Origin of the sequence: Phragmitibacter flavus, assembly GCF_005780165.1 — a bacterium.
Classification (GTDB): Bacteria; Verrucomicrobiota; Verrucomicrobiia; order Verrucomicrobiales; family Verrucomicrobiaceae; genus Phragmitibacter; species Phragmitibacter flavus.
The window spans coordinates 115,344-229,166 of sequence record NZ_VAUV01000009.1 but is presented as its reverse complement, the minus strand read 5'-3'; the positions used below and the strand labels follow the sequence as shown (position 1 = coordinate 229,166).

Annotated in this window: 104 protein-coding genes and 1 pseudogene (2 of these 105 running past the window's edge); 63 read left to right on the top strand and 42 right to left on the bottom strand. The window is 56.8% G+C overall.

The genetic code is table 11. The annotated features are described in order from the left end of the window. Positions 1-442 carry the 3' portion of a DeoR/GlpR family DNA-binding transcription regulator gene (locus FEM03_RS13845; protein WP_166442851.1) on the top strand. The gene continues 353 nt to the left of window position 1, outside the view, so only the last 442 of its 795 coding nucleotides appear in the window; the start codon falls outside the window, past its left edge; the stop codon is at positions 440-442. Here the strand turns inward: FEM03_RS13845 and FEM03_RS13840 are convergent. The 9 genes from FEM03_RS13840 to FEM03_RS13800 form a co-directional block, all read right to left on the bottom strand. Then, the gene (locus tag FEM03_RS13840) at positions 439-864 is read right to left on the bottom strand and encodes a hypothetical protein (protein ID WP_206171003.1); all 426 of its coding nucleotides are present in this window, start codon (positions 862-864) and stop codon (positions 439-441) included. The two genes, FEM03_RS13845 and FEM03_RS13840, sit on opposite strands and share 4 nt — an antisense overlap. An 86-nt stretch (positions 865-950) precedes the next feature. Beyond that, positions 951-2,108: a Gfo/Idh/MocA family protein gene (locus FEM03_RS13835; protein WP_138086863.1), complete on the bottom strand. Its 1,158-nt coding sequence runs from the start codon at positions 2,106-2,108 to the stop codon at positions 951-953. A 116-nt stretch (positions 2,109-2,224) separates the two neighbouring features. Then, complete coding sequence (locus FEM03_RS13830; RefSeq protein ID WP_138086862.1) at positions 2,225-2,947, bottom strand: uracil-DNA glycosylase family protein; 723 nt, start codon at positions 2,945-2,947, stop codon at positions 2,225-2,227. Between the two features lie 196 nt (positions 2,948-3,143). Next, positions 3,144-5,156 carry a serine/threonine protein kinase gene (locus FEM03_RS13825; RefSeq protein WP_138086861.1) on the bottom strand — a complete coding sequence of 671 codons (2,013 nt, stop codon included), beginning with the start codon at positions 5,154-5,156 and terminating at the stop codon, positions 3,144-3,146. Between the two features lie 193 nt (positions 5,157-5,349). Beyond that, positions 5,350-5,928 (bottom strand): shikimate kinase, encoded by a 579-nt coding sequence (locus FEM03_RS13820; protein ID WP_138086860.1) that lies wholly within the window; start codon positions 5,926-5,928, stop codon positions 5,350-5,352. Beyond that, complete coding sequence (locus FEM03_RS13815) at positions 5,918-6,826, bottom strand: NAD-dependent epimerase/dehydratase family protein (protein ID WP_138086859.1); 909 nt, start codon at positions 6,824-6,826, stop codon at positions 5,918-5,920. The genes FEM03_RS13820 and FEM03_RS13815 overlap by 11 nt, the downstream gene beginning before the upstream one ends. 32 nt (positions 6,827-6,858) lie before the next feature. Next, positions 6,859-8,160 carry an N-acetylmuramoyl-L-alanine amidase gene (locus tag FEM03_RS13810; protein ID WP_138086858.1) on the bottom strand — a complete coding sequence of 434 codons (1,302 nt, stop codon included), beginning with the start codon at positions 8,158-8,160 and terminating at the stop codon, positions 6,859-6,861. Positions 8,161-8,209: 49 nt separating this feature from the next. Then, positions 8,210-9,064 carry a 4Fe-4S dicluster domain-containing protein gene (locus tag FEM03_RS13805; RefSeq protein WP_138086857.1) on the bottom strand — a complete coding sequence of 285 codons (855 nt, stop codon included), beginning with the start codon at positions 9,062-9,064 and terminating at the stop codon, positions 8,210-8,212. Positions 9,065-9,106: 42 nt separating this feature from the next. After that, on the bottom strand, positions 9,107-9,487 hold the full coding sequence (locus FEM03_RS13800; RefSeq protein WP_138086856.1) for a hypothetical protein: 381 nt from the start codon (positions 9,485-9,487) through the stop codon (positions 9,107-9,109). A 121-nt stretch (positions 9,488-9,608) separates the two neighbouring features. Here FEM03_RS13800 and FEM03_RS13795 point away from each other — a divergent pair, with 121 nt between their 5' ends. Next, positions 9,609-10,433 (top strand): hypothetical protein, encoded by an 825-nt coding sequence (locus tag FEM03_RS13795; protein ID WP_138086855.1) that lies wholly within the window; start codon positions 9,609-9,611, stop codon positions 10,431-10,433. A 511-nt stretch (positions 10,434-10,944) separates the two neighbouring features. Here FEM03_RS13795 and rlmB read toward each other — a convergent pair. From rlmB to FEM03_RS25920, 4 genes and pseudogenes are all read right to left on the bottom strand, one after another. Next, positions 10,945-11,571, bottom strand: a complete 627-nt coding sequence (gene rlmB / locus FEM03_RS13790; RefSeq protein ID WP_138086854.1) for a 23S rRNA (guanosine(2251)-2'-O)-methyltransferase RlmB — start codon at positions 11,569-11,571, stop codon at positions 10,945-10,947. A 58-nt stretch (positions 11,572-11,629) separates the two neighbouring features. Beyond that, entirely contained in the window at positions 11,630-12,865 is a 1,236-nt protein-coding gene (lpxK, locus tag FEM03_RS13785; RefSeq protein ID WP_138086853.1) for a tetraacyldisaccharide 4'-kinase, read from the bottom strand. Between the two features lie 37 nt (positions 12,866-12,902). After that, positions 12,903-13,766, bottom strand: a complete 864-nt coding sequence (gene thrB / locus FEM03_RS13780; RefSeq protein ID WP_166442850.1) for a homoserine kinase — start codon at positions 13,764-13,766, stop codon at positions 12,903-12,905. 34 nt (positions 13,767-13,800) lie between these two features. Then, a pseudogene (locus FEM03_RS25920) lies at positions 13,801-13,881 on the bottom strand (hypothetical protein); the annotation flags it as partial. A 123-nt stretch (positions 13,882-14,004) separates the two neighbouring features. Here FEM03_RS25920 and rph point away from each other — a divergent pair. Together rph and FEM03_RS13770 are read left to right on the top strand one after the other, a co-directional pair. Continuing rightward, positions 14,005-14,814 carry a ribonuclease PH gene (rph, locus tag FEM03_RS13775; RefSeq protein ID WP_138086851.1) on the top strand — a complete coding sequence of 270 codons (810 nt, stop codon included), beginning with the start codon at positions 14,005-14,007 and terminating at the stop codon, positions 14,812-14,814. Between the two features lie 36 nt (positions 14,815-14,850). Then, positions 14,851-15,255: a hypothetical protein gene (locus tag FEM03_RS13770; protein WP_138086850.1), complete on the top strand. Its 405-nt coding sequence runs from the start codon at positions 14,851-14,853 to the stop codon at positions 15,253-15,255. Positions 15,256-15,306: 51 nt separating this feature from the next. Here FEM03_RS13770 and FEM03_RS13765 read toward each other — a convergent pair whose 3' ends face one another. Both FEM03_RS13765 and FEM03_RS13760 read right to left on the bottom strand, forming a co-directional pair. Beyond that, the gene (locus tag FEM03_RS13765; RefSeq protein WP_138086849.1) at positions 15,307-15,987 is read right to left on the bottom strand and encodes a response regulator; all 681 of its coding nucleotides are present in this window, start codon (positions 15,985-15,987) and stop codon (positions 15,307-15,309) included. Further along, positions 15,984-18,632: a sensor histidine kinase gene (locus FEM03_RS13760; protein WP_138086848.1), complete on the bottom strand. Its 2,649-nt coding sequence runs from the start codon at positions 18,630-18,632 to the stop codon at positions 15,984-15,986. The genes FEM03_RS13765 and FEM03_RS13760 overlap by 4 nt, the downstream gene beginning before the upstream one ends. Positions 18,633-18,876: 244 nt before the next feature. Between FEM03_RS13760 and FEM03_RS13755 the strand changes: the two genes are divergently transcribed. Continuing rightward, on the top strand, positions 18,877-19,461 hold the full coding sequence (locus FEM03_RS13755) for an REP-associated tyrosine transposase (RefSeq protein ID WP_138086847.1): 585 nt from the start codon (positions 18,877-18,879) through the stop codon (positions 19,459-19,461). Positions 19,462-19,533: 72 nt separating this feature from the next. Here the strand turns inward: FEM03_RS13755 and kdpC are convergent, their stop codons facing one another. The 4 genes from kdpC to FEM03_RS13735 all read right to left on the bottom strand — a co-directional run bounded on the left by kdpC (position 19,534) and on the right by FEM03_RS13735 (position 24,609). Beyond that, positions 19,534-20,124: a potassium-transporting ATPase subunit KdpC gene (gene kdpC / locus FEM03_RS13750; protein WP_138086846.1), complete on the bottom strand. Its 591-nt coding sequence runs from the start codon at positions 20,122-20,124 to the stop codon at positions 19,534-19,536. A gap of 80 nt (positions 20,125-20,204) precedes the next feature. Continuing rightward, positions 20,205-22,235 carry a potassium-transporting ATPase subunit KdpB gene (gene kdpB / locus FEM03_RS13745; protein WP_138086845.1) on the bottom strand — a complete coding sequence of 677 codons (2,031 nt, stop codon included), beginning with the start codon at positions 22,233-22,235 and terminating at the stop codon, positions 20,205-20,207. A 52-nt stretch (positions 22,236-22,287) separates the two neighbouring features. Continuing rightward, a complete protein-coding gene (gene kdpA, locus FEM03_RS13740) occupies positions 22,288-24,024 on the bottom strand; it encodes a potassium-transporting ATPase subunit KdpA (protein WP_138086844.1) in 1,737 nt (578 codons plus the stop codon). Between the two features lie 159 nt (positions 24,025-24,183). Beyond that, complete coding sequence (locus tag FEM03_RS13735) at positions 24,184-24,609, bottom strand: c-type cytochrome domain-containing protein (protein ID WP_138086843.1); 426 nt, start codon at positions 24,607-24,609, stop codon at positions 24,184-24,186. A 259-nt stretch (positions 24,610-24,868) separates the two neighbouring features. On the opposite strand from FEM03_RS13735, the gene FEM03_RS13730 reads away from it, so the two are divergent. The 8 genes from FEM03_RS13730 to FEM03_RS13695 all read left to right on the top strand — a co-directional run bounded on the left by FEM03_RS13730 (position 24,869) and on the right by FEM03_RS13695 (position 35,239). Further along, complete coding sequence (locus FEM03_RS13730) at positions 24,869-26,305, top strand: GTPase domain-containing protein (protein ID WP_138086842.1); 1,437 nt, start codon at positions 24,869-24,871, stop codon at positions 26,303-26,305. Between the two features lie 524 nt (positions 26,306-26,829). Beyond that, a complete protein-coding gene (locus tag FEM03_RS13725) occupies positions 26,830-29,112 on the top strand; it encodes an outer membrane protein assembly factor BamB family protein (RefSeq protein ID WP_166442849.1) in 2,283 nt (760 codons plus the stop codon). A 78-nt stretch (positions 29,113-29,190) separates the two neighbouring features. Then, positions 29,191-30,825, top strand: a complete 1,635-nt coding sequence (locus FEM03_RS13720; RefSeq protein WP_138086840.1) for an outer membrane protein assembly factor BamB family protein — start codon at positions 29,191-29,193, stop codon at positions 30,823-30,825. A 48-nt stretch (positions 30,826-30,873) separates the two neighbouring features. Next, positions 30,874-31,110: a DUF433 domain-containing protein gene (locus FEM03_RS13715; RefSeq protein WP_138086941.1), complete on the top strand. Its 237-nt coding sequence runs from the start codon at positions 30,874-30,876 to the stop codon at positions 31,108-31,110. Then, complete coding sequence (locus tag FEM03_RS13710) at positions 31,107-31,481, top strand: DUF5615 family PIN-like protein (RefSeq protein ID WP_138086839.1); 375 nt, start codon at positions 31,107-31,109, stop codon at positions 31,479-31,481. The genes FEM03_RS13715 and FEM03_RS13710 overlap by 4 nt, the downstream gene beginning before the upstream one ends. Positions 31,482-31,496: 15 nt before the next feature. Next, a complete protein-coding gene (locus FEM03_RS13705) occupies positions 31,497-32,546 on the top strand; it encodes a phenylacetate--CoA ligase family protein (protein ID WP_138086838.1) in 1,050 nt (349 codons plus the stop codon). Positions 32,547-32,659: 113 nt separating this feature from the next. Then, on the top strand, positions 32,660-34,093 hold the full coding sequence (locus FEM03_RS13700) for an aldehyde dehydrogenase family protein (protein ID WP_138086837.1): 1,434 nt from the start codon (positions 32,660-32,662) through the stop codon (positions 34,091-34,093). Between the two features lie 21 nt (positions 34,094-34,114). Further along, positions 34,115-35,239 (top strand): iron-containing alcohol dehydrogenase, encoded by a 1,125-nt coding sequence (locus tag FEM03_RS13695; RefSeq protein WP_138086836.1) that lies wholly within the window; start codon positions 34,115-34,117, stop codon positions 35,237-35,239. 19 nt (positions 35,240-35,258) lie between these two features. On the opposite strand, the gene FEM03_RS13690 is transcribed toward FEM03_RS13695, so the two are convergent. From FEM03_RS13690 to FEM03_RS13680, 3 genes are all read right to left on the bottom strand, one after another. Then, entirely contained in the window at positions 35,259-36,431 is a 1,173-nt protein-coding gene (locus tag FEM03_RS13690; RefSeq protein WP_138086835.1) for a thermonuclease family protein, read from the bottom strand. A 14-nt stretch (positions 36,432-36,445) separates the two neighbouring features. Beyond that, on the bottom strand, positions 36,446-37,027 hold the full coding sequence (locus tag FEM03_RS13685; protein ID WP_138086834.1) for an HNH endonuclease: 582 nt from the start codon (positions 37,025-37,027) through the stop codon (positions 36,446-36,448). 82 nt (positions 37,028-37,109) lie between these two features. Further along, positions 37,110-37,433: a hypothetical protein gene (locus FEM03_RS13680; protein WP_138086833.1), complete on the bottom strand. Its 324-nt coding sequence runs from the start codon at positions 37,431-37,433 to the stop codon at positions 37,110-37,112. Between the two features lie 92 nt (positions 37,434-37,525). Here FEM03_RS13680 and FEM03_RS13675 point away from each other — a divergent pair, with 92 nt between their 5' ends. From FEM03_RS13675 to FEM03_RS13570, 21 genes are all read left to right on the top strand, one after another. After that, a complete protein-coding gene (locus tag FEM03_RS13675; RefSeq protein ID WP_138086832.1) occupies positions 37,526-38,335 on the top strand; it encodes an ammonia-forming cytochrome c nitrite reductase subunit c552 in 810 nt (269 codons plus the stop codon). A gap of 48 nt (positions 38,336-38,383) precedes the next feature. Continuing rightward, a complete protein-coding gene (locus FEM03_RS13670) occupies positions 38,384-41,680 on the top strand; it encodes a TAT-variant-translocated molybdopterin oxidoreductase (protein ID WP_138086831.1) in 3,297 nt (1,098 codons plus the stop codon). A 10-nt stretch (positions 41,681-41,690) separates the two neighbouring features. After that, entirely contained in the window at positions 41,691-43,145 is a 1,455-nt protein-coding gene (gene nrfD / locus FEM03_RS13665; RefSeq protein WP_206171001.1) for an NrfD/PsrC family molybdoenzyme membrane anchor subunit, read from the top strand. A 41-nt stretch (positions 43,146-43,186) separates the two neighbouring features. Beyond that, complete coding sequence (locus FEM03_RS13660; protein WP_138086829.1) at positions 43,187-43,744, top strand: DUF3341 domain-containing protein; 558 nt, start codon at positions 43,187-43,189, stop codon at positions 43,742-43,744. Positions 43,745-43,756: 12 nt separating this feature from the next. Further along, positions 43,757-44,407, top strand: a complete 651-nt coding sequence (locus FEM03_RS13655) for a c-type cytochrome (RefSeq protein ID WP_138086828.1) — start codon at positions 43,757-43,759, stop codon at positions 44,405-44,407. A 57-nt stretch (positions 44,408-44,464) separates the two neighbouring features. Then, positions 44,465-45,790 carry a hypothetical protein gene (locus FEM03_RS13650; RefSeq protein WP_138086827.1) on the top strand — a complete coding sequence of 442 codons (1,326 nt, stop codon included), beginning with the start codon at positions 44,465-44,467 and terminating at the stop codon, positions 45,788-45,790. Between the two features lie 97 nt (positions 45,791-45,887). Continuing rightward, a complete protein-coding gene (locus tag FEM03_RS24765) occupies positions 45,888-46,544 on the top strand; it encodes a hypothetical protein (RefSeq protein ID WP_206171000.1) in 657 nt (218 codons plus the stop codon). Positions 46,545-46,579: 35 nt separating this feature from the next. After that, positions 46,580-48,097 carry a cbb3-type cytochrome c oxidase subunit I gene (locus tag FEM03_RS13640; protein WP_138086826.1) on the top strand — a complete coding sequence of 506 codons (1,518 nt, stop codon included), beginning with the start codon at positions 46,580-46,582 and terminating at the stop codon, positions 48,095-48,097. Then, positions 48,094-48,756 (top strand): cytochrome c family protein, encoded by a 663-nt coding sequence (locus FEM03_RS13635; protein WP_138086825.1) that lies wholly within the window; start codon positions 48,094-48,096, stop codon positions 48,754-48,756. Before FEM03_RS13640 ends, FEM03_RS13635 begins: the two co-directional genes overlap by 4 nt. 28 nt (positions 48,757-48,784) lie before the next feature. Beyond that, complete coding sequence (locus FEM03_RS13630; protein ID WP_138086824.1) at positions 48,785-49,513, top strand: c-type cytochrome; 729 nt, start codon at positions 48,785-48,787, stop codon at positions 49,511-49,513. 24 nt (positions 49,514-49,537) lie between these two features. Beyond that, positions 49,538-51,373 (top strand): cytochrome c oxidase subunit I, encoded by a 1,836-nt coding sequence (locus FEM03_RS13625; protein WP_138086823.1) that lies wholly within the window; start codon positions 49,538-49,540, stop codon positions 51,371-51,373. Between the two features lie 103 nt (positions 51,374-51,476). Next, positions 51,477-52,925, top strand: coding sequence for a cytochrome c oxidase subunit 3 (locus tag FEM03_RS25185; protein ID WP_240772783.1), 1,449 nt, complete (start codon positions 51,477-51,479; stop codon positions 52,923-52,925). Between the two features lie 50 nt (positions 52,926-52,975). After that, positions 52,976-53,320 carry a cytochrome C oxidase subunit IV family protein gene (locus tag FEM03_RS13610; protein ID WP_138086822.1) on the top strand — a complete coding sequence of 115 codons (345 nt, stop codon included), beginning with the start codon at positions 52,976-52,978 and terminating at the stop codon, positions 53,318-53,320. A 235-nt stretch (positions 53,321-53,555) separates the two neighbouring features. Continuing rightward, complete coding sequence (locus FEM03_RS13605; RefSeq protein ID WP_138086821.1) at positions 53,556-53,750, top strand: hypothetical protein; 195 nt, start codon at positions 53,556-53,558, stop codon at positions 53,748-53,750. After that, positions 53,747-54,631: a cytochrome c oxidase subunit II gene (locus FEM03_RS13600; protein WP_138086820.1), complete on the top strand. Its 885-nt coding sequence runs from the start codon at positions 53,747-53,749 to the stop codon at positions 54,629-54,631. The genes FEM03_RS13605 and FEM03_RS13600 overlap by 4 nt, the downstream gene beginning before the upstream one ends. A gap of 111 nt (positions 54,632-54,742) precedes the next feature. Beyond that, positions 54,743-55,756, top strand: coding sequence for a COX15/CtaA family protein (locus FEM03_RS13595; RefSeq protein ID WP_166442848.1), 1,014 nt, complete (start codon positions 54,743-54,745; stop codon positions 55,754-55,756). 18 nt (positions 55,757-55,774) lie between these two features. After that, on the top strand, positions 55,775-56,713 hold the full coding sequence (gene cyoE / locus FEM03_RS13590) for a heme o synthase (protein ID WP_138086818.1): 939 nt from the start codon (positions 55,775-55,777) through the stop codon (positions 56,711-56,713). Positions 56,714-56,819: 106 nt separating this feature from the next. Then, positions 56,820-57,437, top strand: coding sequence for an SCO family protein (locus tag FEM03_RS13585; RefSeq protein ID WP_166442847.1), 618 nt, complete (start codon positions 56,820-56,822; stop codon positions 57,435-57,437). A 39-nt stretch (positions 57,438-57,476) separates the two neighbouring features. After that, a complete protein-coding gene (locus tag FEM03_RS13580; RefSeq protein ID WP_138086816.1) occupies positions 57,477-57,896 on the top strand; it encodes a DUF420 domain-containing protein in 420 nt (139 codons plus the stop codon). A gap of 29 nt (positions 57,897-57,925) precedes the next feature. After that, a complete protein-coding gene (locus tag FEM03_RS13575) occupies positions 57,926-59,065 on the top strand; it encodes a metallophosphoesterase family protein (protein ID WP_138086815.1) in 1,140 nt (379 codons plus the stop codon). A gap of 54 nt (positions 59,066-59,119) precedes the next feature. Then, a complete protein-coding gene (locus FEM03_RS13570) occupies positions 59,120-59,506 on the top strand; it encodes a PH domain-containing protein (RefSeq protein ID WP_138086814.1) in 387 nt (128 codons plus the stop codon). Positions 59,507-59,536: 30 nt separating this feature from the next. Here FEM03_RS13570 and FEM03_RS13565 read toward each other — a convergent pair whose 3' ends face one another. Further along, positions 59,537-60,145: a hypothetical protein gene (locus tag FEM03_RS13565; protein WP_138086813.1), complete on the bottom strand. Its 609-nt coding sequence runs from the start codon at positions 60,143-60,145 to the stop codon at positions 59,537-59,539. 21 nt (positions 60,146-60,166) lie between these two features. After that, positions 60,167-60,334: a hypothetical protein gene (locus tag FEM03_RS24440; protein ID WP_166442846.1), complete on the bottom strand. Its 168-nt coding sequence runs from the start codon at positions 60,332-60,334 to the stop codon at positions 60,167-60,169. Between the two features lie 166 nt (positions 60,335-60,500). On the opposite strand from FEM03_RS24440, the gene FEM03_RS13560 reads away from it, so the two are divergent. After that, the gene (locus FEM03_RS13560) at positions 60,501-61,421 is read left to right on the top strand and encodes a PfkB family carbohydrate kinase (RefSeq protein ID WP_138086812.1); all 921 of its coding nucleotides are present in this window, start codon (positions 60,501-60,503) and stop codon (positions 61,419-61,421) included. Positions 61,422-61,432: 11 nt separating this feature from the next. Here the strand turns inward: FEM03_RS13560 and FEM03_RS13555 are convergent, their stop codons facing one another. Genes FEM03_RS13555 through FEM03_RS13540 form a run of 4 tightly spaced genes read right to left on the bottom strand, consistent with a single transcriptional unit; the run spans position 61,433 to position 68,202 of the window. Continuing rightward, positions 61,433-62,650: a Wadjet anti-phage system protein JetD domain-containing protein gene (locus FEM03_RS13555; RefSeq protein WP_138086811.1), complete on the bottom strand. Its 1,218-nt coding sequence runs from the start codon at positions 62,648-62,650 to the stop codon at positions 61,433-61,435. Further along, entirely contained in the window at positions 62,640-66,032 is a 3,393-nt protein-coding gene (locus tag FEM03_RS13550) for an SbcC/MukB-like Walker B domain-containing protein (RefSeq protein WP_138086810.1), read from the bottom strand. The genes FEM03_RS13555 and FEM03_RS13550 overlap by 11 nt, the downstream gene beginning before the upstream one ends. Then, the gene (locus FEM03_RS13545; protein ID WP_138086809.1) at positions 66,029-66,742 is read right to left on the bottom strand and encodes a DUF4194 domain-containing protein; all 714 of its coding nucleotides are present in this window, start codon (positions 66,740-66,742) and stop codon (positions 66,029-66,031) included. Before FEM03_RS13545 ends, FEM03_RS13550 begins: the two co-directional genes overlap by 4 nt. After that, positions 66,739-68,202 carry a Wadjet anti-phage system protein JetA family protein gene (locus FEM03_RS13540; protein WP_138086808.1) on the bottom strand — a complete coding sequence of 488 codons (1,464 nt, stop codon included), beginning with the start codon at positions 68,200-68,202 and terminating at the stop codon, positions 66,739-66,741. Before FEM03_RS13540 ends, FEM03_RS13545 begins: the two co-directional genes overlap by 4 nt. Positions 68,203-68,380: 178 nt before the next feature. On the opposite strand from FEM03_RS13540, the gene FEM03_RS13535 reads away from it, so the two are divergent. Both FEM03_RS13535 and purN read left to right on the top strand, forming a co-directional pair. Continuing rightward, on the top strand, positions 68,381-70,096 hold the full coding sequence (locus tag FEM03_RS13535) for an ABC transporter ATP-binding protein (RefSeq protein WP_138086807.1): 1,716 nt from the start codon (positions 68,381-68,383) through the stop codon (positions 70,094-70,096). A gap of 50 nt (positions 70,097-70,146) precedes the next feature. Then, on the top strand, positions 70,147-71,238 hold the full coding sequence (gene purN / locus FEM03_RS25180; RefSeq protein WP_240772782.1) for a phosphoribosylglycinamide formyltransferase: 1,092 nt from the start codon (positions 70,147-70,149) through the stop codon (positions 71,236-71,238). A gap of 9 nt (positions 71,239-71,247) precedes the next feature. Here the strand turns inward: purN and FEM03_RS13520 are convergent, their stop codons facing one another. Together FEM03_RS13520 and FEM03_RS13515 are read right to left on the bottom strand one after the other, a co-directional pair. Next, complete coding sequence (locus FEM03_RS13520) at positions 71,248-72,201, bottom strand: class I SAM-dependent methyltransferase (protein WP_138086806.1); 954 nt, start codon at positions 72,199-72,201, stop codon at positions 71,248-71,250. Between the two features lie 13 nt (positions 72,202-72,214). Then, positions 72,215-76,081 (bottom strand): glycosyltransferase, encoded by a 3,867-nt coding sequence (locus FEM03_RS13515; protein WP_138086805.1) that lies wholly within the window; start codon positions 76,079-76,081, stop codon positions 72,215-72,217. Between the two features lie 306 nt (positions 76,082-76,387). On the opposite strand from FEM03_RS13515, the gene FEM03_RS13510 reads away from it, so the two are divergent. From FEM03_RS13510 to FEM03_RS13495, 4 genes are all read left to right on the top strand, one after another. Beyond that, positions 76,388-76,585: a hypothetical protein gene (locus tag FEM03_RS13510; protein ID WP_138086804.1), complete on the top strand. Its 198-nt coding sequence runs from the start codon at positions 76,388-76,390 to the stop codon at positions 76,583-76,585. A gap of 16 nt (positions 76,586-76,601) precedes the next feature. Continuing rightward, entirely contained in the window at positions 76,602-77,003 is a 402-nt protein-coding gene (locus tag FEM03_RS13505) for a hypothetical protein (RefSeq protein WP_138086803.1), read from the top strand. A gap of 546 nt (positions 77,004-77,549) precedes the next feature. Further along, positions 77,550-77,969 (top strand): ribonuclease E inhibitor RraB, encoded by a 420-nt coding sequence (locus tag FEM03_RS13500; protein ID WP_206170999.1) that lies wholly within the window; start codon positions 77,550-77,552, stop codon positions 77,967-77,969. A 164-nt stretch (positions 77,970-78,133) separates the two neighbouring features. Next, the gene (locus FEM03_RS13495; RefSeq protein ID WP_138086801.1) at positions 78,134-78,607 is read left to right on the top strand and encodes a hypothetical protein; all 474 of its coding nucleotides are present in this window, start codon (positions 78,134-78,136) and stop codon (positions 78,605-78,607) included. Positions 78,608-78,788: 181 nt separating this feature from the next. Here the strand turns inward: FEM03_RS13495 and FEM03_RS13490 are convergent, their stop codons facing one another. Beyond that, positions 78,789-79,487: a hypothetical protein gene (locus tag FEM03_RS13490; RefSeq protein ID WP_138086800.1), complete on the bottom strand. Its 699-nt coding sequence runs from the start codon at positions 79,485-79,487 to the stop codon at positions 78,789-78,791. A gap of 222 nt (positions 79,488-79,709) precedes the next feature. Then, a complete protein-coding gene (locus FEM03_RS13485; RefSeq protein ID WP_138086799.1) occupies positions 79,710-79,991 on the bottom strand; it encodes a hypothetical protein in 282 nt (93 codons plus the stop codon). Between the two features lie 237 nt (positions 79,992-80,228). Between FEM03_RS13485 and FEM03_RS13480 the strand changes: the two genes are divergently transcribed. The 6 genes from FEM03_RS13480 to FEM03_RS13455 all read left to right on the top strand — a co-directional run bounded on the left by FEM03_RS13480 (position 80,229) and on the right by FEM03_RS13455 (position 87,733). Further along, positions 80,229-80,762 (top strand): hypothetical protein, encoded by a 534-nt coding sequence (locus FEM03_RS13480; protein WP_138086798.1) that lies wholly within the window; start codon positions 80,229-80,231, stop codon positions 80,760-80,762. Positions 80,763-80,923: 161 nt separating this feature from the next. Next, the gene (locus FEM03_RS13475; RefSeq protein WP_138086797.1) at positions 80,924-81,367 is read left to right on the top strand and encodes a hypothetical protein; all 444 of its coding nucleotides are present in this window, start codon (positions 80,924-80,926) and stop codon (positions 81,365-81,367) included. 43 nt (positions 81,368-81,410) lie between these two features. Continuing rightward, positions 81,411-82,250 carry a hypothetical protein gene (locus tag FEM03_RS13470; RefSeq protein ID WP_138086796.1) on the top strand — a complete coding sequence of 280 codons (840 nt, stop codon included), beginning with the start codon at positions 81,411-81,413 and terminating at the stop codon, positions 82,248-82,250. 165 nt (positions 82,251-82,415) lie between these two features. Continuing rightward, on the top strand, positions 82,416-83,045 hold the full coding sequence (locus FEM03_RS13465) for a DUF6304 family protein (RefSeq protein WP_166442844.1): 630 nt from the start codon (positions 82,416-82,418) through the stop codon (positions 83,043-83,045). Positions 83,046-83,332: 287 nt separating this feature from the next. Continuing rightward, on the top strand, positions 83,333-86,272 hold the full coding sequence (locus FEM03_RS13460; protein WP_138086794.1) for a PSD1 and planctomycete cytochrome C domain-containing protein: 2,940 nt from the start codon (positions 83,333-83,335) through the stop codon (positions 86,270-86,272). Continuing rightward, a complete protein-coding gene (locus tag FEM03_RS13455) occupies positions 86,273-87,733 on the top strand; it encodes a DUF1501 domain-containing protein (protein ID WP_240772781.1) in 1,461 nt (486 codons plus the stop codon). 378 nt (positions 87,734-88,111) lie between these two features. Here the strand turns inward: FEM03_RS13455 and rnhA are convergent, their stop codons facing one another. Continuing rightward, positions 88,112-88,636, bottom strand: a complete 525-nt coding sequence (rnhA, locus tag FEM03_RS13450) for a ribonuclease HI (RefSeq protein WP_138086793.1) — start codon at positions 88,634-88,636, stop codon at positions 88,112-88,114. Positions 88,637-88,793: 157 nt separating this feature from the next. Between rnhA and FEM03_RS13445 the strand changes: the two genes are divergently transcribed. Together FEM03_RS13445 and FEM03_RS13440 are read left to right on the top strand one after the other, a co-directional pair. Next, positions 88,794-91,544, top strand: coding sequence for a phosphoenolpyruvate carboxylase (locus tag FEM03_RS13445; protein WP_138086792.1), 2,751 nt, complete (start codon positions 88,794-88,796; stop codon positions 91,542-91,544). A 194-nt stretch (positions 91,545-91,738) separates the two neighbouring features. Next, the gene (locus tag FEM03_RS13440) at positions 91,739-92,197 is read left to right on the top strand and encodes a thermonuclease family protein (protein WP_240772784.1); all 459 of its coding nucleotides are present in this window, start codon (positions 91,739-91,741) and stop codon (positions 92,195-92,197) included. A 27-nt stretch (positions 92,198-92,224) separates the two neighbouring features. Here the strand turns inward: FEM03_RS13440 and FEM03_RS13435 are convergent, their stop codons facing one another. Further along, positions 92,225-92,611 carry a hypothetical protein gene (locus FEM03_RS13435; protein ID WP_138086791.1) on the bottom strand — a complete coding sequence of 129 codons (387 nt, stop codon included), beginning with the start codon at positions 92,609-92,611 and terminating at the stop codon, positions 92,225-92,227. Here FEM03_RS13435 and FEM03_RS13430 point away from each other — a divergent pair. Further along, positions 92,597-92,848 carry a hypothetical protein gene (locus FEM03_RS13430; RefSeq protein WP_138086790.1) on the top strand — a complete coding sequence of 84 codons (252 nt, stop codon included), beginning with the start codon at positions 92,597-92,599 and terminating at the stop codon, positions 92,846-92,848. The genes FEM03_RS13435 and FEM03_RS13430 overlap by 15 nt on opposite strands. A 14-nt stretch (positions 92,849-92,862) precedes the next feature. Here the strand turns inward: FEM03_RS13430 and FEM03_RS24435 are convergent, their stop codons facing one another. Further along, on the bottom strand, positions 92,863-93,090 hold the full coding sequence (locus FEM03_RS24435; protein WP_206170997.1) for a hypothetical protein: 228 nt from the start codon (positions 93,088-93,090) through the stop codon (positions 92,863-92,865). On the opposite strand from FEM03_RS24435, the gene FEM03_RS13425 reads away from it, so the two are divergent. After that, positions 93,089-94,411, top strand: coding sequence for a PQQ-binding-like beta-propeller repeat protein (locus FEM03_RS13425; protein ID WP_206170996.1), 1,323 nt, complete (start codon positions 93,089-93,091; stop codon positions 94,409-94,411). The genes FEM03_RS24435 and FEM03_RS13425 overlap by 2 nt on opposite strands. Positions 94,412-94,546: 135 nt before the next feature. Here the strand turns inward: FEM03_RS13425 and FEM03_RS25595 are convergent, their stop codons facing one another. Further along, the gene (locus tag FEM03_RS25595) at positions 94,547-95,041 is read right to left on the bottom strand and encodes an RNA recognition motif domain-containing protein (protein ID WP_138086788.1); all 495 of its coding nucleotides are present in this window, start codon (positions 95,039-95,041) and stop codon (positions 94,547-94,549) included. Between the two features lie 188 nt (positions 95,042-95,229). Beyond that, positions 95,230-95,685 carry a hypothetical protein gene (locus tag FEM03_RS13415; protein ID WP_138086787.1) on the bottom strand — a complete coding sequence of 152 codons (456 nt, stop codon included), beginning with the start codon at positions 95,683-95,685 and terminating at the stop codon, positions 95,230-95,232. 119 nt (positions 95,686-95,804) lie between these two features. Between FEM03_RS13415 and FEM03_RS13410 the strand changes: the two genes are divergently transcribed. Continuing rightward, on the top strand, positions 95,805-96,419 hold the full coding sequence (locus FEM03_RS13410) for a hypothetical protein (RefSeq protein WP_138086786.1): 615 nt from the start codon (positions 95,805-95,807) through the stop codon (positions 96,417-96,419). Here FEM03_RS13410 and FEM03_RS13405 read toward each other — a convergent pair. Further along, a complete protein-coding gene (locus tag FEM03_RS13405; RefSeq protein ID WP_138086785.1) occupies positions 96,400-97,308 on the bottom strand; it encodes a LysR family transcriptional regulator in 909 nt (302 codons plus the stop codon). The two genes, FEM03_RS13410 and FEM03_RS13405, sit on opposite strands and share 20 nt — an antisense overlap. A gap of 128 nt (positions 97,309-97,436) precedes the next feature. Here FEM03_RS13405 and FEM03_RS13400 point away from each other — a divergent pair, with 128 nt between their 5' ends. Genes FEM03_RS13400 through ntrB form a run of 3 tightly spaced genes read left to right on the top strand, consistent with a single transcriptional unit; the run spans position 97,437 to position 100,710 of the window. Further along, a complete protein-coding gene (locus tag FEM03_RS13400; RefSeq protein ID WP_166442843.1) occupies positions 97,437-98,513 on the top strand; it encodes a CmpA/NrtA family ABC transporter substrate-binding protein in 1,077 nt (358 codons plus the stop codon). Positions 98,514-98,515: 2 nt separating this feature from the next. Continuing rightward, complete coding sequence (locus FEM03_RS13395) at positions 98,516-99,799, top strand: CmpA/NrtA family ABC transporter substrate-binding protein (protein WP_138086783.1); 1,284 nt, start codon at positions 98,516-98,518, stop codon at positions 99,797-99,799. Positions 99,800-99,825: 26 nt separating this feature from the next. After that, positions 99,826-100,710, top strand: coding sequence for a nitrate ABC transporter permease (gene ntrB, locus FEM03_RS13390; protein WP_138086782.1), 885 nt, complete (start codon positions 99,826-99,828; stop codon positions 100,708-100,710). A gap of 20 nt (positions 100,711-100,730) precedes the next feature. On the opposite strand, the gene FEM03_RS13385 is transcribed toward ntrB, so the two are convergent. After that, positions 100,731-101,126 (bottom strand): four helix bundle protein, encoded by a 396-nt coding sequence (locus FEM03_RS13385; protein WP_138086781.1) that lies wholly within the window; start codon positions 101,124-101,126, stop codon positions 100,731-100,733. Between the two features lie 47 nt (positions 101,127-101,173). Between FEM03_RS13385 and FEM03_RS13380 the strand changes: the two genes are divergently transcribed. The 4 genes from FEM03_RS13380 (at position 101,174) to FEM03_RS13365 (ending at position 106,046) form a co-directional block, all read left to right on the top strand. After that, positions 101,174-102,076, top strand: a complete 903-nt coding sequence (locus FEM03_RS13380; protein ID WP_138086780.1) for an ABC transporter ATP-binding protein — start codon at positions 101,174-101,176, stop codon at positions 102,074-102,076. Between the two features lie 2 nt (positions 102,077-102,078). Beyond that, positions 102,079-102,954, top strand: coding sequence for an ABC transporter ATP-binding protein (locus FEM03_RS13375; protein WP_240772780.1), 876 nt, complete (start codon positions 102,079-102,081; stop codon positions 102,952-102,954). 112 nt (positions 102,955-103,066) lie between these two features. Then, positions 103,067-104,368, top strand: a complete 1,302-nt coding sequence (locus FEM03_RS13370; protein ID WP_166442842.1) for an alginate export family protein — start codon at positions 103,067-103,069, stop codon at positions 104,366-104,368. 49 nt (positions 104,369-104,417) lie between these two features. Then, positions 104,418-106,046, top strand: a complete 1,629-nt coding sequence (locus FEM03_RS13365) for a diflavin oxidoreductase (protein WP_138086778.1) — start codon at positions 104,418-104,420, stop codon at positions 106,044-106,046. Between the two features lie 25 nt (positions 106,047-106,071). Here the strand turns inward: FEM03_RS13365 and FEM03_RS13360 are convergent, their stop codons facing one another. Together FEM03_RS13360 and FEM03_RS13355 are read right to left on the bottom strand one after the other, a co-directional pair. Continuing rightward, positions 106,072-106,392, bottom strand: a complete 321-nt coding sequence (locus tag FEM03_RS13360; RefSeq protein ID WP_138086777.1) for a hypothetical protein — start codon at positions 106,390-106,392, stop codon at positions 106,072-106,074. Next, on the bottom strand, positions 106,389-106,637 hold the full coding sequence (locus FEM03_RS13355; protein ID WP_138086776.1) for a DUF433 domain-containing protein: 249 nt from the start codon (positions 106,635-106,637) through the stop codon (positions 106,389-106,391). The genes FEM03_RS13360 and FEM03_RS13355 overlap by 4 nt, the downstream gene beginning before the upstream one ends. 3 nt (positions 106,638-106,640) lie before the next feature. Here FEM03_RS13355 and FEM03_RS13350 point away from each other — a divergent pair, with 3 nt between their 5' ends. The 4 genes from FEM03_RS13350 (at position 106,641) to FEM03_RS13335 (ending at position 113,088) form a co-directional block, all read left to right on the top strand. Next, complete coding sequence (locus FEM03_RS13350) at positions 106,641-108,407, top strand: NirA family protein (protein WP_138086775.1); 1,767 nt, start codon at positions 106,641-106,643, stop codon at positions 108,405-108,407. Between the two features lie 121 nt (positions 108,408-108,528). Then, a complete protein-coding gene (locus tag FEM03_RS13345) occupies positions 108,529-110,094 on the top strand; it encodes a DmsC/YnfH family molybdoenzyme membrane anchor subunit (protein WP_138086774.1) in 1,566 nt (521 codons plus the stop codon). An 11-nt stretch (positions 110,095-110,105) separates the two neighbouring features. After that, positions 110,106-112,307 (top strand): molybdopterin oxidoreductase family protein, encoded by a 2,202-nt coding sequence (locus tag FEM03_RS13340; RefSeq protein WP_240772779.1) that lies wholly within the window; start codon positions 110,106-110,108, stop codon positions 112,305-112,307. A 235-nt stretch (positions 112,308-112,542) separates the two neighbouring features. Beyond that, positions 112,543-113,088 (top strand): transposase, encoded by a 546-nt coding sequence (locus FEM03_RS13335; RefSeq protein ID WP_206170994.1) that lies wholly within the window; start codon positions 112,543-112,545, stop codon positions 113,086-113,088. A gap of 55 nt (positions 113,089-113,143) precedes the next feature. Here the strand turns inward: FEM03_RS13335 and FEM03_RS13330 are convergent, their stop codons facing one another. Further along, positions 113,144-113,823: the final stretch of a PQQ-binding-like beta-propeller repeat protein gene (locus FEM03_RS13330; protein ID WP_166442840.1), read on the bottom strand. 922 nt of this gene lie beyond the right edge of the window; only the last 680 of its 1,602 coding nucleotides appear in the window; its start codon lies off the right edge, out of view — the gene reads right to left on this strand; the stop codon is at positions 113,144-113,146.

The following is a 113,823-nucleotide window of genomic DNA, read 5'->3' as shown; positions in this document are numbered from 1 at the left end:
GGTGACAAATGCGCATCATGTGGTGATGCGGCTGGCGGAGCGGCCGGAGGTGACGCTGGTGTGCACGGGGGGGCACTACGAAAATTCGTCGCGCAGCTATACGGGGTCGATGGCGGAGGATGCGTCGCGGCGATTTGTGATCCGCACGGCGTTTTTAGGAGTGGACGCGCTGGACCCGGAGCGTGGGGCGATGGACGCGAACCATGGTCACGGGGTGTTGAAGGAGCGGCTGATTGAGCGGGTGGACCGGGTGATTTTGCTGGCGGATCACAGCAAGCTTGGTGCGAGGAGCACTTATTGTTTTGCGCCGGTGTCGAGGGTGGATGTCTTGATCACCGATGACAAGGCTCCGCCAGAGATGGTGGCGCGGTTTGAGGCGCTGGGGGTGAAGGTGGTGCTGGCAGGAGCGCCGTCGAGGAGGGGGAGGAAGCGTGGGGGCTAGACGGCGTATATTTCCGGCTCGATTGGAATCCCGCGAGACGAAAGCGAACTTCGAAATTCTTCGCCAGAGCGTTGTAAAAGCAGGTCGTGGTGCGTTCCATCTTGCATGAACATGCGGAAACATGATTGAGGATTTCCGTGGAGCAACCGCCATCCAAATTTGAGGCGCAGGGGAGCAACGTGCGCGACGTCAATCATCGGAATCGTGACGCGCAGACTCGGCTCAAACATCGCGTAATGTGTGTCTCGCCATGAATAGGAGTGGTGAATGAGCTCCTTATCTGTCAGCAGAAGTGTGCCAGGACGGGTGCGCCAGCCCGCTCCGTAGTAGCAGGTTTCCAATGCAAAAGACGCTTCTTGCATGGGCAACGCTTTCTTTGCGCACCACACTGGCCACTTGGATTGATTGATCACCGGTAACATAACATGGTTCTCCACCTAAAAACAGAATGACTGTTTTCGGCGGCAGTAAAAGATTGCGCCAATTCCGAGGACCTATGTCAAGTTGGTCACTTGAAGCTCTTTGCAAAGTCGTCGGAGGTGGCTTTGGCGACGACTTTGGTTTTCTGGAAGGTGCTGGCTTCGCCTTTTTCGATGAGGAGTTTTTCGTAATCGGCGGAGTCGAAGGGGAGTTCAATGGTTTTGTCCTGCCAGGTGGAGAGGAGGATGGCATTGGCCAGTTCCACGCTGTAGATGCCTTGCTCGGCGGGGGAGAGGAGGTGCTCGTCCTTGAGGATGGCGTTGGTGAAGTTTTGCAGGATCTCGTTGTGCTGACCACCGCTTTGATCGACGGGGATGTTCATGCTCCAGGTTTCGGGAGCGGCGAAGGCGGCTTCGGCTTCCATGCAGAATTTGCCCATGGGCTGGCGGTTGCGCTGGGAGTGGATTTGGGTGCCGTCGGTGATGGTGAGCCGGCCTTGTTCAGCGATGATTTCAAGGCGGTTGGCGCCGGGGGCTTCACCTGTGGAGGTGATGAAGGTGGCGGTGGTGCCGTTTTTGTAGGCCATGTAGGCGGTGACGTTGTCTTCGACTTCGATTTCGTGGAATCGACCGAACTGGCAGAAGCCGCGGATGGTGTCGGGCATGCCGAAGAGCCATTGGAAGAGGTCGAGGTTGTGTGGGCACTGATTCATGAGGACTCCGCCGCCCTCGCCTTTCCAGGTGCCGCGCCAGCCGCCGGTGGCATAGTAGTAGTTGGTGCGGAACCAATTGGTCACTTCCCAATGAATGCGGCGGACTTCGCCGATTTCGCCGGAGTCGATGAGGTCTTTGACTTTTTTGAAGGTGGCGTTGGTGCGCTGGTTGAACATGGCGGCGAACACCTGCTTTTTGTTGGTGTGCGCGGCGATGAGGCGTTCGCAGTCGGCTTTGTGAACGGAAATGGGTTTCTCGACGAGGACGTGCAGGCCGGCGTTGAGGGCGGAGATGCCGATGGTGGTGTGGGAGAAGTGGGGGGTGCAGATGAGGATGGCGTCGATTTTGCCGCTGTGGATCATGGCTTCGACGTCGGTGAAGGGAGTTTCGCCTTCAACGAGGGGAGGGAGGGTGCCGACGCTTTCGCAGAGGGCGGTGACGCGAAGTCCGGTGACTTTTCCTGCACGGATGTTGGCAAGGTGTGTCTTGCCCATGTTTCCGAGTCCTACGATGCCGAGTCTGACGTTGTCCATGGTGATGAGGTTAGAGAGGGAGTGGGGGGGTGAAAAGTGAAAATTGGAGCAGGGATTAGAAAGGATGAAGGCTAAAGGCTAAAGTAGGCGAAGTAAAACTTCGCGGTCCTTTTTGACTACCAGAGGGCGAGTTCATGCATTTTGCGGGTGACGTTGCCGGACCAGTCTTTGTTGGCGGCGGGGCTGGCGGGGCTGGGGTGGAGGATGCGGGCGATTTTTAATTTGGGGAACTGGTCTTGAAGGAGGAGGGCGCGGCCTTCGGCGAATCCGCCAACGCCGATGAGCCACTCAGGCTGGAGGATTTCGACGAGGGTTTTGAGGTGGTCGAGACAGGCGCTGTGGACGGGGGCCATTTCGGTGGCGCTGAGTTTGTCGGGGGTGAGGTTGGCCCCGGTGGCGGACATGAACACGAGGGGGCAGTAGTTGGCGACGAAGTGGTCGGCGAAGAAGTTTTCAGGCGTGCCGTATTTTTCGGCGAACAGGCCCCAGAGACGGCGACCGCTGACTTCACTTTGCGGGCAGTCGAAGCCGAGGATGGGGCGTTTGGGATGTTCGATGGCGGGGTTGCCGATGGGTTCGTGGATCCTCATCCAGTCGCGGACGGAGGGGATTTCGCCGAAGGGGACGCCGGTCTGGGTCATGCCAAAAGGACCGGGATTCATACCGAGGAAGATGATGCGCTTTTTGGTGTTGGCGAAACGGCGCAGGTAGGTGGCGTGGGCAGCGGCGGCGTAGTCGAGCGGATTGTAGATATGACTGACGGGGGCGCTAAAGGAGAGGGGGGCGAGGGTGCGGCTGAGGGTTTCGGCGGCGGCGATGAGGGTGGCGGCGGTATTCAAACTGGAGATTGTGGTGTCAGAGATATTATCGGTGAAAATCTGTGGGTATCTGTGAGAATCTGTGAAGAAGGAATTTTCTGGAGGTTAAGGAGAGTTCTTTTTTGGCACAGATGGTCACAGATTTCCGCAGATGATCACAGATCAATACTGACTAAGGGGGCGTGGAGAGAACGGGATGAAAGGGGCGGGCTTAGACTTAATAGCGGGTGCCGGGATTGGTGAAGTAGTGCTGGGAGAGGCGCCAGTCCTGGACGTTGCGTTGTTCGGATTCCATGGCGTAGGGCCAGACGATGAGTTCGGCGATGTCGCCGTTGTAGTTGGCTTCGGCGGCGGCGGCGGGGAGACGGATGTCGTTGAAAATGGGGGGCTTGGGTGGGGCGTCGCCGCTGCCGAGGGTTTTGCCGCCGTCCTGACTGCGAATGTTGAAGCTGAGTTTGTTGGTGGTGGCGTCCCAGACGACGCTGAGGATGGAGTAGATTTTGACTTTGCGTCCGGTGATTTTGGCTTCTTTGCGGTCTTTGCCGACCTGGGCGATGGCGCGGAATTCGCCGCTGGGGTAGGCTTTGACGGTGAGGCTGGCTAGGTTGTCCTGATCGCCGATTTGCAGAAGGTTGATTTCCTGGGCGGTGGGGTCGGGTCGCGCGACGATGATGGCGGTGAGGCCCTGGCGTTTGGTGCCGGGGGCCATGGGATAAGTTTTGTAGGCGGATTTGTCCCTGGCCATGCGATGGAGCAATAGGTTGCCGGGCTGGAGTCGAAGGAAGCCGATGCGGTGGTTGAGGCCTTCTGGTTTGTCGAAGAGATAGCGGGGAGGGCTGCCTTGGGCGGTGAAGGAGAGGTCTTTTTTGGTGGTGTCGTTCCAGGTTTGAACGGTGTCGTTGTTTTGGATGGGGGTCTTGTTGCCGGGGGCGATCATGTTTTCGCCGGCGCGGAGGTGGACAATGTTGTCAGGGAAGATGAGGTCGGGAGGACGCGTGGCGAGGGTGGCGGCGGGAGGGATGGGAGCGGATGATGCCACCGGGGCGGTGGCAACGGCGGGCGCGGTGGTGGGTTTGTCATCGCCTTTGGGCCAGAGGGACCAGATGATGATGGCGAGGACGGCGGCTCCGGCAGGCCAGATCCAGAAGGGAAGTTGGGTGGTTTCTTCGGCGTCTTTTTTGGGTTTGGTTTTTTGGATAGGACCTGAGGCGGGTCGGGCACCGGGAACGGAGGCAGTGGGGGGGCGTCGGTTGAGGGCTCCGGTGGGTTGACCGGACAAACGCTGGGAGGAACCGGGTCCGCGGACGAGGCGCTGACTGCCGGTGGGCCGGTTGGGATTTGAGGAGACGGCCACGGCGACGGGGATGGCCATCGGGACGGATTCGGAGACTTTGAACCAGCCGGCTTTGTGAATTTCGCGAAGGGTGTCGAGGGCTTGCTGGGCGCTGGCGGGTCGGTGGGCGGGGTCGAGATTGAAGAGCCACATGACCCAATCGCAGATGGGCTGGGGGACGTGCGGCGCGACGGTGCGAAGGGGATGGACGAGATGCTGGAGATGGAGCTGGATGACGCTTTGGATGTCCTGATGCTCGAAAGGTCGGTAGCCGCTGAGGGATTGGTAGAACATGCAGCCGAGCGCGTAGAGGTCGGTGCGTCCATCGACGGGCAGGCGCTGCAACTGTTCGGGGGCCATGTAGTAGATGGAACCGAAGATGTTGCCGCTTTGATCTTCGGTCATTTTGCGGGCGCCGTAGGAGAGTCGGGCGAGGCCGAAGTCGAGAACTTTGACCTGGAGGCGACCGCCGGGGAGTCGGAGAACTTTGAGGTTCTCGGGTTTCAGGTCGCGATGGAGAATGCTTTGATGATGCGCGGTGAGGACGGCTTCGAGGGTCTGGGTGGCGAGTTCGTAGAAGTCGGGAAGGGTGAGGACGCCGGAGGTGTGGATCCAGTCGGCGAGAGTTTCGCCTTCGAGGAGTTCCATGACGATGAAGAAACCTTCTTCGTCGGTGGCAAGATCGTAGACGGAAACGATGTTGGGATGCTGAAGGGCGGCGAGGGAGCCGGCTTCTTTGACGAGGGTGTCGGTGCGGTCTTCGTGGGCTTCGATTTCTTCGCGGCTGAGGAGGCGCTTGACGGCGACGTAGCGGTTGAGCTGGGTGTCGTAGGCTTTAAAGACGGCACCGACGCCGCCAGCTCCGAGCTGTTCGAGGATTCTGTATCGACCTGCCATTCGCGAATTTTTTGCCTATGCCGTTGAAAAAATCAGCCGGGTTGATCGGCTGGGTTGTCGTGGATGGAAACGACTCTACCCACGCACGCAGGTGATTGCCAAGCACAAACGAAGGGTTTGGTTTTTTTAATGCTCCGGTGGTCATTTCATGTGACAACGGAGTGATTACATGGTCGCGAAAGAGGCAACGGGGCTAGGCGGACTGTTTGGCGAATTCGACGCGGACGGATTCGGAGACGCCGTAGGCGACATCGTGGGCGGAGAGGTCGTCGGTGGTGATTTTTAGATCGCTGGCGAGTTTGTAAAGGTCGGCGCGGGCTTCAAGAAGGTTACGCAAGGTGCCTGCGGGATCGGCATTGCGAAGCAGGGGGCGGTCGTCGCTGTGGGCGGTGCGATGGTGAAGGGTGTTGGGGGTGGCGTAGAGCCAGACAACATAGCCGAGTTGTTTGAGAAGCGGGAGATTTTCGGGCCGGGTGACGATGCCACCGCCGGTGGCGATGACGGCGTGTTGCTGGAGTTGGTTGAGGAGCTGTTGGAGGGCGGCGGTTTCGTGCTGGCGGAAGCCGGTTTCGCCTTCGGCAGCGAAGATGTCGGGAATGGGTTTGCCGGCGTTTTTGACAATGATTTCGTCGGTGTCGATGAAGCTGAATCCGAGGCTGTGGGCGACGAGTTTGCCGACGGTGGTTTTGCCGGAGCCCATGAGGCCGATGAGCACGATGTTGCTCGGGCGGCGCGAGGTGGAGGGTTGGGGCTGGGCGGGGTCAGTGGTCATGGGCACCTAGTGGATGCGCTGGACTGGGCACTAATGCAAGGATGGATGGTATCAGTTCGGGATCGTTTTTGAGGGCGTCGAGATAGCTGGGGTAACGCCAGGTGAATCCGCTGGACTGCAATTTGGCGCTGGAGACGCGCTTGTGGGTCCAAGGGCGTTTGCGTTCGTGGTTCGGTTCGGTGGTCGGCGGGAGCGGGAGGTTGAAGAGGGTTTGGAGTTGCAGGTAGCAGTCGCGCTGGTTGAGGGGGTGTTGGTCGACGACGTTAAAAATGCCGGATGGCGAGAGGTTGAAGAGATGGACGAGGGCGCGGGCGGCGTCTTCGCGATGGATCTGGTTGAGGCAGCGTCCCTCGCCGTGATTGCCTTCGATGGCGGCGGTGCCTTCGATGAATTGTTTGAGGACAAAAGAGCGGTGCGGACCGTAGAGACCCGCGAGTCGGGCGACGGTGCCGTGATGGGCGAGCACGATTTGTTCGGCGTCGCGGAGGAGCTGGCTGGTGCGGGCGGTGGGTTCAGCGAAGGTGGTTTCGGTGACTTCGCTGCCGTCGAGTTGGGGGTAGACGCTGGTGCTGCTGGTGAAGAGCAGGTGGGCGTCGGGGAATGTTTTGATGAGGTTTTGGCAGCCGTGGACGAAGACGCGCTGGTATTGACTGGGGCCGCCGCGATTGGAGGAGGCGCAGTGGAGGATTTTGGTGGGAGCGTCGGGGAGTTGGGTGGCGAGGTGTTGCAGGTTGACGTGGTTGCTAACGTCGGAGGTGAGGATGGGGTAGGGTTTGGTGCTGCGAAGTTTGGCGGCGGATTCTTGGGAGTGGGTGACGGCAGCGAGGGAGTGGCCGGATTGATGGAGGAGGTCGGCGACGCGTTCGCCAATGTAGCCGCAGCCGATGAGAAGGAACATATGGAAAGGCTAAAGGATAAAGGCTAAATGAGTTAGCTGGGCTGGCGGGTTTTGGTGTAGTATTTTCTCAGGCCGCGAATGACGCCTCGGGTGTAGTCTTCAAGGGGGCTGGTGACGAGCTGGTCGTCGAGCAGGGTTCTACCGATGTAATGTCCGAGGGTGAGGCGTTTATAAGTCTGCTCGTGGTTCATCACGTAGGGCTCGAAGTAGAGCACGGGGCATTGATAGAGGCGGCTGGCGAGCAGATTGCGGGCGAAAACGTAGGGGTTCTCGGTGACGCGGCGGGCGTTCTTTGAAGTGTAGGTGTAAGGAGGGAGTTGGGTGGTGTTGGCGAGTTCGCTGGCGACGATGTCGGCGAGGGGAAGTTCTTCATCGTGGGTCTGCTGGAAGAGACGGGTGAGCATCTCGAAGCGGGTGTCCTGGTATTGGAGTTCGTCGGCTCCGTAACAGCCGTTGACGAGGAGATGGAGATGATTTTTGTCAACGAAAGCGGGGGTTTGTGGATCGCCCCAGGCCTCGGCATTGAGGTGAAGGCAAAGAACAAGATCGGGTCGCAGGTCGTGGTTGACGCGATGGGCGCGGGCGCGGATTTCGCTGACGCGATAGAAGAGTTTTTCGGCCTGCCACTGGATGCTGATGATGCGGCGCTCGTCGAGTCGGTCGGTGTAGGTGGCTGGTGGGTCGGGGATGCCGGCGTCGTTGAGGATTTTTTTGGCGAGTTCGTGGAAGTCTTCGAGTTTGGCGGTGGTGACGGGGGCGTCCTGGCTGCGGACGAGGGTGACTTGAGCACCGAGGGCTTCGAGGCGGGGTTTGAGGAGGTTGGCGACCTGGAGGACGAGGCTGCCTTCCATGACGACGGTGGCGCCGTTGTCCATGGTGAGCCAGCGTTCTTCCATTTGGGCGTAGCCGCCGCCGATGTGGCCTGGATCGAGGGCGATGTGGAGGCCTTTGAGCGGTGGGTCGATGGCGGTGAGTGCCGGGAGTTCGGTGGGGGCGCGCCAGTAGCGGGTGGGCTTTTTGGGTTTTTGTCCGGCGGAGAGAAAGGGGATTGGCCGGGTGGTGGTGGGGGAGGTGGTTTGGACCACGAGGTTGTCGCCTTCGATGGTCCAGGGAAGGGGAAAGGCGGAGGTGTCGTTGTAGATTTTGGTGATGGCGCGTTCGAAGGCCTCGCGAGGCAGGGTATTGGCGAAGGTTTCGAGGGCGTTCCAGTCGGGGGCTTCAGCGAGGGGATTGAGACGGGAGACGGTGGGGGGCAACGATTGAGCGCGAAGGGCCTGCTGGAGGGCCAGGGTGGAGGCGGAGGCGAGGAGGAATTTACGGCGGGTCCACGTCATGAGGGAATTGATGATTGATGATTTGAGATTTTTGATTGGAGATCTGAGATCAGGCCCCAAGCGCGGTCTGGGCTTTGGCTTTGGCTTCTTCGGCTTTGCGCATGATTTCTTCGGGGGAAGGAAGGGCGGCGAGGACTTCGGCGGGGATGAATCCGTCGGAGACCATCTTGGTGAGACACTTTTTGCGTTCTTCGAGGGCTTTGTCTGGACTGCGCTCTTTGCTGAAGCGGGATTTGGCGGCAGCGCTGCGGTCGCGGAGTCGGGCGTAGATGTCGCCACCGAGGAGGCTGCTGATGTCGACCTTCATTTTTTCGCGCCGCATGTCCTCGTCGTTGACCTGGTCGCCGTTGATGGGGCCGGTCTGGTATTTGGGGAACATGATTGCGACTTCGGGGCAGACGCGGGAGCAGGCGGGGCAGTTGGTTTTGCAGTTGTCGTTGTTCTGGACCTGAATTTTGCCGTCGCTGCTGGTGCCGTAAACGTCGAAGAGGCAGAAGCTGAGGCACTGCATGCAGTTGGTGCAGCGGGAGTAGTCGATGACGGGGAACCAGGGTTTCCAGATGCCGGGCTGGTTCATGGGGGTTTCGCCGCGGGTTTTTTCAACCAGGGAAACGATGGCGTCGGGTTCGAGTCCGGTGATGTCGCGGGCTTCGATGGTGATTTTGCCGCTGGCGTCTTCGAGGTCAGGCGCTTGTTTATCGGGGAAGGAGCCGAGGACGAGCAGGCTGCGGTCGTCATGGGGGAAGGCGTTGCCGCTGCGGTTGTTGGAGGTGCTGCGGGTGACGGCGTAACCTTTGTCGAGCAACGCGGCCATGACCTGGAGTCGTGCAGCGGGGCTGAGGGTAATGGAACCTTCGCCTTCGTAGAGGACGATGCGGAGCGGGCGGGCGGTGTGAGTGATCATGGCCTATTGAAAATTAGCAGGATTGGAGCCGGGTGGGAAGGGCTAAACGGGGGGGGAGTCGAGCATGGCGGCGGCGATTTCTTCGGGGGATTGGGTGCGCATGTTAAGGATTTGGATTTGGTCGTCGTCCTGGGGAAGGGTGGCGTTGCATTGCTGGAACAGGCCGCGCACGACGCGGGGATAGCAGGCGGCGATGCGCAACGGGGTTTGGGTGGCGAAGGCCTGGAGACGCGGGTCGCGATGGGCGGCCATTTCACAGAGGTCGGCGACGGATTCGAAGCTGGCGCCGGATTCGCAGAGTTTTTCCAGGACGCTATCCTTCACCTGCTGGGGAACGACCTGGGCGTAAGCACAGCGGCAGTAGAGAAGGCGGGGTGGCTGGGCGGTAGAATCGGGTGCGGTTTCGAAATCGGAATCGGGCATGGGCATGTTCGCTGGCATTATGGCGGAATGATGACGTGAGACAACCCACGATGGCGATGGGACGGAATGAATTACGCGGTGGATGGGGGAGTTGTTGCCTTGAGGGTGGTCACAAGCAGCGATGGATCAACAATTGGAGCGCATGGTGGAGTTCATTCAGAGGGTGCCGTTGGGGGTGTTTTTATTTTTGTGTTTGATGCCGGGGGTGTTTCTGCTGACGGGCGTGGTGCAGGCTCGCAGGGAGTGGAAGCGGTCAAAAGCCATTTTTGATGTGAAGGTGAGTTCGATTGGAGACGTGGCGCGGGGACTGGTGGCGATCGAGGGTCGGGTGGAGGAGTTGTTGACGGGTCCGGTGTCGGGGGCGTTGACGGGAAAACCGTGTTGCTGGTATTCGGCCAAAGTGGAGAAACGGGAACGTCGAAGGAAAACCAAAGGAGAGACAGGACCGGTGAAGGGGTGGACCTGGAGGCTGAAGGAGGAGTTTTACTGTGACATGCCGTTGCTGGTGACGGATCGGACGGCGACTTGTGCGGTATGGGCGGCGGGGGTGGAGGCGATGACGGCCCATCGCAGCATCTGGTATGGAGAGACGCCTAAGCCGATGGAGGGACCGCCGGAGGATGAGGTTCAGGAGGAACCTTCGGATGCGAAGTTTCGGTATGTGGAGGAGCGACTGCTGGCTGGCGATGAGGTGTATGCGTTTGGGGAGATTACGCGAGAGGTTGACTACGCGGATACGAAGGAATTGCGAGCTGCGCTGCCACCGGGCGTGAAGCATTTGGTCTGGCCGTTTTCGCAGCCTGGGAGGCTGGTGTTGTCGCAAGGTTCGCGTAGCGATGCGATGGGAGCGGCGACAATGGTGATGAAACAGTCGCTGAGTGTCGCGGGGATCGGGGCTGCGGGGGTGGTGGGGCTGCTGTTGGTGAGGTTTGGGGTGATTGGGTGATGTTAAGAATAGATTATCGAATCGTCGTTATTCTGTCGCTACCTACCAACTAGGCCAAGTTCTGGAGAATTGTTTCACGGTTTACCATGTAGCCATCTCGCTGATCAGAAAAATATTCGTCGTAGATGAAGTGATCAACGAATTGCACGATGTATTTTGTTTGATCAGTTGTTAGCAATTCACAGAAGTCACAAAATTCATCACCAGACACAAAAAAATCAAAAAATCATCGCACCTCGAAAAATTATCCTGAAGGTCGATGCGCATGAAGCCCGCAATGTAGTGGATCAGTGTTTCATGATCCATTAGACAGTAAACATCATTATGACAACGGTAGCTTCGACGATCCACCTCTGTCCAAGTGCGGTCACCGAAGTCCTTCATGTATTCGCCGACTTCAGGTCCGACGCCTTTGATGTCTCTAATAGCGATTCGACGCGGAGGGAATATCTCCTCTAAGCGGGCTATATCCGGTTTAGATGGTCGAGAAGATTACATGCTCGAACTGGAGTTACTGCCGCTGGCGCACGGCTTCGAAGAGGCAGACGCCGGTGGCGACGGAGACGTTGAGGCAGGGGACGGTGGAGGAATCGCCCATGGGAATGCGGCCCAGGAAGTCGCATTTTTCGCCGGTGAGACGGCGCATGCCTTCGCCTTCGGCTCCGACAACGATGGCGATATTGCCTTTGAGGTCGAGTTGGTAGAGGGATTTGGGGGATTCATCGGCGGTGCCAACGATCCAGAAGCCGAGGTCTTTCAGTTTGTCCATGGCGCGGGCGAGATTGGTGACGCGGGCGAGGGGCATGCTTTCGGCTCCACCACAGGCGACGCGGCGGACGGTTTCGGAGATGGGGGCGGTTTTGTCCTTGGGCATGATCACCAACGCGCAACCGGCGGCATCGGCGCTGCGCAGGCAGGCACCGAGATTGTGAGGGTCCTGGATGCAGTCGAGGATGAGGACGAGGGAGTCGGTCTTGCCTTCGAGAAGGGCGGGGAAGTCGGAGTCCTCGTAAAATTTGAGGGCGGTGTCGGTGACGGCGTGTTTGTTTAAACGTGCTTCGCGAGGCTGGGAATCGGAATAGAGCGTCTTCGCCTTGGAGGAAGGGCGGTTTTTGTTGTTGCGGGATGGAGCGGGCATGGCGGTGGAGAATTCATTGGTTACATCCGCATTCCGCACTTCGCATTCCGAATTTAAATCATTCTTGCAGACCGACGCCGATAAGTTCGGCACCGTAGACGGGTTTGGGGACTTCTCTTGGGTCGCAGAGGATGCGGATCATGCGATCAAAGATGGCTTTGCCGGTGACGAGTTCGATCTCGACGCGGAGGAAGACGATGGGGACGTCGGGTTTGGGGATGTTGGGGAATCGGACGAAATCTTTTTCGGTGGTGACAATCATGCTGACGTCGCGTTTTTCGCAGCGGGCGATGAATTCGCGCATGTCTTTGGCGGAGAAGCGGTGGTGGTCGGCGAAGCGTTTAATGACGTCGACCTTGGCACCGAGTTTGCGCAGGCCGTTTTCGAATCCTTCGGGAACGGCGATGCCGCTGACGGCTCCGACGTGGGCGCCGTAGATGGATTCAAGCGGGAGTTTTTCGCGGGTGTAGATGTCTTCGAGATGGGTGGGGCGGTGGCGGCATTCGATGATTTCGGCGACGCGGTTGTGTTTGCGGATTTCGGCGATGATGTCGGTGTTGTTGCCGCCATCGCATTTGGTGAGGAAGATGTAGCTGGCGCGTTTGAGGTGGCGGGGGGGTTCACGGAGGGTGCCGCGGGGGAGGAGGTGGCCGTTGCCCCAGGGGGCGGTGCGGTCGATGAGGACCATGTCGAGGCGGTGTTTGAGGCGGAGATATTGCAGGCCGTCGTCGAGGATGAGGATGTCGGCGCCGAGTTCTTTCAAGGCGTGGATGCCGGCTTTGACGCGGTCTTTGTCGACCACCACGGCGACGCCGGGGAGGTTGGAGGCGAGCATGAAGGGCTCGTCACCGGCGATGTGGCTGTCGAGCAGGACGCGTTCGCCGTCGCTGACGACGCGGGGTGGATTTTGGGGGAGCGGTTCGCCACGGACTTTGGCGAGAAGTTTGGTCCAGATGCGAACGCGTTTTTGACGTTTGCTTTTGTAACCGCGGGAGAGAATGGCGACGCGGCGACCGTGTTTTTGCAGGGCGCGGGCGAGGAGCTCGCAGACGGGGGTTTTGCCGGTGCCGCCGACGGTGAGATTGCCGATGCTGATGACGGGGACACCGAGGTGGTGGTCGTGAATGAAACGTTCACGGTAAAGTTTGATGCGGAGCCGGACGAGGCCTTTGTAGATCCAAGAAAGGCCGTGCATGAGGCAGCGGGCGAAGCTTTCTTTGACGCCTGGTTTGTTGTGCAGGATGACCGCGATGGCCCACTGCTCAAGTTCTTCCAGCTGATCTTTGAAGTCCATATCGAAAGGCTAAAGGATAAGGGATAAAGGATAATTTTCAGAGCTGGACTTGGGCGCCTTGGTTGTCGGGGGTGAGGATGTGGGTGTGGGAGGAAATTTGTTTGGCGGCAAGGGCGGCCTGCATGGCCTGGGCGATGGATTGGGGATCTTCGCTGAGGGTGAGGCAGGCGATGGTGGAGCCGGAGCCGCTGAGGTAACCGCCGAGGGCACCGGCGTCGATGCCGGCGTTGATGGTGTCGAAGAGGCCAGGGATGAGGTGCTGTCGGTAGGGTTGGTGGAGGTAGTCGTGGAAAGCGCCGACGAGTTTTTCGTATTGGCCGGTGGCGAAGGCGGCGACGATCACGGCGGCGTTGGCGGTGTTTTTGGCGGCTTCGGCGTGCGGGATGCTGGTCGGCAGGGCGGCGCGGGCCTGGGAGGTTTCGACTTCGAGGGCGGGAATGGCTATGACGGCTTTGAGGCGGGGATCGACTTCAAAACGGAAGTGCTGGGTGGAGCTGGCGAGGGCGAAACCGCCGAAGACGGCGGGGGCGACGTTGTCGGGATGGCCTTCGGCGATGGTGCAGATGTTGAAGAGGATTTCGCGGTTGAGCGGGTTGCCGGCGAGGGCGTTGAGGCCCATGAGGACGCCGAGGCGGACGGTGACGCTGCTGCCGAGGCCGCGGGAGCGGGGGACTTCGCCTTCAATGTGCCAGGTGAAGCCGAAGGGGGAGGTGTTGGTCTGGTGGTGGTTGAAAAAGAGGGAAGCGATTTGTGCCACCATGGGATGGGCGGGGGATTCGCCGGGGCTGGTGGTTCGCGTGATGGTGACGCGATTGTGGAGGTTGAGGGCGAGTCCGAGGCAGTCGTAACCGGGGCCGAGGTTGGCGGAGGTGGCGGGGACGTAGATGGTGACGGATGACACGGGGGAAGGAAACACGGGAAGACAAAAGAGTTCAAGACAGAAGACAAAAGAGTTCGATGCAGGACAGAAGACAGAAGACGGAAGACGGAAGACGGAAGACGGAAGACGGCAGTCGGCATGGTCATTGGTCATTGGTCATTGGTCATTGGTCATTGGTCATTGGAAATGGTGGGGGTTGAGCGGACGAAGTCTTGTGTCTTCTGTCTTGCCATCTTCTGTCTTTTCCCGTAGTTGCCTGATGCCTCGCTCTGATTCCCGTGCCGCCGACCAACTTCGTGAAATTTCGTTTGAACCGGATATTGCCCCGCATGCGACGGGGTCGGTGTTGGTGTCGTTTGGCAAAACACGGGTGATTTGTGCGGCGACGATTCAGGATGAGGTGCCGCGCTGGATGAAGGTGCAGGGGGTGCAGGGGGGATGGTTGACGGCGGAGTATTCGATGCTGCCGTATTCGACGCTGGACCGCAAAGATCGGGACATTTCACGGGGGAAACTGGATGGTCGGAGTCAGGAGATTCAGCGTTTGATCGGTCGCAGTTTGCGGGCGGTGGTGGATTTGAAGAAGTTGGGTTCGCGCACGTTGTGGATCGATTGTGATGTGTTGCAGGCGGATGGCGGAACGCGCACGGCGTCGATCACCGGAGCCTGTGTGGCGGCGACGATGGCGTTCAACCGGTTGTTGGCAAAGGGGACTTTGCGGGAGCAGCCGATGACCCGGAAGGTGGCGGCGATCAGCGTGGGGATTTACAAAAATGAGGCGTTGCTGGATCTTTGTTATGAAGAGGATCGGGACGCGGAGGTGGATTGCAACCTGGTGATGACGGAGGACGGTCGGTTTGTGGAGATTCAGGGGAGTGGTGAGGAGTCGACGTTTACGGATGAGCAACTGGCGGCGATGCTGGTGTTGGGCAAGAAGGGGATCAAGGAGTTGTGTGCGTTGCAGTCGGCGGCGATTGAGGCGGCGGCTCCGGCGAAGGGGATTGCGAAGGCGGCTCCGAAGTCGAATGTGGATGTGGCGAGTTTGGAAGCGGCGTTTAAGAAGCTTTGAGATTGGGTTGGTTCGAGGAATTCAACATTCATTGCCATGGCCGCATCGTTTGTGAATGTTGATCTCGAAGTGACTTCGCGCGAGCCGCTTGATTATCTGGCTCTGGCGTTATCGGAGTATGAAATCCGACATCTTTATTGTGGAGAGGCCACTGGCGGCTATTTGGCGACATTCGAGTGCAACCGACATGGGCCGTATTGTCCTGACTCTCTGGTTTTAACTTTTACTGGTGCGGTCAATCATTTGGATGAACGCGCCAAGGGCATTTGGGATCGTGCTCATCGAAGAACGTTTGATATTGGATATGAAGCGGATGCTAGACCGGGCAACTTTCGATCAGAGCTTAACATGGAGACGATCAAGGCGGTCTATGAAGTGGGAGCTACTGTGGTGGTGACGATTTATCCGAGGAAGGATGATGAAGTGGAGGTCGATTCCTGAAGGGACAGGCAGGATGCCTGACCCACCCACAGGCTGCAAGCCTGTGTCACGTTAGGATTCGATGAGGCGGTAGCCGATGCCGGGTTCGTTGGCGATTTTCACTTGGGACTCGGGCTCGGGGATTTTTTTGCGGAGGTGGGTGATGTAAACGCGGAGATATTGAGCCTGATCGGCGGCGTTGGGTCCCCAGACGGCGGTGAGGATTTGCTTTTGCGTGACGATTTTTCCGGCGTTGCGGGCGAGGAGGGCGAGCAGCTGGTATTCGATGGGGGTAAGCTTGAGGGGCTGTCCGCGAAGGTGGGCTTCGTGCTGGGCGAAGTCGATGGTGAGGTGGCCGAGGGTGATGAGGGGTTCGCTTTCGGTTTTGCGCCGGCGCTGGATAGCGCTCATGCGGGCGGCGAGCTCAACGGTGGAAAACGGTTTGGTGACGTAGTCGTCGGCTCCGTTTTCGAGGGCGGTGACTTTGATGGTTTCCTGATCGCGGACGCTAAGGATGAGAATGGGGGTGTCGGTCCATTCGCGGAGGCGTTTGAGAACTTCGAGGCCGTCGATGTCGGGAAGGCCGAGGTCGAGGAGGATGATGTCGGGTTTGCGGAAGGCGGCTTCGCTGAGGCCGAGGGAGCCGGTTTCGGCTTCGAAGACTTCGTAGCCTTTGCCTTGAAGGGCGAGTCGGAGCAGGCGACGAAGCTGGATTTCATCGTCGATGATGAGGGCGCGTGGGGCGGGGATCATGGGTCGGCGTTGAGGATGGAAACGGGGAGCTTGATGGTGAAGAGGGCTCCTCCTTGGGGGTGGTTGGCGGCGGTGAGGGTGCCGTTGAGGGAACGGATGAGGGCGCGGGCGATGGAGAGTCCGAGCCCGGTGCCGCCGGTGGGGCTGCCGGGGAGGCGGTAGAATTTGGTGAAGATTTTCTCGGTGGAATCGGGGGGAAGGCCGGGGCCGTGGTCGCGGACGGTGAGGGTGAGAGTCTTTTGGTTTTCGATGCTGGCGTGGATGTCGATGGGGGTTTGGGGGGGCGTGTAGGTGGTGGCGTTGTGGATGAGATTGGCGATGGCTTGGGTGAAGATTTTTGGGTCGAGGGAAATGGTGGGCGCGGGATCGGGGAGGTGTTGATGAATGGGGTGCTGGGTGAGGTCGTCCTGGACGGTGTCGAGGGCTTCGTGGATGAGGTCGGAGAGGGTGCACCATTCGCTTTGTGGCTGAATGGTGGTGGATTCGATGCGGGTGATTTGGAGGAGGTTGTTGACGACGCGTTGGAGGCGTTGGGAGGCGGTGTGGATTTCGTCGAGGTAAGGATTTTGCTCAGTGTCGAGGGCGTCGAGGGAGGTTTGGATGATGGCGAGGGGGGTTTTGAGTTCGTGGGAGACGCTGTCGAGGAGGGTGCGCTGGAGGTGTTCGGATTGGGCGAGCAGTTCGGCGTGTTTGATGGCGGCGATGAAGTGTTCTTTTTCGAGGACGAGGGCGATCTGGAGGGCGAAGGCTTCGATGGACTGGCGGGTGAGGAAGTCGAGGGTGGTGGCAGAGTTACGTTTGAGGCCGATGACGCCGAGGATGCTGGTGGCGGTTTGCAGGGGGAACCAGGTGGCGTCGGAAACGGGGAGGGTGTCGGTGAAGCGTCCGGCGGGTTTTTTGTTGTCGTAGGACCAGTGGATGACGCCCCATTCTTTGTCGGTGGGGATGAAGGTGCTGGCGGGGTGGGGTTGGGAGTGGAGGGTGTGGTCGCCGTGGCGGGTGACGATGGCGGTTTGGGCGTTGAGGAGTTCGTTGATGGTGCGCAGAGCTTCGGCGAGGCCTTGATCGGGTTGGGCGGAAAGGGCGGCGCTTTGGGTGACGCTGAGGAGGGCGGCGGTCTGGCGCTGGCGCTGGCGTTCGGCCCGTTCGCGTTGACGGAGGCGGGTGGTGAGGTGGCCCATGCTGAGGGCGATGATGAAGAACATGCCGAACATGAGGCTGTCGTGCAGGTTCTGAATTTGAAAAGTGTAGTAGGGCTGGATGAAGAGGAAGTTCCAGCAGAGGGCGTTGAGGGTGGCCATCAAGAGCACGGGGCCGCGGGTGAGCCGGAGGGAGCTGAGGATGATGGTGAGCAGGAAGAGCAGGCCGACGAAAAAGTAGCCGGTGAGAGGCAGAAGGGGGAAGCCGATGAGGGTGGTGACGGCGGTGATGCCGATGGCCCAGGCGTATTCGCGGAGGGTGGCGGGGGATGGTAACGGACGGGTGTTTTTGGAGGGGGTGGAAGTTTGGTTGGTGGCAAGGGTGGGGCGGACGACGCAGACGTCGATGTCCCCGCTTTGGGCGATGATTTGATCGGCGAGGGTGGGTCGGAAGAGGCGGCGTTTGCCGGGTTTGCCGACGACGATCTGGGTGACGTTGCGTTCGCGGGCGACCTGGAGGATGGCGGTGGCGATGTCTTCGCCGGTGACGTTGACGATTTCGGCACCGAGCTGGCGGGCGAGGGCGAGGGAGGCGGTGAGGCGTTTTTGGGCTTCGGGAGTTGGGGTGGTGGTGCTTTCGACCCAGACGATGAGCCAGGGGCAGTTGAGCCGGGTGGCGGCACGGCGGGTCCAGCGGATGAGGCTTTCGGCATAGGGGCTTGGGCCGACGCCGAGGAGGAGCCGGGCGTTGGTTTTCCAAGGGCTGGTGACGCGGTGGGAGCGGCGGATGTTTTCGAGGTCGCGGTCGACGTGCTCCGCGGTGAAACGCAGGGCCATTTCGCGTAGGGCGGTGAGGTTGCCTTCCTTGAAAAAGTTGGACATGGCGTGTTCGGCGCGGTCGCCGAGGTAGACTTTGCCAGCGGCCATGCGGTCGAGGAGTTTGTCGACGCTGATGTCGATGAGTTCGATCTCGTGGGCGTGGTCGAGGATGGAGTCGGGGACGGTTTCCTGGATGGTGACGCCGGTGATCTGGCGGACGGTGTCGACCTGGCTTTCGATGTGCTGGACGTTGACGGTGGTGTAGACGTCGATGCCGGCGCTGAGGAGTTCGAGGACGTCCTGGTAGCGTTTGGTGTGGCGGGAGCCGGGGGCGTTGGTGTGGGCGAGTTCGTCGACGAGGACGAGGTCGGGTCGGCGTTCGAGGACGGCGTCGAGATCGAATTCGGTGAGGGGGTGATCGCGATGGGGGAGGGTTTTGCGCGGGAGGACTTCGAGGTGGTTGAGGAGGTCGGCGGTTTCGCGGCGGCCGTGGGTTTCGACGATGCCGACGAGGAGGTTGGTGCCTTCGCGCTGGCGTTGGGCAGCGGCCTGCAGCATGGCGAACGTTTTGCCGACGCCGGGGCACATGCCGAGGAAGATGTGGAGTTTGCCCATCTTGGATTGGGCTTCCTGACGCATGACTTCCGCGAGGAGGGAATCGGGATCAGGACGGATGAGTTCGGTCATGGGTCATGGCAGGAGTGCCGTGGGTGGATGGGTGATGGTAGGGTGAGTGGGGCGCGGGGGCAAATGGGTTGTGGAGTGCGGAAGCTTGCTGCCGCTGGGGCGATGCAGCTTGCTGCGAGGGGGGGGATGGATGGATGGCCGCAGCAGGCTGCGGGGGTTACGGCGGCAGCGGGCTGCCGCAGTCCACGGAGCTTTGTGTGAAAATGAGTTGTGAGTGGAGGAGGAGTTGGATAGGTTTTTTGTGATGGAAACCCCTGTTCCAGATGAGGTTGCTTGCAAGGGCACGCGGGACTGGCCGCATGGGCCGCCGCATCGGTTGCTCGAAGCTGGGGTGTATTTTGTGACGGCGAGGACGGCGGGTCAGGTGCCGATTCTGGATTCGCCGCAAATGAAGGACTGGTTTCAGGAGACGTTGCTGAGTTTGGCGGAGAAGTATGGTTGGAGGTTGGAGGCATGGGCGGTGTTATCGAATCATTATCATTTGGTGGGGCATAGTCCGGCGGCTGATTCGGGCGGGGCGGGGTCGTTGGGGAATTTTTTACGGCATTTGCATAGTGTGACGACGCGGGAGTTTAACCGACGGATGGGAAGGGAGGGGGGAACGCGGCTGTGGCAGAACTTTCGGGAGACGCATTTGACGTTGCAGCGGGGCTATTTGGCGCGCTTGAATTATGTGCATCAGAATGCGGTGCATCATGGGTTGGTGGAGCGGGCGTCGGATTATCGTTGGTGCAGTGCGCTGGCGTTTAAGGAGTCGGTGACGCCTGCGTGGTGCCGGACGGTGGCGAGTTTTAGGTTTGATGAGATTGCGAGAGGGGATGGGGAATGAGGTTGAGTTTTTGCCGCAGCAGGCTGCGGGGGTTACGGCGGCAGCGGGCTGCCGCAGTCCACGGGATTGGGGTTAGGGAGTTTGGTGGTCGAGGGCGAGGTTGAGGGTGAGGACGTTGACGCGGGGGGGGGCGAGGAGGCCCAGGGATGGGGGTTCGGTGTGTTGATGAACGAGTTGGCGGATTTGATTTTCGGGGAGGTTGCGGGCGCGGGCGATGCGGGGGATTTGGAGCTCGGCGTTGGCGGGGCTGATGTGGGGGTCGAGACCGCTGGCGGAAGCGGTGACGGCGTCGGCGGGAATGGGGGTGTTGGGGGGAATGGTGTTACTGCTGAGGTAGTCGGTGATGCGTTGCTGGATTTGGTCGGCGAGTTTTATGGAGGTGGGGCCGAGGTTGCTGCCGCTGGAGCTGGAGGCGTCGTAGCCATGGGGGCCGGCGGCGCTGGGGCGGGAATGGAAGTAGGTTGGGCTCGTGAAGTTCTGGCCGATGAGGGTGGAGCCGAGGAGTTCGCCTTGGGGGTTGGTGATGAGGCTGCCGTTGGCTTGATGGGGGAAGGCGATCTGGCCGATGGACCAGATGGTGAGGGGGTAGAGGCCGCAGAGGATGAGGGTGAAAAGGAGGGTGATGACGATAGAGGCGCGGAGGTGATGGAGGATGGTTTTCATGGGATGTTGAATGGGTGGGTGATGGTGGGGACGGTGGTCACTGAGGCCGGCCGGAGTCCGGCGCTCCCAATAAGTTTGTGTCACACGAGGTGGAGGGTGGTGATGATGAGGTCGATGGCTTTGATGCCGATGAAAGGGAGGATGAGGCCGCCGAGGCCGTAGATGAGGAGGTTGCGCTGGAGGGCGGCGGTGGCTCCGACGGCGCGATAGGGGACGCCGCGCAGGGCAAGGGGGATGAGGGCGATGATGATGAGGGCGTTGAAGATGATGGCGCTGAGGATGGCGCTTTCGGGGGAGGCGAGGCGCATGATGTTGAGGGGGGCGATGGCGGGGAAGGTGGCCATGAGCATGGCGGGAATGATGGCGAAGTATTTTGCCACATCGTTGGAGATGCTGAAGGTGGTGAGGGCACCGCGGGTCATGAGGAGTTGTTTGCCGATTTCGACGATTTCGATGAGTTTGGTGGGGTTGCTGTCGAGGTCGACCATGTTGCCGGCTTCGCGGGCGGCCTGGGTGCCGGTGTTCATGGCGACACCGACGTCGGCCTGCGCGAGGGCGGGGGCGTCGTTGGTGCCGTCGCCGGTCATGGCGACGAGTCGCCCCTGGGCTTGCTCGTGGCGGATGCGGTTGAGTTTGTCTTCAGGGGTGGCCTGGGCCATGAAGTCGTCGACGCCGGCTTCGGCGGCAATGGCGGCGGCGGTCATGGGGTTGTCGCCGGTGATCATGACGGTGCGGATGCCCATCTGGCGGAGTTGGGCGAAGCGTTGTTTGATGCCGCCTTTGACGACATCTTTGAGTTCGACGACGCCGAGCACCTGGTTGCCTTCGGCGACGACGAGGGGGGTGCGGCCGGCGCGTGAGGCGGTTTCGACGAGTTGGGTGACTTCGGAGGGATAGCTTCCGCCCAGTTGTTGGATGTATTGGCGGATGGAGTCGGCGGCACCTTTGCGGATGCGGCGTTGGTCGATGTCGACGCCGCTCATGCGGGTCTGGGCGGTGAAGGGGATGAAGGTGGCCTGGGTGTTGTTGTTGTCGGTGGTGAGGTCGCGGGCGCGCAGGTTGAATTTTTCTTTGGCGAGGATGACGATGCTGCGGCCCTCGGGGGTTTCGTCGGCGAGGGAGGCGAGCTGGGCGGCGTCGGCGAGTTGGGCTTCGGTGATGCCGGGGGCGGGGCGGAAGTCGGAGGCCATGCGGTTGCCGATGGTGATGGTGCCGGTTTTGTCGAGCAGGAGGACGTCGATGTCACCGGCGGCTTCGACAGCGCGGCCGCTGGTGGCGATGACGTTGCGGCGGATGAGGCGGTCGATACCGCTGATGCCGATGGCGCTGAGGAGGGCACCGATGGTGGTGGGGATGAGGCAGACGAGGAGGGCGGTGAGGACGGGGAGGCTGAGGGTGAGTCCGGCGTAGCGGGCGAAGGGATGGAGGGTGACCACGACGCCGAGGAAGATGAGAGTGAGGGCGGTGAGGAGGATGGTGAGGGCGATTTCGTTGGGGGTTTTCTGGCGTTGCGCGCCTTCGACCATGGAGATCATGCGGTCGATGAAGGTGTTGCCTTTTTCGGAGGTGATGCGGATGAGGATGCGGTCGCTGATGACGCGGGTGCCGCCGGTGACGGCGCTGCGATCGCCGCCGCTTTCGCGGATGACGGGGGCGGATTCGCCGGTGATGGCGGCTTCGTCGACGCTGGCGATGCCTTCGATGACTTCGCCGTCGGCGGGGATGAGGTCGCCGGTTTCGCAGATGACGGTGTCGCCTTTTTGGAGGGATTGGGCGGGGATGGTTTCTTCGCTACCGTTCGACTTGAGCCGGCGTGCGGTGGTGTCTTTGCGGGCTTTGCGGAGGGTGTCGGCCTGTGCTTTGCCGCGGCCTTCGGCGATGGCTTCGGCGAAGTTGGCGAAGAGCACGGTGAACCAGAGCCAGAGGGAAAGTTGCAGGGTGAAACCTCGCGCGTCGGGGGTGGTGGTGAAGATGCTGAAGGTGGTGGTGATGGCTCCGAGAAGGGTGAGGGCCATCACCGGGTTTTGAATCATGAGCCGGGGGTGGAGCTTTTTGAAGGCGGCGGGGATGGCGGGGCGGGCGATTTGCCAGTCGAAGAGGGAAGTGGACATGAGAAGAAAGGATAAAGGATAAGGGATGAAGGCGGAAGGATGAAGGGGATGGTTAGAACAACTGGTTGGTGTGCATGAGGAAGTGTTCGACGATGGGGCCGAGGGCGAGGGCGGGGAGGAAGTTGAGGGCACCGATGAGGACGACGCTGACGACGAGCAGGAGGATGAAGGTGGGGCCGTGGGCGGGGAAGGTTCCGGCACCGGGCGGGGTGATGGATTTTTGGGCGAGGGAGCCGGCTAGGGCCATGATGGGGATGATCATGAGAAAACGTCCGATGAGCATGGCGGTGGCGAGGGTGAGGTTGTAGTGGGGATCGCCGTTGGTGGGGGTGGCGGTGAGGCCGGCGAAGGCGCTGCCGTTGTTGGCGGTGGCAGAACTGTAGGCGTAGAGGATTTCGCTGAAGCCGTGGGGTCCTTGGTTGTTGAGTCCGGCGAGGCCCCAGTCGCTAACGACGGCCCAGGCGGTGAAACCGAGGATGGTGAAGGTGAGGGTGAGAAGGGCGGTCATGGCCATTTTAATTTCGAAGGCTTGGATTTTTTTGCCGAGGTATTCGGGGGTGCGTCCGACCATGAGTCCGGCGATGAAGACGGCGAGGATGATGAAGACGATCATGCCGTAAAGACCGGCACCGACTCCGCCGATGACGACTTCGCCGAGTTCCATCATGAGGAGGGGGACGAGTCCCCCGATGGGGGTGAAGGAGTCGTGCATGGCGTTGACGGCTCCGCATGAGGCGGCGGTGGTGAGGGTGGCGAAGAGGGAGGAGTTGAAGATGCCGAAGCGGACTTCCTTGCCTTCCATGTTGCCGTCGGAGATGGCGATGCCGAGTTGTTGATGGATGGGGTTGCCGGCGGATTCCGCCCACCAACAGGTGAGAACGCCGCCGGTGAAGAGGATCATCATGGCGATCCAGACAGCCCAACCGTGCGCCTGGTTTTTGGTGACACGTCCGAGGTGGTAGGTGAGGCCGCTGCCGATGGCGAAGATGGTGAGCATCTGGACGAAGTTCGCCAGCGGGGTGGGATTTTCGAAAGGTTGTGAGGCGTTGGCGTTGGTGAATCCGCCGCCGTTGGTGCCGAGCATCTTGATGGCGGCTTGTGAGGCCATGGGGCCTTGGGCGATGGTTTGGGTGGTGACTTCGCTGGTGGGGTCGATGAGGTTGGCGGTGTCGTAGGGTTTGAAGTTTTGGATGGTGCCCTGGGAAATGAGGAAGACGGCGAGCAGGAGGCTGAGGGGGAGGAGGAGGTAGTAGGTGGTGCGGACGAGGTCGACCCAGAAGTTGCCGAGGGTGTTGGTGGTGGAGCGGGCGATGCCGCGGACGACGGCGGCGGCGATGGCGATGCCGGTGGCGGCGGAGGTGAAGTTGTGCAGGGTGAGCCCGACCATCTGGGAGAAATAGGACAGGGTGGTTTCGCCACCGTAGCTTTGCCAGTTGGTGTTGGTGGTGAAGCTGATGGCGGTGTTGAAGGCGAGGGCGGGACTTAGGGCGGGGAGGTTTTGCGGATTGAGCGGAAGCTGATGTTGAAGGAGGAGGATGGCGAAGGTGAAGGCGCAGGCGGCGGCACTGAAGATGAGCATGGCGAGCGTGTATTGCTTCCAGTTCTGCTCCTGATGGGGGCGGATGCCGATGAGGGCATAGGTCAGTTTTTCGACGGGGCGCAGGACGGGGTCGAGCCAGGTGCGGCCGTTGGGGTCGAGGACCTGGGTGAGATACAGGCCAAGGGGTTTGGTGATGAGGGTGAGGGTGAGAAGAAAGAGGGCCAGTTGCAGCCAGTCGATGATTTGCATGACGAAGGCTGCGGCATGGCTGGGATTGCTCGAATTAAAAGGGGGAGTGAAGGCGTTAAAAAAACATTAAAATGGCGGGGTTTGGGCACAAAAAAGCGCGCCCCCGGTGAGGTGGGCGCGCTGTTGCTTGAAGGGGTTGGGGTTAGCGTCGGTTAAAGATTATTCGTTGCCTTTCCAGGCTCCGAAGTTGGCGCCTTGTTCGATCCATTGTTTGATCAGGGCTTGTTCTTCGGGGGTGACGTGGTCGCCTTTGGGGGGCATGAACATGTCGTCGTCTTCAGGGAGGAGGAGGCTTTTGAGGAGCCAGCTTTCGTCGGCTTTGCCAGCGACGACGGTTTTTTCGGGTTCGACTTTGCCGCCTTTCATGATGGCGGTGGCGCTGTCGAGGGCGAGTCCGCTTTTGGGTTTTTTGATGCGGCCGTTGTCTTCGTGTTCCTTGGCGTGGCAGCTCATGCATTTGGCATCAAGGATGGGGAGGATTTGTTTTTCAAAATCGACCGGAGCATCTTGAGCGGACGCGTTGGTGATGGAGAGACTGCCAATGGCAAAGGCCATGGCCGAAAGGGTGAGCAAGGTTGGTTTCATGGGTGGGTGATGGCAGAAAACTACGCCAGTGGAGATGTTGAAGTCAACTGTGACAGCACTCGTAGGCGCGATTGGTCAGAAAATTATTCATTTTGTATTTCGCCAAGGTGCTTTTGCGATGAAGTCTCAAAATTACACAGCGAGTCTGGAGGTGTTTTCGGTGGTTTGGGTGGGTGTTTGGAGAGGGGGAAGAGTGGTTGTTGATGACTGATGGTTTGACGAACGACGAGGGTGGATTAGGAATGGGGGTTCTTTACTCGTGCCTTCCACTGTTACCCTCAGCCTGATTTCGCACACCAATGCTGGCAAGACGACGCTTGCGAGGACATTGTTGCGCAGTGATGTGGGGGAGGTGCGGGATGCGGCGCATGTGACGTTGTTTAACACGGCGTATCCGTTGATTGAGTCGGGCGAGGCGGAATTGATTTTGTGGGACACGCCTGGGTTTGGGGATTCGGCGCGGTTGCTGGTGAGGTTGCGGCGCATGGAGCGCGGGATGGTGTGGTTTTTTAGCCAGATGTGGGATCGGATGACGGACAAGCCGTTGTGGTGTGCGCAGCAAGCATTAAAAAATGTTCGCGAGGAGGCGGACGTGGTGCTGTATCTGGCGAATGCCAGCGAGAGTCTGAATGGCGGGACATTTGTGCAGCACGAGATGGAGATTCTTGACTGGATCGGCAAGCCGGTGCTGGTGTTGTTAAATCAGACAGGGGCACCGCGGCCAGCAGCGGAGGAGGCGGCGGAGGAGCAGGCGTGGAGGGAGCATTTGCAGAAGTTTCCTATCGTGAAGCAGGTGCTGAGCTTGGATGCGTTCACGCGTTGCTGGGTCCAGGAGCGGGTGTTGATGGAGCACATTGACCGGGTGTTGGCGGAGGAGAAGAAGGAGACGATGACGAAGCTGCGCAAGGCGTGGCAGCGTCGCAACGAGGACATTTTTCAGGGATCGATGCGGGTGTTGTCGCATCAACTGACGGCGAATGCGCTGGACGGGGTGCCGGTGAAGCCGGAGTCGTTTTTGCAGAAGATTGGGTTCAAGCGCGGGGAGCTGGAAGTGGAGTGGTCGGAGGCGCGGCAGAAGTTGAGCGAGTCATTGGCAGGTCGCGCGGAGCAGGCGATGAATCGGTTGATTGAGATCCACGGACTCGAGGGGCGTGACGAGAAAGGCGAAATGCTGCGTTCGGCGAAGCGGGATTTTGCGGAGCCCCAGCATGTGGAAGCGGCGGTGTGGGGGGCGTTGAGTGGGATTGCCAGTGGCGCGCTCGCGGGGGTGGTGGTGGACTTGAAGGCGGGTGGATTGACCTTCGGCGGCGGGGCGTTGCTGGGCGGGATCGGAGGCGGCCTGGGTGCTTATGCGCTGATCAAGTCCTACAATCTGGTGCGCGGGGACGACAACAAGCTGCATTGGTCAAAAGAGCATTTTCGAGAGCAGGTGAAGCTGGCTTTACTGTCGTATCTGGCGGTGGCGCATTTTGGTCGGGGTCGCGGGTCCTGGACGCGTGATGCACGGCCGGCGCACTGGCAGCGTGAGGTGGACGAATTGGTGGAGAGTTATCGTGAGATGGTGGACCATGTGTGGGAGCACGCGTCCGATTCGAAGGTGGGCATTGCGAGCATGAACGAGGAGATGGAACTGATGATGCGCGAGCTGGGCAAGGACATCTTGCGGCAATTGTATCCGCTCGCGGAGCGGCGTTGAGCCAAAAAAAACTCCCCGGTCTTGCGACCGAGGAGCCAATGATCCAGCAACCAATACGAGGATCAAACGAAAGGAACCAGCAAACGGGCTGCTCCCGATCGGTCTGTAAACTGACGCCAACAGACAGGTTTTATCTTAAAATCTTTTGAGGATGCGTCAATGAGGAGGGGGCACTTTTTCAAAAACAGGAGGTTATTCTCATTTTTGAGAGGGTTTTAAGTGCCCGAAAGATGAAAATTTTAGCATTTTATGGGTTGACAGCCTTTCGGGAGTTGTGGGTTGGGAGCTATTTTGAGGCATTTGAACGTTTGCGGCGCTTTTGGTTGTCCAATCTGGCCGGGCAATGGAGTTGGAGCTGTTTGATCGGGGCGGTAGAACTTTGGCGGGCAGTGGATGCGAGATGTTCTTTGTGGCGGACGTATCCTCACACGCGGTTTTTCCGTCGTCGTTCGCCGGTTGAACCTTGCCATCGTCAGTCGTCTTGTTCAGTATTGCCTTCCCTGTCATATCTTTCTCCGCTTCCCATGTCGTTTTTGCTTCACCCTATTCGTATCGTTGCGGCGGTCAGCCTGATGGCTGGAGCTGCTTCTGTCGCCCCCGCTCAAGAATCTTCTGCAAACTGGCCGAACTGGCGTGGGCCGCTTCAGAATGGGGTGTCGCTGGAGCATTACAAAAACAGCAAGGTGGACACGGAGCCAGCATGGACGTATGCGACCCGTGGTCGGGGCGCGCCGGTGTTGTTTGATGGCCGTTTGTTTTCCTGGGGGTATCGAGGAGCGGGGGAGAATTTGGTGGAGGTGCTCACGGCCCTGGACGCCAAGACGGGGAAGATGATCTGGGAACATGAGTTCAACGACTTCCTTAGCGACACGATTTATGATCGCTATTCCATTGGGGCACCGACGGTCGATCCAGAGACGAAGCAGGTGTATCTGATGACTCACTACGGGCTGCTGTTGTGTTTTGATTTTGACGGCAAGGAACTGTGGCGCATTTCGATGTCGGAAGACTTTGGCAAACTGAGTTTTCCGAATGCGCGGGTGGGCAGCGCGGTGATTGAGGGGGATTTGGTGATTGCACGGGGGATCACTTCCAACTGGGGTGCGGATGGTCCTGCGGCGGATCGTTTTTATGCGTATGACAAACGCACGGGTGAGTTGGTTTGGTGGAGCATGCCGGGCATCACGCCTCCGGTGGACAGTTCGTTTTCAACTCCGGTGTTCGAGACGCGCTTTGGCAAGCGGGTGTTTTATGCAGGGACCGGCTGTGGCAACATCATTTGCGTCAATGCCCGCAACGGCAAGCCGATCTTCCGCTTTCAAGCGGGCAAAAATGGCATGAATGCCTCGGTGGTTTTGCATGGTGACAAGGTGATCGGGATTCACAACGATGAGAATGTCGACAGCTCTGACAAAGGGCGTCTGGCAGCGGTGAACATTCCTAAAGAGGCCGGGGCACCGGCGGAAGGGCAGACGACGGTGGTTTTGGAGCCGTCGGCAGAAGCATGGCGGGCACCGTTGGCGGCAACGAGCAGTTCGCCCATTGTGGTGGGCGACCGGCTTTATCAGCAGACCGACGGTGGTGAGTTGCATTGTTTGAACATCGAAACCGGCGAGATCATCTGGACCAAAAAACTCAGCAACAGCAACCTGCACGCGTCGCCTTTGTATGTGGATGGCTTGCTGTATTGCCCGTTCACTTCCGGCAAATTGTTCGTGGTGAAACCGGGTGAGAAGGACGCGGAGATTGTGCAGGAGATCAGCGTCGAGGGTCAATGTCTTGGGGCAGTGGTGGTTTGCGATGGCAAACTTTACCTGCACACGACCGAGAAATTTTACTGCTTCAACATCAGTCATGAAGGTTTGACGCGCGATGCGGAACCGGTGGTGGAGATTCCTGTTGCGGGCAAACCGGCGGCGATTCAGGCGATCCCTGCGGAAGTGGTGCTGACACCTGGACACAAGGCCAAGTTCCGTCTGCGTTCGGTGGATGCGAATGGCTTTGTAGTAGGTGATATAAAGGAGGCCAAGTGGGCTTCGTTTGTGCCGCCAACGGCCAGGGTGAAGGCGACCATGGATGCGGCTTTCAATGAGGCAGGCGAATTGGTGGCGGCGGAGAATGCCAAGCTGAGTGCCGGTGCTTTCAAGGCGACCACGGCGGATGGTCTCACGGGCACGATTCGTGGGCGCGTCCTGCAGAATCTTCCCATTGTGGAGGACTTCAACCAGTATGAGTTGAACGAGGACCAGCCGAGAGAGAACATCAAATTCGCCTACCCTCCGTTGCCTTGGATCGGGGCGCGGTTCAAGTTTGATGTGCGCGAACTGGAAGGCGAAAAAGTGTTCGCCAAGACCTTTGACCGCATCCTGTTCCAGCGTGCGACGGTGTTTGTTGGGCGATCGGATCTCGCCAATTACACCGCGCAGGTGGACGTGCTCACGGACGGCACCGCTCGGGTGAAGTCGGACATCGGACTGATCAATCAGCGTTATCTCATCTGTCTCCGCAGCAATGCCGGGAAGCTTGAGGTGAGTTCGAATCTGGAGCGGCTCGCGAAGACCGCGCCGTTCAAGGTCAAACCCAACGCGTGGTATACGTTGAAAACGCGGGTGGACTCCAAAGAAGATGGCAGTGGCGTGGTGCTCGCCAAGGTTTGGGAGCGTGGTCAGGCCGAGCCTGATGCGTGGACCATTGAGGTGCCGGTGGCGCGCGTTCACAAAAACGGTTCTCCCGGGATTTTCAGTTTCACGCCGCTCAATCAACGCCGTGCTTATCTCGATAATTTGAGCATCACCCCCAATCAATAATTGTCCGTCCGTCGTTCCCTTAAATCAACTAAACTGAATCCAAGCCCCCGCCCCCTCCATTCATTGCCCGTCTCCATCATGAAGCTCACGACCCTTACCCCATTACTCGCCCTTGCCCTTTGTCCTGCCTTGTTGCATGCCGCCGACTGGCCGCAGTGGGGCGGGTCCAACCAGCGCAACATGGTGTCCATGGAAAAGAACATGCCGTTGGATTTCAGTCCTGGTTCCAAGCTCGGACCCAAGGCGGCGCCGGCCATTGCTGGTCGGCTTCGTCCGGGTGCTGAAGAGGTGAACAAGCTCAGTGCCGAAGACATCGACATGAGCACCACCAAAAATTGTTTGTGGGTGGCCAAGCTGGGATCGCAAACTTACGGAACGCCAGTGATCGCGGATGGACGCATCTATGTGGGCACCAACAATGAGAGTCCGCGTAACCCGAAAAATCTGGGTGACCGCGGGGTGATGATGGTGTTTGAAGAGAAGACCGGCAATTTTCTCTGGCAGATGATCGTGCCGAAGATGGGCACGGGGAAGGTCAATGACTGGGAGTATCTGGGCATTTGTGCGTCGCCAACGATTGTGGGCAACCGGGCTTATGTGCCGACCAATCGCTGCCAGATCGTCTGTCTTGATGTGGAAGGGTTTGCGAACGGCAATGACGGTCCGTTTACCGATGAAGAGAACTTTTATGCGCCGACGGGGGCGGACGGCAACCTCGCGCCCATTCCATTGGACAATGCCACCGATGCGGACATCATCTGGGCCTATGACATGTATAAGGAACTGGGCGTGTTTCAGCACAATGCGACCTCGGGTTATCCTTTGATTGTTGGTGATAAACTTTTCACGGTGACCTGCAATGGCGTGGACTGGACGCACCAAAACATTCCGGCTCCCACCGCACCGAGCTTCATCATGCTCGACAAAAACACCGGTGAGTTGCTCGGCGAACAGAGTTCCATTGCGAGCGAGCGCACGCTGCATTGTTCATGGTCGTCGCCAATTCATGTGAAGGTGGGTGACAAGGACCAGATCATTTTCGCTGCGGGCGATGGCTGGATGTATGGCCTGTCGATGGAGACCGAGAAGAACGAGGACGGTCTGGACATCATGAAGGAATACTGGCGTTATGACTGCAATCCACCCGAGTATCGCAAGGACGAAAACGGCGAACCTCGCAAGTATGCGGAGTTTGACGGCCCCAGCGAAAACATCGCCACGCCGGTGTATTATGATGGTTTGGTTTATATCCCGATCGGTCAAGATCCTGAACACGGCGAAGGATTGGGCATGATCAGCGCGATCGATCCTACCAAGGAAGGCGACATCAGTGGCAAGGCCGTTTGGACCTTCAAAGGCATTGAGCGTTCCATTTCCACCCCTGCGATCAAGGATGGTCTGATTTACGTGGGCGATTACACGGGTCGTGTGTTCTGCCTGGATGCGAAAACCGGCCAGGAATACTGGAAGTTCGACACCAAAGGCAACATCTGGAGCAGCCCTTTGCTGGTGGACGGCAAGGTTTACATTGGCAATGCGGAAGGTGAATTGTTCATCCTCGCGGAAGGCAAAGAATTGAAAGAGCTTGGCACCATCGAGTTCCCCGGCCCGATCATGAACAATGTGGTCGCCGCCAATGGCGTTCTTTATGTGACCACCCACACCCATCTGTATGCGTTCAAGGAAGGCGGCAGTCCTGTGGCGAAGAACTAACTGTCCCGTGTCGTTCGACTTGTTGGAAAATTCCTTTATTCTATGGCGATGACTTTCCCTGAGATTGACCGCGTCACCATTGATCCTGAGATTATGGGGGGTAAGCCTTGCATTCGTGGAATGCGGGTAACCGTCGGAATGATTACGGGATTGGTGGCTTCGGGAACGTCATTCGCGGAGATTCTGGAATTGTATCCTTATTTGGAAGATGCAGATGTTCGGGCGGCGTTGACCTATGCCACATGGCTCACCGAAGAGCGGCATCTTTCCCTCGTTGGCGTGTGAAAATCCTGCTCGATATGAATTTATCGCCAAGCTGGGTCAGCACGCTTCGAGATGGGGGGCATCAGGCCACTCACTGGAGTTCGGTTGGGGATGCGTCTGCTCCCGATACGGAGATCATGCAGTGGGCTCGCGACCATGAGCATGTGGTGTTTACCCACGATCTTGATTACGGAGCGCTGTTGTATGCAACAAATGCTTCGGCTCCAAGCGTCATTCAAATTCGTGGAGAAGAGTTGCGACCACAATTCATTGGGGACCTGGTGATGTCGGCGATTCGTAAAGCATCAGTGGATCTGCTGGCCGGTGCCTTAGTTACCATCGATCCGCACAAAATGCGTATTTCAACTCTGCCCCTTGGCAGGAAAGGTTAAATTTCATTTCATTCTATGAGCGCTTCAGAACAACTCGACCAACACCTTCGCGAAATCATTCAATGGCATTTCTCACCTGAGACGGGCTGTCCGTTCTGGCTGGAGTGGGCTGAGAAAAACTTTGATCCTCGCAAGGAGATCCATGGCATTGGTGACATGCTGAAGTTTCCGCATTTCCAGGATGAGTCGCTGCGCGATTTGCAGCCTGAAGTGTGGGTGCCGAAAGAATATCAGGGGCGTCCATTCAACATCTTTGAAACGGGCGGCACGACGGGCATGCCGAAGCAGCGCATTGGCTGGGATGATTTTCGTATCGATTACAGCGAGTTTTCGGAGAAAATCAGTGACGAACATTTTCCGCGCGGCGAAGCATGGATGATGATGGGTCCGACAGGTCCGCGTCGTTTGCGACTGGCGATTGAACATCTGGCGAACGTGCGGGGTTCGGCGTGTTATTTCATCGATCTTGATCCGCGTTTTGTGAAGAAGCTGATCAGCAACAAGCAGTTCGATATTGCACGCCAATACATGGATCACGTGGTGGATCAGGCCTCGACGATTTTGAAACATCGCAAGATCAGTGGGTTGTTCACCACACCGAAATTGCTGGAGGCTTTGGCGGAGAAGATCGACATCTTTGAAGCGGGCATTCGCGGGGTGTTCTGCGGAGGCACCACCATGTTGCCGCAATACGTGCGCTTTATTGTTGAGGAGGTGCTGGAGAATCGCATTGGTTTCTATCCGACTTACGGGAACACGTTGATGGGCCTGGCGGCGAGTGTGCCGTTGCTGCCGGAAGACAAGTTTTCGATCACCTATTATGCTCCGCAACCTCGCGCGGTGCTGAGGGTGGTGAATCCGCAAAACACGGATGAAACGGTGGAGTATGACACTTGGGGACGGGTGGAACTGACCACGTTGACGCGTGAGTTTTTCATGCCGCGTTTCCTTGAACGGGATGAAGCCTTGCGCCGTCGTCCGCGTGCTCCGTATGCCTGGGATGGGGTGGCGGAAGTGCGTCCGTTTGGGGCGATGGAAAACAAGATCGTCGAAGGGGTGTATTGATTTCCATGGTGTGCCCAGGAGAAGCCGGGTGTCTCGTGGCACCGGGCGACGTGACTTGAATGCGGACACCCGAACTTTGAATTCGTAGCTATTTTTTATTTATCCATTTATTTATGTCTCTTCCGCATCTACCCGCGCTCCGCAAAGGCAAACCTTATGAAAGTCTCGAACAGGTCGAGGTGAAAGATCATCGGACGGGCGAGGTTCTCGCCACGGTGAGCCAGGTGAATGCTGGCATCATTCGTCGTGATCTGAACCGTCTCGGCGAGGCGAGGGCGGCGTTGAAGAAGTTTACCTGTGAAGAGTTGATGGAGATGTGCGCCAAGGCGGGGGAGATCTTCCTGAATGACACGCTGCCTTTTGGGGACAAGGGGCACACGCAGACTCCGCAGCAGTATGTGGAGACCTTGAGCCGCACGAGCGGTCTGCCGCATGTGATGGTGAAGCGCAACATGGCGAAGATCAATGACGCGCTGATCAACATGCGCACGGTTCTTAACGGGTTGACGCGCGGACTGGATCTCGGGGTTTTGGATGTGGGATATGGCGAACAGGCAGGTTGTCCGGTGAGTTATCATCCGACCACGGCCTGTCTTGGATTGGTGATGCCCAGCAATTCGCCAGCGGTGAATTCTTTGTGGCTGCCGGCGATTGCGCTGAAGACACCGGTGATCATCAAACCAGGACGCGAGGAACCTTGGACGCCGTATCGGTTGATTCAGGCGTTCATTGCGGCGGGCGTGCCTGCAGAGGCGTTTGGCTTTTATCCAACGGATCACGAAGGTTCGGGCGAGGTGCTGAAGTTGAGCGGTCGGGCTTTGGTGTTTGGCGATGCGAACACGGTCGGCCAATACAAGAACAATCCGAAGTTTGAGGTTCATGGTCCGGGCTTCAGCAAGGTGTTGATCGGCAACGATGAGGTGGAGAACTGGCCGCAGTATATTGACATGATCGCGGCGTCGATTGCCGAGAACGGCGGACGTTCCTGCATCAATGCTTCGGCGGTGATTGTGCCGAAATACGGAAAGGAAATTGCCGATGCGTTGGCGAAGAAGCTGGGTCCGGTGGATCCGCTGGCACCGACCGATGAAGGTGCGAAACTTTCTGGATTTGCCAATCCGAAGATGGCCGAATTCATTGACGGGGCCATTGAGCAGGGGCTTGCCGATCCAGGGGCGGAAGATGTGACGGCCAAATACCGCAATGGACCGCGCAAGGCGGAGCTTGATGGCGGGGTTTACCTGCGTCCGACCATCGTGCATTGCGACAAATTTGAGCACACGCTGGGCAATCGCGAGTTTCTCTGTCCGTATGCCAGCGTGGTGGAAGTGCCGCAGAATGAGATGCTCGGGAAGATCGGACCTTCGTTGGTGGTGACGGCGATCACCAAAGACAAGGCGTTCATGGATGAGTTGTTGGAAAGTGATCTCATCGAACGCCTCAACATTGGACCGATTCCGACCATGCGCATCTCGTGGAATCAGCCGCATGAGGGCAACATGTTTGAGTTCCTCTACAAACGTCGCTCCATTGAAATCGCCGGGTAGGCAACGCTGTCAATCTTGATCATGTCGTTTCCCATCCTAACCCCCTTCGACCATCAACCGCGCACCCGCTTTGTCTTTGGCAATGGGACCATTGCCCGCGTGGGTGAGCTGACTCGTGAGTATGGCGGCACACGGGTTCTTGTGGTGTCCGACGCAGGCATCGTGAAGGCGGGGCACACCGGACTGGCGGTGGAGGCTCTGCATGCGGCCGGGGTGGAGAGTCTGGTGTTTGATCAGGTGCATGAGAATCCAACCACAGCCGATGTTGATGTTTGTGTGGCGGTGGCGCGCGAGTTTGGCGCGGATTTTTTGATTGGTCTGGGTGGCGGCAGCAGCATGGACACGGCGAAGGGCTGCAATTTTATCCTCACCAATGGCGGACGGATGCAAGACTACTGGGGCCATGACAAGGCGACCAAGCCGATGCTGCCCTTGATCGCGATTCCCACGACTTCGGGAACGGGGAGTGAGGCGCAGAGTTATGCGTTGATTTCCGATGAGGTGACGCATGCGAAGATGGCTTGTGGCGATGCGAAGGCGGCGGCGAGGGTGGCGATCCTTGATCCGCAGTTGACGGTATCCCAACCATTCAAAGTGACGGCGGTGACCGGCATTGATGCGATTGCCCATGCGCTGGAAACGGCGGTGTGCCGGACGAGGAATCCGCTTTCGTGCATGTATTCGAAGGAGTCGTTCCGGCTGCTGAGCGCGGGGTTTGCCAAGGTGTTGTCGGATCCGATGAACTTGGAAGCACGCGGACAGATGCAACTTGGGGCTGCCCTGGCGGGTCTGGCGATTGAAAATTCGATGCTTGGGGCAGCACATTCGACGGCGAACCCGCTGACGGCGAATCATGGCATCATTCACGGGCAGGCGGTGGGGGTGATGCTGCCACACGTGATCCGGTTCAATCGCGAACTGCCGGAAATTGCGGCGATTTACCGGGAGTATTTTGAGGGAGATCTGGCGGCTTGGGTAACGGAGCAACTGGCCGAGGCCGGACTGGCGACAGATTTGGCGTCACTTGAAGTTCCCCGTGAGAACATCGGCAAACTGGCGGCTCAGGCCGCAACGCAATGGACGGCGAAGTTCAATCCGCGCTCGTTGGAGGAGCAGGATTTTGTGGCTCTCTATCAGGCCGCATAGGAATGCAGGGCGAAGTCGGCTATCGTTGACTCGAAGATTGCCAGATGCCACGCCGGGCGGCTTTCGCTTCGCTTTCGGCTTTGTCGAGAAGTTGGCGGAACCGCAACGCATCGCGACTTTTGCCAGGCAGGGGCATCGAGCCGGATAGCGCAAGTCCTTCTCGAACCAGGGCAAGGCCAAGGTCCTGACCATTCACACGAACCAGCGCGTAATAGCGTTTTTTGGAGCTGGCTCCACGAGCGTCTTCGCGAACGGTGTAAACGGTGGCGGGACCTTGGGCGAGGAATCTCTGGGCGAAGGTGGCGGATCGTTTTCCGTAGTTCATGACGGTGGCGGTAGAGACTCCGAAATGCCTGGCTTGGGATTGGACGCGCTCAGGGATTTGATTGTCGCTTTCGGGGCAATCGATGGCGTAGAGTCGCCACACCTGGGTGCTGGAACGCTGGGACTGCGGCGACTTGGAGGTGAGGGCAAAGCTGTCGCCGTCACCGGAGTAGTAGTCTTCAGCGAGTTTGCCGTCTTCGTAGACGATCCATGGTTTGCCGTCCAACTCGGGAAGGGGATCAAGGACGGCGGCGGAAGCACCGGGTTGGGGTTTGACCGGCAGTGCGGGGATCGCGGCACGGGCATGCGCCCAGATGCCACGGCGGCTGCGGATGGCGACCTCATGACTGCGCGGAAGAGCGGTCACTGATGAGGTGAGGGGCGATGCATCGGGATCATACGCGGCGAGTCCGGCTTCAATCAGCAGTCCGGCGAGATCGCGACCCTTGGAGTCGAGGACGATGGCGTAGACGTAGCGACGGTCCTGAATTTCACCGGCGGGGACGCGCTTGGTGTAGATCGTGCCACCGTCTTGCAGGGTGCGGCGAACGGCTTGTTTGGCGTGATCACCCCAAAGGAGGATTTGTTCTGTAGAGAGTCGGAAGCGGGCGGAGTCGGCGGTCAGTTCTGCTTCGCGCTGATCGTCGGGCTCGGGACTGTTGACGCCGTGCAGTCGGAAATGCTGGCTGCGTGTGCCGTTTTTGATGTTTACCTTCAGCGAGAAGGTATCGGCGCTGTGCCAGTAATTCTGATTGAGTTCGGTAAAGGTCCGCTTCTCAAAACCTTCCGGCGTTTGCACCTGAGCGGAGCAAATGCCACTGGCAAAAACAAGCGCTACAACAAATGACGGGATCCGGAGGATGATCATGGATGATTCCTCGACTACCCGAGGAACATGTCCCAGTCCGCCACGCCGTAGACGTTGCGAATATAATAGGTGGAAGGCATGTCGCGGGGCACGGCGGGTTTGCGCTGCAGTTTGAGGCCGGCTTCGTCGGGAAGTTTGTCGGCTTTGCGGCTGTTGACGCGTTTGTCGGCGAGCACGCAGTTGTCCCAGGTGGTTTTGCCGCCACGGGAGCGGGGCACCACGTGATCAATGTTGCCTTCGTCACGGGCGAGTTTGCGTCCGGTATATTGGCAGACGCCGCCATCGCGTTCCCAGATGCCGCGTCCGCTGAGTTTGGGACGGCGGCGGGGCACCTTGTCATACTTGGCGAGGACGATGACCGTCGGCACGCGCACGGGACCGTGCACGGTGCGCACGAAGTTGTCGCTGTCGCGAACCGGAAGGGCAAACCATTTGTCCCATTTTTCGGGGAACATCTCACCTTCCTCGCCGATGGAGAGAGCGGTGGCGGTTCCAGCGGCCATCATGCAGAAGGCGTCTGCTGGGGACTTGACGTCGATGGCCTGCCAGTTGCGGTTCAGCACCAGCACAGTCGTCTTATGAAGCACGTCGCTCATAGCTGGGAAAACGTTCTCGAATAGGAATGGCTTTGGGTCAACCGATTTCGCTGTGACGAAAAGGTGAGCCGACCCGTTGGGATCACCTTTTGGAAAGAAGCGCAGCGCTTGAATGACTGGCGTGGTGAGATGCACAAATCATGCCAGAGGCGCGGGTTGCCGCATCCAATGCGATACGCTTGAGAAGAGGTCGCCAGCTCTGTCGCACATCGCAGTTCCACCCAACGCGGAGAAAGGCATTCCATGAGAATTCCAATAATTGCTGGCCAAAAATGGCGTCAGGAATCGTCTGAAATGGCATTCCCCTTGGCCTGAATTCTGCCTCGAACACGACTTTAGCGGGGCTTTCTCCACCGGGTGGTGTGACGAAACGTCCACAGACAAAGAAATCAGATGAAAAGTTCAAAAAAATCTGCAATACACGGTTGCAAACCACGGGGGTAAATCTACAATGAGGCCCCTTGTGAAATTTTTCACAAGCGTAGTTCAACTGACTTTATGGGCAATTATTTCCCTCGATGGATCAACTGGCTTCCGCTGAAAATAGCGGTTTGTCTGGGATTTGTGGCAGTGGGCGCGGGAGCCGCAGCCAGTTACTATTTTACGCCGAAATACACGAGGGTGGGCTATGAGCCGACTCAACCGGTGGCGTTTTCACACAGGCAACACGTGGGAGAGCTTGGTCTCGACTGTCGTTATTGCCATTCCTATGTGGAATCGTCCAGTCACGCCAATGTGCCGACCAATGAGACCTGCTACAACTGCCATGGTCCTGACAAAGGACAGGTGAAAAAAGACAGCGTGAAGCTTGCTGCCGTGCGTGAGGCCAAGGAAACTGGCAAGCCTTTGGAGTGGATCAAAATTCATAAGGCACCTGACTACGTCTATTTTAATCACAGCGTTCACATCAACCGTGGGGTTTCCTGTGTGAGTTGTCATGGTCAGGTCAATGACATGGAGGTGGTCAAACATGCGGAGCCGCACAGCATGGGCTGGTGTCTTGACTGTCACCGCAAGCCTGAGGATTCGTTGCGTCCGCTGGATCAGATCACCAATCTTAACTACAAGCCTGAGCAGCTTTCCCGCGAAGATTTTTACGGCAAAATGGTGGCCAAGGGGGCGACGCTAGAGCAGTTGGCGGAGACGATTGGTGCCAAGGAAGAGGCCAAGCCAACGGATTTGCAGTCGCTGATCAGCATTGCCGAAAAAGCTTATGGCCCAAAGATGACCCAGACCGAAGTGGGTTGCCAAATCAAAGCCCGCTGGCACATCACTCCTCCTGAAGACTGCACTGCCTGCCATCGCTAAACCACCTTTTTTCTTTTTCTTTTGAAGAGCGCCTCCCTGAGCTGAAGCATGAAACGCATCTGGCAACATCCCGAAGTCAAGTCCGAGCGCCGCTACTGGCGGAGCCTCGGTGAATATCATGACACGCCGGAATTCAAGGAGAGGCTTGGTCGCGAGTTCGATCCTTCCATCAATTTCATTTCGGAAGATGAGCGTGAAAGCTCACGTCGCCAGTTCATGAAGATCATGGGTGGCGCAGCCGCCTTGGCGGGATTGACGCTCACCAGTTGCCGTCGTCCGTTGCAGAAAATCCTGCCATTCACCGACCACGTTGAATGGATCATTCCTGGCAAGCCTTTGCTTTATGCGACCGCCATGCCTCGTTCCGGTGGAGCGACGCCGATGGTGGTGGTGACGCATGAAGGACGTCCGACCCACTTGCAGGGCAACCCTCTTCACCCCAGTGGCGGCGGGCTCGATGTCTTTGCGCAGGCTTCGGTGCTTGAGCTTTACAATCCGGACCGCGTTAAAGAAGTGCAGGCCAAGGGCAAGGTGTCTTCGTGGAAGGCGTTCGATAAAAAACTTCGTGCTTGGGATCACATGATCTGGGAGAAGGATGGCGGTGAAGGCGTGGCGATCTTGATGTCGCCCAACACGTCTCCGACCCGTTCAGCTTTGTTGAAAGAGGTCGCAGCACGTTTGCCCAAGGCGAAGGTGTATGCTTATGAGCCGCTGCACCGTGGTCAGCAGGCTGCCGCCCTGAAGGCGTTGGTGGGGCCTGGAGTCACCGTGGTTCCTCGCCTTGCAAAGGCCGAACGCGTGTTCGCTCTTGATAGTGATTTCCTTGGTCTTGACGCCGACTCCGAGCTTTTGGTGAAGGATTTCATGTCCATGCGGGCTCCAGTTGATCCTGCGAAGGACAAGATGAACCGTCTTTACGTGGTGGAGAACCGCTACACCCTGACCGGTGGAATGTCGGACCATCGCAAGCCGCTAGCGGCCAGTTTGATTCCCGTCGCGGCGGCCATTTTGGCCGAGGAAGTTGGCAAACTTGCTGGTGACGCCGCGCTTCAGCAGGCGGCGGCAGGTCTTGCGGGCAGTGTTGACATTGGTCTGCGTGAGTGGCTCGCCACGGCGGCCAAAGATCTGGTGGCCAATCGCGGCAAGTCCCTGGTTTTTGCCGGTCCTCGTCAAAGCGAAGCCGTTCAAGGTTTGGTGCTGGCGCTCAATCAAACGCTCGGTGCCCTCGGCACCACGCTTGAACTGTTGCAAACCGGCGCGGATGAGTATGCCGGTGCCGACGAACTCCTGGCGGAAATCAAAGCCAAGAAAATTGGCTATCTTTTTGTCACCGCTGAGAGCGATCCGGCTTATGACCTTCCTGGGTTTGAAGCCGCTGTGAGAGAAGCGAAACCACGCATCGTTCAGCTGGCGCTTCGCCCGAACCGCACCGGACATTTTGCGCAGTGGACCCTTCCCGCCACGACTTATCTTGAGTCTTGGGGTGATGTGCGTCAGATCGATGGCACTTACAGCATCGTTCAACCGATGATCAGCCCGCTCTTTGGCGGAATTTCAGAAAACGATCTGCTCCTTGCCCTGGCGGGTCGCAAACGTCTCAGTCCTGAGCCTCCGGCGGAAGAGTCTGCTGAAGGAGCGCCTGCTCCATTGGCTCCTCCTCAAGCTGATCCTGCTTATGAAGCGGTCAAGGCGAGCTTTGCTGCGCTGGCTGGCGGATGGAATGAAGAGTCATGGAACCATGTATTGCGTGACGGATTTTTGAAGAACTCGGCTTATGCGATCGCTGGTGCCATGTTTAATGTCGGCGCGCTTGCCGGACTCGTGGCTAAAGCACCGATGCCATCTGCGGCCAAACCCGGCGGGGTGGAGGTGGTGCTGGCTCCTTCGGCGAACATGTGGGACGGTCGATATATCGACAACCCATGGCTTCATGAAGCTCCCGATCCGATCACCAAGTTGACTTGGGACAACGCCGCGTGGATCAGTCCCCGCACTTTCGCCTCCCTTGGACTGAAGAAAGACGGCGACACCGTGACGGTGACCGTTGGTGACAAAACTTTGACGCTTCCTGCGTTCCAGTGCCCTGGGCACGCGCATGATTCGGTCACCATCCCGCTTGGCTACGGTCAGAAAAACGTCGGCAGTGTCATTGGTGAACAGCGTGGATTCAATGGCTATCTGTTGCGCAGTGGCGTGAATGAGTTTGTGCTGACGGGAGCCCAATTGACCAATGCTGGTGGACACTACGAGCTGGCCAACGCCCAGGAAAATTACACGATGGAAGGCCGCGCGCTGGTTCGCGAAGGCACCTTGGACAAATTTGAAGGCGATCCTGATTTTGCCCAGACTCAGGGCATGGATTCCCACATTCCACCAAACATCTCGCTTTACAAAGGCCGGATGGGACGGAAGTCGGAAGAGAATCCTGAAGGTTTTGACTACGAAAACGAACACCAATGGGGCATGGTCATTGACCTCAGCAAATGCCTGGGTTGTTCAGCCTGTGCGGTGGCCTGTCAGAGTGAAAACAACATCCCAGTGGTGGGCAAAGACCAGGTCCGCAAAGGTCGCATCATGCACTGGATCCGTATGGACCGGTATTTTGCCACTTCGGATGGTGTGAGGTCGGAGCCCGACATGAGCGAACTCGACAACCCTTCGATGGTGAGTCAGCCGGTGGCCTGCCAGCAATGTGAATCGGCTCCCTGTGAGACGGTTTGCCCGGTCAATGCCACGGTGCATACCGAAGACGGCCTCAACGCGATGGCTTACAATCGCTGCATCGGCACCCGTTATTGCGCCAACAACTGTCCTTACACCGCACGTCGATTTAACTTCTTCGATTGGAACAAGCGCAATCCTTTCACCGAAACCAAGGTGGTGGGCATCACGACGGGCAACCTCTATGCCGGTCCTCTGGGCGAGAAAAAGCCCCAAGAAGTCATCCAGCTCCAGAAAAACCCAAACGTCACGGTGCGCATGCGCGGAGTGATCGAGAAGTGCACGTATTGTGTGCAGCGGCTTGAAGAAGCAAAAATCCGTCAGCGTGCCAAAGCCCGCGATAATCCTGATGAACTTCGTGTGAAGGACGGAATGATCAAGGTGGCCTGTCAGGCTTCCTGCTCTGCTGACGCCGTGATTTTTGGTGACTTGGCCAATCCAGACGCCAAGATCGTCGAAGCCAAAAACAGCCCGCGCAATTACGACCTGCTTAAATACATCGGCACCAGGCCGCGCACCAGTTATCTTGCCCGCATCCGCAACGTGAACCAGGAAATGTTGCCTTTTGAGAAAGATCGCATCGTTCCCACTGGTGGTTCAACCAGCATGAAGAACTCCTTTTGATTGATTGACCATGTCCGATACCGCGACCGCCACTTCTCCACCAGATCAGCCGCGCATTCTTGATCGCGAGCCGTTGGTTTCGAACAATCGCAGCTACAACTGGATCACCGAACGGGTGTGCGGGATTGTGGAGAACCGTCAGCCCGCCCTTTGGTGGTGGCTGTTTGTCCCGTCGGTGTTGCTCGCCGGTGTGACGGTGTTTTGTTTCGTCTATCTCATCTCGACCGGTGTCGGAGTTTGGGGCCAGAAACAGCCGGTGGCATGGGCTTGGGACATCACCAACTTCGTTTTCTGGATCGGTATCGGTCACGCGGGAACCTTGATTTCCGCGATTCTTTTCCTCACGCGTCAGAAATGGCGCACGGCGGTCAACCGCGCGGCTGAGGCGATGACCATCTTCGCGGTGGTTTGCGCCGGTTTGTTCCCGGCGTTTCACGTGGGCCGGGTTTGGATGGTGTGGTTCCTCGCTCCGGTGCCGAATGCCAACGCCATCTGGCAGAACTTCAAGTCGCCGCTGCTCTGGGACGTTTTCGCGGTGTCGACTTACTTCACCGTGTCGTTGATGTTCTGGTATATCGGTCTGATTCCTGACTTGGCCACCCTTCGTGACCGCTGCAAAAACGGTCTGCGCAAAACCCTTTACGGTCTGTTCTCCCTCGGCTGGCGCGGTGGCAACCGTCAATGGAACCATTACGAGATGGCCTACCTTTTGTTGGCGGCTCTTTCCACTCCGCTGGTGCTCTCGGTTCACTCGGTAGTGTCCTTTGACTTTGCGACGTCGGTGGTTCCCGGATGGCATACCACGATCTTTCCGCCTTACTTTGTGGCGGGAGCCATTTTCGGCGGATTTGCGATGGTGTTGACGTTGATGATTCCGGTTCGCGCCATCTATGGCTTGCATGATCTGATCACCGCCAAGCACATTGACAACATGGCGAAAATCATCCTGCTGACCGGCACCATTGTTGGCTATGGGTATTGCATGGAGTTCTTCATGGCCTTCTACAGCGGCAATGCTTATGAAGGGCAGGTTTTCCTGATGCGCACCATGCATGGTCCTTCGGTCTGGTATTTCTACTGCATGTTCATCTTCAACGTGATTTTCCCGCAGCTGTTCTGGTTCAAGTGGTGCCGCAAAAACCTGATCGTGGTGATGGTGGTCTGCATGTTCGTCAATGCCGGGATGTGGTATGAACGTTATGTCATCATTGTGACTACCCTTGAGCGTCACTTTATGCCTGGATCGTGGAGAACTTATGATGCGACCTGGGTGGATAACTGGACCTTCATCGGCACCTTTGGATTGTTTATGACGCTGTTTTTGTTGTTCCTCCGCTTCCTGCCGGTCATTGCGATTGGCGAAGTGAAGGCGATCCTCCCACAAGCCGATCCCCATGCGAATGATCACCACGAAAAAGGGGTGCATGAGCTGGAGATTGAAGCTGGAAAAGTTAAAGTGGCCTAGCCCAATCTGACATCTTACTGACTGACGCATTTCACCCACCTATGGCACGCACCACCCTCAAACGAGTTCACGGTTATCTGGCCGAGTTTGATAGCGTTCAAGACGTCTATCACGCCTCGGAGCACATCCGTGACGCCAAATACCGTCGTTGGGACGTGCATTCGCCGTTCCCGATCCACGGTCTCAACGATGCGATGGGCGTGGAGCGTTCCAAGCTGCCGTTCTTTGTGTTTTTCGGAGGTTTGACGGGGATCACGATCGCTTTTCTTCTGCAATACATCACCCAGGTAATGATCTACCCGACGGTGGTTCAGGCCAAGCCGACCAACATCTTCACCACCCCGGCGTTCTTTCCGGTGATGTTCGAATTGACCATTCTTTTCTCCGCCTTCACCACCGTCTTTGGTTGTTTTGCGATGATGGGATTGCCCCGTTGGAACCATCCACTTTTTACTTCCAAGCAATTCAAGAAGTTTTCAGACGACGGATTTTACATCTGTATTGAAGCCCGCGATCCAAAATTTCACCAGGTCGAAACCAAGGCCATGTTGGAGAAGATTGGCGGTAAAAACATTGAACTGGTTGAGGACGAACTGTAAGCGCGACGACCCATGAAGTATTTCTTTCTTAGTTATCTGCTTGTTGCCATCACCGTCGTTGCTTTCGCCGGTTTCCGTGGACACAAGTTCGAAAACACCCCTTTTGAGCTCCTGCCTGACATGGATGATCAGGCCAAGGTGAAGTATCAGGTTTCGAGCAACCTGTTCGCCGATGGCCATGCCATGCGCAAGCCGGTTGCCGGCACCATGCCGATGGGATTTAATGTTCCTTCCCAACCAGCCAGCGAGGGTTATACGCCGCAGGACATCGAGTTCACCCACGGCACTGGTTATTATTACACCGGGAAAATGGGCGACTTTTATGGGGACGGATTGCCACCTGAAGTCGAATTGACGCCTGCTTTGCTAGAGCGCGGTCGTGAGCGTTACAACATTAACTGCGCGATCTGCCACGGTGAATCCGGCAACGGCCAGGGGATTTTTGTCAAATATTCCACCGTGGTGCCCGCCAATCTTACCGACATGGGGCTGGCCGATCCAGCAGCTCCCACCTTCCGGCCGGACGGCAAACTTTATGACGTGATCACCCATGGTTGGAACCAGATGGGTGCTTATGGAGCAAACATCACGGTGCGGGATCGCTGGGCCATCGTGGCCTACCTTCGCACCTTGGAATACGCCGCCAAGAACCCCGCCAAATAAGTAGTAGTAGCCAGACCTCTTTTGCCTCTGTCTTTGTCTTTGATTTGAATCTCCTGCATGAGCGCCCACTCCATCACTCTCGATGACCTGCCCCGCGACGGTGAACGTCTCGATCTGGCCAAATTCAGCAAGCTCAACGGCCTGATGTTCATTCTCGGTGCCCTCGGCACGGTGATCTCTGCTCTTTATCTGTTTGGGGTTTTTGGACCGGACCGCCAGGCGCAGTTCGCCTATTCATGGTTGTTCGCGTTCTTCTTCTACTTCACCATCACCTGCGGCGGCATCTTCTGGGTGATGTTGCAACATGCCATCAATGCCGGTTGGAGTGTCGCCATTCGCCGTCTGTTTGAGAACCTGGGGGCAAACATCAAGTGGCTCGCCTTTTTCGCCATTCCATTGGTGTTCTCCCCGCCGATTCGTGAGGCCCTTTGGGAATGGATTGCCGCCCATCGCGAAGCTGCCGCGCATGCTGGTGCCGGGGAAAGCCTCTACGACAGCCTTCACCACATGGCTTATGCTGATCCGCATCTGCATTTGCTGGTCGCCAAATTCGGTTATCTGAACATGCCCTTCTGGACGGCGCGTGCCATTTTCTACTTCGTGGTGCTGGGTGCCCTCGCCGTCTTCCTGCGCCGCTGGAGCATTCAACAAGACACGGACGGCAAGTTCAGCCACACCTTCCGTTCCCGTTCGTTCTGCTGCCTTCTGCTTCTGCCCTACGCGCTGACCGTAACTTTCGCAGCGGTGGACTGGATCATGGCGATGGATTACTCGTGGTTTTCCACCATGTGGGGCGTCTACATCTTCGCCGGATGTGCCTGGAGTTCCATGGCGGTGACGATCATCACCCTCACCTATCTTCGTTCCAATGGTTACCTGGGTAAAGTGGTGACCGAAGAGCATTACCACTTGATGGGCAAGTTGCTGTTCGCCTTCACGGTGTTCTGGGCCTACATCGCCTTCAGCCAGTTTTTCCTGATCTGGTATGCCAACATCACCGAGGAGACCCGCTTCTACCTGACTCGCAACACGGGCGGATGGTGGTTTGTCAGCAATCTTCTGGTGTGGGGACATTTCGCCGCCACCTTCGTGGTTCTTCTCTCCGCTGGCCGCAAGAAAAAGCCGGTGCTGATGAGCTGGATCTGCGTGTGGATTCTGTTCATGCATGTGGTCGACATTTACTGGTTGATCATGCCAGAGCGTGCTCCGTCTTTGACCCACGGGGAGTCGATCTGGATCGACGGTGCCGTATGGGGAGACCTGTTTGCCTTCATCGGGATCGGTGGTCTGTTGGGCTGGGCAACCCTCCGTCGTCTTGCAAAAGCCAGCCTCTACCCCTGCCGCGACCCTCGTCTTCTTGAGTCGGTCACCGTGAAGTCCTAATTTTCTGCCAACCTACATGTCGACTCCAACTCCTCCAACACCCTCAAAAGCGCTTTCCGTATTTCTCGGCGTTCTGGCTGCGTTCGCGAGCTTTGCCGTGGCAGCTGCCCTGTTCCAATGGATGTTTGGCGGACCTGCGGCTTCGCCTCTTCATGAAGAGCGCGTCGCCATGAAGGAAGAGTTGACCAAGGCCCAACATGACATCATGGCCCAGTATGGTCTGGCGGGTGATCCGATGCCGGTTTATGAGAAGGTCGTTGGCGTGCTGAAAGGTCGGCCGGTAAAAGCGACCACCGTGCTTGATCCCAAATCTCCCACCGCTCAGAAGGCTGCCGCAGAAGCATCCGCCGCTGCCGAGGCCAAGGAAGCCGCCGATGCGCCACCAGAAAAAGCGAAAAAATCCGATCCAGCCGCTGCTCCAACTCCAGCTCCTGCCCCTGCTGCTCCAGAGCCAACACCTGCTCCAGCATCGACTCCTGCGCCCGCACCCGCTCCCGTTCCTGCCCCGGCAAGTCCTTCTCCCTCACCCGCTCCTGCGGCACCGATGCCTGCACCCGCCACTACTCCTGAGCCTGCAGCGCCAACCCCGGCCCCCTCTGCACCGGCTCCGACTCCCGCCCCGGCCCCTGCAGCACCCACCCCTCCACCGGCTCCAAGTCCAGCGCCTGATTCCGCTCCCATTCCTCCTGCAACTCCCGAAACCGCGCCTGAGCCAGCGCCTGCTCCGGCAGCACCTCCTCAACCCGAAGCTTAATCCGCCTCTCAGCTACGCCTTCATCCCAACATCTCATGGAGACATCAGAAACACCAGTTTCAAACAGTGACAGCCTGCGCCGCGCGGAGATTGACCGCTCGGTGAAAGCGCCGGTGCTGTTTTTCTTCACCAATGCGGCCATGTGGCTGCTGGCTTCAACCGTGCTCGGCTTGATTGCTTCCGTGAAGATTTTCTATCCGCAGTTCCTCGACTATGACTGGTTGTGGTTCCTCAACTACGGTCGGTTGCAGCCGGTTCACATGGCGACCCTCGTTTATGGCTGGGCCATGCAAGCGGGGCTCGGCACCGCGTTATGGCTGATTGCCCGCCGATCACTGGTTCCTCTCGCAGGTGGTCAGGGTTCGATGATCGTGGCCGGCATCTTCTGGAACATCGGCGTGACCATCGGCGTGTTTGGCGTGATTCTCGGTGGCAGCACTTCACTCCAATGGCTTGAATTCCCCGTGTTTGTCTGGCCGCTGTTGCTGGTTTCGTATCTGATCATCGCCTGGAAAATGGTCGCCCACTACATTCTTGCTCAGAAGAAGGACGGCTACCAACTCGTGTCGCGTTACGTGATGGTGGGATTGTTTGCTTTTCCCTGGCTGTTCCTTACCGCCAACCTCTTCTTGAATCATTATGCCAATTCCACTCCGCTCGGAGCTTTCGGAGCTGGCATCAATGCCTGGTATGTCAGTTCGCTGATCCTTCTGTTCTTCACGCCGATCGGGGTTGCCGCCAGTTACTACTTTATCCCCAAGATCACCGGCAAACCCGTTTACAGCTTCCAGCTTGCGCAGTTCGGATTCTGGGGATTGATCGTCCTCGGTGGGTGGACCGGATTCAACAAATACATGGCCGGACCATTGCCAGCATGGATGCCAGGCGTCAGTGGCATGGCCTGGGTGTTGCTCCTGGTGCCTGCGGGCGTTCTCGCCCTCAACAACCACATGACCACCCTCGGCAAACACGGTTTGATTGAGTCGAGCCCGACCCTTCGCTTTGTTTTCGTGGGATCGTTTTCTTACCTGATCATGGCCGCCATTGGTGCATTGCTCGGCACCTTCTGGGGTGGAAGCACGATGCAGTTCACCCATGCCGAATATGGATTCCATTTGCTCGCCATCTACGGTTTCTTCAGCATGACGATGTTTGGCGCCATCTATTACATTGTTCCCCGCCTGACGGGTTGTGAATGGCTCAGCGTCCGCCTCATCCGCAATCACTTCTGGTTCTCGGTTTACGGCATCACCGCACTTGTGGTTTGTATGATCGTCGGCGGTCTCGCCCAAGGTGCGTCCACCAACAGTCCTGACAACTGGAACCAGCCTTTCATCGGCAGCATCACCAATGCCCGCGGTTATCTGATTGGTCGCGCCCTAGCGTGGGCCTTCATCCTTTGGTCGAACACCTGGTTCTTCATCCATCTGGTGCTGATGGTGATGGGACTTGGTCGCCGCACCTCCACTCCCACCCTGCTCGTGCACGACAGTCATCACGACTACGTGCCAGGCACCATCATGTCCGCTACCACTACTGAAATCGAAGCATGACGAATTTCCCGAAATTCATCTACGGTCTGGCTTTTGCCTTTGGCCTTCCCTGGTTACTTCTTGTGATCATACCCGCGCTGTGGGGTCAGAAGCTTGCGCCTCTGCCTTACGATCAGGATCGTGATGGAATGACCGGTGCCTATCCTGGCGGCGGCATCTACCGTCAAGGACAGCTGGTTTATCTCCGCGAGGGTTGCAATCAGTGCCACACCCAGGTGATCCGTCCCTCCTTCGAAGGATTGACCGACGGCTGGAAAATGGGCTGGGGATCCGATCAGACTCCACAGCCGAAGCTGGTGGTGCGTCCGAGCACAGCGCGTGACTACATGCATGAGCCCGTCGCTCCATTGGGCATCGCCCGTAATGGCCCCGATCTCGCGAACGTGGGTTATCGCATCAAGGACGACAAGAAACTGCTACAAAAGCTTTACGCGCCGCAGTCTTTGTTTCCCTGGAGTGTGATGCCGGCCCACCGCCATCTCTTCAAGGTGCAGAAAATTCAAGGTTCTGGCGCGGCCCATGCGCTGGATCTGCCAAAGGAGTTTGCTCCTGAAAAAGGTTATGAAGTGGTGCCCAAGCCGGAGACTTTGGAACTGGTGAAATACATCAAATCTCTCAAGAAAGACGAACCCATTCCCGGTCAGGTGCCGCAAGAGTAGGAATTTTTTAGCAACGATCTGATCTGACATGAAACAAGACGAGCCGACGAACTACGACGCGACCGACCTGGACCGTCTCCATGCCGCTGCCCGGCGTGAGAAGCCCACGGTGCAGCCGGGGCGCGAACCCGCACCCATGTGGGTTTTTGTGGCCAGCATGGCCGCCATGTTGATCGGCGGTGGTTATGCAGGAGCGTTTGTGGGTGGATTCGACTTCAACCGCAGTTCACCCTTCGTTGGTGAGCCGGAAGACGTTCGCCCGATTGAGATTAATCCAGAAGGCGATTTGGACCCGTTCCAGTTCGCGATGAAAAAGGGGGCTTCGGTTTACAACAACTGCACCGGCTGTCACCAGGGAACTGGCATGGGACAACCGGGTGCCATTCCTCCACTGGCCGGATCGGATTGGGTAACCGGCGGAACCGAGCGTGTTGCGCGCGTTGTTCTGCATGGTTTGGCAGGTCCAGTGACCGTGAAGGGAAATACCTACAACAGCGTGATGACCCCATTTGGGCAGCTTTCCGACAAAGAAATTTCCTATGTGTTGACCTACATTCGTAATAGTTGGGGCAACGAAGCTCACATGGTGACTCCTGAGATGGTCAAGCAGGTGCGCGAGACCACCGCCGGGCACACGGGTGCCTGGACAGAGGCGACATTGGCAGAATTTGCAGACAAAGACATTCCCGGCGAGATTCCTGCCGGACCAGGAGCCACCGCTGCACCCGCTGCGGCCCCAGCTCCAGCCCAACCCTGATTCCCTTATCTTTACTAAACACTCATGAGCGCCACCACAGCCAGTCACGATGTCCCTCACGCGGATCACGCGCACGAGGACCATCACAAGCCGAGCTGGATCTACCGTTATGTCTTCTCCACTGACCACAAGGTCATCGGGGTTCAATACGGTCTGACTTCCATGTGCTTTTTGTTGTTCGGATTCTTCCTGATGATGGTGATGCGTTGGAGCATCGCCTACCCAGGCAAGGTGATGCCGATCTTTGGTGCCCTTCTTGGTGATCGATGGGCTCCTGGCGGCATCGTCAGCCCCGAGCTTTACAACATGTTCGGTGCCATGCACGGCACCATCATGGTGTTCCTCGGCGTGGTGCCCCTCGGTTTCGCCGCTTTCGGCAATTACATCATGCCATTGCAGATTGGTGCGGTGGACATGGCGTTCCCAAAACTGAACGCCTGGAGCTACTGGCTTTATTTCATCGGCGGCATGTTGATGATGTTCAGCTTTTTCCTGCCCACGGGTGCTGCCCAGGTCGGATGGACCAACTATTCACCGCTGGCCACCACGGCGCAGATGGATGTGAAAAACATCTTCATGACCGGGGGTTCGATGTGGCTGATGGCCATGGTATTCCTCATATCGTCGTCGCTGCTTGGGTCGGTCAATTTCATCACCACCATTCTCAACCTGCGTTGCAAGGGGATGACCTGGATGCGGATGCCCTTCTTCTGCTGGGCGATGCTGGTCACGGCATTCCTGCTTCTTCTTGCATTCCCTCCTCTTGAAGTGGCCGCCTTGATGCAGCTTAGCGACCGCGTCTTGGGTTCCAGCTTTTTCCTTCCTACTGGTCTGGTTGAAGGTGGCAAACACCTCGACATCGCCGGTGGTGGCAGCCCGTTGCTCTACCAACACTTGTTCTGGTTCCTTGGTCACCCGGAAGTGTATGTGCTTCTGCTTCCTTCGATCGCGATCGTTTCGGACGTCATTCCTTGCAACATCCGCCGTCCATTGTGGGGTTACAAGTCGATGGTTTACGGCGTGTTGGTCCTCGGTTTCCTCAGCTTCATTGTCTGGGCTCACCACATGTATCTGACCGGCATGGGTTCGGTGGTCAGCACCTTCTTCCAGATCACCACGGTGTTGATTTCGGTTCCTTCAGTGATTCTGCTCACCTGTTTGATGATCACCCTTTGGGGCGGTTCCATCCGTTTCAACACGGCGATGTTGTTCGCCGCCGCCTTCCTGCCGATGTTCGGTATTGGCGGTCTGACCGGCCTGCCGCTTGCGTTCAGCATGATCGATCTTTTCCTGCATGATACGTATTACGTGATCGGTCACTTCCACTACGTGGTGGCTCCTGGCAGTATCTTCGGATTATTTGCCGGCATCTATCACTGGTATCCGAAAATAACGGGTCGACACATGAGCGAGTTTCTGGGGCGTCTGCACTTCTGGCCATCCCTCGTGTTGATGAACCTGCTGTTCGCCCCGATGCTATATCAAGGCATTGCCGGCTTCCATCGTCGCTGGCATGATGGCGGTGCAGCCTTTGAAGAAACGACCAGAGGTTTGCTTTGGCTGAACGAGGTCACCTCCTTTGCAGCATGGGCACTCGCCATCGCTCAAATTCCCTTCATCTTGAACTTGTTCCTGAGCATCAAGGGCGGTAAAAAAGCGGTTAGCGACAACCCATGGCACGCCACGACGTTGGAGTGGGCAACCCCGACACCCCCAGGGCATGGCAACTTCCTCACCGAGCCTGTCGTGGTCCGCGGACCTTATGAATACAGCGTTCCTGGTGCTGAAACGGATTACTCACCTCAATGGGTGGCCGACGGCGTCAAGGTGGAGGAAAAGTTAACCCACGCAGATCACTAACCACAGTCCATGAATTGAATGAAGAGTTTCAGCCCGCGTCTGTGACACCGAGATTCCCCGTTCAATTCATCCTTCACCACTCAAAATTCTTTAAGCCAACCAGATGGAAATTCCTTATACCGTGAAACCCCGGCCGGATACCGGCCTCTACAATGCCAAGATTGGCATCTGGCTGTTCCTAGCCTCTGAGGTCATGCTCTTCGGCGGTTTGTTCTCCGCCTACATCTTCCTGCGTCTGGCGCCGGAAGGTCCCTGGCCGGTTCATGTATTGACATGGGAATTGGGTTTCCTTAACACCCTCGTGCTGATTTTCTCATCGATCACCGTGCTTCAAGCATGGCTGGCGGTGAAACGTCGCAAGTTTAATCAGTATCGTATTTGGATGGTGCTTACCTTGGCTTGCGCTGCCGGGTTTATGGTGATCAAAAGCTTTGAATACAATGACAAGTTTCACCACTACGGTGTTCTGATGCAGGATGGCTCGAACATCGAAGGCCACTTTGTTGAGGACAAGGCGGTGGACAACAAAGCCGGATATTTCGTAAAATTCGACGACGTCAAAACCGTCACCCTTTCCACCAAACCCAAGGAAAGCGGTCTCTTCGGCATCACCGTCGGCACGACGGCCTCGGATGCCAAGTTCCTCAAATACCTCACCGCTGGTGAACCGAAATTCAAGACGGAGAGTGGTGAGGAGATCATTCTCGATGGTGCCCAGGTGAAACGCCTGATCAAGGAAGCCCGCGAGAACATCAATCCAACCACCGGTAAGGAGGACCCGCTGTCGGGCGTGACCCTTCAGGCTGTGGCTCCGTTGACTTTTGCCATTCCCGAATCCAAGCTGTTTGATTACGACGGGACCAAGGGGACCTTCCGAGACGGCACGGTGATTGATGGCAAGATGGCGGACGACACCATGCATCTCTATGCTGACAAGCTGGATCTGCGCCGCTTGATTCCTGCTGAAGAGGTCGATCCGGAGAATGCCATCGAACTGCTTCAAAAGGCGGACATCTGGAAGGTGCTTGGCGAGGAGTGGAAAAAGAAATTTACCGATCACGCCAAGGCTGAACTGGCCAAGTTTCATGAGGAACACGCGGATCAGAAGCCCATGTCCAACGGCGACTTCGTCCGTCATGCGTTCACCATGAAACTCAAACTTGCCGGTGGCGAACAACATGCCCTGGTCATGCCGAATTCATCCGAGGCAATGAAGGCAGAGGCCGCTGTCCCGGCGGGCAATGCTGAAAGCCATGATGGTGGTCATCACGACTACCCACAGGTGGCGATCAAGAAGGAGGACATCAAGTTCTACTCCAACTTCACCCCAAAATACGGCAATTACTTCGCCATCTATTTCACGCTGACCGGTCTGCATGGTCTGCACGTGTTGGCTGGCATGGTGGTGATGACGCACTTCCTTCTCTTCGGCAAAAGAATCTATGACAAAGATCCCGAGCACCTTGCCAACCGCGTTGAAGTGGGTGGTTTGTTCTGGCACTTCGTCGACCTAGTTTGGATCTTCCTTTTCCCTTTGCTTTACCTCATGTAAGAGGCTGAGACCTTTCTTTGACCCTGTAATTTCATCGTATTTTTCAATTCATGGCACACGATCACGATCACGACGACCACAACAGTCCCGAATACTTCGCCAAGCAATCCAAGCTCATTTGGATCGTCGGAGCCATCCTCTTCCTTGCCACCGGATTCACTGTGGTGATTTCGAGGGTGGATCTCGGCAGTCACGAATTGAACATCACCGTGGGTATTTTGGTGGCCGTTCTCAAGGCGAGCCTTGTGGCATTGATTTTCATGCACCTTAAGAGCGAGCGTGGACTCGTATACAAGGTGTTACTGTTCACCTTCGTGTTTGTGCTCGGATTATTCTTCCTGACCTGGATGGGTTTCGCCTATCCGTTGGTATCGAAGGAAATCGTTAATTTCTAAATAATCATTTCCATGTCGCTTCGCGGTTTTCACATTCTGTTCCTTTTCTTAGCGTTAGCGTGCTTGGGTGGATTTTCGGTGTGGACAATCATGGAGCCCGAGTTGGCTTTAGAAAACAACGCTGTCGTTATTGGCAACCTCAGTGGATCGCTGGCCCTTGGGCTTCTCGTTTACACGCTGTGGTTCGTCCTAGTGAAAAGCAAAACCATTCGAGTCTAATCTCAACGATCACGTCATGAATTTTTTGCCCAATCTGCTTTCCTGCGCGGTGTGTCTGCCTGATCAGACCACGGAAATTGCCCGCGCCGCCAACATGATGCTCATGTTCATGGTGGTGGTAGTTTTCTTCGTGCTGGGCCTGCTCATCAAAATCATGTTTAACTTTGCCCGCCGTGAGCGCGAGCACCTAGAGTCACTTAACAACCAATGAACGCACCCGAACTCGCCTTTTTCTCCATCAACCAATTGCTAGGCCTGCCTCCGCTTGCCTCTGAGCACGGCGGCATGGTGGACCACATGATGGAAGTGGTGAACTGGTTCATGTTCATCCTGTTCCTTGGCTGGTCCATCTTCCTGGTGATTGTGTTCACCAAGTTCCGTAAGGGGCGTCATCCGAAAGCGGATTATCACGGGGTCCGCGGGCATGCCTCCACCCACATCGAAATTGGGGTGGTGATTGTCGAGGCGATTCTGCTTCTTGGTTTTGCATTTCCTCTCTGGTCCCAGCAGTCTGTGAACTATCCAAGCGGTGGCGATGTGGTCAAGATGCGTGCGATGGGTGAAAAGTTCCTCTGGAATTTCCAGTATGCAGGTTCGGACAAGTCGCTGGGCAAGGTGCATTTGAAACATATCGATGTCGCCGCCGGGAACATTATTGGTCGCGACTATAAAGATCCGAACGGCAATGACGATTTCATCAAAGGTGGCACGATGACCATTCCGGTGGATCGTCCGGTGATCATTGACGTCAACAGCAAGGACGTGATTCATAACCTCGCTCTGGTGACCATGCGGGTGGCGCAGGATGCGACTCCTGGGGTGCATGCCCACATGTGGTTCAAGCCTACAAAAAAGGGTTCTTGGGACATCATTTGCGGCCAGCTCTGCGGACCAGGTCACAGCGGCATGCGGGCGACCTTGGAGGTGATCGATCAGGCGGAGTTCGATGAATTTATCGCCGAAAACAGCGCGGCAGCGGCCAAGCAGTTTGCGGAAGCTCAAGCGAAGGCCAGCGGTATGCCTGCTCCTGCTCCTACAGCTTCACCTGCTGCGGAAGCTCCGGCACCAGCACCTGCTGCGGCTGTTCCTTGAGCGATCATCAACGCTGTCTAACAGGTTTTGGTCAGTGAGACGAAGTGGATGACGCTTCGTCAGCGGTTGCTGGATGTTGGGTGGAGGGCGGACACTAACGATTCAAGAGGCATGAAGTGGACTTTATTTCAGAAGATTGCCCTGGTGACTTTCATCACGGTGGAGTTGCTGATTTTTGTGGGGGCCAGTGTGAGGGCATCCGGATCTGGATTAGGCTGTCCTGACTGGCCGCTTTGTTACGGGCGGTTGATTCCACCGACCAAGGTGGAGGACATCGATTTCGACCATCTGGATCTGGAAAAATTCCGTGAGAAAGCCGCGCGGCATGGTCGTGATCCGGCAAGCATCACTGAGGAGAGTTTGCGGGCGGAGTTTGATGCGGTTTCCACCTGGATCGAATATTTTAATCGTCTGACAAGCATGCCGGTGGGCTTGTCGGTGCTGGTGCTTTTCGTTGCGTCGTTTGGTCAATTCAAACTGAGGCGTCCCGGAGTATTTGCCGCGGCGGTGGCTTCATTGTTTTTAGTGCTGCTCAATGCCTGGCTGGGCGCTCAAGTGGTGTTGAGCGGACTCAAACCGGGAATTATCACGCTGCACATGGCGTTGGCCATTTTGCTGCAATGCATGCTGGTTTACACGGCTTGGGGCGGAACCTCTGCGCCTTGGCGCTTGAAGGTGGAGGCCAGTGCCGCCCCCGGACTTTTTTGGGTGGCATCGACGTTGCTGGGACTGGTGGTGCTTGAGGGGATACTGGGTTCGCAGGTGAGGGAAATGACCGATGAGTTGTCACGGATTCATCAGGGAGAATCCCGCAGTGACTGGGTGGGTGAGCTGGAGCAAAGCATGTCCTATATTTATCACCGCAGTTTTTCGTGGGTGATTGTGGGTTGGACGTTGTATTTTGCCTGGCGGGTGCGGCGCAGCATGGGGGGCTTCGGCTGGCTGGAATTGTCCATCGTGGGACTGGTGTTTGCGCAGATGGTCCTTGGCATCGTGCTGGCACATGTAGGTATCGTGCGGACGGCGCAAGTTTTGCACATTGGATTGTCATCGCTGCTGGTCAGCGGCCTGTTTCTGTGGATATTGGGCGTTTGGCGGGCGCGTTCTGCGAGTGCCAGGGGTTAAAACGCACCAATTTAAGTCATGTCCGATTCGGTCAGTTCCGCCACCACCTCCAGTCCACCGTCCAGGTTGACCCGCGCGGACTTGCTGACGCTGACGAAATTTCGCCTCAGTGCGTTGGTGATCGTGACGACCTTTTTTGGATTCTGGCTGAACCGTGGCGAGCCGTTCAATGGTTGGCTGCTGGCGCATACCTTGATCGGCAGCATTCTCGCCGCGTTTGGTGCTGCGGTGTTTAATCAATTGATGGAAATTGAGCCGGACAGCCGCATGCAACGCACGGCTGACCGCCCGCTTCCTGCGCGGCGCATGGAGCCGAGTTTTGCTTTCGGGATCGGTTGGTTGCTGAGTGCTTTCGCGCTGATCCATCTGGCCAACATGGTCAACATTGAGGCGTCCATTCTCACCGCGATGACCTTGGGGGTGTATTTGTTCATCTACACGCCGATGAAGCAGGGTTCGGCGTGGAACACGATTGTGGGCGCGGTTTCAGGCGCACTCCCGCCGTTGATTGGCTGGGCGGGGGCGATGGGGCCGCCGACTTCCGAGGCTGAATCCATCCGCTGGGGATTGCTGATTGAGCCCGGGGCGATCTATCTGTTTCTGCTGTTGTTCCTTTGGCAGTTGCCGCATTTTCTGGCGATCAACTGGATGTATCGGGAGGAGTATCGCAAGGGAGGATTTGTCATGTGGGCCAATGACGATGACAGTGGTGGCAAGACGTCGCGGCTGGCGTTGATCTTTTCCATTTTGGCAGCTGCGTTGATGTTGCTGCCGCCATTGACGGGACTGACAAATTACTGGTTTCTTCTGCCCGCACTGACCGTGAATTTCGTATTAATTCTGCTGGCGTGGAAGTTTTGCAGTGAGCGTGAGCGTCCGGTCGCACGCAAGCTCTTCTTCTACACCCTGATTTATCTGCCGCTCATGCTGGTCATCAGCATGGTGTTTTGGCAATAAACTTCAGTGTTCCAACGCTTCTCTATACAAAACCATGTCCGATCCTGAAAAACCTCAGAAACAGCCGCTTCACCCTTTAAGCATTTGGATTCCGATCATTTTGATCATGTTGGGATTGGTGGTGTTTTGGAACTACATGATGAAATTGCAGGCCGACAAGTTGACGCCGCGTTTACCCATGCTTTCGCGTCTGGAGAAGAACTTCACCTTTACTGAGAGTAATGGTCAACAGGTGGAACTGAAAGAGTTGCAGGGGAAGGTCATTCTTGCGTGCTGGGTGTTTACGCGCTGCCCGCGTGGTTGTCCTGGCGTGGTTGCCGAGATGAAGAAGCTGCAGGATGAATTTGGAGACAGTGCAGACATTCATTTTCTCACTGCCAGTGTCGATCCTGACGACAAGCCGGAGGACCTGCGCAAGTTCACCGAGAACTTCAAGCTTAGCACGAAGAACTGGTGGTTTGTTACCGGGCCCAAGGATGATCTTCGCGTCTACATGACCAAGTATTTCGGATTTCAGGACGTGCAGGATGTGCCGGAAGCGGATCGATTGACGCCAGACGACAAGTTTCTCCATGACATGAAAGTGGCGCTGGTTGATCACAACGGGCACGTGCGGGGATTGTATGACATCTCCAGCCCTGACCCGGAGTTCGCGGGATTTTTCAGGGAAAAAATCCGCATCGATATCAAGACGCTGCTCGAGGATCAAAAAAGCGCGAAGTAGCAGCCCCGATTTACCCCTCAATTCTCCTTCATTGAACTCATGGAAGTTACTGACCTGCCCTCATTAAACGCAACATTGAACGGTGTTTCTACCATCCTGCTGGTGGCCGGATGGCTCTCCATCAAGGCTGGAAAAAAAGGGGCTCATATTGGATTCATGGTGTCGGCATTGCTGGTGTCAGCCGCCTTTCTGACGAGTTATCTGATCTATCATTACCACGTGGGCAGTTTTCCGTTTCGTGGCAAGGGAGAGATTCGGTATGTCTATTTCACCATTCTTATCTCGCATATCATTTTGGCGATCGTAAATCTGCCGATGATCATCATGGCCGTGGTGCCGGCGATTGGTCGGAAGTTTGACAAACATAAACGCATCGCGCGCTGGACGCTGCCGGTCTGGCTTTATGTTTCGGTGACGGGAGTGATTATTTACTTCATGTGCTACATCTGGTTTGTGTAGAATGGCGCGCCACACGGCGTAGTGTTTGAATGATCCGCTATTTTTTGGTTTGTTCAGTGCTGGTGTTAGGGACCGCGCTTCCACCGGCGGAGGCACAGGTGGAACGAATCTGGCTCACGCATCAGTATCATGACCCCTCGCGGATCGTGATCAATTGGGAGACGACGAAGCCGACGGCATCCGTGGTGCGTTATGGCACGACGGAGGAAATGGAATATCGTGTGGCATTGGAAGGGGAGCGGTCGCGTCACCATGTGGATGTGTCGATTCCAGGCAGGGATTTGGTCTGGTTTTATCAGGTGGGCGATGGTGCCGCGAGCAGTGAGGTGCATTCGTTCAAGAGCTATCCCAGTGAGCAATTGCGGGTGGCCGTGGTGGGGGACTGGGGGTATGCGCCGCAGCATGATTTGTCGGCTTTGGTGAAGGATGACGTGCATTTGATCATCACTGCGGGGGACAATGTGGCGAGCCTTCACGAGAAGGGCAGGGAGGGGACAAAAGCGTTCAGTGCATTCATTGATCGCTATCCGGAGATCTTTCGTTCTACGCCGCTGATGCCGATCTTGGGGAATCACGATCGCGAGATTACCCCACGCGGTCCGAAACCGCCGGATCATTCGGTGTATGATGTGAGAGCCACTGCTTATCGGGATTTCTTTGCGCTGCCGGTCCATGAATGGGTTTGGCACTTTGACATTCCCGATTTTGGCGTGCGATTCGTTGCGCTGGATCTGAATCACATCACGGATGTAGGAACGACGTGGCAGGCATTTGATGAGAAGTCGGAACAGTTTGAGTGGTATAAAAATGTCATGCGCGCCTCGGGCAAATTTGGCCAGGTGGTGACATTGATGAATGAACGGCAGAGCACCGTTGCGGGCCAGACAAAGGGGATTTGGCACGAACAGTTCAATCGAGGCACGGCGTTGATCAGCGGGTTTGGCTATTTTGCTGAGCGGGCGGAATTGAGGGGTGGACTGCCGTATTTTAACACCTGTCTGAAGGGCGACGGAAACCCCTACAAGGATGCCAATTCGAAGTTTTTCGCTCAGGAGCATCATTATCTGTTGCTGAAGGTGGATCGAGCGGCTGGTGATATCGAAGTGCTGTTCAAAAATCTTGAAGGGAACGTGTTGGACACCTCCGTGGTCCCCAAGCGCAAGCGCTGATGTTTTTTATTGGTGGCAGATGACAAATGATGGCGAACCCGCTAAACCAAACCAATGGGATTTATTCGCGGATTGCTTGGGCATGCCAATGGGGTCGATGTGACCTCTGTATTGCCTGATGTTCAGGATTCTCTGATCGAGGGCGAGGAGGTGCATTATGCCTACAAGCTGGTGCGTGACTTGATCATTTTCACCAATCTGCGGCTGATCACCGTCGACAAACAGGGACTGACAGGGAAGAAGCGGACGATTTTGAGTGTCCCGTATCAACGCATCTCGCATTACTCGAAAGAGAGTGCGGGGCATTTTGATTTTGATTCAGAAATTGAGATCTGGCTGGCGGGTCAGAGTGCGCCGATGAAGTTTGAGTTTCGCAAAAATGGACATGTCGACGAGGTGTATCGCATCATCAGCCATTACACGTTGATCGGGCCTCAGTGATCTCTTTTAAGACATCAGGGACGGACCGAATTATTCGGCTACGAGCCAAGCTTGAATCAAGCGGCAAAAGTCGACGAAGGATATTTCACCCTCGTCCAGTTCTAGTGAGGAGAGCATGGCTGGCAGGGTTGAGTGAAAATTTTCATACCGTTCGATGAGCTTCCGACCTCCTGGAAGCGCAATGTTGGGTTGTGATGAAGACAACCAGTCGCGAATTTTCTTGATCACGTGGTGTGGATTGCAGTCGTGATCTTTGATATCTTGGCCGGCAATATCAGAGATGAATTTTTGATAGCGGTAACGTTTGGAATCAAATATCAAAGTGACCTTTCGTTTTTGCTTGGCATCACCGAAGCCCGCAGCACCGAGAAATAAACCCAATTCGAAAGGCATATTGAATCGGGGAAGACTGTTGACCTGATCAAGCTCAGTGCGAGAGATGTCGTGTATGCCATATCGGCAGGTGCGAATAAGCCTTATGATTTTGTTTAGACGCACTTCGCCTGAGTCCTGCGCTTCAAGTGCGCATCTTGGGGTATAGCCACACAAGACAACTGAGAACACTGTGGCATGAAAAAGCGGACGGTATTCATCGTCGAAAGGGCAGTTGATAAAAACCTGCGTTTCGACCGTGCTCATAGAACAAAGGCCAGCGCGAGACTATTTGGAAGCAGCAGCCTTTACCGCTTTTTTGATCTGATAGGTGGTCAGTTTTCCTTTACCTGGATGGCGATGAAGACTGACTTCTATTCCGTCAATTTTAACTCGTTGGGTATCGAGAGCTTTGGTGCCCTTGGATTTTTCGAGGGTTTTAGTGTTAACGCTCACACCCAACCATAAAACGAAATGAGCCTTTTTGCAAGGGCAGTGGCTGTCAGATTGAACATTAATTTAAGACCAAAATTATGAGAGAGCATTTTGCCGTTGCAAGGTTTGCCGGGTGAGTCGAAAGAAGGGGAGATTCACCCATCAACCCATCTCTATATTTAGATCTATGTCTATTCTCATCTCAGGTTCCATCGGTATCGACAATATCAAAACGCCTTCGGATTTCCAGGAAGGGCTGCTGGGTGGCTCAGTGGCTTACGCATCGCTAGCGGCCAGTGTGTTTGCCAATCCGGTGCATCTTTGCGGGATCATCGGACATGATTTTCCGAAAGCCCATCTGGATCTGTTGGAGAGCAAGGGGATCACGCTGGATGCGTTGGAGCGCCATAGTGGCGAGTCGTTTACGTGGACGGGTGAATATCATGCGGACATGAACACGCGGGACACTCTGAAAGTGGGCATCAACGTGCTGGAGCATTGGAAGCCAAGTCTGCCGGGTGCTGCTGCAGAGGCTCCGATCGTGGTGCTGGCGAATGCGAGTCCGGACAATCAGGGGCAAACGCTGGATGAGGCGAAAGGCGCGAAGTTTGTGGCAATGGACACGATGGATTTGTGGATCAGTATTGCGAACGACCGTTTGCATGAGGTGTTGAAGCGCGTGGATCTTTTGGTGATCAATGACGGCGAGGCGCGCGAGTTTGCCGGGACTTCGAATTTGGTGGAGGCGGGTCGTCTTTTGCGTGAAAAAGGTCCGCGTTTTGTGGTGGTGAAGCGTGGCGAGCATGGCAGCTTCTTGTTTGGTCCTGGCGAAGATGAGTTCTTCTCGTGCTCGGCCTATCCGTTGAAGAGTGTGTTCGATCCGACGGGGGCTGGCGACAGTTTCCTGGGCGGCATGGCGGGCTGGCTTGCTTCTCAGGGCAAGTTTGATCCGACGTTTGAAGATCTGAAAACGGCGGTGGCTTATGGGAGTGTGACGGCAAGTTTCACCTGCGAGGCATTCAGCACCCGGAAGATTGAAACGGTATCGCTGGTGGATGTGGAGACTCGCATGAGCGAGCTGCGCAAGTATACTTCTTATGCGGGTTGATCGGCTTTAATTTAATAGAACGGCCACTGAGGTTGAGGCCAGCCGAGGCTTTCTTGTTCAAAGGAGCCTTTGCGGTTGGCTTGCAACTGGGCTTGGATTTCGTGGTGGAGGTCGGCCATCAGCGGGTCGGCAGCGAGGCGGGTGAGCTGACTGCACTCGTCTGGGGTGAGTGGGTTTGACGCGGGGTGGTCGCGAAACTGCATGTGAAGGGGTTGGATTTCGCGCTGGGTGCGCTGGCGGAGATCGCGCAGGATGTCGAAGCCGGAGGGATCGGTGTCACCGAAGTGCCAGCAGGGGAGGTTGGGGGGCAGGAGTTTGAAAAGGGTGATGACGGCGCTGCCTGGGTAGCTGGTTTGGATGAGGAGGGTGTTGCTTTGGAGTTTGGCGAGTTCGTGAAAGGTGGTTTCGTTTTCGACGGTGAGGCAACGAAGGGCGGGGGTTTGTAGGGTGGTGGCGTTTTGCAGGTCGGTGGCGGAGAGTCGGATGGGGCCTTGCAGCAGGGTGGCATCGAGAATGCCGTTGGGCAGGTGGAGTTGCAGGGGGCCGTGGATCAACACGCTGCGGGGATTTTCGCGGATGCCGAGTTGTTCGAGAGTGAAGGGAGCGCCGTGGAGTTGGGTGAGGGCGGTGTTGAGTTTGGAGGAAAGTTCTTCGAGGCGTTTGGAGTTGCCGCAGATGACACAACTGGCGAAGCGGCGGAGGGATTCGCCGGGCCAGGCGAGGAGGGCTTGAAGGGTAAGCAGAATTTCCTGGTTGAGGGGGAGGTCATCTTTGTTTTTGGAGAGGGGGGCGATGGACTGGCCGGTGAGGGCGGCGTTGGCGAGTTGCTGACACCAGTTGATCCAGCGGGTTTGCCAATGGGTTGGAACGGCGTTTTGAGCAGCGGTGAGGAACTGGCTGGCGAGGTTTTGCCGGTGGGTGGTGGGGCTGGTTTGTTGGAGGCGGTTGAAGAGCCAGGGTTCGCCGAGTTGGGCGTGGAGTCGGACACGGTGGATGAGTTGGGCGTCACGAGGATGGCGGTCGAGCTTGAGGGCGCCTTGGGAAATTTGTTCGGCGTCGAGGAGGTCGGTTTTGGCTTGGACAAGTGCGTCGCCATCGGTGGCTTGGGCGGCTTTGAGGAGGGCGAGATAGTCGCAGAGATAGTCGGTGGTTGACTGGCCCGTGCGTCCGGCCTGGGAGGCGGCGTAGAGGCGGGCGAGGGTTTGAAGGATGGAGGTGTTAAGCGCCATGTTTTTGCATCCATTGCTGGCCTTCCGGGGTGTCGCGAAGAAGGATGCTGGGGACGTTGCGGATGCGGGTTTTGCCAGCGAGCCGGTCTTCGCGTTTGGTGATGACGATCAATTCGTCGCAGAGCTGGAAGGCGTAAGGGATGTTGCCGCTGGACATGGAGAAGAGACCCTGGAGGTCGAGTTCGCCGACGGCGGTGATGCAGTCCTGGATGCGTTCGCCGCTGAGTTTGGAGAAGGCTTCGTCGATGGGGACGAGAGCGAGGGACGGTTCTTTCCAGCGTTTTTCGTGGCGGTTGTAGGCGTGAAGGTAGCTGGCGAGGATGGCGACGAAGTAGGGGCTTTGGTTTTCGCCACCGCTCATTTTGCCGCTTTGTTTGTCGACGTCGATGGGCTTGGCTTCGGGGTTGTTGATGTCGGAGGAGAGGAGTTTGTAGTCGTAGTATTGGCGGTAGTCGAGGAGGCGGGAGGCTTCGGGGGTGTTGGCTTTGTTGACGAGGGTGTCGAGGAAGAGGTCGAGGGCGTCGCGCAGTTCGCCGGTGACGCTGGCGAAGAAGAGGTCGTCTTGGTCGCGGAGGGAGTTGAGGTCGATGAGGTCGCGATAGAATTTGTATTCAGGGTTGGGGTGGCGCTCGATTTTGTAGCGGTCGCGGCCGATGGGGCGTTTGAGTTGCTGGTTGAGGAGGGCGATGATGTTTTCGACGTTTTTGAGGGCGGCGTGCATGCGGCTGAGGACCTGCGTGCGGAAGAGGTGCTCCCAGTTTTTGCGTTCAGCCTGAGCTTTTTGTTCGTAGGAGGGGATGTCGGCGTCGCCGATGCGGTCGAGGAGGTTGGTGTAGGGGGCGGTGTGGCGGCCGTCGTCGGGGAAGTCGTCGAAGCGAGGGCTGAACTCGGCTTTGAAGGCGGTCATGCCTTGTTTGAGGTCGCCTTCAAAACGAATGGCGTTTTCGGCGTTTTGCTGGCGGGCTTTTTCGAAATCGCGGGCCTGGATTTCGAGGGCGGGAAACTGCTGGCGCATGGTGTCGCGCCATTCGCGGAGGCGCTCGAGGTGGAGGGAGATGTCGAGCTGGATTTTGATGTGGGTGAAGGTTTCTTCGGCGTCGTCGACGTCTTTTTGGCGGGTGGTGAGGATTTCCTGCTGGGCGCGGATTTCGCGGCTTTTGCTTTGGGTGGCGAGGTCGAGGCGTTGGCTGTCGAGGGTATTGAGCTGGGTGCGCCATTCTTCGGCTTGTTGGGCGAAGGAGTCGAATTCGGCGGTGTTGATGTCGCTAAGGTCGCGTTGTTTGGCGGTGAGTTGTTGTTCGAGTTCGGGGAGTTCTTCGAGGCGGGTGAGATCCTGGGCCATGCTGGCGGGGTCGGGGATTTGCTGGTTGAGGCTGCTGGCAATTTTGTTGATGGCGTCTTCGATGGGTTCGAGTCGGCGGATGCCGGCTTCGACTTCGCGGCGCTGGACGGTTTTGATTTCGAGCTGGCGCTGGAGGCCGCGTTTGCCGATGAAGGGGGTGCCGTCGTAGTGGCTGGCGCGTTGGGTGAGGGCGGCGCGGGTGGCGAGGCCGTTGGGGAGGATGGCGTCGCCGGGTTGTTGGAGGAAGTCGGCGAGGTCGGTGCAGCAGATCATGCGACCGAAGAGGTGGTCGATGAGGGCGCGGGCGATGGGGTTGGTGGTTTCGATTTTTTCGGCGAGCGAGCCGGGAAGGGTTTCTTTGGGGAGGGTGAGGAGGTGGGTGGGGTGGATGAGGGATTCGAGGGCGGCATCTTTGGTTTGGACGGAGGGTTTGAGCTGGTGATAGAGGCGCAGGGCTTCGGGGTGATGTTCGGCATCGACGATGATGGCGAATTTTTCGGTGAAGACGACTTCGAGGGCTTCGCGCCAGGTTTCATCGGTGACTTCACAGAGTTCGCGGAGGGTGTGGGCGGGGTTGCGACCGGGGAGGCGGGGGAGGGAATCGTTGAGGGTATTGAAGAGGGGTTGGCGGATGGGCGGGAGGCCGTGTTTGAGGGATTTGATTTGTTCGTCGAGGGTGTCGGCTTTTTTGCGGTGGTTGGCGAGTTCGGTGGCTTCGGCGTTGAAGGATTGGCGGAGGGAGGCGTTGAGCTGGGTGGCGATGTCGCGGAGGTGGGCGAGGGCGGTGTAGGTGGCGTTGGTTTCGCAGCTTTCGAGGCGCTTGATGGCGTTTTCGAGGTCGTGGGTGTTGAGGGGGGTGCGGTTGCTGGCGTTGCGGACTTGTTGGAGCCAGCTGTTGGCCATGTCGATGCGCTGGGCGAGGCGATCCTCGACGCGTTGGGCAAGGCTGCGCAGGGTGGTGACTTTGCTTTCGAGGTTTTGGACTTCGCCTTTGATGTAGAGGTAGGTGCGACCGTCTTCGGATTCGTTGAGGAGGCTGAGGAGGCGTTCGCGTTCGGATTTGCCGTGTTCGATTTTGGCGACGAGCTCGGCCATGCGGGTGCTGGTCTCGGCGTCTTCGGCCTGGAGCTGGGTGATGCGTTTTTGGGTGGTGGCGGTGAGATTGCGGGCGTGTTCGAGGGTGACTTCGGCGTGGAGGTAGCGGGCGACGTCGCGGTCGCGCTCGGCTTGCTGAAGCTGGGTGGAGAGGGAGTGGATGTGGTGGAGGTGTTCGAGCTGGCGGCGGAGGTCGGCGAGTTCGCGGTTGTAGGAGAGGAAGTCGCGGTAGCTGGAGGTGACGTCGTCGACGGGGACGGCTTCGCCGGGGAGGACGAAGCGGCGGCAGAAGTCGTCGAAGCTTTTGAGGTTGGTGAAGGACATGGCGCTGGGGAGCAGCCGGTCGAGCACGTCACGATTGAAGTTAAGGTGGGCGGCGTTGGCCATGTCGCGGGTGTATTCGCGGGTGGAGGCGAAGGTGCGGCCGCTGCGGGATTCGATGAGGGCGGTGAAGGTGGGGAGGTCGAGGGGGCGTTTTTTGGTTTCGCCGAGAAAAGGTTCGAGGAAGTCGTCGCGGTCGAGGGAGCCGTTGCAGAAGAAGGGTTTGATGGAGCCGTCGTTTTCGGCGGTGCTGCGGAATTCGAGTCGAAGGCCCCAGGTTTCGATGCGGTCGCTGTCGGGCCAGGTGAATTCGAGGGCGATGTAGGTAATGCCGCCTTTGTCGCGATAATATTGGGGCTGGCCGTTTTCTTCGCGTTTGGTGTCGAGGAGGCAGTAGCTTTTGAGGGTGCGGTCGCTTTGGGAGCCGGTGGCGCTGCGGTTGAAGTGGTGGCGGGCGCGTTCGGGGCCGACGAGGACGAGCATGACGAGGTCCATGAGAATGGATTTGCCGGAACCGGTGACGCCGGCGAGGACGAGGTTGCCTTCGACGGGGAGGCTGTCCTGATAGCCATACCAGTTGAGCGCGTGGATTTTGGAGAGGCGGATGGCGCGGCTGCTGGTCATGATTGGGTGTCTTCGGAGGAGTTGTCGGAGTCGGAGTCGGAGTCAGTTTCGTTTTCGTTTTCGGTTTCGAGCGCGGAGTCGGGGTCGCGGTGGAAGCGGGCGGCGGTTTCGGTCCAGTCGGCGAGGTCCTGGAAGGGGATGACGCGGCGGATGGTTTGAAGGACTTCGATGCCGGATTCTTCGAAAGGTTCGGTGGGATGGAAGTGGATGAGGTGATAGCGGGCGGCCTGGCGGAGGATTTCGCGGAGGCGACCTTGCGGGGGGAGGCCGTTGAGGTCGGGGAGGAGGGTGTCTTTGAGAACGCCGTTGAGTTCGCCGACGGTGAGTCGGGCGCTGGGCTGGCCTTCGTCGCGCCAGCATTGGTCGGCGACATACCAGAGGGCGAGCCAGATGATGGTGGCGTCTTTGGTGAGGTTGAGCTGGAGACTGGGGACGCGTGGGAGGGCCTGGACGAGGCGGTCTTCGTGAAGGATGGCGGTTTCGAGTCCGATGAGCGCGGCGGTTTGGCGGAGGAGGTCGAAGTTTTGGCGGCTCCAGTGATAGAGGGCGGACTGGCTTTTTTCGGAGCCGAGGATGGAGCCGTGGGCGAGGAGTTCCTGGAGGGCTTCGCTGAGCTGGGTTTGATCGGCCTCAGTGAGGTGAGGAAAGAGGGTGGGACCGGGCGCTGCCGGGGCGGGCGAGGGCGCTGGGAAAGGGGCGGGATCGATCATGATTTTTTGATGAGAGTGAAGCGCTCGACTTTGCCGCCGGGAAAGGGGTCGTATTCGAATTCGGTTTCGGCGTGGGATTCGTCGAGACGGGAGGCTTCGAGGCGGTAGCGGGCTTCGGGGGATTCGGCGTGGAGGAGGATGGCGAGGAGGTCGGTGGCGGCGCTGTCGCGGGTGGGGAAGGAGAGGTCGGCGCTGGAGTGGGTGCTGCCTTTGCCGCCGGGGAGGTTTTGGATGAATTCGTTGGCGCGGCGCACGGAGAGGGAGTCGCGGAGGGAACGTTCCATGTCGGCGAGGCCGGCCCGGCGTTCGTTTTCGGTGGGTTCATCGTCGAGGGCTTCGTGTTCGGCGGGGGCGCGGCGCTGGTGGGGGAGTTGGAGGGAGTCGCGTTGGTTGGGGATGCGGGTTTCGGGGAGGCGAAAGGGGGGGATGTCGGGCAGGGAGGAGAGTTGGGAGAAACGTTTGCCGTTGATGAGGCGGTTGATTTGCTGGAAGAGGGCGCGGACTTCGCCGCGACGTTCGCTGCTGATTTCCTGGAGGTAGCGGAAGCGGGCGAGGGAGCGGCGGGTGAAGTCGGCGGTGCGTCGGTCGATTTCATCGGCCATGGGCATGACCATTTCAAGGAGGTGGGCGAGCTCGTTGAGGGCGTTGTGGACTTTGGCGCGGGCGAGGTCGGCGGTGATGGTCTCGTGGCGGCGGAGAACTTCTTTTTCCATCGCGGCAAGGGTGCCGGGATCGTCGAGGAGGCGGTCGTGGATGCGGCGCACGGCATCGGGCAGGCGGGTGGAGAGGCGTGCCTGGACGAGTTCGGCGTAGCAGGAGTGGGCGATCTGTTCGGTGTAGTTGTCGAAGACGACGCTGAGGTTGCCTTTGAGGGTGGTTTCTTCGAGCTGGCGTTGGGTGAGCCGTTGAACGGATTTCTGCATGGCACGCAGTTCGTTGAGGCCCTGACGGGTGCCGTCGAGGCAGTTTTCGACGGTTTGCCAGGGGGTGTCGATGAGTTGGGTTTCGTGATGAAGGGCGGTGCACACGGCGAGCAGTTTGTCGGTGAAGACGGCGGCGTCGGGGTGGGCGATCTTGCGCAGCGCAGCGATGAGGGTGGCACCGTGGGGGTCGAAATAGAGGCGGCGGCGCCAGTCGCGACGGGGTGGTTCTTCGAGCCAGCGACATTGGGTGAGGTGCTCGATGATCTCGCGTGATTTTTCGCGACTGGAGAGGTTTTGGAAGTCGGTGAGGGTGTGGGAGGCGAGGTCTTCGTCGGGGCTGAAATCGGGATGATGGGCGAGGACTTCTTCGGTGAGGGCGACGGCTTCTTCGCGGGACAGGCCGTCGGGGCGGTCGGTGCATTCTTGGTCGAGGGCGTCCAGCACGTCCACGTAGATGCGGGCGTTGTTTCCGGCAAGCACGCGGAAAAACGCCGGGGTGCGAACCTCGCGGAAAAGGCTGCTGGAAAGGGGCTCCATAAAGTGAAAAGACACGGGCTGTCGGGGTGGGTCAAGGGACGGATGGGCGATTTTTGCCGGGAGGGTTTCGGGACGGTGATTGTTTCGGAAATGATTCGATGGGAAGGGTTTGGCGTGCGTAATGAATGGTTCCGCTGATTCTGGATTGGATTGAGACCGGTGTGGCGGCTGATTTTTTATGCGCACGATTTTACGAGTTTTTGGTTATGTCCGTCGGTATCCTGGGATGGCTTCGGCACAGCTGGCTTGTGCGGTGTTGGGGACGCTGATGATTTTAGTGTTTCCTCGCATCACGCAGGAGGTGTTGGACGTGGTGATTCCGCAGGGGCAGATGGACCGTTTGCCGGGGCTGATTTTGCTGGGCTTGGGCGTGTATTTTTTGCAGGATTTTTTGAACTCGCTACGGATCCAGCTCAACAACACCTTTGAGCAGAAAGTGATTTATGATCTGCGCAGCGATCTTTATGAGCGGCTGCAGAGGTTGCCGCTAAGGTGGTTCGACAATAAACCAACTGGCGACATCATGACGACGGTGTCGGAGGACATCCCGGCGGTGGAGCGGGTGTTGATTGATGGGCTGGAACAGGGGGTGATCGCGACGTTGCAGTTGATCGTGGTCGGGGTGTTCATGTTTCAAACGCATGCGACGCTGGCGTTGATTGCGATGGTGCCGGTGCCGTTTTTGATGATGGGGGCGGCGGCTTATACGTTCACGGCGGCGAACCGTCATCGGCAGGTTCGCAAGGCGAGCGGGGCGATGAATTCGCTGCTTCATGACAACATCGCGGGGATGCGTCAGATCAAGGCGTATGCGATGGAGAAGGAGGAGCTGGGGCGGTTCAATGAGTTCAGTGCGGCGTTGCGCAAGGCGACGCTGCACGTGATGCGGGTGTGGTCGATTTATCGTCCGGGAATGAATTTCCTTGGGAACTGCGGGTTTATCCTGGTGCTGTGGTTTGGGGGCAATGCGTTGTATCGTCAGGAGATCCAGGCGGGGGAGCTGGCGATGTTGATTTTGCTGTTGCGATTCTTTTATGAACCGGCGGGGCAGTTGCATCAGTTGAACCAGCTGTTTCAGGCGGGTCGGAGTGCGGGGGAACGGGTGTTTGCGATTCTGGATTCTGAAGAAGAAAAGGATGTGGATGGAGGCCGCGAAATCGGCAAGGTGTCCGGGCACATTGTGTATGACAAAGTGAATTTTTCGTATGGCAAGGTGCCAACGGTGAAAGACATCACGCTGGAGGCGAAGGCGGGTCAGACGATTGCTTTGGTGGGATCAACCGGAGCGGGCAAGAGCACCTTGATCAATTTGCTGACGCGCTTTTACGAGTATGACACGGGGGTCATTACGCTGGACGGGGTGCCGGTGCATGAGATCAACAAGAGTTCGTTGCGCAAGAACATCGGTTATGTGACGCAGGAGAATTTTATGTTCAACGGCACGGTGCGCGAGAATCTGCGGATCGGAAAACGGGATGCGACGGATGAGGAGTTGTGGGGCGCCTTGGAAAGTGCGCATGCGCGGCATTTTGTAGAGGCTTTGCCGGACAAGCTGGACACCAAGGTCGGCGAGCGTGGCATCAAATTGAGTGTGGGCGAGAAGCAGCGCATTTCAATTGCTCGGGCGTTGTTGAGGAACCCACCAATTTTGCTTTTGGATGAGGCGACGGCGAGCGTCGACACGGAGACGGAGCGGCAGATCCAGGCAGCGTTGGATGTGTTGATGAAACGCAGGACCAGTTTTGTGATTGCGCATCGGTTGAGCACGGTGAGGCATGCCGACCGGATTTATGTGCTTGAGAAAGGCAGGATCATTGAGCAGGGGACGCATGAGGAATTGCTTGGCCACGACGGGGCGTATGCAACGCTGTGTCGGACGAGTTTGATGGCGTAGCGTCGCGAAGTTGTATGATGGGAAAGGCAGGCTAAGATGCCTGGACTAACATGCCTGACTCCGAATCCACTTCCTCCTGGTTGTCCTCTGTTGAAGATGTCCGCGCCTGGCGCGACGAACTTGATGCGGCGGGCAAAAAGCTGGTGTTCACCAATGGCTGTTTCGATATTCTGCACGCCGGCCACGTAAGGTATTTGCGCGAGGCGCGGGAACTGGGGGACGGGATGGTGATTGCGATGAACTCGGATGCGTCGACGCGGGCCTTGAAGGGGCCGACACGTCCGATCAATCATGAAGAAGATCGGGCAGAGGTGCTGGCGGCGTTGGGCTGTGTGGACAAGGTGGTGTTGTTTGAGGATCCGCGGGCTACAGGCTTGATTGAAGCGATCAAACCGCATATCTACAGCAAAGGCGGGGACTACACAGTGGAGAGTCTCAATGCCGAAGAACGGTCGGCGCTGGATAAGGTGGGGGCGGAGATTTGCATTCTTCCCTTGGTGCCGGGAAGGTCGACGACGGCGACGATCAAACGCATGAATGTGCCGGTGAGCAACAAGCTAAGACTGGGGATTCTTGGCTCCGGTTATGGAAGCAATTTTGAGGCGATCCTGAAGGCGATCAAAAGTAGGTCGCTGGATGCGGAGATCGCGGTGGTGATGTCGGATGTGGAGGATTCACGGATTCTGGAAAAAGCTCGCGAGGCCGGGTTGCCGGCGATCTTTGTCGATCCGGGAACTCATCCACTGAGGCTACCGTCCGGACCACAAAAAGAGATTCTTGATCATCTGGAACGCCATGGAGTGCAGGTGGTGGTGCTGGCGGGATTCATGCGGTTGTTGAAGGAGCCGGTGTTGAGTGCTTACCGGGATCGGATTGTGAACATCCACCCATCGTTGTTGCCGAAATACAAAGGTCGCGATGCCTGGGTTCAGGCATTGGAGGCGGGCGAGACGGAGGCCGGTTGCACCGTGCATCTGGTCAATGAAGACCTGGATGGCGGGGAGATACTTGCCCAGCAAGCGGTGCCTATTTTACCAAGAGATACTTCGGAAACCTTGCTCGCAAGGATTCATGAAGCGGAGCATGGATTGTTGCCAAAGGTGCTCGGGGAATGGAAGTCCTCCGGCAGGAAGATTGACTGACACCGGATATCACGTTTTTGAATGGGTATTGAGTTCCACCTTTGGGGCTCGATTTCTCCCGATGATCAACATGAAATCGGCGTTCAAATCATGAATGTCGAGCAGGGTGTTTTCAATCATCAAAAGCATGTTCAATACTTGCATGGATCTCGGGTTGTCCGGTCGAAAATTTCCGGCGATTCCATTCAGAAGAAACTGCAGTGTAGTTCCGGAGCCACGCCGGGTCTCCACCACCTCAAACACCTCATTGAGCAGTCTTGGGATTTCTTCGGAGCGGATGGACTCACTCGGGTCGTCCTTGATTACTTCCAAGGGGGTGGGGTATTCGCCAGTGCCCTTGAAGTGATCGTTCACCGAAAGGCGATACTCCCGAGGGATCAAGCTGATCATGGCGTCCATCACCTCTTTCTGACGTTTGGTGAACTCGAATCGATTCGGGCCGACATATTCATTGGCGATGATCAATCCACCCGGTTTCAAACTGTTCGCCACCTGACCCAGCAAATGCTCCATATCATTGATGTGATGGAGTGACATGCTGAAGATCACAAGATCATAGCTTTGCTGGTGAAGCATGGCCGTGTTTCCGTCATCCACATAATAGTTGATGGCGGGGATGGCTGCTTTTTCGGCTTCTTTCCTCGCGCGCGCGATGCTTGCCGGAGAATAATCAAACGCGTCACAGGTTGAGAAGACTCCCATTTCCCAGAGCTTTCGCTCCAGGTAGCCATTTCCACAGCCAATCGACAAAACACGGCGGTTGGATGTCTCGGAAGAATTGCAGTATTTTTTTATCGCATAAGTAATCCAATCAACCTGTTCATCCCCGGTCAACCTGAAGTTATGATTGGCTTCCACCGCCGGGTTGGAAAGCCAGTAACTGTCCTTGCTGAAAACCTGTGCATCTGGTGATCCCTTGGCATCCCATACATCCACCTGGCCGTCTGTGTTGTTGATCATCATGGAGTCAGTGAGCCTATGGATTTGAATGTGAGTCAGCGATGCTTGCGGAGCTTATCCAATTGCGGATTTGCGCCACGTTTTTCGCCAGCAGCTCCGGACTGTAGTTCTGTTTCACTTCCGACAAACAGGCATCCCGCAGCCGCCGCCAAAGCTCTTCATCTTCGTGAAGTCGCAAGATCGCACGGGCAAAATCTTTTGGCGAATCCGCCACCAACACATGCACTTCATGGGTCAGGGTAAGCTGGGTGGCGACCAGGGTTGTGCAGACAATCGGAACACCGTTGGCCATGGCCTGCACCATTTTAAGAGGCATTCCGGCGGCGAACCTCGTCGGGCACACAAAGACTCTCGCCCTGGCAAACTCCGGCTCAATATCGTCGACAATTCCAAGGTGGACAATGTTCTCGCCAAGGTATTCATACAGTCTTCGGGTGACGGCCCGACCAGCCATGCGAAGTGGAATTAACTGGGTCTTCCAAATCAAGGGGATGACGTTGTCCAGAAACCAGTAGATCGCGTCGGCATTGGGAGTGTCGTCTGACAAAATCGGACCTACAAAAAACATTCCCCTGCGTTCCTCGAATCGAGGGGATTCTTCCTGCGCCGACACTGCGTGACCCAAGACCATCATCTTTTTGCCGGGCGCAACGGCTTGAAATTTTTTCAGATCCGCGGGAGTAACCGCGATCAATGCGTCCGAGGTCTCGGCAAGGGCGAGCTCGTTTTCAACCAGCTTCCGCGCGCGATCCTGCGGCATCTCCCTGCCATAGACGACGCGGTGCCGGAGCACTTCACGCTCGGCAAAGATGGCCTCCGCGTCATAGATGATCATGGGCTTTTTTGACTTCTCATCGTTGGCCATCGTTTCCAGGATCGAACTCAAAAAAGGTTTGTTGTGAGGTCGGCTGACCAGCACCGCGTCACAATCCGGCAATAGATTCAACAGCAGATCCCGTTGTTGTTCCCGGTTGGAGCAGGTCGCGAGGGTGACCCAGCGCAGCGCCTGATGCCTCGGTTGGGATTCAACCGACGATGACGATTGAGCCAGAGTGCAGAGGATCACTTCCATCTCTGCAGATGCCAGCTCGGACAGAATGGCAAGTGCCCTCGGGAAGCCCGATCCCAGTGATTCGCTCGGAACCAGATCGTCCAGGAAAATGACCCGCAATTGTCCTGGACGACGCTTGGTGTAAAAAGATCTCCAGTCATTGGGCATTGGACAGGCCAACAACAGTTCACGGTGCTTGTCACAGATCCTTCGCTGGTTTTGTTGCATTCTCCCGACCGCCGCTAACTGCCCGTTGGTGCCAAACTCAAAATGGTCAATTTTTGCCATCGGATTGTAAACGGTCAGATAACCTTTGCCTAGAGCTCGCAGGCAAAAATCGGTCTCTTCGTAATAGGCTGGAGCCAGGTCAACGTCGAATCCCCCCAGTTCATCCCATAGTTCTCGACGCACCAGAAAGTAGGCGCCCGAACAATAGTCGACGGCCCTGGCTTGCTCAAAGAACGGGTGATCTGGAATCATTCCGCGTCCTATCCCTGCACAGGAGGCATCGCTCCAAATCGCGTTTCCCGCCTCCTGCACGCGACCGTCAGGCAGAATGAGGCAGCCGCCAACAATGCCGATTTTTGGGTTGCTCTTGATCAAGGCCAAAGAACTGGACAAGGCGTTTTCACGGACGAAGGCATCGGTATTCAACAGCAGCAGGAACTCTGATCTGGCATGCTTTGCCGCTTCATTGTTGGCGAGGACGAAATTCAAATTGATGCTCGACTTCAACACCCTGGCCCCGAACAGTTTGTCGTAGAGCGCATCCATGTTCTCCGTGCTTGCGTCATCCCAGATGATCACCTCACTCGGTCCATCAAGGTGCTTGCTCAACGATTCGAGGCATCGAAGCAGAAGCGCCGGCTTGTTGAATGCGGTGATGACAATGCTGACCTCAGGGTGGTCTGAAGTTGGCAACACAATGGTCTCATGTCCTGATAGAAGCGATTGATAGCGTTGCTCGGCATCGGCAAGGCATTGTTCTTTGACCAATGGCGGTGGAAACACCGCGTGGGACTCAGCCCACCAGTTCTGATCCTTCACATCATCAATGATTTCGCCATGGCCATAGGCTTGAATGATGGATTTGGCATCCAATCCGACGCGGTCGAATATCTTGCGATCGGAATGCGTTTCAAACTCAGGAAGCGGCAGGCATCCGGTCTGGCAACCGGTGGTGATGAAATGCGTCAGGGCATCGGCGTCGCCCATTTGCGATCCATACATTTTTGAATACCAGACTGGACAAAACTTGCGGTGTGGCGACCTCCCTTCCTTCGCGCCGGTTTGGATGAAATGAGTGAGGGGTTCCATCGGCATTCTGGCGACCTCAGGGTAATTGGCCAGATACCAAACGGGATCAAACAAAGGGTTTGGCCAGCGGCCCTCCCTCGCGCCTTGGGTGAGATAATGTCGCATCGGCTCCATGCCAGTGGCTGCGACATCAGCATTCCGGCCCAGATACCATCCCACGTGAAACAATGGATGGGGATCGAGCTGAATTTTCCAGCCTGTGGATTGGTAATGTTCGAGCGCATTGTCCAACGTCACTTGATGATCCTGCTGACCAACCTTGGCCTCCCATTGAGAAAGGTAATGACGCGCGTCAAATAACAGAGGGACTTTCTTTGCCTGGAGCTTTCGCTCCGCGCTTTGCCATGCTTTTAGATTTCGCTCCACCGTCTGTTTCGCCTGTTTGAGCTTGCGCATCTCATCCGAACGCACCAGCCATCGGGTCCATCTTTTGGTTCGTGCCTGCTTGAGCACCTCCGAACAACGGTCGATGGCGAGTTTGCGACCTTCAAAAACCGCAAGGGGACGTTTGCGGATGAGTGCTTTCTCTTCCTGTTCGATCATCTGGTCGATCTTGCGCAGCGCCTGGTCTGAGATCAGTCTCCGGCCCATCCATTTTTTGCGCACGACGGTGAGCAGATTGCGACCACTCCGGGTGGCCTCCAAAGCCTTTTCCAGATAGCGGCGGTGGTGGTTCGAACTGGCATCGGCGTTTCCCTTAGTCTCTTGAGGATTCGAAGAAATTCTGCCGACCTCTATTGCCCGCCGTGCGTCATCGGGCTTGAGCGGTCCAGGGCTGTTTTCACCGGCCATGGTGTTGAGCATCCGATGATGCGATTGCCGCAGCTTTTCGATTTCAGCCTCCAGCATTTTTCGTTCCGCCTCCATGCTGAGGGCCAGTCCGCGATTGGCATAATAGTGACCAAGCGGGCCCAGGGTCACCTCCTGCAACCAGGAGTCCATGACATCGTTGTGACCCTTTACCAGGATGCCGAGTCCACGGCCATGGCTGAAGGAATAGGTCTGATGAGATTTTTTTATTTCATTCCATAAGCGTCCGGCCCCCCGATCACGGCAGGCCTCACCTGGTTGCCCATGGATGTCGTGAAAAAGCACGACCCCGCCCTCCCGGACTTTGGGAAACCACGTGGCGAAGTCTTCAGCTACTGTGGCACCTGCATGAAAGCCATCGAGATGCAGCAGGTCGATCGTGTGGTCATCGAACTCCGCAACTGCCTTCGATGGCTCGGTTTTCAGCATACGCGCGAACGCGGCGTAATTTTGTTGGTGCTCTGGCTGATCGATTTGGAGTGGATCATCCATCTTGTGGCCAATGGCGGAACAGCGCGTGCCGAGTTGATGATCTGCAACGGACTGACAAAAGGTAAAGAAAGCATCCCCACTCCACGACCTGAGTTCGACAATCTGCCGTGGATTTTGAATGCGCACCAAGTCATAGGCAAAAGGAAGATGCGGGGTCCATGCCGATTCTGCTGAAATTCGAAGAGGGAAAAAAGAATAAGACGGGATAATCATGATTATTCATCCTGAAAGCGCACCAAATAGGGAATTCGACATTGGATACACCTTGGATGGCTCATTCTTCAAGGTTTTCCGAGCGATGGGAACCTGTTAGAATCCTGCCCGGTATCGATCCCCTGGGAGTGGCGGAAATTTTGTGATAAGAAATCCAGAGGGGGCTGGAAAGAGGCGAAAGAGAAAAATCGGAACAATGCGGTTGCCTTTAAAACTGTTGGGAATGAATTTTGAGGGGGATCCTGCACGCTCTTCATTGAGAACCCCAATTGGCCTGCAAAGGTCAGACTGTCAGTGTGCAATTCCATGAAAACGATCCAAAGAAAGATGATGAAGGCGATTCTCAGCACGTTGCTTCCCAGTTGGGATGAAACGGACGGCTGGACCTATAACCATTTTTTCGGCACCCCTCACCTGCGTTTGGGCGAGTCAGCTGATGGAGCAACTGCACTGATCACGGTAATATTGATGGGCAGACAAGTTGAAACGGGAATATGCAATTGAAACATTTTGTGAAACCATGAAGCAAATCTGGCGAGTCCTCGCTGCCCCCAGCACCTTGTTCCTGCTGGGGCTCTGCGCATGGATCGGATGTGAGGTGCCTCATGCACGATCAAGCAGCGCGGATGGAATAGCATTTTACGGTCAATACCGTGCGTCGATGCCAGAGCCACAGGCGATGCAGAAGATAACCAAAAACGGCGAGGATTTCTACGTTTGTTTTGGGCCTGTAAGGATGCCGCTTATTTTGCGATCAGGACCTCCGGCTTATGTTTTCGACGCACACGGAAATCTAGTCGATTGGACACTTGATACGGGGGATGATTCTCGATTCTCCAGCGCATGGGGGATTGAGCAAGGGACTGATTTTGAGATCGAAGATTACGAGAAACTCTTGGCTCAAAATAGGAAAGGTGTATAGAATGGTGCGGGAAATCGTTATGGAATAGTCAACGAGTGGTTCGTGCCGGAGCAGCGGCGATTCGGTAAAAATGATGAAGCATCCTGATCCACAGTATCGAAAGGTTGGCGAGCTTGAGCACTTCTGGGTCAAATTGCTAGTTGGTAAGATTTTGTTGGTTTCAAGTAGTGTCGCACTTTTCATTTGCGGAGCAGATCTTCAAAAGAGTGATCGGATTGGAGCGGTGGGGGTGTTGGTGATTCTAGCGTTTGCTGTCGCAGGGTTCATTGCATTGTTCGTTTGGGATTTTTGGCCCTCAAGGCGCTGCCCTGAATGCCATGATAAAATGAAGCGATGTCGGATCCGGCCCGAGAACCCCTCTCCAGCGTCTGAGGAGGCGATGGTGCTCAGCTGTGACCGATGCAAAACCTATGTCGACCTCAACGTGTCCATGGAGTAGCGTCTAATTTGAAGGACCGAACAATTTCGGGCCTCGTAAGATTAAAGGATAGAAAGATTAAAAAGGACCTGCCGATTTCCGCAGAGGGAGTTTACGACCTTTCCACAGTGATCACTCAGATTCTCGCTGCGGCTCCACCGCTACCCGGCTGGCGGGTGCGAGCGATACTGGACTCTGATTCGTTGGACGGACGGCGGAGTGAGACACTGTTTCCATCTGACGAGAATGGTGACGTGTTGTTCGGCATCGCTGAAGGAGCAGGCGACCTGATCACGAGTCGTCCGGTGGATTATTGTCATATCTTTCCTTCGAGTGATTCTGCTGCTCAATTTACCGCTCTTCTTCCCAAGGGCGAGTGTTCTGAGCCTGAACGTTACCGAGGTCGAAAGGGATTGCCCTGGCAGGTCGTAGTCACCCGAGAAATGATCCCCTCGCACAACAACATCACCACGACGGAGGCTCAGCTTGCGGACGTTGCATCCAAACTTGGAGGCATCCCGGACGGCTGGGGCTTCATGAGCAGCTGATGGGGGGCGTCACTCGTGCCGCGCTCACCCCCCCCGGCGGCAAGACACAATTCCGCCCACGAAGCGCGCTTTACCGATTCTCGCTGATGTATTACCATTGCAGCGTGCAGAGCGTTTACATTGAGACAACCATTCCGAGCCACTAGCGCTCAAACGTTGAAAAAATGAGACGTGTAATCTACATCCTGTTGGGATTGGCGCTTCTCGTTCCTGCCGCCTTCCTCGTCTTTGTGCGATATAGCTTTATGGTAAGCGAGGGATACCCGACGTGGGAAGCGGCGCGGAACTATCTGGTGAGGGATGGGGAGATCGTGACTCGCCTACCGGATGGTCAGAAAGTGCTTTCAGCCAGATGCGATGACAGTGATGATATTAGGATTGATGGGACGAAGGTGATAACCAAAATTGGATACTCATGGAGCACAATCTCGATCCGGACTGAAGTGGATGGGAAAACCGAAACGATCTACTTCAATCCGCAGAAACTCAATAGCTGGAATCGCATGCTCTTCGTGCCCGTCAATCCAAGCGACCCGCAGTCGGCATATACAAAATTCGAGAATGGGGTTGAGAAATCACATTCAGATGTCACGCGAGAAATTGACAGCGAGCCAGGCAGTGGTGGCAGCGGTCGGTGAGCCGCTTTAGTTCGCTCGTTGTGGACGTCTCTTACCAGACATTAAGGGACGAATAAATAGAATTCGGGGAGGGGCAGAGTTGGCGGGTGAAAGTGCGATAAAGAGCGCGGGGCGTTAAATAGAAAAATCGGCATGGGGTGGTGAACTCCATGCCGATCTCAGGGTTTGAAAAGGTCGGTGGTCAGGGTTGGACGGTGATGATGAGCACGTCGCTCCATTGCTGGGTGGGTTGTTCTTTGTCGAGGTAGCAGGCGCGGTATTCGCGAACTTCGGGGATGTCAGGGGTGGTGAGGGGGCGGGTGTCGACGTAGGGGCTAAACAAGTCCTGGCCGAGCTGGGTCCAGGCGACTTCGCCGGGTTTGCGGGATTGCACGAGGATGCCGGTCCAGCCGTCTTTGTTCCAACGCCAGGTGACGGAGCCGACCGTGGATTTTTGCAGGACGAGGGTGGGGGCCTCAATGGAGGCGATGGAGACGGCGCTGTCGCCGGTGACGATGATGTTGAGATCCTGACCAATGGCGGTGGTGTAGGAAGGATGGTTTTTGATGGTCTGGACGAGTTTGCGCAAGCGGGGCAGGGCTCCTGGCAAGGGCATCGTCGGGGCGGCGGGGATGGCGGTGGCGCTGGGAAGAGCGCTGAGGGTGCTGCCGCTGCCATTTTTGATCATGTCTTTGTAGCCATAGGCTTCTTCAAGGCCGTTTTTGAGGAGCGGGATGTAGGTGTTGATGAGGTAGATGAGCGCCTGACAATCTTCCTGTGCCTTGGTGACCGCGCCGGTGTCGAAGCCAAGAACGCCGGCGTGGGTGGTCAGTTTGAGGGTGAAGTTTTGCAGCCAGGGGAGAAGCTGGGTATCGGCTTGGGGGACGGGGCTGGAGGCCATAATTTTTTTAGTTAGTTAGGGATTTGGACGTTGGATGTTGAAGAGCGTGTTTGCTCGATCAATGGAGGGGATTTTGACCACTAGTTGAATAGCGCGTCAACCTTCGAGGTGAATTTTTTTGCATGCATAAATTAGTGCAACTAATACCGCTGGGATATGCGAGTTTCGGGGTGAGAGGATTGGGGCTGGCATGGAGAGAGGCGGTGGAGCTGGCGAGAGGGTTTATGGGGTGCGGGAAAGAGATTGTGGAGGGTGGCAGAGGGTTTGCGGCGCCAGCGAGAGGCCTTGCGATGGCGTCGAGAGGAGCGGCGCTGCCGTCGAGAAGGGGTCGGTGGGACCGCGATTCCTCGCGGTGGGAGCGCAAGGACTCTCGGTGGCACTGAGAGCGCTTGCGGTGGCGGCGAGAGCGGTCTCGCCGGGGTCGCGAAGGAGTTGATGGGGCCGCAAGGGCTTGCGATGGGTCCGCAAGCCCTTGCGGAGGGTGCGTAAAAAGGGGGGTGGCACGATTAAAGAGTCGCACGCAGACAGATGACTGCAATTATGAGGTGTCATATTCTGCGGTTGGAGATGCCGCCATTGGCGAGTAGACCGAGAGAATGGGTAGCGAAGATGCGCATAGACATGCAAGCGAACATGGCTAGATTGAAAAACTCGTTGATTGGCGACGAAATCGCTGGATAACGATAGTGGCAAGAACCGGATGTATTACGAATAGCGAGTTCGCCTGAAAAATTCACCCATATGATCGGCAGAAGCACACAGATTATCACCGAGGCTCTAGCAACGGAATGGGTAAGGCATTTCAGGAAAACCCCTTTGGTTACCTCTGCGGCTACACTAACCGCAATTGCGATTTTGGTGGTCGTAGGTATTAAGGTTGACGCACATCAAAAGGAAGTGAGACAAACTGCCCGATTGGAGAATGCAAGCTATAAGGATCAGGTTGACCGTCTGAATGAGATGGAGACTAATGTGACCCAACTGCTTTCGTTTATCGACGGCCAGAAAAGAACCCTGAATGCGACTCAAGACACCATTTCAAAGCTTGAAACTGAACGGGATAGGCTGAAGCCACTTGTGGAGAGCGACAAGAGGGTAGTTGAAGCCGTATTTCAGATTCAAGAGGATCGTGCTAGCGCTAGCATCTGGCGTGAGCGCTGGATTGGATTTGGACTTGGAGTGATTGCTTCCTTGGTTGCTTCATTTATGTGGTTTGTAGTCATGAAGCTCGCTCGCAACCAATCAACCGGAAGCGATTTCGCCCCGAGCGCATGACCCATCCCCAGTGCGAGCCTTCATGATCGCTCCAACATCAACCCGAAGTCGAAGCCTCGCCTACCGTCTGGAGTGCCGTGTCCTTCGACGTTGGACAACACAGTTGAATGCTGGACTCGAAAATCTAGGGACGGACAAATATAAATCAATTGCATAAATTTATGCCTACGGATCCGATCCTTGAGACACTCATCAATATTGTTGAAGCCAGGCACGCTGACGGCAGGCCGCCTTTGGGGCTCCGACTGATGATTACCGTGGGCGGCATGTTCATTAGCGGTGTAGTTGTTTCGCGTGGGATATTTCTTTCACAGGAGCGCCCGCTTCTAAACATTATTCATGAAGCTCACGAGGGGGCAACGCTAGAGATGGCAATTGCATTGGACGTTAGTCCAAGCAGCCTTGAGCGCATTCATCCGCAGTTCCTACATCTTGCCAACGCCTCGTTCTCTGGCCCCTCTGGAGATTGGGATCCGCCGCCCGAGGATTCTGTAGAGTTCTGGCGAGGGCCTCTCGAAAGAATCGACGGTTTCACTCTTGGAGAGTCATTCCGCTCGGACTCGGAAATATTTCCTTGTCGTGATGAAAGACACAAAGCCCAATGAGCGGCCTGAATTACTAGTGACAGACAATCAAATTGAGTAAAGAATGGACCTTGAACTGAAAACTTTAGGGCAAACACTAGCTGTTGGCGGCTTGGCAATATTCCTTGTTATCGTATGGGTTGCAGCATTACTCCGCGATCCTGAATGGCCAATACAAAAATTAGCTAGGATGGATGAGGGGTTTCCACTTATTCGAGGATCGCTATTTTTATCTATAGTATTAGTAACAGGAATTTTGTGTGAAAACTACTCTCGTCGTGTAGCATCGGGACGCGGTCACCTACCATTCAAGGGGATCTTTTCATTCTTCATCGAGAGTGACAAACAAATCAGATTGCGAAGCTTATTAACCGTTCATAAGTTTAAAGACGATTTCATTGAGGTGGCTCTATCTCCAATAGCCGTAGAGACTTTGCAACTTCCGCAGATTGGTTCTCTATTGCCATATCAGCGGGAATCCATTCAGCACATTGTGGATGCATCAAGGCTGTATCCGAAAAATAGAGACCACAGATTCAGAATCAAAGGAATTGACGAATGCAGCATATTTGTAGAATCTATAAATGCGATGTATTACCTTGGAAAAAACGCTGCATTCCGGCATGAGAACCATTTTCTCGAACTTAGAGAAATTGAGGCTAGATTCAATTTTTCCGGTGCTGTAGCTTTTATAGGGCTTGTCGGTTTTCCTATTGGGCTTGTCGTTCTGGCTTTCTCATGGTATCGTAACCGCCCAGCGTTTAGACTGTCGGTCTTTAGTGTGGCTATTTGTATCCTTTTAGCAGTATTTGGACGTTCATCATACGTCGACGAACGCCTTAATTTCAATTTGCGTATTTATGGGTATATGAAAGCAGAAGCGCTTTCAAGACATTCAGAATAAAGCGACGAAAGCAGCTGAGCCGAGCTTTTTAATTAGGCTTTGATCGCAACTTTGTGAATTTCGAGGGGCGGACAAATAAAGATTCACTCGCTTGTCAAATACTGCGCAGAGTAACTTTTTCGCTCACGAAACACGTTCGAGTAAGCACCTAGCGCCATGGCCTTAATGTCTGCTATTTTTAGGGATAAATTTGGGAAGGAGCGCATCGCAATTCAGACCACTGGCTCTGCACTTTCGACAACGATTCGCGGCATTGATTTTTCGGGGACAGATTTTGAAAGCTTGACTCCTGCGACGGCATCGGACCTGTTTGAACTGTGCCATGGTTATCTGTGCGGCTGTGAACTGAGCATCACCATTCCGGCACGCGTGGTTTCTGCAGACGGATTTCGACTGGTTGAGATCCATGCCGAGATCAATCTCGGATATCGGGAGCCACGCGGCGGTCTTTATGCGGCGATTGTCAGAAACAGACTCGCTCTGCCTGAATTCGCCATAATGTCCCGTGGCGATTCTGGCTGGTTCGAGGACGAGCTATTGTCACTCGCAACTCAATTGCCCGATGGTTTCATGCTAGAGGCCTGCATTACATGTGGCCTTAGCGACTACAGTCCCTACGGCCACGGATGCTTTGGCTGCATGGCCTGCTTTCGTGGTGTTGCTGATGAGTATCGACGAGTTCAAACGAAGGCTGGCATATTCGCCATCTGGGATCGTTTGACCGAATACGTTCAAGAGACACACTATTGCCAGCACTATGAGCCACGCCCACTTGGAAGAGGATACCGCGGGTGAATCATGCTCGAACAATACGGATACAGGTAACGGATTGCATGGCATCTGCCGTTTCATCGGCGCGACCTCCTCGCCGTCGCCTGATCCGAAGCGTTCGCCATAAGCTTGAAGATCGTTAGAGCCTGGAATTGTTAAATAGCTCCGCATCCTGGGTTTGGGGCTAGCATGAGTGGTCGCGCTATAAGGGCCTTTCCTGATGTGGGCGAAGTAAAACTTCGCGGTCCCTTTGGCAAAGGCGTGGGGGCGTTAAATGTAAAATTGGTGGGTGGCGGGACGTTCTGTCTTTTGTGAAGGGATATTTTCCAGATTTGATTCGGGGTGTGGGGTGTGGGGTGATCTTGCTTGTGGGAGGGATGGGGATGGGCATGGCGGCGGAGGCGAGTGTTGATGCGGAGGGGGTGGTGTTTTTTGAGGAGAAGATCCGGCCGGTGTTGGTGGAGTATTGTTATGACTGCCACAGTGCGGGGGCGAAGAAGGTGAAGGGGAATTTGCTTTTGGACACGAAGGCAGGGTGGGAACGTGGGGGGGATTCGGGGGAGGCTTCGCTGGTGCCGGGGGATGCGGGGGCGAGTTTGTTGATTCGATCACTGGCGCATGCGGAGGGGGCGGATTTGCAGATGCCGCCGAAGAAAAAACTGCCGGAGCGGGTGATTGCGGATTTTGTGACGTGGGTGGAGATGGGGGCGCCTGATCCGAGGACGGGGGTGGCGGGGGAGGTGAAAAGGGCGGACAAGTCGTGGTGGTCGTTGCAGCCGTTGAAGGCGGTGACGGAGGTTGCGGGGAATGTGGTCGAGGGGAGCGGGGTGATTGATGGGTTGGTTGAGAAGGGGCTGAGGGAGAAGGGATTGGCGATGAACGGGGCGGCGGGGGCGAGGGAGTTGATCCGCAGGATGAGTTATGATGTGACGGGGTTGCCGCCGACGATGGAGGAGGTGCGGGAGTTTGAGTCGGCGTTTGCAAAGGATGAGGAGAGGAGTGTGGTGCGGTTGGTGGATCGGTTGCTGGCGAGTCCGCATTATGGGGAGCGCTGGGGGCGGCATTGGCTGGATGTGGTGCGCTTTGGGGAGAGCCGGGGGTTTGAGCGCAATTTGATCCATGATCAGCTGTGGTTGTTTCGTGATTATGTGATTGGTTCGATCAATGAGGACAAGCCGTTCAACCAGTTCATGGTGGAGCATCTGGCAGGGGATGTGGTGGGGAAGGATGATCCGAAGGTGGAGATCGGCACGGCGTTTTTGACGAGCGGGCCTTATGATGATGTGGGGAATCAGGATGCGCTGGCGCAGGCGGTGATCCGCTCGGATACGCTGGATGACATGGTGACGGCGACGGGGTCGGCTTTTCTGGGGCTGACGGTGAATTGTGCGCGGTGTCATCACCACAAGTTTGATCCGATTCCGACGGAGGATTATTACCGGATCAAGTCGGCGTTTGAAGGGGTGCAGCATGGGACGCGGACCTTGGCGACGGCGGAGGAGAAGCGGCGATTTGAGGCGGTGACGAAGCCGCTGGAGGGCAGGAAGGGGGAGCTGGGCAAGGAGAAGTTGGCGTTGCAGACGGCGATTGTGGAGCGGGCGAAACTTTTGCCGAAGGTGGAGGCGACGAGGCCGGTGGCGAGTGCGCAGTTGACGGAGGAGAAGTTTGAGCCGGTGCGGGCGGGGATGTTGCGGTTCACGGTTTTGGGGACTTCGGCGACGGTGACGTCGGGAGTGAATGGTCGGGTGGATGAGTTTGAGGTGTGGTCGAGTGGCAAGGATTCGAGGAATGTGGCGCTGGCGGCGAATGGCGGGAAGGTGGAGGGCGCGGCGGGTCGGGTGGCGGAGGATTTTGATGGGGCTTATGGGGTGCAGCGGGTGAACGACGGGAAGTATGGGGTGCGGTGGATCATTGGGTCGCCAGCGGTGTTGGTGGTGAAGTTTGCGAAGCCGGAATTGATTGAGCGGGTGACGTTTTCGCATGACCGGCTGGCGGGGAAGGATGAGCCGGTGCCGGGGTTGGGTCCGAGTGTGGTGGAGTATGAATTGGAGGTGAGTGAGGATGAAGGGAAGACGTGGAAGCGGGTGGCGGATTCGTTGGACCGGAAGGCGTTGAATGAGGAGATGGCGCGGGCGCGGACCTTGCGTTTGGGGTCGACGAAGGAGGAGTTGGAGAGGTTGCGTGAGTTGGATGGGGAATTGGCGGAGGTGCAGTCGAAATTGAGTGCGGTGGCGCCATTGCCAGTGGCCTGGGCAGGGAAGTTTTCACAACCGGACAAGCCAACGGTGGTGTTTCGGGGTGGGGATGTGAGCAAGCCGGGGGAGGTGGTGAAACCTTCGAGTCTGGCGGTGCTGGATGCGGTGACGAAGGGATATGAGCTGCCGGTGGAGGCAAAGGAGGGAGAGCGTCGGCTGGCGTTGGCGAAGTGGATGGTGGATGATGGGAATCCGTTAACGGCGAGGGTGCTGGCGAATCGGGTTTGGCATTACCATTTTGGGATTGGGCTGGTGGACACGCCGGGGGATTTTGGGTTTCTTGGCAGCTTGCCGACGCATCCGGAGTTGTTGGACTGGCTGGCGCTGAGGTTGCAGCATCACGGGTGGAAGTTGAAGGGGCTGCATCGGGATATTCTGTTGTCGCGGACTTACCGGCAGTCGGCGAAGTGGGACGAGAAGGCGTCGAAGGTGGACAGTGCGTCGCGTTTGTTGTGGCGGTTTCCGCCGCGTCGTTTGGGGGCGGAAGAGGTGCGGGACACGGTGCTGCTGGTGGCGGGGAGGCTGGACGTGAAAATGGGGGGACCGGGGTTTCGATTGTATGATTACAAGAATGACAATGTGTCGACTTATGTGCCGCGTGAGGTGGTGGGGCCGGAGACTTATCGGCGGGCGGTGTATCATCAGAATGCGCGGGCGTCGGTGGTGGATGTGTTGAGCGAGTTTGATTTTCCCGACACGGCGTTTGCGGCTCCTAAGCGGGCGAACACCACGACGCCGATGCAGGCGCTGGTGATGATGAATCATTCGTTTGCGATGGACATGGCGAAGGCGTTTGCGGAGCGGGTGAAGGCGGAGTTTGGGGGTGATGATGGAGGTGATGTGGAGGGTCAGATTCGCGGGGCGTTTGCGGTGTGTTTTCAGAGGGAGCCGCGCGATGATGAGATATCGGCGGCGCGGGAGTTGTGGCAGGAGCACGGGGCGGTGGCGTTGTGCCGGGCGTTGTTGAACACCAACGAACTGATTTACCTGGAATGAATGAGCGCGATGACGAAGAAGATGAATGAAGACGTTTTGAGTTTTAGTCGGCGCCATTTTATGGGTCGGATGACGACGGGGTTTACCGGCGTGGCGCTGGCGCAGTTGCTGGGGCGGGAGTTGCAGGCGGCGGCTTCGGCTTCGTCGGGATGGGTGCCGGGCGCGCCGCAGTTCAGGCCGAAGGCGAAGCAGGTGTTGCAGATTTTCTGTCCGGGGGCGGCTTCGCATGTGGATTTGTGGGATTACAAACCGGAGCTTTTTAAGCGGAGTGGCGAGGCGATGCCGGGTCCGGCGGAGGTGAGTTTTCAGGGGAAGAACGGACCGTTGATGAGGCCGCCTTGGGACTTTGTGGCATCGGGCAAAAGCGGGAAGATGATTTCATCGTTGTTGCCGCACATGGCGAGGCATGTGGATGACATGGCGTTTGTGCATTCGATGACGTCACGGACCAACACGCATGGGCCTGGGTGTGTATTCATGAACTCGTGTTTTACACGGGAGGGATTTCCGAGTGCGGGGTCGTGGATGAGTTATGCGTTGGGGAGTTTGAATGACAATTTGCCGACGTTTGTGTCGGTGCAGGATGTGCGCGGGGAGCCGCCGAACGGTAAGGCGAACTGGTCGAATGGGTTTTTGCCAGCGCAGCATCAGGCGGTGGCGATGGCGGCGCAGCAGCCGTTGAGGAATTTGGCGAGGCCGGGATCGGTGAGTGAGGCAGAGGAGCGGGCGACGCGGGGATTTCTGGGGAGGATGAATGAGCGGCATGCGGAGATGCATCCGGGAGAGAGCGAATTGCGGGCGCGGATGAGCACGTATGAGCTGGCGGCAAGGATGCAGATGGCGGCGCCGGAGGTTTCGGATCTTTCACGCGAGCCGGCGCATGTGCGCAAGTTGTATGGGGTGGATGATGGCAATGCGCTGAAGGCGGCGTATGCGAAGAACTGTTTGTTGTCGCGGCGATTGCTGGAGAAGGGCGTTCGGTATGTGAGTTTGTATTGTTCTTCGCGGGCGTCGGGGGTGGATGGGTTGTTGAATTGGGATGCGCACCGGACCTTGAAGGCGGATTATGAGAGGCATTGTCCGATTTTTGATGAGCCGACGGCGGCGTTGTTGACGGATTTGAAGCAGCGGGGGATGCTGGAGGATGTGCTGGTGATCTGGAATACGGAGTTTGGTCGGATGCCGACGAAACAGGCGAACACGGATGGGCGGGATCACAATCCGGATGCGTTTACCGCATGGATGATGGGGGCCGGAGTGAAGGGCGGGGTGAGTTATGGGAGCACGGATGAGTTTGGGCGGAAGTCAGTGGTGGACGTGGCGACGCCGTATGATTTTTACGCGACGGTGATGCATTTGTTGGGGTTGGATCACGAGAAGGTGACGTTTTACAATAACGGGGCGGAGAGACGGTTGACGGATGTGCATGGGCATGTGATCGGGCAGGTAATAGGGGGATAAGGAAAGGATAAAGGCGAAAGGATGAGGGAAAAAGGGGTTCAATGTGCCGTCCCAGAGGGACGATTCATCATAGCCCGGCACGATGTGCCGGGTCCGTGAAGGTTTGAAGGGCGTCCTGAGGGGACGCGTCATGCGCTGGGAATAGGGCGGCACGTCGACCCGCATGAAGCGTCCCTTCAGGACGCGTGATCCATCTGGAACCAAACCCGGCACCCTGTGCCGGGCTGCTATGAGTCGTCCCGTTGGGACGGGGGCTCCTTGCGTCACTCCATCACTCCATCACTCCATCACTCCATCACTCCATCACTCCATCACTCCATCACTCCATCACTCCATCACTCCATCACTCCATCATGCAATGCCGGGGGAAGGTGATGGCTAGAGCAGGGAGGGGGAGGTGTCGTTGGCGGCTTTGAAGGCGGTGAGGGCAGAGGCGAGTTCCTGTCGGGTGTGGCGGCTCTTGATGGTCTGCATGGCGAGTTGGGCGAGTTCGTCGCAGCGCTCGTTTTCGGGGTTGCCGGCGTGGCCTTTGACCCATTGCCAGATGACCTGGTGACGGCTGACGGCGTCGTCGAGGGCGCGCCAGAGGTCGGAATTTTTCACGGGTTGTTTGGCGGCGGTTTTCCACTGGTTGCGTTTCCAGCCGAAGAGCCACTTGGTGATGCCGTTGCGGACGTATTGGGAGTCGGTGTGCAGGGTGACGGCGCAGGGTTTGGTGAGGAGCTTGAGGGACTCGATGGCGGCGCGCAGTTCCATGCGGTTGTTGGTGGTGGCGGGTTCGCCCCCGTGGATTTCCTTGCGGTGTTTGCCGTTGAGGAGGACTGCGGCCCATCCGCCGACGCCGGGATTGCCGTGGCAGCCGCCGTCGGTGTAGATGATGACTTGTGGGGTGGCTTCGGCCATGATGGGGGGTTCATGGTCGAAGGGGATTGGGGTGGCAAGTGGAAGATGGTTTTTTGACAGCTGTCTTTTTGCTTGCATGGATGGGTCGGCACGGGGATTGCTGAACAAGTTGGTCCACTTGTGTTTTCATTTTTTGATTCTGCTTTGATTTTTTCTCATGTCCGCTACCCCGACGCCTGATTATCTGGAGATTGGTTTTGCCCGTATCGATCACGATTTGATGTTTTTGATGGAGTCCTTTGCGGAGGTGCTGGGGGAATTGGGGCTGGGGGAACTGGCCGAGCATCTTCCCTGGGTGGGCAAGATGAAGGACCTGGATGAAGACGGGGTGCCGGACAAGCTGAACCTGGCTTATGCGGTGGCGTTTCAGCTGTTGAATTTGGTGGAGGAGAATGTGGCGGCTTGGGTGCGGGAGCAACGCGAGGAGCATGAGGGCGGGGCGGCGGAACGCGGGTTGTGGGGGAATCAGCTGGAGCGATTGAAGACGAAGGGGGTGACCGAGGAGCAGTTGATCGCGATGCTGCCCAAGGTGCGGATTGAGCCGGTGTTGACGGCGCATCCGACGGAAGCAAAGCGGCTGGCGGTGCTGGAGCATCACCGGACTTTGTTCAGGTTGTTGCAGAATCGGTCGGATCATGCGAGGTCGCCGCAGCGGACTCGTAAAGAAGTGAAGGCGGCGCTGGAGAGGTTGTGGAGGACGGGGGAGATTTTGTTGGAGAAGCCGACCTTGAGGGATGAGCGGCGCAATGTGCTGCATTATTTCCGCGAGATTTTTCCGGCGGTGTTGCCGGAGTTGGATGAGCGTTTGATGCTGGCCTGGAAGGAATCGGGTTTTGACGTGGAGAAGCTGAAGGTGTCGGGCGTTTTGCCGAAGGTGCGCTTTGGGACCTGGGTGGGTGGGGATCGCGATGGACATCCTGGCGTGACGGCGGAGGTGACGCTGGAGTCGCTGGAGCGTTTGCGGGTGAATGCGCTGGTGGTGCATTATCGCGGATTGAGTGCGTTGGCGGAGAAGCTGACGTTGACGACGTGGATGCAGAATCCGCCGGTAGGATTGTTGGAGTTGCGGGATCGTTTGGAGGCGGCGTTGGGATCGGAAGCGGTGACGCAGGCGGAGGAGCCGTGGCGGCAGGTGGTCGAATACATGATGGCGAGGCTGCCGGTGAAGGTGGCGCCGGGGCATTTATCGGAGTTGCGGGAGGGGACGGGCGTTTATGTGTTTGCGGCGGAGTTGAAGGCGGACCTTGAGGCGTTGCGCTCGGCGTTGTGTGAGACGGGGGCGTTGCGATTGGCGGAGGCGGATGTGGATCCGCTGTTGCGGGCTTTGGAAGTGTTTGGCTTCCACATGGCGACGCTGGATGTGCGGCAGAATTCGGAGTTTCACACCAAGGCGCTGGTGCAGTTGATGGCGGCGGCTGGATTGGATGGGAGTGACTGGGATGAGTGGAAAGAGGAGGATCGGTTGCGGTTTTTGGAGAAAGAATTGAAGTCACCACGGCCGTTCTTGCCGCCGGGTTCGTCGGCGGGGAACGAGGCGGATGCGGTGCTGGCGTGTCATCGCGGGGTGGCGGCACACATGGCGAAGTTCGGTTCGGAAGGAGTGGGGGCGTTGATCGTGAGCATGACGCGTCGGCTTTCGGATTTGTTGATGGTGCATGTGCTGGCGCGTGAGGCGGGGTTGATGCGCCGGACGCCGGAGGGGATGTTGTGTTTGCTGCCGGTGGTGCCGTTGTTTGAGACGGCGGATGATTTGGCGGGCGGGCCGGAAATGTTGAGGATGTTTGTGGAGCAACCGTTGACGCGGCGGAGTCTGGAGTTTCATGCGGAGGAGCGGGGTCAGCCGGGACGTTTGATCCAGCAGGTGATGGTGGGCTATAGCGACAGCAACAAGGATGCGGGGATTCTGGCGAGTCAGTGGGCGTTGCATCAGGCGCAGCGGGCCCTGGCGAAGACGGGCAAGGATGCCGGAGTGGAGGTGCAGTTTTTCCATGGTCGGGGTGGCACGGTGAGCCGCGGCGCGGGTCCGACTCACCGCTTTTTGGATGCGTTGCCGCATGGTTCATTGTGTGGTGACACGCGTGTGACGGAGCAGGGCGAGACGATTGCGCAGAAGTATGGGAATCGTTCCACGGCAGCGTATAACCTGGAGTTGTTGCTGGCTGGCGTGACAGGCACGGCGTGTTTGCATGCGAGGGGCGAGAGGCCGCCGCATGTGCTGGAGCCATTGGCGGAGAAGCTGGCGAATTCGAGTCGCGTGGCTTATCGGAAGCTGTTGGAGGCGGAGGGTTTTATGGCGTTTTATCGTCAGGCGACGCCGATTGATGCGCTCGAGCACAGCCGGATTGGGTCGCGTCCTTCGAGGCGGACTGGCCAGGCGAGTCTGGCGGATTTGCGGGCGATCCCGTGGGTGTTTGCGTGGAACCAGTGCCGGTTTTATGTGCCAGGATGGTATGGCGCGGGGAGCGGGCTGGCGGCGTTGAGTGAGGAAGAGTTTGCACAGCTTTCGGACGAGCTGAGGTCATGGCCGTTTCTGCATTATGTGATCACCAACGTGGAATCGTCATTGGCGAGCACGGATCGTGATTTGATGACGGCTTATGCTGACTTGGTGGAGGATGATGGATTGCGTGAGCGGTTGTTTGGAATGGTATTGGCGGAGTATGATTTGACGCGCAAGATGCTGGAGAAGTTGCGTGGCGGGGAGCTGGAGGCGAAACGGCCGAGGATGTGGAAGACGTTGGAGTTGCGAGCGGAAGCACTCAAGGTGTTGCATCATCAACAGATTGGATTGCTGCGCCGCTGGAGGGCCTTGCACAAGGCGGAAGATGAGGCGGGGGCGACGGCGTTGTTGCCGGAGGTGCTGCTGAGCATCAATGCGATCGCGAGCGGTCTGCGGACGACGGGCTAGGGCAATGGTAAAATTTAGCACCAGATGGCAGACGGCATTGAAGTTTCTGTGCGAGGTCTGTCACTGTCTCGCTGGGGCAGGGCTATGTCTCAGGGAGTGAGTCGCATGAAGCGCTGAACCCATGGCTTTGTAGATAAGTGGAAATAAACAATAAACTGACATTGATAAGATGAGCTAAAGTATGACGGTTGGAGGTGTTGCTCCGGCTGGCCCTCTTCCTTTTTTGTGTTCCATGCCTTTTTGCGGAGGAGGGGACGATTCGTGCACGGGTGGTTGGGGTTCATGATGGGGACAGCATCACGGTTCTTGCTGCGGAGAAGGTTGAGATCAAAGTCAGGCTTGAAGGGGTGGATGCGCCGGAGTTGAGGCAGGACTTTGGCCGGGTGGCGAAACAGGCGCTGAGTGAAGCGGTGTTTGGGAAGACCGTGACGTTGGTTCCCTCTGGACGGGATCGATACCGGCGTTTGCTCGCGAGGGTGGTTTATCGCGGACGGGATGTGAATCTTGAAATGGTGGCGACCGGCATGGCCTGGCATTATGTGCGATATAGCAAAGACGCGAAGCTGGCGGCAGCGGAGCGCGAGGCGCGGTTGGCGCGACTTGGATTATGGAGTCAGCGGGGAGCCATTCCGCCGTGGGAATGGAGAAAGTGATGAAAGGTTAGGGAACGGATGTGGGATTTAGCGTAACTGGCGCAACAGGTTGGTTCGTTGGGCAATCAACCGGTCCAGTTCGATGACATAGCGTCTGGTTCGGGCGGTGTGAGCGGAACTGCTGCCGCGTTGACGTGCCAGCTGATCGCGCATTTGTGATTCGTCGATCTTTTGCTGGAGTTCGTTGATCTGCTGTTCGATGGCGGTGACACGTGCCTGAATTTGAACTTGCTCCGGGGTGAGCGGCGGAGGTGGTGGGGGTTCGACAAGGGGAGGTGGCGACGACTGGGGGTTGGGCAAGGGGGTGGTATTGGGTGGCGCTGGATCCATCGCAGGTTCGATATTTGTGATGGCGTCGGGCGTTGTGGTGATGATGTTGCGACCGTTGGTGATGGTGAGTTGATCGCCAGACATGGAAATGATGTGAACGGGGGATCCTTTGGGGATGGATGTGATGCCATCACCGGTGGAATCGATAATGTCGACCGCGGCATAGACCTGGCTGGAATTGTTTCTCTTGGAAATCTCTGCGGCTTGTTCGGCGGCGACTTCGACAGCGTGTCTTCGGATGGCTTCGATGTGAATTTTCACTTGAGCAACCAGTGGCGGATCCTCGAACAGGACAAATCCAAGGGCAGCGATGGCGAATAGCAGCAAGATCGCTCTCATACGGGGCAGGTTGAATGAGTGTAGGCAGAGATGTCGGTGGAGGCAATGGCTATTGCCGATGCTGCTTGCAGGGGGGTGAGGATGCCGACGTGACAATGATTGAAATTGGGGGTCGTCAAGTTGGAGGGGGCTATGTTAGGCTTTGACACGATGATGAAGCGATTTCCCTTTTTGATGCTGATGGTCTCGACCTGCGTGGTGTTGGCAAATTCAGGCATAAGCATGGCGGATGAAACGGAGACATGGCCGCAGTGGCGTGGTCCTTCCGCGGATGGGGTGTCGGCCGATGGTCGTCCGCCGCTGGAGTGGAGCGAATCGAACAATGTGCAGTGGAAGGTGAAGATTCCCGGCAACGGCAGTTCGACGCCCATCATTTGGGGGAACCAGGTGTTTATCACGACGGCGGTGTCGACGGCAAAGGCGGGTGACAAGGCATCGACTCCGCAGGCGGTGGAGATTGAGGCTCCGGCTCCAGCGACGCCGGTAGATGGGGAGCGTCGCCGACGTCGGCCGGGTGGTGGAGGGGGGATGCGTGGGGAGGCACCGGATCATCCTTATGAATTTGTGCTGATGTGTCTGGATCGGAAGACCGGTGGGGTGATCTGGCAGAAGGTGGTGACGCAGGAAAAACCGCATGAGGGGCATCATCATGATCACGGATTTGCATCGCATTCGCCGATCACGGATGGTGAGCGGGTGTATGCGTATTTTGGATCGCGCGGGCTGCATTGTTTTGACATGGACGGGGCGTTGTTGTGGTCGAAGCAGTTGGGGCAGATGCAGACGCGGAACAGTTTTGGTGAAGGCAGTTCACCGGCGTTGGTGGGGAAGGTTTTGGTGATCAATTGGGATCATGAGGGAGCGGATTTTGTGGTGGCGCTGGACAAGGTGACGGGCAAGGAACGTTGGAGAAAGGAGCGTGACGAACCCACCAGCTGGTCGACACCGCTGGCGGTGCAGCATGAGGGCAAATGGCAGGCGGTGGTGAGCGCGACCAACAAGATTCGCAGTTATGATGTAGAAACGGGCGATGTGATTTGGGAGTGTGGTGGCATGACATTGAATGTGATTCCCACGCCGGTGGTGAAGGACGGAGTGTTGTATGCGGCGAGTGGTTTTCGTGGAAATGCACTGCTGGCGATCAAGCTCGGAGGCAAGGGAGATTTGACCGGCACGGATTCGGTTTTGTGGTCGCACGATGCGCGGACGCCGTATGTGCCTTCGCCAGTTTTGTATGAGGACCGGCTGTATTTCTTCTCTGGCAACACCGGGATGTTGTCCTCACTGGACGTGAAGACCGGGGCGGTGAAGATTGACGCAGAACGGGTTCCGGGTCTGACGGGGGTGTATGCTTCTCCGGTGGCGGCCGCTGGTCGGCTTTATCTGACCGGGCGCGGTGGAGAGGTGGTGGTGATCAAACCAGACGATACGTTGGAAGTTCTGGCGAGCAACAAGCTGGATGACCGGTTTGATGCATCTCCAGCCGCAGTGGGGAATCAATTGTTCCTCCGCGGGCATCAATATCTCTATTGTTTGAGTGAATAGCGGCAACCGCAGGCTGTTTGTCCGCTTCCCATTGAAGTGCAGCGGAAGCGAACAAAAAAATGCGCGAGCGTTGCCGCCCGCGCATGATTGAAAAATTATTTGGATGCCGCGTTAGGGGAACGGACGAGATTGAAATCAATCCCAGTCGCCGCCGCCTTCGAAGCCGCCGTCGCGCTTGCCGCGATCCCAGGACTGCTTGTCGCCACGACCACCGCCGCCGCCACCTTTGTAGCCACCGCCGCCGCCACCACCTTTGTAGCCGCCGCCACCGCCACCGCCGCCGCCTTTGTAGCCGCCACCGCCACCGCCGCCGCCACTTTTATAACCACCACCACCGCCGCCGCCAGGACCACCACCGCCTGCTGGGCGTGGAGTGTAGGGACGCTCTTCGCGTGGACGGGCTTCAACCACTTTAAGAGGGCGTTCGCCAAGATCGATGTTATTCAAGCCGTTGATGGCTGCACGAGCTTCATCGTCATTGGGCATTTCGACAAAAGCAAACCCACGCGAGCGGCCGGTTTCACGATCAAGAATGATCCGGGCGTGGGACACAAGACCGTAGCGTTCGAAGGCTTCGCGCAATTCGGTGTCGGTCAGGTTGTAAGAGAGATTACTGACGTAGAGGTTCATCTGATTTTTAACGGTAACAAGGGAAGGACGCCATGGACTAAAATAGTGAATCGATCCATGACGAAAACCAGAAACACTCGACGTTGCCGTAGAAAAAACGGCACGAAGCTGCGTATTTATCTGGTTTTAAGGTAAAATGTCAAGGTTTTGCGCCTCGTTTTTGCCGAGGCTTATGACATTTTTTGCATTTAATAAAGCAACATGGCGATTTCGCCATCGGTGAGGCTGGTGGTGTCTTGTGAGGCAAGCAGGTCGCTGAGTTGGTCCATGCTGTCAAGTTCAGAGGCGACGATGGACTCGTCCGGGGTGCTTGTTTCGACCAAATCGACCGGAAGGGTGGCCGATTCAGCGGAAGCAGAGGCGATGATGATGCCCGGGGAACTGGTGGATGATTCCTGGCTGTTATTGGTAACCAGCAGCGCGAGGGCGACGGCGGCTGCAATGGCCATGGCTCCGGTGGTGGCAGCCAGTTTGAGACGTGGGAAATTTTCCAGTCGAGCCATCAAAGAGACCCGCCAGCCACGATCTTGGGGGGTGTTGCGCACGGTGCGCATTACATTCTGGGTAAAATTGGGGCGAGGTTCCACTGCCCGGGTTTTGCCCAGGAGCTGGTGGAGGGGATCGTCTTTGGGGAAAGGGTCCATGACAATGGTGATGAACTCGCGGGTGGGCGGAAAGTTGCGGGACTTCGAAGGATATTTGCACAATCCGGCGGATTGGCAAGCAGCCGGGTGTGCCGATGCTTTTCTTGCGTTCTGTGGGGATGGCGCGTTGGCAAACGGTGAGGCTGTGCTACATGGCTGGCATGTTTCGCCGTTATTTTATCGTGCTGGCCGCTGTTTCTCTGGCGGCTTGTGAATCTCGTGAGTTCAATCAGTTATCCTTGAAGGATTATGAAGGTCCTGAAGGTGAGGCGGTGGTGCGGCACTTGTTGAAGACATTGCCGGATGTGGCACCCGGGGTGCCGAAGGTTTACACGGTGGTGAAGGGTCCGCACCTGAGCAGCACGAAGATGAATTTTGTGGGGCGAATGGCGGATCTAAAATTGAATTTTGTCAGTGGCGAGGTGCTGACGATGATGAATGATCCAGATCGCAGCACGGTTGATCCACGCAGCGGGCTTGCGCCGGTGACGATTCAACTGGCGGACATGCGCATCAATGGATCGGCCAGTTGGGAGATTCAGGCGGGTTGGGCCTACAAAAAAGTGTATGAGCGGCGCAAGCTGATTCTGGTGAAGACGGAGACGGGCTATGAGGTGACCAAGGATGAGCGCGTGGAAGGAAATTATCTTCCCGAGGCTGCCGGGGTTGGAGACGGAGACGGAGTTGGGGTTGGGACCGGGGTCGAAGTCGAAGTCACGCCGCCCCAAGACTGATGCTGACGTCTTCGCAGAGGCCGATGAGGGTCTGTTCAACGAGGGTGATGGGTTTGTCCTTGAGGCAGGTGGCGATCCATTGACGTTTGATGCGGCTGCGAAGCAACGGCACAGCGACCAGTTCGCCGGAAGCGAGTTCGGCGCGATTGGTCCATGGAGCACCGATGGCGACACCGACGCCGACCTTGACGAGCTCGGTGATGCCGCCGGGATTGCCGAGTTCGATGATCGACTTGGGTTTGATGTTGAGCTTCATGAAGTAGTCGCTCACCAACTGAAAAGTGAGGCTGTTGCGGCTGAGAAGGATGAAGGTTTGCTGGGCGAAGTCGGCCTGCTTGGGAGGCTGCGTGGCCCATGGGTGGAGCGGGCTGACGAGGAACATGAGTTCGTCTTGAAAGAGCGGGCGGACATTAAGGCGGGTGGTGTCGACGGGTTTCAGCGTGATGGCGACATCGACTCCGCCGGCTTCGAGAGCCGTGAGGATGTCGGGGGTTTCGCCAGGAACCACGGTGATACTATATAATGGGAAGGAGTCTTTGAATTCGCGCAGCACGGTGGGCAGAATGAACTGCGAGGCGGAAGGGGTGCAGCCGATGCGCAGGTGGCCGCGCGGATTTTTGTCGAGCGCGCCAAGACTGATGCGTGCCTGCCCCATTTGTTTTTGGATCATCTCGGCGTGGCGCAGCAGTTCGCGTCCGTGGGGGGTGGGAAGGGCGCGTCGACCGAGACGATGGAAGAGCTGGCAGCCGAGTTCGGCTTCCAGGCTTTTGATGGCATGACTGATGGCGGACTGGGTGAGATGCAGAACTCGCCCGGCTTGGGTGAAACTGCCTTCGCGGGCCAAAACGGTGAAGGCGCGCAGCTGGCGAGAGTCGAGGAGGTGATCCATGTATGAATTATATTCATCGAATTCAGCAAAACAAAGCGGTTTTATTAATCATTCAGCGGAGGCGCATGGTCACGTAAATGCGATGAATGGCGGGCATGAAAGTGAGCAAACCAACGCTTCGCAAGCCAATGACTGCCAGCCGGCACAAGCCGGTGCGCATCGGGTTTATTGCGCTGACGGACTGTGCGCCGTTGTTGGTGGCGGATGCATTGGGATTGTTTGTGAAGCAGGGGGTGGAGGTGGAGCTGAGTCTGGAAATAGGCTGGGCCACGGTGCGTGAGAAGATCTTGTATGGCCAGCTTGATGCGGCGCATTCGATCGTAGGACTGGGGTTGCCGCTGCGGTTGCAGCAAAACGGGATCAGTTGTCCGGCGATCGTCCCGTTTGTGTTTAGTTTGAATGGCAATGCCATCACGCTGAGCATGGACATGTGGCGTCGCGGCGTCAGAGATGCGGCTTCGTTTGCCAAGTTGATCCGCAGCACTCCGCAGCGTTTGTTCACACTTGGCATTGTGGCGCAGACGTCTTCGCATAACTTTCTGATGCGACGCTGGTTGATGAGTGGCGGCATTGATCCTAACAAGGATGTGCGTCTGGTGGTATTGCCGCCGACACAGATGGTGGGGGCGTTGAGTGCCGGACTGATTGATGGATTCTGTGTAAGTGATCCGTGGAATTCGCTCGCCGTGTCGCGGGGTGTGGGTTGGTGCCCGGTCATTAGTGAGGACTTGATGCCTGGTCACCCCGACAAGGTGCTGGTTACTACGGAGACTTTTGCCGATGAGCGAAAGGTTGAGCATGATGGGGTGCTGCGTGCGCTTTATGAATCCTGCGTGTTCTGCGACAAGATCAGCAATCGCGAACAGGTCGTAGAGATCATTTTGAGCAGTGGTTATCTGCGCGCCAGCCGCGAGATATTGAGGGCCGCGTTGGTGGGGCCATTTGATAACGGTGTGAAGCCCAGAGAAGACGTGGAGTCCTTTTATATTTTCCATCGGGATGGCGCGAACCAGCCGACACATAGCAAGGGCGCGTGGTTGTTGAATGAATTTTTGGCCCATGGGCTGATTCCGCCGGGCATGCGCGAGTTGGCTGCCATCGAAGTTAAGAAATGTTACCGCCCTGACCTTTACCACGCCGCCATTGATGACATGGCTGCGACCACCAAACCAGTTGTAAAAAAACGCAAACTACAAACCACCTGATCATGAACAAGTTATCCATTACGCGACGTGAAATGATTCGCCAGACGGCGAAGACCATTGGTGCCGGCACTTTGCTGGCGGGGCTGCCGAAAGGCTGGGTGGGAGGCGCTTATGCGGATGACTCACCGGAAACCACCAGCATGAATTTCGGCATGATCGCGCTGACGGATTGCTCAAGCATCGTGATCGCCCATGAGAAGGGTTTGTTTAAAAAATACGGCATTCAGTCCACTGTGAGCAAGGGCGCAAGTTGGGCGGCGATTCGTGATTCGCTCTCCAATGGGGACCTGCAGGCGACCCACATGTTGATCGGCATGCCGATTGCGTCGACGATGGGATTGGGAGGTGCTCCGAAAAAACCAATGATCATTCCCTGGTTGTTGAACCGCAATGGCCAGTCCATCACGCTGAAGAAGGAGCTGATGGGCAAGGTGGCAGATGATCCCAAGGCGTTGAAGCCGTTTGTGGATGAAGCCAAAACACGGGGCACGCCGATGACTTTCGCCATGACCTTCCCACCGGGCACGCATGCGATGTGGATGCGATATTATCTGGCGGCGGGCGGCATTCATCCTGGGGATGCGATGGGCGGTGGTGCGGACATTTCGTTGATCACGGTGCCGCCGCCGCAAATGGTGGCGAACATGAAGGTGGGCAAGATGGATGGATTCTGTGTGGGCGAACCCTGGAACGCGAGGGCGATTGTGGATGACATTGGGTTTACTTCGATCAACACCCAGGGGATTTGGAAAGATCATCCGGAGAAGGTATGTGCGTTTACTGAGGAGTTCGCAGCGAAGAATCCCAAAACGGTGAAGGCGGTGTTGAAGGCGTTGCACGAAGCAAGCGTGTGGCTTGATGATCTTGGCAATCGCGAAGAACAGGCGAACCTGGTAAGTGCGGCCACTTACATCAACTGTCCGCCGGAGGTGATCTTGAATCGGCTGGTTGGGAAGTATGACATGGGGGATGGGCGTCGCTTCCGCGATCCTAATTACATGATTTTCAGTCAGCGTAACTGCAACTACCCACAGGCCAAGTATGCGACTTGGTGGCTGACGCAACTGCGTCGCTGGGGGTTTGTCGAGGGCGAACCCGACTATGCGGGGGTCGCAAAGCAGGTGATGCGCAGCGACATTTATGAGGAGGCCATGAAGGAGATCGGTTACACCCATGGCGGGGCCAACGAGGACGCTGAGACCCTGTTTGATGGAGTGAGTTTTGATCCAAAAGGGGATCTCGAAGCCTATGCCGCCAGCTTTGCGGTCAAGAGTCTCAAAAGCTGAAGTTTAATTCCCAACCTGCCCTTGATATGAACTGGATAAAAAGAAACAAAGTTGAAGCCGTGCTTCTTTCGACGGTCGCCCTGCTGGTGTGTCTGTTGTTGTGGTCAATGATCGCCGGAAAGTCAGTGACCACGACCAAGGTGGATGACTGGGGGGATACCGTGAAGGTGACCACGCGTGAAGGCTGGTCGGCGGACCTGCCTTCTCCAAGCGAAACCTGGAAGGCGAGCGAGTTGTATATCAAAGAACCTTTTGCCAAACGCGGTGAACTCGATCAGGGCATTCTGCGATTTACTTGGTTGTCTCTAAAGTTGGTGGCGCAGGGTTATTGTCTTGCGTTACTGGTCGGAATTCCGCTGGGATTCTGTCTGGGACTGTCGAAAAAGTTCACCGTCGCTTTTGATCCGTTGATTCAAGTGTTGCGTCCGGTCTCGCCGCTGGCATGGCTGCCGCTGGGCATGGTGATTTTCAGTGGACTGCGTGTGGTGGATGCCAATGGTCAGACAACTTTCGGTGCCTCGGATGCGGCCTCGTTGTTTACCATCGCGATCTGTGCCATGTGGCCAACGGTGATGAACACGGCGGTGGGGGTGAGGGCGGTTCCGCAGGACTATCTTAATGTGGCAAAGGTCTTGAAGTTGTCGAGGTTCCAGACTTTGTGGAAGGTGTTGGTGCCGGCGACGCTGCCTTACATGTTTACGGGCTTCCGACTGAGCCTTGGCATAGCGTGGCTGGTCATTGTGGCAGTGGAGATGTTGACGGGCATGCCGGGAATTGGTGGCTTTCTCTGGCAGCAATACAACGCCAACAGTTTTGCGCACATCATTCTCTGCATCCTGACCATTGGGGTGATTGGATATGCTCTTGACCGCCTGATGAGTGTGGTGGAATCCCGTTTCAAAACCGCCTGAGGTTATTTATGATTGATGATTTACGATTGTTGGTTGGGGCGCTTGCGGGAGTTGGTGGAGGAAGCTGCTTTTCTCTTCGAGGTGCTGCGGGTGGCGTTAAAGATTTTGACGAGTTCTTCCGCTTCCTGGCGAAGGGCGGTGATCTTTCCGGGCGGGAGCAATTCCGCGCGATCGGTCAACTCCATCCAGAAACTGCTCTCATCAGCCTCTTCAAGAATGATTGTGATTTTGTTGATAAAGTCAGGAGTCGATTTTGCCCGCAAGGCCGCGCGGTAGTTCGCGGCCACAGACGTTCCACTTCTCGCGAGCTGATTGCCGACCGTCTTGCCAGCAACGTTTTTGGGCAGCGCAGCTACCAGCTTTAACACCCTAACAGCAAAGTCCATTGTTCTATTTTTTAAATCTTCGGAGGTCATGAAGGAACCTCTAAATCATCAATCATAAATTTTAAATCATAAATCCAATGATCTCTTTAAAAAATGTTTCCAAATCGTATGCTAACCATGAGGTGTTGAAAGACATCAACATTGAGGTCGAAGAGGGTGAGTTTGTCTGTATCATTGGATACTCTGGGACGGGCAAGACTTCCTTGATGAATTTGATTTCTGGGCTGGCGAAGCCGGATACAGGTGAAGTGCTGCTGGATGGCAAGCCGGTGACAGGGCCCGGGCCGGATCGGGCGCTGGTGTTTCAGAATTACTCGCTGTTGCCTTGGCTCACGGTAAAGGAAAACATCGCTCTCGCGGTGAATCAATTGTATCCGCAGTGGTCGAAGGAAGAGCGTGCGGCGCATGTGGACAAGCATGTGGCGATGGTGAAGCTGAGTCATGCAGGTGACAAGTTTCCGCGTGAGTTGTCGGGTGGGATGCGGCAGCGGGTTTCAGTGGCGAGGGCGTTGTCGATGGACTCAAAAGTGTTGCTGCTGGATGAACCGTTGAGTGCTTTGGATGCGCTAACTCGTGCCACGTTGCAGGATGACATCAGCAGTATCTGGCAGCGGGAACGCAAGACGGTGATTTGGATCACGAATGATCCGGATGAGGCGTTGCTGTTGGCGGATCGGGTGATTCCACTGTTGCCGACTTCGCCCGCCACCTTGGGAAAAAGTTTGTTGGTGCCAATTGAACGCCCGAGGGATCGCAAGGCGGTCAATCATGATCCGGTGTTTAAGTCTTTGCGCAGTGAACTAATTAATTTGCTTTTGGAATCCAAAGCCAAGCAGCGGGTGTCCATCAGCAGGAAACTGGTGCTCCCAGACATTTTACCGGAAGACCTGCGCATGAGGCGGAGCAGGCCGTGGATTAGTGATCGCGGGCCACGTCGGCGCAATGAACAGAAACAGGAAACCATTGAGCTTGTTCCATGACTATGAATGCGTTTGCAAAACCCATGTTGGAAGTCAGCCGTTTGTGGAAGGCGTATCCGAAGACTGACGGTGGTGAGTCGGTGATCGTAAAAGATTTTTCCGCGAAACTGGCGGAGGGAGAGTTTGCGACTTTGATAGGCCATTCCGGATGCGGGAAGAGCACGGTGCTGTCGATTGTGGCAGGGTTAAGTGAGGCGACGAAGGGCGGCATCATTCTGGATGGCAGGGAAACTGATGAGGCGGGGCCGGATCGCGGCGTGGTGTTTCAGTCGCCTTGTTTGCTGCCTTGGATGACGGCATTTGAGAATGTGATGCTGGGAGTGAATCAGGTTTATTTCACGGCCAGCAAAAGTGAGCGGCGTCAGGTGGCGGAGTATTATTTGAGCGTGGTGGGACTGAGTGAGTCGATGCACAAACGTCCGGCGGAGCTTTCGCAAGGGATGCGTCAACGGGTGGGCATTGCGCGGGCGTTTGCGTTGCAGCCGAAGATGTTGCTGTTGGATGAGCCGTTTGGGATGCTGGATGCTTTGACTCGATTTGAGTTGCAGCAGGTGTTGTTGGATCTATGGCGAAAATTTCGCATCACGACGCTGATGGTGACACACGATGTGGATGAAGCGATTTTCTTAAGTGATCGGGTGCTGATGATGACCGATGGTCCTGAGGCTGAGCTGGGTGACATCATGAAAGTGCCATTCGAGCGTCCGAGGGATCGCAAGGCGATCATGGAAGATCCGCGTTATTACGAGCTGCGCGAGCGGCTGATTACTTTTCTCAATGATCGCTCGCACATCAGGCCGAGCCTTGAGCCGAATTTCCAGCCTTCGATTGAGCTTGCAGAAGCTCAGATGGGGCTGGTGCCTACGCAGGTTGCGTAAATGAAGTTAGTTACCCCCATTGTTAGTGATAAGTATTTTTTAAGCATCAACCAAATCTATGAAACTTAGCCTCCCCACATGTGCTTTTTTCGTTGCTTTATCCCTGCCTGTTATGGGTGGTGAAAAGGCGTCAACCAAAGAACCGGTGCTGCCGCCGCCGGATGATAATCCACTGTCACTACTTGAAGGCAGGGTGGTGTTCGATTTTCAAGAACGTCTGCGGTTTGAATATCGAGAGAACAACTTTGATTTTAATGATTCGGTCAACAGTCTGACCGATGACTCGTGGTTGCTGCAAAGGGCGCGGCTAGGGGTGAAGATCAAACCAACGGATTTTCTGACGTTTTATGTGCAGGGGCAGAGTTCGTTTGAGATTGATTCGGACCGGCCGAATGTTCCTGGTGCCTTGGGGGCGGAGGGGGATGATCCGATTGATTTGCGTCAGGCTTATGTGCAGATTGGGGACAAGAATTTTAATGTGACGATTGGCCGGCAGTTGCTTTCTTTTGGTGACGAACGGCTTGTGGGTGGGTTCGACTGGAACAACATTGGTCGCACGTTCGATGCGGTGAAGTTGCATTATGGAGCGGAGTTGTGGAGTCTGGATGCTTTCGCATCGAGTGTGGTGGTGCCGGACAAGGATGGGTTTAACGACAGTGATGCGTTTGATGGCAATGAGACGGGCAGGGATCAGATTTTCAGTGGTCTGTATTTCAGCACCAAGGCGGTGCCGGTGCAGGTGACGGATTTGTATGTGTTTCATTTGCATGAGTCGTATGCGGTGGGGGACAGCAACTTTGCGACGCTCGGAGTTCGTGTGAAGGCTGACCCGGCCAAGCTGGGTGGATTTGATTACGAGTCGGAGATGGCGTTTCAGTTTGGCGATGTGAAGGGCAAGGATCTGACCGCGTTTGCGGGTCATTGGGGGGCGGGTTATGTGTGGTTAAAAAGTGCCTGGAAACCGAGGTTGTTTGTCGAATACAATTATGCGACGGGCGACAGTGATCCTAGTGATGGAGATGTGGGGACGTTTCAGAACTTGTTTCCGACCAATCACAAGTTCTATGGTTACATGGATGTGTTCTCCTGGCAGAACATTCATAACCCGGCGGTCAGTTTTTCAATGATGCCGAGCAAGACGGTGAAGTTGCAACTGGACTATCATGGTTTTTGGATCGCGGATACAGCGGACTCATGGTATCGCGCCAATGGAGTGACGGCGGTTCGTCCGGTGAAGGCAGGCGCAGATAGTTTTGCAGGAACCGAGCTGGATTTTACGGTGAGTTGGAAGGCGGCGAAGCATTTGAGCTTTCTGGCGGGTTACAGTCACTTTTTTGCGGGTGATTATTTGAAGGCGACAGGCGCGAGCGATGATGCGGACTTCGCTTATGTGCAGATGACGATTGATTTTTGATTGTCGATTTCCTCCTTGGCTGCCAACGCCTGACCACGATTTGTATTGTATGAACACTGTGCCCATCATTCCTGAAAGTGCGCCTTTTACGGCGGATCAACGAGCCTGGCTCAATGGATTTTTGGCGGGCGTTCTAAGTCGCGGTCAGGCGGGCGAGGTGGCTACCGAAGTTCAGGAACCTTTGTTGATTTTGTTTGGGAGTCAGAGTGGCAATGCGGAAAGTTTGGCGAAGAAGCTGGCGAAGGAGGCGAATGGACGTGGATTTCAGGCAAGGGCTTGTGGGATGGAGGCGCTGAGTCCAGCGGACTTGTCGAAAGAGAAGAATGTCTTGGTGATCAGCAGCACCTGGGGTGAGGGAGAGATGCCGGACAATGCGGTGGCGTTTTGGGAGGGCATGAATCTGAATGGTTCGTCACCGAAGTTGAATGGGGTGAGGTATTCGGTGCTGGCGTTGGGAGATCTGAATTATGGGGAGACGTTTTGTCTTGCGGGGCGCATGTTGGATGAGCGATTGGAGGTGCTTGGGGCGGCGAGGGTGCATCCGCGGGTGGATTGTGATGTGGATTTTGATGATGCGGCGAAGGGTTGGAGTGAGGGAGTGTTCAAGGCGTTGAGTGGAGTGGCGGAGAAAGGCAAGCAGGTCAACGAAGTGGTGGTGGTTGAATCGGAGTCTGAGTCGGGGGAGAAGTATCACAAGGGCAATCCGTTTCCGGCGGCGTTGGTGAAGAACGTGAAGTTGAATGGTGAGGTATCGGCGAAGGATACCCGGCATCTGGCGTTTTCATTGGAGGGTTCGGGACTGGTGTATGAGACGGGGGATGCGCTTGGGGTGAGGGTGAAGAATTGCCCTGAGGTGGTCGAACGAGTGATCAAGGGGTATGGGTTTGAGGGCGATGTTTTGGTGTCGGTTCCGAAGTTGGGCGAGATGCGGTTGTTTGATGCGTTGACGGAGCATTTTGAAGTTCGGGGTTTGATGGGTAAGTTGCCGGAGAAACAGGTGGAGGTGCAGGAGTGGGTGGGATCGCTGCGAAAGTTGAATCCGAGGTTGTATTCGATTGCGTCGAGTCAGAAGGCGAATCCTGATGAAGTGCATTTGTGTGTGGGGGTGGTGAAGTATGATGTGGATGGGGTGGGGCACAAAGGGGTGGCTTCGACTTATCTGGCGGAGCGTTGTGTTGAGGCGGGGGGGTTTGTTCACACGGCGGAACATTTTCGGGGGCCGGGGGGGGGGGGGACGCCGATGATCATGGTGGGACCGGGGACGGGTATAGCGCCGTTCAGGGCGTTCTTGCAGGAGCGGCAGGCGACGGGGGCGAAGGGGAAAAACTGGTTGTTTTTTGGGGATCAGTATCGGGTTTCGGATTATCTTTATGAGGACGAGATTGAAGCTTGGAAGGCGGATGGGTTTTTGACGAGGCTTGACCTGGCGTTTTCGCGGGATCAGGTGGAGAAGATTTATGTGCAGCAGCGGATGCTGGAGAAGGGTGAGGAGTTATGGAAGTGGTTGGAGGAGGGCGCGCATTTTTATGTGTGCGGGGATGCGTCGCGGATGGCAAAGGATGTGGATGCGGCACTTCGTGAAGTAGTGGCGCAGCATGGGGGGAAGACGGCGGATGCGGCGGCGGCTTATGTCGCTGAATTGAAGAAAGGGAAACGGTATGCTCGCGACGTTTACTGACTTTCGAATTCTTAACGGGATGAATTCATTCTCTTTCGAGGATGATGAGGTATTGACCTGGACTGATGGTATCGACCGCCTGTGCTACCATTGGCGCCAAGGGCTTCAGATCCGGCCATTGTTGGACGCCGAGTTCAAGGATGGCGATGGTTCTTCCTGTCAGGTTCTGTTGATACCGGAGATTGCGATCACAGGTGATCAGGAGATCGAACTCGGATTCAGCGACTTTGATGAGGTCGCCATTGGAGAGGGCGGCCCAGCCGCGTTGGGCGGCGAGTGTGACCTCATGGCCAACCAGATGGCGGCGGAGTGGTGCAGGTGTGCAGTTGTCGAGGATAATCCTCATGCCGAGGCTAGCTCAGGGATCCCGCGTTCTGCAGATCGTTGCGCGGCGAACTCGAGCACTGCCCGGCAATGTTCCATCGTGACGGGCGGATACCAGTCAACGAACTCTTCCAAGGTGACGCCGCGCCCAAGATTTTCAAACAAGTATGAAATCGGAAGCCTGGTTTGGTCGAAGCACCAGAGGCCGCCCATCCTTTCGGGATCGCGCCACACAGCGGGGCATTCACTCCAATCAAACTCGATCATTTTATGAGTGTAGCACTTTCAACCAACAGATCAAGCGAAGGCATTCCGGCCACGGGGATGAACGATTTTTCGTCGGAGCAAAAGCAGTATCTTCAGGGGTTCTTTGCGGCATTGAATGCGAAGGGGGTAAGTTTTGGGGATATGGCGGCGGCACCGGTGGGAGAGGCTGCCCCTCCGGGGCCGAACTCGGATGAGTTGACTAGGGAGGAGCGAATCAAACATGATCTGCATCCGTTTGATGCAATGGATCAGTTGACGATTGATGCGCGGTGGAATGCGAAGCCGGAGACGGACTTTGTGTTTCGGCATAAGTGGAATGGCTTGTTCTGGCTGAATCCGGTGAAGGATGGGTATATGTGCCGACTGCGGATTCCTGGCGGGGTGGTAAAGTCGTTTCAACTTAGAGAACTGGCATCGATTGCGAGGGAACTGACGACGGGATATATTCAGATTACTACGCGAAACAATTTTCAGATTCGCTTGATTGAGCCGAAGGATTGTCCGGAAGTTTTGCGGCGGATCCAGGCTTGTGGGTTGCACTCGCGGGGGGCGGGGGCGGATAACTTGCGGAACTTTACAATGAACCCTTGTGCGGGTTATGATCCGTATGAATTAATTGATGTTCGGCCGTTTGTGAATGAGCTGGCGACGATTGTGATTTCGAGCAAAGAGTTTTATGATTTGCCGCGGAAGTTCAACATTGCCTATGATGGCGGTGGGTTGGTGGGGAGTGTGGAAGATACCAATGACATTGGGGCGACGGCGGTGAGGATTGGGGTGAATGAGGAGGGGATAAAGCCGGGGGTTTGGTTTCGGATTTGTCTGGGTGGGGTGACGGGACATCAGACCTTTGCGAGCGATTGGGGGGTTTTGGTGAAGCCGGAGGAGTTAAATCGGGTGATCCTGGCCATTGTTAGGGTGTTTATTCGAGATGGGGATCGGACGAATCGGAAGAAGGCGCGCTTGAAGTATCTGGTGGAGGGACGTGGGCTTGAAGGGTTTCTGGACGATGTGGAGGCGTTGGGCGGGTTTAAGTTGTTACGGGTGAAGGAGGATTCGAAGGCGTTGTTAGCGAGGGAGTTTTCGCAGCAGGGGCATACGCATGTGGGGGTGTATCCGCAGAAGCAGGCGGGGTTGAATTATATCGGGGTGGCGGTGGCAGTGGGGCAGTTGACGGCGCGTCAGTTGGAGCGGATGGCGGATGTGGCGGACAGTTATGGGACGGGTGAGGTGAGGTTGACGGTGTGGCAGAATTTTATTGTTCCAAATGTGTCGGATGCGTTTGTGGCGAGTGCCTGCAAGGCGTTGCAGCGGGCGGGGTTTGATACCGTGGAGTCACCACTGAAGAGTGGGTTTGTGGCGTGCACGGGGAATCGCTATTGCAAGTTCGCGGCGACTGATACAAAGGGGCATGCGATCGCGATGATGAGTTATATGGACAAGCGGGTAAAGTTAGACAAGCCGGTGAACATTCATTTCACGGGGTGTGCGCATAGTTGTGCACAGCATTTCATGGGGGACATCGGGTTGTTGGGGACGAAGGTGAAGAGTGAGTCGGGAGAAGGCTATCATATTACGGTGGGAGGCGGGTTTGGGGAGAATCGGAAGATAGGACGACAGGTGTTTACGGGGGTGCCGTTTGAGTCGTTGGGAGGGACGCTGGAGGCGATGTTGAAGGGCTATCTGGCGAAGCGGGAGGGGGAGGAGAGCTTTCAGGAGTTTTGTAATCGGAGGACGGTGGGGGAGTTGCAGGAAGTGTGGAGTCAATGACCAATGACCAACGTCCAATGACCAAGGGAATGAGCAATGACGATTGCGGGCTTTGGGTTTGGCATTGGACGTTGGGATTTTTATTGGGCATTGGACATTGCGATTTGGTCATTTGTTTTTCATGAGTAACTTACTAGAACATCGCGTATCTTTGGTAGATGAGTTGCTGAAGCAGCAGGGTTCATTGGGGACTGCGGTGATGCGGTTTAGTGACTGGCATGAGGAGCAGGCGGGAGTGCCTTCGCAGGAGAGATTTTATAAGAAGCTGATGCCGATGGGGAAGCCGGGGGTGGGGCATCAGTTTGCGTTTGAGGTGAACTTGGATCAATGCACGGGGTGCAAGGCTTGTGTGGTGGCGTGTCATTCGTTGAATGGGTTGGATGAGGAGGAGAGCTGGCGGGATGTGGGGATGCTGGTGGGGACGAGGATGCAGCCTTACGTGCAGACGGTGACGACGGCTTGTCATCATTGTGTGGATCCGGCGTGTGCGAATGGGTGTCCGGTATTGGCTTATGAGAAAGATGACGTGACGGGGATTGTGCGGCATCTGGATGATCAGTGCATCGGGTGTTCGTATTGTGTGATGAAGTGTCCGTATGATGTGCCGAAGTGGAATTCGAAGAAGGGGATCGTGAGGAAGTGCGACATGTGTTCGCAAAGGCTTGCGGTGGGGGAGGCTCCGGCTTGTGTGCAGGCTTGTCCGAGTGAGGCGATTGCGATCCGGATCGTGGATCAGGGGGGAATGGGCAAGGTAAGAATGTTGCCGACGGCTTTTGATTCGAGTTATACGCAGCCGACGACGAGTTATGTTTCAGATAGAGTGGTGCCGCAGGGGGCGCGGGATTTTGGAGATGCGAAGTTACGATTGGAGGATGCGCATTGGCCGCTGGCGTGGATGTTGGTTTTGACGCAGATGGCGATGGGGTTGTTTGGGGTGGGGTTGTTGTTGCCGGTGGCCGGTGGGATGGAGTGGGGGAATCGATTGGCAGTGGGGGTGTTGGGGATTGGGATTGGGTTGAGTGTGTTGCATTTGGGTCAGCCGATGCGGGCTTGGCGCTGTTTTCTTGGATTGAGGAAGTCGTGGTTGAGCAGGGAGATTGTGGTGTTTGGTGGGTTTTTGATGGTGGGGTTGCTGGCGGCGGTTTTTCCGGGTGGGTGGACCACGGGGGCGGCGGCTTTGGTGGGGGTGGTGGGGGTGTTTTGTTCGGTGATGGTGTATGCGGATACGCGGCGGGTGTTGTGGAATTTGGGGAGCACGGCCTGGAGTTTTTTTGGCACGGGGTTGTTGTTGGGGTGTGCGGGTGGGGCGGCGGTGATGGGTTGGATGGGGCCGTCGTTGCTGGCAATTCATTTGGGGTTTGCGGCGACGGTGGTGAGGACGGGGTTGTTTGTGCGGGATCGGTTGAGGTTGCGGGGGGCGTTGATGGATGAGGGGCATGAGAATCATCGGTCGGCGCGGAAGATGGTGGAGTTGAAAGGTGGAGTGGTGAGGGCGAGGGCGGTGTTGTTTGGGGTGTCGACGTTGTTGGGGTTGATGGGGATGGTGAATGCGGGTGGGTTGGCGGCGTGGTGGGCGACGGGGTCGGTGCTTAGCACGGTGATGGCGCAGGTGCTGGAGCGGCATTTGTTTTTTGTGGCGGTGGAGTCACCAAGGATGGTTTCGAATTCCTGGAGGGAGATGCATTGATGAAGACGAAGATGAAGAGGAGACTCGATTTTAAGTTGCCGGGCTTGTTGAGGTCGTTGGATGGGCCGATGACTAGAGAACTGGTGCAGAGTCCGGGGAAGTTTGGGTTTGGGAATGTGCCGTTGAGGATGACGCCGCATGGGACGGTGACTTCGGTTTGTGGGTTTTGTTCGACGGGGTGCGGGTTGAAGGTGCATGTGGATGAGCGGGGGCAGGCGATCAACTTGACGGCGGATTCGAGTTATCCGGTGAACTTGGGGATGGCGTGTCCGAAGGGTTGGGAGGCGTTGACGCCGCTGGGGGCGAAGGATCGGGCGGTGGTGCCGATGCTGGATGGGAATGCGGTGGATTGGGATGAGGCGTTGCAGGTGTTTTGTCGGAGGTTTGGGGCGATCATGGATCAGCATGGGGCGGAGTCGGTGGCGTTTTTGAGCACGGGTCAGATCATGTGTGAGGAGATGTTTTTTTTAGGGGCGCTGGCGAAGTTTGGGATGGGGATGGTGCATGGGGATGGGAATACGCGGCAGTGCATGGCGACGGCGGTGACGGCGTATAAGGAGAGTTTTGGGTTTGATGCGCCGCCGTATACCTATGCGGATTTTGAGGAGAGTGATGTGCTGGTGTTTGTGGGGGCGAATCCGTGCATTGCCCACCCGATCATGTGGCAGCGGGTGGAGCGGAATCGACACGGACCGGAGATTGTGGTGATTGATCCGAGAAAGACAGAGACGGCGATGGCGGCGACGCAGCACTTAGCCATTAAGCCTAAGTCGGATTTGGTGTTGTTTTATTGTTTGGCGCATTGGTTGGTGGTGAATGGGAGGGTGGACTTGGAGTATGTGGAGAGGCATGTGGATGGGTATGTTGAGTTAGTGGAGTTTTTGAAGGATTTTGAATTTGCGGATCATTTGGAGGTGTTGGGTTTGAGTGCGGAGGAGTTTGAGTTGTTTGCGCGGACGGTGGCGAATGGGAAGCGGGTGTCGTTCTGGTGGACGATGGGGGTGAACCAGGGTCATGAGGCGACGCGGACGGCGCAGGCGATCATCAATGTGGCGTTGATGACGGGGAACATGGGGCGGCCCGGGACGGGGGCGAATTCGATCACGGGTCAGTGTAATGCAATGGGATCGCGGTTGTTCTCGAACACGACGAACTTATTGGGGGGGCATGATTTCACGAAGGCGGAGCATCGCGAAAAGGTGGCGGGTGCGCTGGGGATGGAGGTGGGGCGGATTCCGGATCGGGGGAGCTGGGCGTATGATCAGATCATTGAGGGGATTGGTGAGGGGAAGATCAAGGGCTTGTGGATGGTGGCGACGAATGGGGCGCATTCGTGGATGAATCAGAAGCGGTTTAAGGAGCTGGTGGGGAAGCTGGATTTTTTTGTGGTGCAGGACATGTTTGGGAATACGGAGTCGGCGCAGCTGGCGGATTTGGTGTTGCCGGCGGCGGGTTGGGGAGAGAAGGAGGGGACGTTTATTAATTCGGAGCGGCGGTTCGGGTTGGGGCGGAAGGTGAGCCGGGCGCCGGGGCAGGCGCTGGCGGATTTTCACATTTTTCGGTTGGTGGCCGAGTATTGGGGATGTGGGGAGTTGTTTCGTGGATGGACGTCGCCGGAGGTGGTGTTTGAGAAAATGAAGGCAGTGTCGGTGGGTCAGCCTTGTGAGATTTCGGGGATTGAGGGGTATGCGATGTTGGCGCGGGAGGGTGGGGTGCAGTGGCCGTTGAAGGCGGGGGATGGGGATGTTGTGGGGAAGGAACGAAGGTTGTTTGAGGATGGGCTATTTTTTACGGCGAACGGGCGTGCGAGGTTGGTGTTTGAGACGCCGCGTGAAGTGCCGGAGAAGGTGAGCGAAGAGTATCCGTTGGTGTTGTTGACGGGGAGGGGGACTTCGGCGCAGTGGCATACGCAGACGCGGACGAGCAAGTCGGCGATTTTACGGAAGTTGTATTCGGAGGAGTTGTGGGTGGAGGTGCATCCGGCAGATGCGGAGGGCCTGGGGGTGGTCGATGGGAAAATGGTGAGGGTGGTGTCGCGACGTGGGACGGTGGAGGCGGTGGCGCGGGTGACGGCGACGGTGGGGCGCGGGCAGGTTTTTCTGCCGATGCATTATGCGCAGGTGAATGAGCTGACGATTGGGGTGGTGGACCCGTATAGCAGGCAGCCGAATTATAAGTTTTGTGCGGTGAGGGTGGAGAAGGATTTGAGGTGAGGAGCGGCGGTCTCCGGGCCGCCGTGGTTGATGGGTGACGGCGGCCTGGAGACCGCCGCTCCTCCTGTGTTTTGGAGCGAGGGGTTGAATATTGGCTTGATTGATCATTGGGATATTTCATGCTGATGGCATGAAAGAGTTGCCCCCGCTCGCTTTTCTTAATAGCTCAATCGAACCGGTTGAACGAAGCAGGAATCGGCTGCCTCACTGGCAACGAGAAGGGATGTTTTATTTTGTGACTTTTCGGCTTGCAGACTCCTTGCCGAAAGAGGTGATGCAGAAGCTTGATGACCATAGGCTGGCCATGTTGGCGAGTTATCGGAAGATGATGACTCCGGATGTTGAGCAGGTGGTGCAACGGGCGTTTACTCGTAAGTTGGAACGGTTGCTGGATCAGAACTTGGGGAGTTGCCGTTTGCGTGATGAGGGCGTGTCTTTAATGGTGGCGAATGCGTTGGGGTATTTCGAGGGCAGTCTTTGCAGACAGGTGGCTTGGGTGATCATGCCTAATCATGTCCACGTGCTTTTTCAGCTGTTGGCAGGGCAGGTGATTGGGAATTTGGTCGGCAGTTGGAAAAGTTATACAGCGCGTTTGATGAATGAGGTCAATGGGGAAGTGGGGGCGGTTTGGCAGAAGGATTACTTTGATAGAGCGATTCGAGATGAGAAGCATCTTGCGAATTGTGTTCGTTATATTCGAAGGAATCCGGCGAAGGCTGGGTTGAGAGATGGGGAGTATCGGATTTGGGAAGGGGAGTTGGCCAAGGGGATGGGTGAATGAGGTGGGGGTGGGTGCTGGTTTTTTTGACGGCGGCCTGGAGACCGCCGCTCCTACGCTATTGGCCATTGCCTCCCTCTCGGAGGTCGTAACACGCGACGTGGTCTTTCTTGCGGATGATGAGTCGGCCTTGCCAGGGGGTGGGGGTGGGGCACCACATGGCGCTGATGCGGGTGCGGCCAAGGGGGGTGTAGGTTTCGGGGGTGGCTTTGAGGAGGTTGAGGAAGGTGCCGTTGTTGTCCATGATCACCAATTTGCCGTCGATGAGGACGGGGGAGGAGATGGTGGACTCGACTTGTGATTCCCAATGGACTTTGCCGTCGGCGAGGTTGAGGCAGAGGTGGCGGCTGCTGCCGAGGAGATAGACTTCGTCGCCGTGGATGAGGGGGGATGCGCTGTAGCGGGAGGATAGGAAGTCGTGGGTCCAGAGGGTTTTTGGAGGGGCGTTGGGTTGGGCTTGGTAGCAACGGAGGGCAACGCCTTTGGTGCTGCTGAGGATCACGAGATGATCGTCCTGGGCGACGGGGGTGGACTGGCCTCCACCTTCGGTTTTCCAGCGAAGTTCGCCGGTGACGGGATCGATGCCGGTGAGATTATTGTTGGTCTGGCAGACGAGGGTGGTGAGGCCGTCGGAGGTTTTCCACAGGATGGGGCTGGAGTTGCTGCCTTTGGTTTCTTTGTTGGTCCAGAGGATTTGGCCGTCGGCGGCGTTGACGCACATGAGGGTGCCTTCGAGGA

Excerpts from the sequence above, each read along its gene's own strand:
- FEM03_RS13360 (WP_138086777.1), bottom strand. The coding sequence starts at position 106,392 with ATGAGGATTATCCTCGACAACTGCACACCTGCACCACTCCGCCGCCAT.
- FEM03_RS13565 (WP_138086813.1), bottom strand. The coding sequence starts at position 60,145 with ATGAGCACGGTCGAAACGCAGGTTTTTATCAACTGCCCTTTCGACGAT.
- FEM03_RS25185 (WP_240772783.1), top strand. The coding sequence starts at position 51,477 with ATGGAAATTCCTTATACCGTGAAACCCCGGCCGGATACCGGCCTCTAC.
- FEM03_RS13340 (WP_240772779.1), top strand. The coding sequence starts at position 110,106 with ATGAAGAGGAGACTCGATTTTAAGTTGCCGGGCTTGTTGAGGTCGTTG.
- FEM03_RS13635 (WP_138086825.1), top strand. The coding sequence starts at position 48,094 with ATGACGAATTTCCCGAAATTCATCTACGGTCTGGCTTTTGCCTTTGGC.
- FEM03_RS13815 (WP_138086859.1), bottom strand. The coding sequence starts at position 6,826 with ATGTTCCTTCTCATCGGCTGCGGCTACATTGGCGAACGCGTCGCCGAC.
- FEM03_RS13375 (WP_240772780.1), top strand. The coding sequence starts at position 102,079 with ATGAATGCGTTTGCAAAACCCATGTTGGAAGTCAGCCGTTTGTGGAAG.
- FEM03_RS13800 (WP_138086856.1), bottom strand. The coding sequence starts at position 9,487 with ATGCCCGATTCCGATTTCGAAACCGCACCCGATTCTACCGCCCAGCCA.
- FEM03_RS13350 (WP_138086775.1), top strand. The coding sequence starts at position 106,641 with ATGAGTGTAGCACTTTCAACCAACAGATCAAGCGAAGGCATTCCGGCC.
- FEM03_RS13355 (WP_138086776.1), bottom strand. The coding sequence starts at position 106,637 with ATGATCGAGTTTGATTGGAGTGAATGCCCCGCTGTGTGGCGCGATCCC.
- FEM03_RS13475 (WP_138086797.1), top strand. The coding sequence starts at position 80,924 with ATGCCTACGGATCCGATCCTTGAGACACTCATCAATATTGTTGAAGCC.
- FEM03_RS13520 (WP_138086806.1), bottom strand. The coding sequence starts at position 72,201 with ATGATGATCAACAACACAGACGGCCAGGTGGATGTATGGGATGCCAAG.
- FEM03_RS13660 (WP_138086829.1), top strand. The coding sequence starts at position 43,187 with ATGGCACGCACCACCCTCAAACGAGTTCACGGTTATCTGGCCGAGTTT.
- FEM03_RS13345 (WP_138086774.1), top strand. The coding sequence starts at position 108,529 with ATGAGTAACTTACTAGAACATCGCGTATCTTTGGTAGATGAGTTGCTG.
- FEM03_RS13625 (WP_138086823.1), top strand. The coding sequence starts at position 49,538 with ATGAGCGCCACCACAGCCAGTCACGATGTCCCTCACGCGGATCACGCG.
- FEM03_RS13795 (WP_138086855.1), top strand. The coding sequence starts at position 9,609 with ATGGATCAACAATTGGAGCGCATGGTGGAGTTCATTCAGAGGGTGCCG.
- FEM03_RS13675 (WP_138086832.1), top strand. The coding sequence starts at position 37,526 with ATGGGCAATTATTTCCCTCGATGGATCAACTGGCTTCCGCTGAAAATA.
- FEM03_RS13600 (WP_138086820.1), top strand. The coding sequence starts at position 53,747 with ATGAACGCACCCGAACTCGCCTTTTTCTCCATCAACCAATTGCTAGGC.
- FEM03_RS13415 (WP_138086787.1), bottom strand. The coding sequence starts at position 95,685 with ATGGACCCTTTCCCCAAAGACGATCCCCTCCACCAGCTCCTGGGCAAA.
- FEM03_RS13685 (WP_138086834.1), bottom strand. The coding sequence starts at position 37,027 with ATGAGCGACGTGCTTCATAAGACGACTGTGCTGGTGCTGAACCGCAAC.
- FEM03_RS13695 (WP_138086836.1), top strand. The coding sequence starts at position 34,115 with ATGTCGTTTCCCATCCTAACCCCCTTCGACCATCAACCGCGCACCCGC.
- FEM03_RS13715 (WP_138086941.1), top strand. The coding sequence starts at position 30,874 with ATGACTTTCCCTGAGATTGACCGCGTCACCATTGATCCTGAGATTATG.
- FEM03_RS13825 (WP_138086861.1), bottom strand. The coding sequence starts at position 5,156 with ATGGCAGGTCGATACAGAATCCTCGAACAGCTCGGAGCTGGCGGCGTC.
- FEM03_RS13575 (WP_138086815.1), top strand. The coding sequence starts at position 57,926 with ATGATCCGCTATTTTTTGGTTTGTTCAGTGCTGGTGTTAGGGACCGCG.
- FEM03_RS13495 (WP_138086801.1), top strand. The coding sequence starts at position 78,134 with ATGAGACGTGTAATCTACATCCTGTTGGGATTGGCGCTTCTCGTTCCT.
- FEM03_RS13385 (WP_138086781.1), bottom strand. The coding sequence starts at position 101,126 with ATGACCTCCGAAGATTTAAAAAATAGAACAATGGACTTTGCTGTTAGG.
- FEM03_RS13840 (WP_206171003.1), bottom strand. The coding sequence starts at position 864 with ATGTTACCGGTGATCAATCAATCCAAGTGGCCAGTGTGGTGCGCAAAG.
- FEM03_RS13770 (WP_138086850.1), top strand. The coding sequence starts at position 14,851 with ATGGCCGCATCGTTTGTGAATGTTGATCTCGAAGTGACTTCGCGCGAG.
- FEM03_RS13470 (WP_138086796.1), top strand. The coding sequence starts at position 81,411 with ATGGACCTTGAACTGAAAACTTTAGGGCAAACACTAGCTGTTGGCGGC.
- FEM03_RS13550 (WP_138086810.1), bottom strand. The coding sequence starts at position 66,032 with ATGACCAGCAGCCGCGCCATCCGCCTCTCCAAAATCCACGCGCTCAAC.
- FEM03_RS13425 (WP_206170996.1), top strand. The coding sequence starts at position 93,089 with ATGGCGGATGAAACGGAGACATGGCCGCAGTGGCGTGGTCCTTCCGCG.
- FEM03_RS13705 (WP_138086838.1), top strand. The coding sequence starts at position 31,497 with ATGAGCGCTTCAGAACAACTCGACCAACACCTTCGCGAAATCATTCAA.
- FEM03_RS13395 (WP_138086783.1), top strand. The coding sequence starts at position 98,516 with ATGAACAAGTTATCCATTACGCGACGTGAAATGATTCGCCAGACGGCG.
- FEM03_RS13700 (WP_138086837.1), top strand. The coding sequence starts at position 32,660 with ATGTCTCTTCCGCATCTACCCGCGCTCCGCAAAGGCAAACCTTATGAA.
- FEM03_RS13755 (WP_138086847.1), top strand. The coding sequence starts at position 18,877 with ATGGAAACCCCTGTTCCAGATGAGGTTGCTTGCAAGGGCACGCGGGAC.
- FEM03_RS13835 (WP_138086863.1), bottom strand. The coding sequence starts at position 2,108 with ATGGACAACGTCAGACTCGGCATCGTAGGACTCGGAAACATGGGCAAG.
- FEM03_RS13650 (WP_138086827.1), top strand. The coding sequence starts at position 44,465 with ATGAGCGCCCACTCCATCACTCTCGATGACCTGCCCCGCGACGGTGAA.
- FEM03_RS13820 (WP_138086860.1), bottom strand. The coding sequence starts at position 5,928 with ATGACCACTGACCCCGCCCAGCCCCAACCCTCCACCTCGCGCCGCCCG.
- FEM03_RS13505 (WP_138086803.1), top strand. The coding sequence starts at position 76,602 with ATGAAGCAAATCTGGCGAGTCCTCGCTGCCCCCAGCACCTTGTTCCTG.
- FEM03_RS25595 (WP_138086788.1), bottom strand. The coding sequence starts at position 95,041 with ATGAACCTCTACGTCAGTAATCTCTCTTACAACCTGACCGACACCGAA.
- FEM03_RS13725 (WP_166442849.1), top strand. The coding sequence starts at position 26,830 with ATGTCGTTTTTGCTTCACCCTATTCGTATCGTTGCGGCGGTCAGCCTG.
- FEM03_RS13540 (WP_138086808.1), bottom strand. The coding sequence starts at position 68,202 with ATGGAGCCCCTTTCCAGCAGCCTTTTCCGCGAGGTTCGCACCCCGGCG.
- FEM03_RS13765 (WP_138086849.1), bottom strand. The coding sequence starts at position 15,987 with ATGATCCCCGCCCCACGCGCCCTCATCATCGACGATGAAATCCAGCTT.
- FEM03_RS13535 (WP_138086807.1), top strand. The coding sequence starts at position 68,381 with ATGCGCACGATTTTACGAGTTTTTGGTTATGTCCGTCGGTATCCTGGG.
- FEM03_RS13720 (WP_138086840.1), top strand. The coding sequence starts at position 29,191 with ATGAAGCTCACGACCCTTACCCCATTACTCGCCCTTGCCCTTTGTCCT.
- FEM03_RS13405 (WP_138086785.1), bottom strand. The coding sequence starts at position 97,308 with ATGGATCACCTCCTCGACTCTCGCCAGCTGCGCGCCTTCACCGTTTTG.
- FEM03_RS13380 (WP_138086780.1), top strand. The coding sequence starts at position 101,174 with ATGATCTCTTTAAAAAATGTTTCCAAATCGTATGCTAACCATGAGGTG.
- FEM03_RS13640 (WP_138086826.1), top strand. The coding sequence starts at position 46,580 with ATGGAGACATCAGAAACACCAGTTTCAAACAGTGACAGCCTGCGCCGC.
- ntrB (WP_138086782.1), top strand. The coding sequence starts at position 99,826 with ATGAACTGGATAAAAAGAAACAAAGTTGAAGCCGTGCTTCTTTCGACG.
- lpxK (WP_138086853.1), bottom strand. The coding sequence starts at position 12,865 with ATGGACTTCAAAGATCAGCTGGAAGAACTTGAGCAGTGGGCCATCGCG.
- FEM03_RS13810 (WP_138086858.1), bottom strand. The coding sequence starts at position 8,160 with ATGACGTGGACCCGCCGTAAATTCCTCCTCGCCTCCGCCTCCACCCTG.
- nrfD (WP_206171001.1), top strand. The coding sequence starts at position 41,691 with ATGTCCGATACCGCGACCGCCACTTCTCCACCAGATCAGCCGCGCATT.
- kdpA (WP_138086844.1), bottom strand. The coding sequence starts at position 24,024 with ATGCAAATCATCGACTGGCTGCAACTGGCCCTCTTTCTTCTCACCCTC.
- FEM03_RS13435 (WP_138086791.1), bottom strand. The coding sequence starts at position 92,611 with ATGTCTGGCGATCAACTCACCATCACCAACGGTCGCAACATCATCACC.
- FEM03_RS13465 (WP_166442844.1), top strand. The coding sequence starts at position 82,416 with ATGTCTGCTATTTTTAGGGATAAATTTGGGAAGGAGCGCATCGCAATT.
- FEM03_RS24435 (WP_206170997.1), bottom strand. The coding sequence starts at position 93,090 with ATGCTTATGCCTGAATTTGCCAACACCACGCAGGTCGAGACCATCAGC.
- FEM03_RS13570 (WP_138086814.1), top strand. The coding sequence starts at position 59,120 with ATGGGATTTATTCGCGGATTGCTTGGGCATGCCAATGGGGTCGATGTG.
- FEM03_RS13760 (WP_138086848.1), bottom strand. The coding sequence starts at position 18,632 with ATGACCGAACTCATCCGTCCTGATCCCGATTCCCTCCTCGCGGAAGTC.
- FEM03_RS13545 (WP_138086809.1), bottom strand. The coding sequence starts at position 66,742 with ATGATCGATCCCGCCCCTTTCCCAGCGCCCTCGCCCGCCCCGGCAGCG.
- FEM03_RS13410 (WP_138086786.1), top strand. The coding sequence starts at position 95,805 with ATGGCGCGTTGGCAAACGGTGAGGCTGTGCTACATGGCTGGCATGTTT.
- rlmB (WP_138086854.1), bottom strand. The coding sequence starts at position 11,571 with ATGCCCGCTCCATCCCGCAACAACAAAAACCGCCCTTCCTCCAAGGCG.
- FEM03_RS13605 (WP_138086821.1), top strand. The coding sequence starts at position 53,556 with ATGAATTTTTTGCCCAATCTGCTTTCCTGCGCGGTGTGTCTGCCTGAT.
- kdpB (WP_138086845.1), bottom strand. The coding sequence starts at position 22,235 with ATGTCCACTTCCCTCTTCGACTGGCAAATCGCCCGCCCCGCCATCCCC.
- FEM03_RS13365 (WP_138086778.1), top strand. The coding sequence starts at position 104,418 with ATGAACACTGTGCCCATCATTCCTGAAAGTGCGCCTTTTACGGCGGAT.
- FEM03_RS13585 (WP_166442847.1), top strand. The coding sequence starts at position 56,820 with ATGTTGGGATTGGTGGTGTTTTGGAACTACATGATGAAATTGCAGGCC.
- FEM03_RS13370 (WP_166442842.1), top strand. The coding sequence starts at position 103,067 with ATGGGTGGTGAAAAGGCGTCAACCAAAGAACCGGTGCTGCCGCCGCCG.
- FEM03_RS13655 (WP_138086828.1), top strand. The coding sequence starts at position 43,757 with ATGAAGTATTTCTTTCTTAGTTATCTGCTTGTTGCCATCACCGTCGTT.
- FEM03_RS13580 (WP_138086816.1), top strand. The coding sequence starts at position 57,477 with ATGGAAGTTACTGACCTGCCCTCATTAAACGCAACATTGAACGGTGTT.
- rph (WP_138086851.1), top strand. The coding sequence starts at position 14,005 with ATGCCTCGCTCTGATTCCCGTGCCGCCGACCAACTTCGTGAAATTTCG.
- purN (WP_240772782.1), top strand. The coding sequence starts at position 70,147 with ATGCCTGACTCCGAATCCACTTCCTCCTGGTTGTCCTCTGTTGAAGAT.
- FEM03_RS13630 (WP_138086824.1), top strand. The coding sequence starts at position 48,785 with ATGAAACAAGACGAGCCGACGAACTACGACGCGACCGACCTGGACCGT.
- FEM03_RS13480 (WP_138086798.1), top strand. The coding sequence starts at position 80,229 with ATGATCGGCAGAAGCACACAGATTATCACCGAGGCTCTAGCAACGGAA.
- FEM03_RS13445 (WP_138086792.1), top strand. The coding sequence starts at position 88,794 with ATGTCCGCTACCCCGACGCCTGATTATCTGGAGATTGGTTTTGCCCGT.
- FEM03_RS13515 (WP_138086805.1), bottom strand. The coding sequence starts at position 76,081 with ATGATTATCCCGTCTTATTCTTTTTTCCCTCTTCGAATTTCAGCAGAA.
- rnhA (WP_138086793.1), bottom strand. The coding sequence starts at position 88,636 with ATGGCCGAAGCCACCCCACAAGTCATCATCTACACCGACGGCGGCTGC.
- FEM03_RS13735 (WP_138086843.1), bottom strand. The coding sequence starts at position 24,609 with ATGAAACCAACCTTGCTCACCCTTTCGGCCATGGCCTTTGCCATTGGC.
- FEM03_RS13610 (WP_138086822.1), top strand. The coding sequence starts at position 52,976 with ATGGCACACGATCACGATCACGACGACCACAACAGTCCCGAATACTTC.
- FEM03_RS13805 (WP_138086857.1), bottom strand. The coding sequence starts at position 9,064 with ATGATCACTCACACCGCCCGCCCGCTCCGCATCGTCCTCTACGAAGGC.
- FEM03_RS13690 (WP_138086835.1), bottom strand. The coding sequence starts at position 36,431 with ATGATCATCCTCCGGATCCCGTCATTTGTTGTAGCGCTTGTTTTTGCC.
- FEM03_RS13595 (WP_166442848.1), top strand. The coding sequence starts at position 54,743 with ATGAAGTGGACTTTATTTCAGAAGATTGCCCTGGTGACTTTCATCACG.
- FEM03_RS13400 (WP_166442843.1), top strand. The coding sequence starts at position 97,437 with ATGACTGCCAGCCGGCACAAGCCGGTGCGCATCGGGTTTATTGCGCTG.
- FEM03_RS13510 (WP_138086804.1), top strand. The coding sequence starts at position 76,388 with ATGAAAACGATCCAAAGAAAGATGATGAAGGCGATTCTCAGCACGTTG.
- FEM03_RS13670 (WP_138086831.1), top strand. The coding sequence starts at position 38,384 with ATGAAACGCATCTGGCAACATCCCGAAGTCAAGTCCGAGCGCCGCTAC.
- FEM03_RS13560 (WP_138086812.1), top strand. The coding sequence starts at position 60,501 with ATGTCTATTCTCATCTCAGGTTCCATCGGTATCGACAATATCAAAACG.
- kdpC (WP_138086846.1), bottom strand. The coding sequence starts at position 20,124 with ATGAAAACCATCCTCCATCACCTCCGCGCCTCTATCGTCATCACCCTC.
- FEM03_RS13555 (WP_138086811.1), bottom strand. The coding sequence starts at position 62,650 with ATGGCGCTTAACACCTCCATCCTTCAAACCCTCGCCCGCCTCTACGCC.
- FEM03_RS13490 (WP_138086800.1), bottom strand. The coding sequence starts at position 79,487 with ATGGCCTCCAGCCCCGTCCCCCAAGCCGATACCCAGCTTCTCCCCTGG.
- cyoE (WP_138086818.1), top strand. The coding sequence starts at position 55,775 with ATGTCCGATTCGGTCAGTTCCGCCACCACCTCCAGTCCACCGTCCAGG.
- FEM03_RS13455 (WP_240772781.1), top strand. The coding sequence starts at position 86,273 with ATGAGCGCGATGACGAAGAAGATGAATGAAGACGTTTTGAGTTTTAGT.